The organism is Pseudomonas sp. GT1P32 (genome assembly GCF_054897805.1).
In genome coordinates this window covers 4,146,640-4,261,982 of sequence record NZ_CM142704.1, presented here as the reverse complement: position 1 = coordinate 4,261,982, position 115,343 = coordinate 4,146,640, and the positions used below count along the sequence as shown (strand labels likewise).

98 protein-coding genes, 1 tRNA gene and 2 pseudogenes (2 of these 101 only partly in view) are annotated in these 115,343 nt (G+C 60.2%); 63 read left to right on the top strand and 38 right to left on the bottom strand.

Annotated features, from left to right (window positions below; genetic code table 11):
- The 3 genes in view from ACYZUC_RS19460 to ACYZUC_RS19450 are tightly spaced (at most 26 nt apart) and all read left to right on the top strand, a layout consistent with a single transcriptional unit that may run on beyond the window.
- Positions 1-1,516, top strand: the 3' portion of a protein-coding gene (locus ACYZUC_RS19460; protein WP_461989745.1) for an MFS transporter. Its footprint begins 23 nt before the window's first position; 1,516 of the gene's 1,539 nt are visible here — the last part of the coding sequence; the start codon falls outside the window, past its left edge; it ends in the stop codon at positions 1,514-1,516.
- A 26-nt stretch (positions 1,517-1,542) separates the two neighbouring features.
- Positions 1,543-2,607, top strand: a complete 1,065-nt coding sequence (locus ACYZUC_RS19455; RefSeq protein WP_461989743.1) for an HlyD family secretion protein — start codon at positions 1,543-1,545, stop codon at positions 2,605-2,607.
- Positions 2,604-4,196 (top strand): efflux transporter outer membrane subunit, encoded by a 1,593-nt coding sequence (locus ACYZUC_RS19450; protein ID WP_461989741.1) that lies wholly within the window; start codon positions 2,604-2,606, stop codon positions 4,194-4,196. The genes ACYZUC_RS19455 and ACYZUC_RS19450 overlap by 4 nt, the downstream gene beginning before the upstream one ends.
- Here the strand turns inward: ACYZUC_RS19450 and ACYZUC_RS19445 are convergent.
- On the bottom strand, positions 4,177-4,866 hold the full coding sequence (locus ACYZUC_RS19445) for an NYN domain-containing protein (protein WP_461989739.1): 690 nt from the start codon (positions 4,864-4,866) through the stop codon (positions 4,177-4,179). The genes ACYZUC_RS19450 and ACYZUC_RS19445 overlap by 20 nt on opposite strands.
- Before the next feature lie 500 nt (positions 4,867-5,366).
- Here ACYZUC_RS19445 and ACYZUC_RS19440 point away from each other — a divergent pair, with 500 nt between their 5' ends.
- The 4 genes from ACYZUC_RS19440 to ACYZUC_RS19425 are packed head-to-tail and all read left to right on the top strand — an operon-like array spanning position 5,367 to position 10,074.
- A complete protein-coding gene (locus tag ACYZUC_RS19440) occupies positions 5,367-6,152 on the top strand; it encodes an efflux RND transporter periplasmic adaptor subunit (RefSeq protein ID WP_461989737.1) in 786 nt (261 codons plus the stop codon).
- Entirely contained in the window at positions 6,149-7,468 is a 1,320-nt protein-coding gene (locus tag ACYZUC_RS19435; protein ID WP_461989735.1) for an efflux RND transporter periplasmic adaptor subunit, read from the top strand. Before ACYZUC_RS19440 ends, ACYZUC_RS19435 begins: the two co-directional genes overlap by 4 nt.
- Positions 7,469-9,565 (top strand): efflux RND transporter periplasmic adaptor subunit, encoded by a 2,097-nt coding sequence (locus ACYZUC_RS19430; RefSeq protein WP_461989733.1) that lies wholly within the window; start codon positions 7,469-7,471, stop codon positions 9,563-9,565. It begins immediately after the preceding gene.
- Between the two features lie 11 nt (positions 9,566-9,576).
- Positions 9,577-10,074, top strand: coding sequence for a GNAT family N-acetyltransferase (locus ACYZUC_RS19425; protein ID WP_461989731.1), 498 nt, complete (start codon positions 9,577-9,579; stop codon positions 10,072-10,074).
- A 129-nt stretch (positions 10,075-10,203) separates the two neighbouring features.
- On the opposite strand, the gene ACYZUC_RS19420 is transcribed toward ACYZUC_RS19425, so the two are convergent.
- Together ACYZUC_RS19420 and ACYZUC_RS19415 are read right to left on the bottom strand one after the other, a co-directional pair.
- On the bottom strand, positions 10,204-10,515 hold the full coding sequence (locus tag ACYZUC_RS19420; RefSeq protein ID WP_461989730.1) for a DUF6916 family protein: 312 nt from the start codon (positions 10,513-10,515) through the stop codon (positions 10,204-10,206).
- Positions 10,516-10,570: 55 nt separating this feature from the next.
- Complete coding sequence (locus tag ACYZUC_RS19415) at positions 10,571-11,158, bottom strand: phage tail protein (protein ID WP_461989728.1); 588 nt, start codon at positions 11,156-11,158, stop codon at positions 10,571-10,573.
- A gap of 240 nt (positions 11,159-11,398) precedes the next feature.
- On the opposite strand from ACYZUC_RS19415, the gene ACYZUC_RS19410 reads away from it, so the two are divergent.
- The 5 genes from ACYZUC_RS19410 to cysC all read left to right on the top strand — a co-directional run bounded on the left by ACYZUC_RS19410 (position 11,399) and on the right by cysC (position 23,133).
- Complete coding sequence (locus tag ACYZUC_RS19410) at positions 11,399-12,970, top strand: glycosyltransferase family 39 protein (RefSeq protein ID WP_461989726.1); 1,572 nt, start codon at positions 11,399-11,401, stop codon at positions 12,968-12,970.
- Positions 12,971-13,122: 152 nt separating this feature from the next.
- Positions 13,123-13,968: a sulfotransferase family protein gene (locus ACYZUC_RS19405; protein WP_461989724.1), complete on the top strand. Its 846-nt coding sequence runs from the start codon at positions 13,123-13,125 to the stop codon at positions 13,966-13,968.
- A 51-nt stretch (positions 13,969-14,019) separates the two neighbouring features.
- Complete coding sequence (locus ACYZUC_RS19400) at positions 14,020-20,991, top strand: Ig-like domain-containing protein (protein ID WP_461989722.1); 6,972 nt, start codon at positions 14,020-14,022, stop codon at positions 20,989-20,991.
- Positions 20,992-21,029: 38 nt separating this feature from the next.
- Positions 21,030-22,544, top strand: a complete 1,515-nt coding sequence (locus tag ACYZUC_RS19395; RefSeq protein WP_461989720.1) for a TolC family protein — start codon at positions 21,030-21,032, stop codon at positions 22,542-22,544.
- The gene (cysC, locus tag ACYZUC_RS19390) at positions 22,528-23,133 is read left to right on the top strand and encodes an adenylyl-sulfate kinase (RefSeq protein ID WP_461989718.1); all 606 of its coding nucleotides are present in this window, start codon (positions 22,528-22,530) and stop codon (positions 23,131-23,133) included. The genes ACYZUC_RS19395 and cysC overlap by 17 nt, the downstream gene beginning before the upstream one ends.
- A gap of 4 nt (positions 23,134-23,137) precedes the next feature.
- Here the strand turns inward: cysC and ACYZUC_RS19385 are convergent, their stop codons facing one another.
- Together ACYZUC_RS19385 and ACYZUC_RS19380 are read right to left on the bottom strand one after the other, a co-directional pair.
- Complete coding sequence (locus ACYZUC_RS19385) at positions 23,138-23,896, bottom strand: slipin family protein (RefSeq protein ID WP_392893172.1); 759 nt, start codon at positions 23,894-23,896, stop codon at positions 23,138-23,140.
- 2 nt (positions 23,897-23,898) lie between these two features.
- On the bottom strand, positions 23,899-24,429 hold the full coding sequence (locus ACYZUC_RS19380; RefSeq protein ID WP_461989716.1) for an NfeD family protein: 531 nt from the start codon (positions 24,427-24,429) through the stop codon (positions 23,899-23,901).
- Between the two features lie 274 nt (positions 24,430-24,703).
- On the opposite strand from ACYZUC_RS19380, the gene ACYZUC_RS19375 reads away from it, so the two are divergent.
- The 9 genes from ACYZUC_RS19375 to ACYZUC_RS19335 all read left to right on the top strand — a co-directional run bounded on the left by ACYZUC_RS19375 (position 24,704) and on the right by ACYZUC_RS19335 (position 33,241).
- Complete coding sequence (locus ACYZUC_RS19375) at positions 24,704-25,165, top strand: aminoacyl-tRNA deacylase (protein ID WP_461989714.1); 462 nt, start codon at positions 24,704-24,706, stop codon at positions 25,163-25,165.
- Positions 25,166-25,304: 139 nt separating this feature from the next.
- Entirely contained in the window at positions 25,305-25,550 is a 246-nt protein-coding gene (locus tag ACYZUC_RS19370; RefSeq protein ID WP_008039667.1) for a DUF2789 domain-containing protein, read from the top strand.
- Positions 25,551-25,676: 126 nt separating this feature from the next.
- On the top strand, positions 25,677-26,105 hold the full coding sequence (locus ACYZUC_RS19365) for a MarR family winged helix-turn-helix transcriptional regulator (protein ID WP_461989712.1): 429 nt from the start codon (positions 25,677-25,679) through the stop codon (positions 26,103-26,105).
- Positions 26,102-28,174: an FUSC family protein gene (locus ACYZUC_RS19360; protein ID WP_461989710.1), complete on the top strand. Its 2,073-nt coding sequence runs from the start codon at positions 26,102-26,104 to the stop codon at positions 28,172-28,174. The genes ACYZUC_RS19365 and ACYZUC_RS19360 overlap by 4 nt, the downstream gene beginning before the upstream one ends.
- Positions 28,171-28,380, top strand: coding sequence for a DUF1656 domain-containing protein (locus tag ACYZUC_RS19355; protein WP_008034684.1), 210 nt, complete (start codon positions 28,171-28,173; stop codon positions 28,378-28,380). Before ACYZUC_RS19360 ends, ACYZUC_RS19355 begins: the two co-directional genes overlap by 4 nt.
- Positions 28,377-29,264, top strand: a complete 888-nt coding sequence (locus ACYZUC_RS19350) for an efflux RND transporter periplasmic adaptor subunit (RefSeq protein ID WP_461989708.1) — start codon at positions 28,377-28,379, stop codon at positions 29,262-29,264. Before ACYZUC_RS19355 ends, ACYZUC_RS19350 begins: the two co-directional genes overlap by 4 nt.
- Complete coding sequence (locus tag ACYZUC_RS19345; RefSeq protein ID WP_461989706.1) at positions 29,261-30,709, top strand: efflux transporter outer membrane subunit; 1,449 nt, start codon at positions 29,261-29,263, stop codon at positions 30,707-30,709. The genes ACYZUC_RS19350 and ACYZUC_RS19345 overlap by 4 nt, the downstream gene beginning before the upstream one ends.
- Positions 30,710-30,791: 82 nt before the next feature.
- Complete coding sequence (locus tag ACYZUC_RS19340; RefSeq protein WP_461989704.1) at positions 30,792-31,427, top strand: NADH:ubiquinone oxidoreductase subunit N; 636 nt, start codon at positions 30,792-30,794, stop codon at positions 31,425-31,427.
- A gap of 308 nt (positions 31,428-31,735) precedes the next feature.
- Entirely contained in the window at positions 31,736-33,241 is a 1,506-nt protein-coding gene (locus ACYZUC_RS19335; RefSeq protein WP_461989703.1) for a YdgA family protein, read from the top strand.
- 3 nt (positions 33,242-33,244) lie between these two features.
- Here ACYZUC_RS19335 and ACYZUC_RS19330 read toward each other — a convergent pair whose 3' ends face one another.
- Positions 33,245-34,771 carry an FAD-dependent oxidoreductase gene (locus tag ACYZUC_RS19330; protein WP_461989701.1) on the bottom strand — a complete coding sequence of 509 codons (1,527 nt, stop codon included), beginning with the start codon at positions 34,769-34,771 and terminating at the stop codon, positions 33,245-33,247.
- A 139-nt stretch (positions 34,772-34,910) separates the two neighbouring features.
- Here ACYZUC_RS19330 and ACYZUC_RS19325 point away from each other — a divergent pair, with 139 nt between their 5' ends.
- The 8 genes from ACYZUC_RS19325 to ACYZUC_RS19290 all read left to right on the top strand — a co-directional run bounded on the left by ACYZUC_RS19325 (position 34,911) and on the right by ACYZUC_RS19290 (position 40,288).
- A complete protein-coding gene (locus tag ACYZUC_RS19325; protein ID WP_461989700.1) occupies positions 34,911-35,471 on the top strand; it encodes a YbhB/YbcL family Raf kinase inhibitor-like protein in 561 nt (186 codons plus the stop codon).
- An 87-nt stretch (positions 35,472-35,558) separates the two neighbouring features.
- Positions 35,559-37,244, top strand: a complete 1,686-nt coding sequence (locus ACYZUC_RS19320; RefSeq protein ID WP_461989698.1) for a vWA domain-containing protein — start codon at positions 35,559-35,561, stop codon at positions 37,242-37,244.
- A gap of 1 nt (position 37,245) precedes the next feature.
- Positions 37,246-37,812 carry an RNA polymerase sigma factor gene (locus tag ACYZUC_RS19315; protein WP_207285562.1) on the top strand — a complete coding sequence of 189 codons (567 nt, stop codon included), beginning with the start codon at positions 37,246-37,248 and terminating at the stop codon, positions 37,810-37,812.
- Positions 37,809-38,405 carry a hypothetical protein gene (locus tag ACYZUC_RS19310; RefSeq protein ID WP_461989697.1) on the top strand — a complete coding sequence of 199 codons (597 nt, stop codon included), beginning with the start codon at positions 37,809-37,811 and terminating at the stop codon, positions 38,403-38,405. The genes ACYZUC_RS19315 and ACYZUC_RS19310 overlap by 4 nt, the downstream gene beginning before the upstream one ends.
- A gap of 20 nt (positions 38,406-38,425) precedes the next feature.
- Positions 38,426-38,692 carry a hypothetical protein gene (locus ACYZUC_RS19305; protein WP_008034655.1) on the top strand — a complete coding sequence of 89 codons (267 nt, stop codon included), beginning with the start codon at positions 38,426-38,428 and terminating at the stop codon, positions 38,690-38,692.
- 493 nt (positions 38,693-39,185) lie between these two features.
- Positions 39,186-39,497 (top strand): DUF6124 family protein, encoded by a 312-nt coding sequence (locus ACYZUC_RS19300; protein ID WP_461989696.1) that lies wholly within the window; start codon positions 39,186-39,188, stop codon positions 39,495-39,497.
- Positions 39,498-39,686: 189 nt separating this feature from the next.
- Positions 39,687-39,986, top strand: coding sequence for a type II toxin-antitoxin system Phd/YefM family antitoxin (locus ACYZUC_RS19295; protein ID WP_461989695.1), 300 nt, complete (start codon positions 39,687-39,689; stop codon positions 39,984-39,986).
- Complete coding sequence (locus tag ACYZUC_RS19290) at positions 39,983-40,288, top strand: type II toxin-antitoxin system RelE/ParE family toxin (protein WP_461989694.1); 306 nt, start codon at positions 39,983-39,985, stop codon at positions 40,286-40,288. The genes ACYZUC_RS19295 and ACYZUC_RS19290 overlap by 4 nt, the downstream gene beginning before the upstream one ends.
- Before the next feature lie 86 nt (positions 40,289-40,374).
- On the opposite strand, the gene ACYZUC_RS19285 is transcribed toward ACYZUC_RS19290, so the two are convergent.
- Positions 40,375-40,451 (bottom strand) — tRNA-Arg (locus ACYZUC_RS19285).
- Between the two features lie 348 nt (positions 40,452-40,799).
- On the opposite strand from ACYZUC_RS19285, the gene gabD reads away from it, so the two are divergent.
- The 3 genes from gabD to ACYZUC_RS19270 all read left to right on the top strand — a co-directional run bounded on the left by gabD (position 40,800) and on the right by ACYZUC_RS19270 (position 45,055).
- Complete coding sequence (gene gabD / locus ACYZUC_RS19280) at positions 40,800-42,242, top strand: NADP-dependent succinate-semialdehyde dehydrogenase (RefSeq protein ID WP_192417277.1); 1,443 nt, start codon at positions 40,800-40,802, stop codon at positions 42,240-42,242.
- Between the two features lie 182 nt (positions 42,243-42,424).
- On the top strand, positions 42,425-43,702 hold the full coding sequence (gene gabT, locus ACYZUC_RS19275; protein WP_008148205.1) for a 4-aminobutyrate--2-oxoglutarate transaminase: 1,278 nt from the start codon (positions 42,425-42,427) through the stop codon (positions 43,700-43,702).
- Positions 43,703-43,840: 138 nt separating this feature from the next.
- A complete protein-coding gene (locus ACYZUC_RS19270; RefSeq protein WP_461989693.1) occupies positions 43,841-45,055 on the top strand; it encodes an HDOD domain-containing protein in 1,215 nt (404 codons plus the stop codon).
- Positions 45,056-45,177: 122 nt separating this feature from the next.
- Here ACYZUC_RS19270 and ACYZUC_RS19265 read toward each other — a convergent pair whose 3' ends face one another.
- Both ACYZUC_RS19265 and desA read right to left on the bottom strand, forming a co-directional pair.
- A complete protein-coding gene (locus tag ACYZUC_RS19265; RefSeq protein WP_461989692.1) occupies positions 45,178-46,167 on the bottom strand; it encodes a GGDEF domain-containing protein in 990 nt (329 codons plus the stop codon).
- 143 nt (positions 46,168-46,310) lie between these two features.
- Positions 46,311-47,498, bottom strand: a complete 1,188-nt coding sequence (gene desA, locus ACYZUC_RS19260; RefSeq protein ID WP_008034081.1) for a delta-9 fatty acid desaturase DesA — start codon at positions 47,496-47,498, stop codon at positions 46,311-46,313.
- A 147-nt stretch (positions 47,499-47,645) separates the two neighbouring features.
- Between desA and dibA the strand changes: the two genes are divergently transcribed.
- The 6 genes from dibA to ACYZUC_RS19230 all read left to right on the top strand — a co-directional run bounded on the left by dibA (position 47,646) and on the right by ACYZUC_RS19230 (position 53,904).
- Positions 47,646-49,565: a phosphodiesterase DibA gene (dibA, locus tag ACYZUC_RS19255; protein WP_461989691.1), complete on the top strand. Its 1,920-nt coding sequence runs from the start codon at positions 47,646-47,648 to the stop codon at positions 49,563-49,565.
- Between the two features lie 309 nt (positions 49,566-49,874).
- Positions 49,875-50,057, top strand: a complete 183-nt coding sequence (gene oscA, locus ACYZUC_RS19250) for a sulfur starvation response protein OscA (protein WP_008034086.1) — start codon at positions 49,875-49,877, stop codon at positions 50,055-50,057.
- Positions 50,058-50,126: 69 nt separating this feature from the next.
- Positions 50,127-51,140: a sulfate ABC transporter substrate-binding protein gene (locus tag ACYZUC_RS19245; RefSeq protein ID WP_461989690.1), complete on the top strand. Its 1,014-nt coding sequence runs from the start codon at positions 50,127-50,129 to the stop codon at positions 51,138-51,140.
- A gap of 70 nt (positions 51,141-51,210) precedes the next feature.
- Positions 51,211-52,029 carry a sulfate ABC transporter permease subunit CysT gene (gene cysT / locus ACYZUC_RS19240; RefSeq protein WP_007899634.1) on the top strand — a complete coding sequence of 273 codons (819 nt, stop codon included), beginning with the start codon at positions 51,211-51,213 and terminating at the stop codon, positions 52,027-52,029.
- 12 nt (positions 52,030-52,041) lie between these two features.
- Positions 52,042-52,911: a sulfate ABC transporter permease subunit CysW gene (gene cysW, locus ACYZUC_RS19235; protein ID WP_461989689.1), complete on the top strand. Its 870-nt coding sequence runs from the start codon at positions 52,042-52,044 to the stop codon at positions 52,909-52,911.
- Positions 52,912-52,914: 3 nt separating this feature from the next.
- Complete coding sequence (locus ACYZUC_RS19230; RefSeq protein ID WP_461989688.1) at positions 52,915-53,904, top strand: sulfate/molybdate ABC transporter ATP-binding protein; 990 nt, start codon at positions 52,915-52,917, stop codon at positions 53,902-53,904.
- Between the two features lie 96 nt (positions 53,905-54,000).
- Here ACYZUC_RS19230 and ACYZUC_RS19225 read toward each other — a convergent pair whose 3' ends face one another.
- Positions 54,001-54,519: an Mpo1 family 2-hydroxy fatty acid dioxygenase gene (locus ACYZUC_RS19225; RefSeq protein WP_008039690.1), complete on the bottom strand. Its 519-nt coding sequence runs from the start codon at positions 54,517-54,519 to the stop codon at positions 54,001-54,003.
- A gap of 84 nt (positions 54,520-54,603) precedes the next feature.
- On the opposite strand from ACYZUC_RS19225, the gene ACYZUC_RS19220 reads away from it, so the two are divergent.
- Together ACYZUC_RS19220 and ACYZUC_RS19215 are read left to right on the top strand one after the other, a co-directional pair.
- Entirely contained in the window at positions 54,604-55,290 is a 687-nt protein-coding gene (locus ACYZUC_RS19220; RefSeq protein ID WP_461989687.1) for a Crp/Fnr family transcriptional regulator, read from the top strand.
- 1,011 nt (positions 55,291-56,301) lie between these two features.
- Positions 56,302-56,661, top strand: a complete 360-nt coding sequence (locus ACYZUC_RS19215) for a response regulator (RefSeq protein WP_461989686.1) — start codon at positions 56,302-56,304, stop codon at positions 56,659-56,661.
- A 147-nt stretch (positions 56,662-56,808) separates the two neighbouring features.
- On the opposite strand, the gene ACYZUC_RS19210 is transcribed toward ACYZUC_RS19215, so the two are convergent.
- On the bottom strand, positions 56,809-57,813 hold the full coding sequence (locus ACYZUC_RS19210; RefSeq protein WP_461989685.1) for an AraC family transcriptional regulator: 1,005 nt from the start codon (positions 57,811-57,813) through the stop codon (positions 56,809-56,811).
- A 100-nt stretch (positions 57,814-57,913) separates the two neighbouring features.
- Here ACYZUC_RS19210 and ACYZUC_RS19205 point away from each other — a divergent pair, with 100 nt between their 5' ends.
- Positions 57,914-58,987, top strand: coding sequence for a fatty acid desaturase (locus ACYZUC_RS19205; protein WP_461989684.1), 1,074 nt, complete (start codon positions 57,914-57,916; stop codon positions 58,985-58,987).
- Between the two features lie 66 nt (positions 58,988-59,053).
- Here ACYZUC_RS19205 and ACYZUC_RS19200 read toward each other — a convergent pair whose 3' ends face one another.
- On the bottom strand, positions 59,054-59,974 hold the full coding sequence (locus tag ACYZUC_RS19200; protein ID WP_461989683.1) for a LysR family transcriptional regulator: 921 nt from the start codon (positions 59,972-59,974) through the stop codon (positions 59,054-59,056).
- A 445-nt stretch (positions 59,975-60,419) separates the two neighbouring features.
- On the opposite strand from ACYZUC_RS19200, the gene ACYZUC_RS19195 reads away from it, so the two are divergent.
- The 10 genes from ACYZUC_RS19195 (at position 60,420) to ACYZUC_RS19150 (ending at position 69,186) form a co-directional block, all read left to right on the top strand.
- Positions 60,420-61,229 (top strand): energy transducer TonB, encoded by an 810-nt coding sequence (locus ACYZUC_RS19195; RefSeq protein ID WP_461989682.1) that lies wholly within the window; start codon positions 60,420-60,422, stop codon positions 61,227-61,229.
- Between the two features lie 44 nt (positions 61,230-61,273).
- A complete protein-coding gene (locus ACYZUC_RS19190; protein WP_008045247.1) occupies positions 61,274-61,999 on the top strand; it encodes a MotA/TolQ/ExbB proton channel family protein in 726 nt (241 codons plus the stop codon).
- A 1-nt stretch (position 62,000) separates the two neighbouring features.
- Complete coding sequence (locus tag ACYZUC_RS19185; RefSeq protein ID WP_461989681.1) at positions 62,001-62,402, top strand: ExbD/TolR family protein; 402 nt, start codon at positions 62,001-62,003, stop codon at positions 62,400-62,402.
- 285 nt (positions 62,403-62,687) lie between these two features.
- Positions 62,688-63,269 (top strand): alpha/beta hydrolase, encoded by a 582-nt coding sequence (locus tag ACYZUC_RS19180; protein WP_008045246.1) that lies wholly within the window; start codon positions 62,688-62,690, stop codon positions 63,267-63,269.
- 59 nt (positions 63,270-63,328) lie between these two features.
- Entirely contained in the window at positions 63,329-64,258 is a 930-nt protein-coding gene (locus ACYZUC_RS19175) for a sigma 54-interacting transcriptional regulator (protein WP_461989680.1), read from the top strand.
- Between the two features lie 376 nt (positions 64,259-64,634).
- Complete coding sequence (locus ACYZUC_RS19170; RefSeq protein WP_008032521.1) at positions 64,635-65,417, top strand: MetQ/NlpA family ABC transporter substrate-binding protein; 783 nt, start codon at positions 64,635-64,637, stop codon at positions 65,415-65,417.
- Positions 65,418-66,223: 806 nt separating this feature from the next.
- A complete protein-coding gene (locus tag ACYZUC_RS19165; protein WP_008032519.1) occupies positions 66,224-66,889 on the top strand; it encodes an amino acid ABC transporter permease in 666 nt (221 codons plus the stop codon).
- A complete protein-coding gene (locus ACYZUC_RS19160) occupies positions 66,870-67,529 on the top strand; it encodes an amino acid ABC transporter permease (RefSeq protein WP_461989679.1) in 660 nt (219 codons plus the stop codon). The genes ACYZUC_RS19165 and ACYZUC_RS19160 overlap by 20 nt, the downstream gene beginning before the upstream one ends.
- On the top strand, positions 67,526-68,308 hold the full coding sequence (locus ACYZUC_RS19155; RefSeq protein ID WP_008032517.1) for an amino acid ABC transporter ATP-binding protein: 783 nt from the start codon (positions 67,526-67,528) through the stop codon (positions 68,306-68,308). The genes ACYZUC_RS19160 and ACYZUC_RS19155 overlap by 4 nt, the downstream gene beginning before the upstream one ends.
- A complete protein-coding gene (locus tag ACYZUC_RS19150; RefSeq protein WP_461989678.1) occupies positions 68,305-69,186 on the top strand; it encodes a transporter substrate-binding domain-containing protein in 882 nt (293 codons plus the stop codon). Before ACYZUC_RS19155 ends, ACYZUC_RS19150 begins: the two co-directional genes overlap by 4 nt.
- Before the next feature lie 117 nt (positions 69,187-69,303).
- Here the strand turns inward: ACYZUC_RS19150 and ACYZUC_RS19145 are convergent, their stop codons facing one another.
- Complete coding sequence (locus tag ACYZUC_RS19145; protein WP_461989677.1) at positions 69,304-70,500, bottom strand: AAA family ATPase; 1,197 nt, start codon at positions 70,498-70,500, stop codon at positions 69,304-69,306.
- Positions 70,501-70,750: 250 nt separating this feature from the next.
- On the opposite strand from ACYZUC_RS19145, the gene ACYZUC_RS19140 reads away from it, so the two are divergent.
- Genes ACYZUC_RS19140 through ACYZUC_RS19130 form a run of 3 tightly spaced genes read left to right on the top strand, consistent with a single transcriptional unit; the run spans position 70,751 to position 75,968 of the window.
- Positions 70,751-71,854: an efflux RND transporter periplasmic adaptor subunit gene (locus tag ACYZUC_RS19140; RefSeq protein ID WP_461989676.1), complete on the top strand. Its 1,104-nt coding sequence runs from the start codon at positions 70,751-70,753 to the stop codon at positions 71,852-71,854.
- A complete protein-coding gene (locus ACYZUC_RS19135) occupies positions 71,851-72,918 on the top strand; it encodes an efflux RND transporter periplasmic adaptor subunit (protein ID WP_253401262.1) in 1,068 nt (355 codons plus the stop codon). The genes ACYZUC_RS19140 and ACYZUC_RS19135 overlap by 4 nt, the downstream gene beginning before the upstream one ends.
- Positions 72,915-75,968 carry an efflux RND transporter permease subunit gene (locus ACYZUC_RS19130; protein ID WP_461989675.1) on the top strand — a complete coding sequence of 1,018 codons (3,054 nt, stop codon included), beginning with the start codon at positions 72,915-72,917 and terminating at the stop codon, positions 75,966-75,968. The genes ACYZUC_RS19135 and ACYZUC_RS19130 overlap by 4 nt, the downstream gene beginning before the upstream one ends.
- A gap of 114 nt (positions 75,969-76,082) precedes the next feature.
- Here ACYZUC_RS19130 and ACYZUC_RS19125 read toward each other — a convergent pair whose 3' ends face one another.
- Together ACYZUC_RS19125 and ACYZUC_RS19120 are read right to left on the bottom strand one after the other, a co-directional pair.
- Positions 76,083-76,712, bottom strand: a complete 630-nt coding sequence (locus ACYZUC_RS19125; protein ID WP_461989674.1) for a class I SAM-dependent methyltransferase — start codon at positions 76,710-76,712, stop codon at positions 76,083-76,085.
- 188 nt (positions 76,713-76,900) lie between these two features.
- On the bottom strand, positions 76,901-77,266 hold the full coding sequence (locus tag ACYZUC_RS19120) for a DUF6124 family protein (RefSeq protein WP_008032502.1): 366 nt from the start codon (positions 77,264-77,266) through the stop codon (positions 76,901-76,903).
- 506 nt (positions 77,267-77,772) lie between these two features.
- Here ACYZUC_RS19120 and ACYZUC_RS19115 point away from each other — a divergent pair.
- Positions 77,773-80,508: an RHS repeat domain-containing protein gene (locus ACYZUC_RS19115; protein ID WP_461989673.1), complete on the top strand. Its 2,736-nt coding sequence runs from the start codon at positions 77,773-77,775 to the stop codon at positions 80,506-80,508.
- 137 nt (positions 80,509-80,645) lie between these two features.
- On the opposite strand, the pseudogene ACYZUC_RS19110 reads toward ACYZUC_RS19115, so the two are convergent.
- Positions 80,646-80,768, bottom strand: a pseudogene (locus ACYZUC_RS19110) (DUF6124 family protein); the annotation flags it as partial.
- Between the two features lie 80 nt (positions 80,769-80,848).
- Between ACYZUC_RS19110 and ACYZUC_RS19105 the strand changes: the two are divergent.
- Positions 80,849-83,635, top strand: coding sequence for an RHS repeat domain-containing protein (locus ACYZUC_RS19105; protein WP_461989672.1), 2,787 nt, complete (start codon positions 80,849-80,851; stop codon positions 83,633-83,635).
- Positions 83,636-83,717: 82 nt separating this feature from the next.
- On the opposite strand, the pseudogene ACYZUC_RS19100 reads toward ACYZUC_RS19105, so the two are convergent.
- The 11 genes and pseudogenes from ACYZUC_RS19100 to ACYZUC_RS19050 all read right to left on the bottom strand — a co-directional run bounded on the left by ACYZUC_RS19100 (position 83,718) and on the right by ACYZUC_RS19050 (position 95,368).
- A pseudogene (locus tag ACYZUC_RS19100) lies at positions 83,718-84,362 on the bottom strand (methionine ABC transporter permease).
- The gene (locus tag ACYZUC_RS19095) at positions 84,352-85,473 is read right to left on the bottom strand and encodes a methionine ABC transporter ATP-binding protein (protein WP_461989671.1); all 1,122 of its coding nucleotides are present in this window, start codon (positions 85,471-85,473) and stop codon (positions 84,352-84,354) included. Before ACYZUC_RS19095 ends, ACYZUC_RS19100 begins: the two are co-directional and overlap by 11 nt.
- A gap of 2 nt (positions 85,474-85,475) precedes the next feature.
- Complete coding sequence (locus ACYZUC_RS19090) at positions 85,476-86,285, bottom strand: MetQ/NlpA family ABC transporter substrate-binding protein (RefSeq protein ID WP_461989670.1); 810 nt, start codon at positions 86,283-86,285, stop codon at positions 85,476-85,478.
- A 120-nt stretch (positions 86,286-86,405) separates the two neighbouring features.
- Positions 86,406-87,764, bottom strand: a complete 1,359-nt coding sequence (locus tag ACYZUC_RS19085; RefSeq protein WP_461989669.1) for an LLM class flavin-dependent oxidoreductase — start codon at positions 87,762-87,764, stop codon at positions 86,406-86,408.
- Positions 87,764-88,957, bottom strand: a complete 1,194-nt coding sequence (locus tag ACYZUC_RS19080; RefSeq protein ID WP_461989668.1) for an SfnB family sulfur acquisition oxidoreductase — start codon at positions 88,955-88,957, stop codon at positions 87,764-87,766. The genes ACYZUC_RS19085 and ACYZUC_RS19080 overlap by 1 nt, the downstream gene beginning before the upstream one ends.
- A gap of 23 nt (positions 88,958-88,980) precedes the next feature.
- A complete protein-coding gene (locus tag ACYZUC_RS19075; RefSeq protein ID WP_461989667.1) occupies positions 88,981-90,222 on the bottom strand; it encodes an SfnB family sulfur acquisition oxidoreductase in 1,242 nt (413 codons plus the stop codon).
- Between the two features lie 371 nt (positions 90,223-90,593).
- Positions 90,594-91,358: a hypothetical protein gene (locus ACYZUC_RS19070; RefSeq protein WP_461989666.1), complete on the bottom strand. Its 765-nt coding sequence runs from the start codon at positions 91,356-91,358 to the stop codon at positions 90,594-90,596.
- 478 nt (positions 91,359-91,836) lie between these two features.
- Positions 91,837-92,592 carry an L-cystine ABC transporter ATP-binding protein TcyN gene (gene tcyN, locus ACYZUC_RS19065; RefSeq protein WP_461989665.1) on the bottom strand — a complete coding sequence of 252 codons (756 nt, stop codon included), beginning with the start codon at positions 92,590-92,592 and terminating at the stop codon, positions 91,837-91,839.
- Positions 92,593-92,596: 4 nt separating this feature from the next.
- Positions 92,597-93,262: a cystine ABC transporter permease gene (gene tcyL / locus ACYZUC_RS19060; protein WP_008040170.1), complete on the bottom strand. Its 666-nt coding sequence runs from the start codon at positions 93,260-93,262 to the stop codon at positions 92,597-92,599.
- Positions 93,262-94,062, bottom strand: coding sequence for a cystine ABC transporter substrate-binding protein (tcyJ, locus tag ACYZUC_RS19055; RefSeq protein ID WP_461989664.1), 801 nt, complete (start codon positions 94,060-94,062; stop codon positions 93,262-93,264). Before tcyJ ends, tcyL begins: the two co-directional genes overlap by 1 nt.
- 313 nt (positions 94,063-94,375) lie before the next feature.
- Positions 94,376-95,368 (bottom strand): D-cysteine desulfhydrase, encoded by a 993-nt coding sequence (locus tag ACYZUC_RS19050; RefSeq protein WP_461989663.1) that lies wholly within the window; start codon positions 95,366-95,368, stop codon positions 94,376-94,378.
- Positions 95,369-95,560: 192 nt separating this feature from the next.
- Here ACYZUC_RS19050 and epsC point away from each other — a divergent pair, with 192 nt between their 5' ends.
- Together epsC and betT are read left to right on the top strand one after the other, a co-directional pair.
- The gene (gene epsC / locus ACYZUC_RS19045) at positions 95,561-96,487 is read left to right on the top strand and encodes a serine O-acetyltransferase EpsC (protein WP_461989662.1); all 927 of its coding nucleotides are present in this window, start codon (positions 95,561-95,563) and stop codon (positions 96,485-96,487) included.
- 441 nt (positions 96,488-96,928) lie between these two features.
- Positions 96,929-98,884, top strand: a complete 1,956-nt coding sequence (betT, locus tag ACYZUC_RS19040; RefSeq protein WP_461996733.1) for a choline transporter BetT — start codon at positions 96,929-96,931, stop codon at positions 98,882-98,884.
- Between the two features lie 2 nt (positions 98,885-98,886).
- Here betT and ACYZUC_RS19035 read toward each other — a convergent pair whose 3' ends face one another.
- Together ACYZUC_RS19035 and ACYZUC_RS19030 are read right to left on the bottom strand one after the other, a co-directional pair.
- Positions 98,887-99,147, bottom strand: coding sequence for a hypothetical protein (locus tag ACYZUC_RS19035; protein WP_008032471.1), 261 nt, complete (start codon positions 99,145-99,147; stop codon positions 98,887-98,889).
- 149 nt (positions 99,148-99,296) lie between these two features.
- A complete protein-coding gene (locus ACYZUC_RS19030) occupies positions 99,297-100,037 on the bottom strand; it encodes an SDR family oxidoreductase (protein ID WP_461989661.1) in 741 nt (246 codons plus the stop codon).
- A 126-nt stretch (positions 100,038-100,163) separates the two neighbouring features.
- Here ACYZUC_RS19030 and ACYZUC_RS19025 point away from each other — a divergent pair, with 126 nt between their 5' ends.
- The 3 genes from ACYZUC_RS19025 to mgrA all read left to right on the top strand — a co-directional run bounded on the left by ACYZUC_RS19025 (position 100,164) and on the right by mgrA (position 102,818).
- Complete coding sequence (locus tag ACYZUC_RS19025; protein WP_461989660.1) at positions 100,164-101,054, top strand: LysR family transcriptional regulator; 891 nt, start codon at positions 100,164-100,166, stop codon at positions 101,052-101,054.
- A gap of 165 nt (positions 101,055-101,219) precedes the next feature.
- A complete protein-coding gene (locus tag ACYZUC_RS19020) occupies positions 101,220-101,621 on the top strand; it encodes a type II toxin-antitoxin system HicB family antitoxin (RefSeq protein ID WP_461989659.1) in 402 nt (133 codons plus the stop codon).
- A gap of 159 nt (positions 101,622-101,780) precedes the next feature.
- Entirely contained in the window at positions 101,781-102,818 is a 1,038-nt protein-coding gene (gene mgrA / locus ACYZUC_RS19015; RefSeq protein ID WP_461989658.1) for an L-glyceraldehyde 3-phosphate reductase, read from the top strand.
- A gap of 134 nt (positions 102,819-102,952) precedes the next feature.
- Here mgrA and tauD read toward each other — a convergent pair whose 3' ends face one another.
- The 7 genes from tauD to ACYZUC_RS18980 form a co-directional block, all read right to left on the bottom strand.
- A complete protein-coding gene (tauD, locus tag ACYZUC_RS19010; protein ID WP_461989657.1) occupies positions 102,953-103,795 on the bottom strand; it encodes a taurine dioxygenase in 843 nt (280 codons plus the stop codon).
- A gap of 55 nt (positions 103,796-103,850) precedes the next feature.
- Positions 103,851-104,684 carry a taurine ABC transporter permease TauC gene (gene tauC / locus ACYZUC_RS19005; protein WP_008032267.1) on the bottom strand — a complete coding sequence of 278 codons (834 nt, stop codon included), beginning with the start codon at positions 104,682-104,684 and terminating at the stop codon, positions 103,851-103,853.
- On the bottom strand, positions 104,681-105,475 hold the full coding sequence (gene tauB, locus ACYZUC_RS19000; RefSeq protein ID WP_008040159.1) for a taurine ABC transporter ATP-binding subunit: 795 nt from the start codon (positions 105,473-105,475) through the stop codon (positions 104,681-104,683). The genes tauC and tauB overlap by 4 nt, the downstream gene beginning before the upstream one ends.
- A 16-nt stretch (positions 105,476-105,491) precedes the next feature.
- Positions 105,492-106,469 (bottom strand): taurine ABC transporter substrate-binding protein, encoded by a 978-nt coding sequence (tauA, locus tag ACYZUC_RS18995; protein ID WP_008032265.1) that lies wholly within the window; start codon positions 106,467-106,469, stop codon positions 105,492-105,494.
- 675 nt (positions 106,470-107,144) lie between these two features.
- Positions 107,145-108,728, bottom strand: a complete 1,584-nt coding sequence (gene gshA, locus ACYZUC_RS18990; protein ID WP_461989656.1) for a glutamate--cysteine ligase — start codon at positions 108,726-108,728, stop codon at positions 107,145-107,147.
- A 264-nt stretch (positions 108,729-108,992) separates the two neighbouring features.
- The gene (locus tag ACYZUC_RS18985) at positions 108,993-109,376 is read right to left on the bottom strand and encodes a PaaI family thioesterase (protein ID WP_461989655.1); all 384 of its coding nucleotides are present in this window, start codon (positions 109,374-109,376) and stop codon (positions 108,993-108,995) included.
- Positions 109,376-111,700, bottom strand: a complete 2,325-nt coding sequence (locus ACYZUC_RS18980) for a Tex family protein (RefSeq protein WP_461989654.1) — start codon at positions 111,698-111,700, stop codon at positions 109,376-109,378. Before ACYZUC_RS18980 ends, ACYZUC_RS18985 begins: the two co-directional genes overlap by 1 nt.
- A 360-nt stretch (positions 111,701-112,060) precedes the next feature.
- Between ACYZUC_RS18980 and ompR the strand changes: the two genes are divergently transcribed.
- Positions 112,061-112,801: an osmolarity response regulator transcription factor OmpR gene (gene ompR, locus ACYZUC_RS18975; protein ID WP_008032260.1), complete on the top strand. Its 741-nt coding sequence runs from the start codon at positions 112,061-112,063 to the stop codon at positions 112,799-112,801.
- 103 nt (positions 112,802-112,904) lie between these two features.
- On the top strand, positions 112,905-114,218 hold the full coding sequence (locus ACYZUC_RS18970) for an ATP-binding protein (protein ID WP_008032259.1): 1,314 nt from the start codon (positions 112,905-112,907) through the stop codon (positions 114,216-114,218).
- Positions 114,219-114,372: 154 nt separating this feature from the next.
- Here the strand turns inward: ACYZUC_RS18970 and rimK are convergent, their stop codons facing one another.
- Both rimK and rimB read right to left on the bottom strand, forming a co-directional pair.
- Positions 114,373-115,278: a 30S ribosomal protein S6--L-glutamate ligase gene (gene rimK, locus ACYZUC_RS18965; protein WP_007949201.1), complete on the bottom strand. Its 906-nt coding sequence runs from the start codon at positions 115,276-115,278 to the stop codon at positions 114,373-114,375.
- Positions 115,275-115,343: the 3' portion of a retropepsin-like aspartic endopeptidase RimB gene (rimB, locus tag ACYZUC_RS18960; RefSeq protein WP_008040149.1), read on the bottom strand. The gene runs 411 nt beyond the window's last position; the window shows 69 of its 480 coding nt (coding positions 412-480); its start codon lies beyond the right edge, outside the window; it ends in the stop codon at positions 115,275-115,277. Before rimB ends, rimK begins: the two co-directional genes overlap by 4 nt.

Here is a 115,343-nt window from a genome sequence, read left to right as displayed (position 1 = left end):
ACCTCTCGCCGTGGCCAGTCCAACGGTCGCCGTGACGCCACCGGTCTTCGGCCCTCGAATCATCATCGGTCTGGTGGGTGTGTTGCTGGCGGTGCTGGTGTCAGGCCTCAATGAGATGGTGACCAAGGTCGCCCTCGCCGACATTCGCGGCGCATTGGCCATCGGCTATGACGAAGGTACCTGGCTGGTCGCCAGTTACACCGCGACCTCGGTGGCCGCGATGGCGTTCGCGCCGTGGTGCTCGGTGACGTTCTCGTTGCGGCGCTTCACCCTCTGCGCGATCAGCGTGTTCACGTTGTTGGGCGTGCTGTGTCCGTTCGCCCCGAACTATGAAAGCCTGCTGCTCATGCGCACCTTGCAAGGTCTGGCGGGCGGTGCCTTGCCGCCGATGTTGATGACCGTCGCCCTGCGTTTTTTACCGGCCAACGTGAAGCTCTACGGTCTGGCCGGGTATGCCCTCACGGCCACCTTCGGTCCGGGGCTCGGCACGCCGCTGGCCGGGTTGTGGACCGAGCATGTCGGCTGGCAGTGGACGTTCTGGCAAATCATCGCGCCATGCCTGCTCGCCATGGCGGCGGTGGCCTACGGCTTGCCCCAGGATCCGCTGCGCCTTGAGCGTTTCAAGCAGTTCAACTGGCGCGGATTGCTGCTGGGTTTTCCGGCGATCTGCATGCTGGTGATCGGCATCCTGCAGGGCAATCGGCTGGACTGGTTCGAATCGACCCTGATCTGCGGCTTGCTCAGCGGCGGGTTGGTGTTGCTGGTGCTGTTCCTGATCAACGAATGGTCGCAGCCGACGCCTTTTTTCAAGATGCAGATGCTCGGCATCCGCAACCTGTCGTTCGCCTTGCTGACCCTGGCGGGGGTGCTGGTGATTTTGCTGGCGGTGATCATCATTCCGTCCAGTTACCTCGCGCAGGTCCAGGGTTATCGCCCGGTGCAGACTGCACCGGTCATGTTGCTGGCGGCGCTGCCACAGTTGCTCGCGCTGCCGTTGGTGGCGGCGCTGTGCAACCTGCGCCGGGTGGATTGCCGCTGGGTTTTGGGGATCGGCCTGAGCATGCTGGCGCTGTCGTGCATCGGCGGCTCGCAACTGACGTCGGTGTGGATTCGCGACGATTTCTACGTGCTGCAACTGCTGCAAATCTTCGGTCAGCCGATGGCGGTGTTGCCGCTGTTGATGCTCTCGACCGGCAGCATCAGCCCGATGGAAGGGCCGTTCGCTTCCGCCTGGTTCAACACCGTCAAAGGCCTGTCGGCGGTGATCGCGACTGGCGTAATCGACGCGCTGACCACCTCGCGGCTGCATTTTCATTCGACCATGCTGGTGGACCGTCTCGGCAACTCGCCGTTGGCCGACAGCGGCAGCGCGGGCCTTGCCCACCGGCTGCATGAGCAAGCCGTGGTGCTGACCGCCTCGGACCTTTATCTGTGCATGAGCGGCGTCGCGTTGGCGCTGATCCTGTTGATTTTCTGGCTGCCGTCGCGGATCTATCCGCCGCGTGCGCCGACATGAATGCTTCATTGAAACAGAAGGTTTTTATGACGACTCAATCCAAGCAAAAAATCGCCGTCGCAATTGCCTCCGTGGTGGCGGTCGGCGTGCTGGTGTATCTGCTGGCGCCGGGATTTTTTGGCAAGCGTACGCAACAGAACACCAATGACGCCTTTGTCTCTGCCGACTTCACGTTGGTCGTGCCCCGCGTCGCCGGGTTCATCAAGGAAGTGCTGGTGGAAGACAATCAGCAGGTCAAGGCCGGGCAGTTGCTGGCGCTGATCGATGACCGCGACCTGCGGGCTGCCGCTCAAGCCGCCGACGCCGAAACGCTGGTGGCGCGGGCGCAACTGCAAAACGCCCGGGCGACCCTTGAGCGCCAGACATCAGTGATTGCGCAGGCGCAAGCCACGGTGGTATCGGCGAAGGCTGAAATGGCGTTCGCCGAGCATGAATTGAACCGCTACAACCACCTTGCCGGCGTTGGCGCGGGTACGGTTCAGAATGCTCAGCAAGCACGTACGCGCATTGATCAAGCCAGCGCCCGGTTAGCCAATGCCACAGCGGTGCTGTCGGCGGAGCGCAAGCAAGTGGAGATTCTCACCGCCCAGCGTGACGCCGCTGACGGTGGAATGAAACGGGCGCTAGCGACCCTGGAAATGGCCAGCTACGAGCTGTCCTATACGCGCATCGTCGCGCCGCAGGACGGCATGGTGGGTGAGCGTGCGGTGCGTGTCGGTGCGTATGTCACGCCGGGCAGCAAGCTACTGGCCGTGGTGCCGCTGGCGCAAGCGTATGTGGTGGCCAATTTCCAGGAAACCCAACTGACCGAGGTGCAGCCGGGGCAGGGTGTGCAGGTGCGCGTCGACAGCCTTGGCGGCGAAGCGTTGCGCGGTCGCGTCGAGAGCATTGCGCCGGCCACCGGGGTGACTTTCGCGTCGATCAAACCGGACAACGCGACGGGCAACTTCACCAAGGTTGTGCAGCGGATTCCGGTGAAAATCGTTCTCGATCCGGGACAGCCATTGGCTGAGCGGTTGCGGGTGGGGATGTCGGTGGAGGCGAGTATTGATACGGCTGAAACTGGTGAGCATGAGGTTGCGCAACGATGAAAATCTTCGTCGGCCGGGCTGGCCTTCATCGCCGGCAAGCCGGTCTCGCTCCCACAGTGGATCTGCGCAACGGCCACATTCTCAGCACAAAAGAAGACCCCTTGTGGGAGCGAGCCTGCTCGCGAAGAGGCCGTGTGCCTCAACTAACCTTTTGTGCCCTGTTGGTCATGAGCCTCACCGCCTGCACCATCGGCCCTGACTTCCAGAAGCCCCAAGCCCGGCAAGTTACCGAGTGGTCGCAACCGTCGAAAGCCGCCGCCAGTGAAGTGATAACCGCTGACATGGACGAACGCTGGTGGGAAGTTTTCCAGGACCCGAAACTCTCGGCCCTGACCCAACGCGCTCTGACCGACAACCTCGACCTGAAACTCGCCAGCAGCCGTTTGCAGCAAAGCCGTGCCGCGCGCCAGGTGATTACCGCCGATCGCTATCCCAACACCACCGCCACCGGCAGCTACGGGCGCAAACGCAACAGCGGTGAAGGCCTGAGCGATCCGTCGGGGCACCACGGTGACTCGGCGTTCAACCTGTGGGACGCAGGTTTCTCGGCCTCTTGGGAACTGGACTTTTGGGGGCGTGTGCGACGTGAAACCGAAGCGGCTGACGCCACCCTTGAAGTCGCGGAGAACGACCAGCGCGGTGTGCTGCTGTCGGTGCTCGCCGAAACTGCCCAGGACTACATTCAACTGCGCGGCGTGCAAAGCACACGAGCCGTCACCGAGCAGAACCTCGATGTCGCCCGCCACAGCCTGAAGCTGTCGCAACTGCGCTTGGCCGACGGTGTCGCCACCGACCTGGATGTCGCCGAAGCCGCCGCGCAAGTCGCGGCCATCGAATCGCGCTTGCCGGCACTGGAGCAACGCCGGTCGCAACTGATCAACGCGCTGAGCCTGTTGATGGGCGAGCCGCCGCAAGCGCTGCACGCCGAGTTATCCACAGACGTGCCGGTGCCACAAACCCCGCGTCAGGTCGCCATCGGCCTGCCGTCGCAACTGGCCGAGCGCCGCCCGGACATCCGCCAGGCTGAAGCCCGCTTGCATGCCGCCACCGCAAACATTGGCGTGGCCAAGGGCGATTTCTATCCGCGCATCACCCTGTCGGGCAACCTCGGTTCGCAGGCCATGCAGCTTAGCGACTTCGGCTCATGGGGCTCGCGTGCTTTCGGCATCGGTCCGCAATTCAGCTTGCCGCTGTTCGACGGCGGTCGCCTGCGCGGTGTGCTGAATTTGCGTGAAGCGCAACAACAGGAAGCCGCCATCGCCTACCAACAAACCGTGCTGCGCGCCTGGCACGAAATCGACGATCAACTGACCGCCTACAACGCCAGCCAACTGCGCCGCGACAGCCTCGCCGAAGCCGTACGCCAAAACCAGATCGCCCTGCGCACCGCGCAACAGCAGTACGTGGAAGGCGTGGTGGATTTCGTCAACGTACTCACTGTGCAAGGCGAACTGCTGGCGACTCAGCAGCAATGGGTCGAGAGTTCGACCGGGGTGTCGCTGGCGATGGTCGGGTTGTACAAGGCGTTGGGTGGGGGATGGGAGTCGGTGTATCCGGTGGTAGAGGGCGCTACCAGTAATCCGGTTTGATCGCGGGTGCTTTGTGGGTGGGGACTCGGGGCGGGAACTGGTGCGAGTGCAACTCTTCTGAGGAGACGACTCGACGCATCCAGTGGGAATGTTCTATCAGCGAGCCGGGTGGAGAGCGTTTGAATCCGGTCCGGCATGGAAGAACCACGCCCACGGTCACTTGCCGGAAGTCCTCTCGGATAGCGCGTAACGCGGGAGTCATGTCGGTATCTCCGGATACCAGAACGAATTGCTGTATGCGTTCAGTAATGTGAATGTTGGCCTGCCTGGCGGCCGTGCGGTACATGCTGATTGCGATATGGACGTCGGTTTCTTTCTCTTCGAGTTTCCATATCGCGACTTTATCCTGGCGTGAGGCAGCGATTCTTTTGTCGATAAAACGTGGCGCTGCGGCCCTCTCAAGTTGGTGACGGCCATAATGAACAGTCACATTGCTGGCTCTCAGGGCGCGAACGTAGGTGTCTTGAGCCTCTTTTGAAATCCTGCCACGAGTAGCCAGCTCAGGTTTGACGGAAGAGGTGAAGTAATCGATTGAGGCGAGGACGCTTTGAGGATTCTCGATATTGGCAATATGCGTCAGTAACCGCGGCAGGTTTAGCCATTTGTATGGCGTGCCGGCCAGCAATCCGTAGAACACGTTGTAGCCGTCAACAAAGAACGCAGTGCGCACAAATCCAATCCTCAGAAACGAAAAAACCGGCCGAAGCCGGTTTTTTCACCCCAACGGCCAGAGAACTGAATCTCTGCGTACGGGGTTGAGTAGTAGGTTGATCCTAAATGGGGTCCGCGATATGCGTCAACCATTGTCTGACCGAACTCTACTTCGCTGGATGTTTCTCCACCGCCGGCAACTCAGTTTTGTGTATTTGCCTGGCAAATGGTCAAGGTGCTTCGGGCTTCAACTATTAACAATTGTTGCGACTTTAAGGTTCCGGTGACAGCGAGTGTGTAGGGATGTGAATGTCTATGACTACTTTCAGTTTTGGCCGAGTGGAAGTTCCCCATTTCGTGTGGGATTTAATTCCATGTACTCATCGCGTGGGTGATCAGCCCACTCCACGGGAAATAGTTATCAATTTGAAACCAGACATTTCCTCCCAATAACCCCCACCCACTTGACGCTCACCCACGCTGTCATAGACTCCGCTCATCCGTCAGGGAGTTACGGTTATGCGACGAGTTCGTGTGTGGGTTATCGGATTGACCATTTTAACGTGTACTGCTCAGGCGCAAACGCCCGTGCCAGACGATCCGCTGCTGGACAGCAGCACCGTCGGCAACAGCGGTTCGGCAGCCAGCACTGAAGCCCGTGGCGTGTTGCGGGCCAGGGATCAGGCGATGCTTGCCAGTGAGTTGTCCGGGCGGATTGTCGAGTTGCCGTTCAGCGAGGGCGAGTCGTTCAAGAAGGGCGATACGCTGGCGCGTTTCGATTGTTCGGCCTATCAGGCGCAGCTCAATGCGGCGCAGGCTGCGAGCCGTGGGGCCGGTGAGGAGTTGGCTCACAACAAACAACTGGCGGCGTTGAATTCGGTCGGGCGCTTCGAAGTGGCGCGGGCCGAGGCCAGGCTCAGCGAGACGCAGGCGCAATCTCAGGTGTATCAGGTTCAGGTCAAACGCTGCAGCGTGGTTGCGCCGTTTGATGGTCAGGTGGTGGAGCGCAAGGTTCAGCGTTTTGAAAGCGTTGCCGCCGGCGCGCCGTTGCTCGATGTGGTCGACAACCGCACCCTGGAAATCCATTTGCTGGTGCCGTCGCGCTGGATGGGCAAACTCAAGCCCGGCCAGACGTTCAGTTTTGTCCCCGATGAAACCGGCCGGCCACTGGATGCCACGGTCAAACGATTGGGCGCGCGAATTGACGAGGGCAGTCAGACCTTGCTGTTGGTCGCGACGTTGCCCAACGCCTCTGGTTTGTTGGCCGGCATGAGCGGCACGGCGCGTTTCGCGGAGCTCAAGTGAACGCTCCGGTCAGCGGCGGCGCGGAACAGGTCTTCGCCCGCTTTCTCGATCTTGAACGCCAGACTCGCGCCGCACGCACTCCGTCGCAACTGGCCTACAGCCTGGTCAATGACGCTCAGGCGTTGTTCGGTTTTCGTCATGCCGCGTTGTTGATTGCCGGCAAGGTGCACGCGGTGACGGGCGTGAGTACCGTCGACCCTAACGCGCCGTTCGTGGCATTCGTCGAGCAGGCCGTGGCGCAGTTGTTCAAGCGTGATGTGCTGAAGCAGGCGCGGGTGATTGCACCCGATCTGCTCAGCGAATCGATTCAGGCGGACTGGCAAAGTCTGTCCGCCGCCCAGGTGTTCTGGCTGCCGCTGATCGATCACCAAAGCGAAGTGTTCGGCGGACTGTGGCTGGCCCGGGATTTGCCGTGGAACCCGGCCGAACAAGTGCTGCTGTCGCAACTCGGCGACACTTACAGCCACGCCTGGCTGGCGCTGCAACCACACAAGCCCTGGCGACTGCGCTGGACCCGAAAACGTCAGGTCGCGTTGATTGCGCTGCTGTTGCTCGGGATGTTGATCCCGGTGCGCCAATCGGTGCTGGCGCCGGCCGAAGTGGTGCCATTGGGCGGGCGCGTCGTGGCTGCGCCGCTGGACGGCGTGATCGCCGAATTCCTGGTCAAACCCAACCAGACCGTGAAAACCGGCGACCCGTTGCTGCGCTTCGAAGGCACCACCCTCAAGGCTCAGGCTGATGTGGCCGAGCGTGCGTTGGGAGTTGCCGAAGCTGAGTTGAAAGCGAATTCCCAGCGCTCGTTTGCCGATGCCGAGTCCAGTTCGAAGATTGATTTGCTGGCGGCGCGCGTCGAGCAAAAACGCGCCGAACGGGACTACGCCCGTGAACTGCTCAAGCGCAGCGAAGTGCGGGCCGAGCGCGACGGCATCGCGGTGTTCGCCGACGCCGAACGCTGGACTGGCAAACCGGTGCAGACCGGCGAACGGCTGATGGAAATCGCCGACCCGAACCAGGCCGAACTGCGTATCGAGTTGGCGGTGAGCGATGCGATTTCCCTGGAGCCGGGTGCGCAAGTCGCACTGTTCCTCGACAGTGATCCGTTGCAACGGCATTCGGCCCGGCTCGAGCGCGCCGCATACGAAGCACAACCCACCGCCGGCGGGCAGTTGGCCTATCGGCTCGATGCCGGTTTCGATCAGGCGCCGCCGCGCATCGGCTTGCGAGGGACGGCGAAAATCTTCGGCGATCGCGCGCCCCTGGCGCTGTACCTGTTACGTAAACCACTGGCCGGTTTGCGCCAGAGTGTGGGGCTGTAGATGAGCCTGCCGAGCCTGCGCGCCGATTTGCAACTGACGCCCGCTTCACCGGCGCTTGATGGCTCGCCGCGCTGGACGTTGGCCGACCCGGTGCGCGGTCGCTATTTCAAACTCGGGGTGGCGGCGATGCGCTTGCTGCGACATTGGTCCCTGGGTGATCCCGAAAAAATACTGCACGCCGCCAATCGCGAGCCGGGTTTGCCGTTGGCCGGCAGCGATCTGGAGCAACTGCTGAGCTTTCTGCGCAGCCACGATCTGATCAGCGCCCTCGATCCGCAGCAGCGTGAAAGTTACAGCTTGAAAGCCGCCGCCCAGCATCAGTCGTGGTGGCAGGTCTTGTTGCATCAGTACCTGTTTTTCCGGATTCCTCTTTGGCGGCCGGATGCTTTTCTCAATCGCGCCTGGCCCTGGCTGTCGCGATTCGGTCCGCAAACGCTGCGCTTCGGATTGCCGGCAACACTGATCCTGGGGATATTTCTGGTGTCCCGGGATTGGCAGCGATTCATCGCGACTTTCCCCCATTTGTTCAGCCTGGGTGGCGCGCTGGCCTTCGGCGTGGCGTTGTTCTTCGCCAAGCTGTGCCACGAATTCGGCCACGCGTTCATGGCCAAGCGCGCGGGTTGTCGAGTGCAAAGCATGGGTGTGGCGTTCATGGTGCTGCTGCCGATGTTCTACACCGACGTCAGCGATGCCTGGCGGGTCAATGATCGACGTGCCCGCTTGCTGATCGGGGCCGGTGGCGTGTTGGCCGAACTGCTGCTGGCGAGCATCGCGCTGCTCGCCTGGTCGCTGTTGCCCGACGGACCGGCGCGCACGGCGGCGTTCATGCTCGCCAGTGCCACCTGGATTACCACGCTGGTGATCAACCTCAACCCGTTCATGCGGTTCGACGGCTACTTTTTGCTCAGCGACTTCTGGGAAGTGGACAACCTGCAAGGGCGAGCCTTTGCCCTGTGCCGCTGGCATCTGCGCGAGACCTTGTTCGGCTACGGCGCACCGGCTCCGGAACCCTGGTCGCCGACGATGCGGCGGCGTTTGCTGGTCTGGGGGTATGGAACGTGGTTGTGGCGCGCGGTGCTGTTTTTCGGGATTGCGCTGGCGGTGTACCACTTGTTCTTCAAGCTCCTGGGGATTTTCCTGATGCTGGTGGAGCTGGTGTGGTTCATCTTTCTGCCCATCGTGCGCGAGTGGCGCGAGTGGTGGAGCCAACGTGAGCACGCCCATGTGTCGCGGGTGTTGTTGAGTGCGTTGGGGCTGGCCGCTTTTGTGCTGTTTCTGGCGTTGCCCTGGCGCAGTGCCGTGGAACTGCCGTCGATGCTTGAGGCAGGGCGCGTCAGTACCTTGCATGCGCCGGTGGCGGCGCGGGTCAAGCAGGTGAACGTCAGTGACGGTCAGGTGGTGGCTCAGGGCGATGTGCTGATCGAATTGGTGTCGCCGGACCTGGATTCGCGCCAGGCCATCGTCCGTCGCGAAATCCAGATCCAGCAATTGCAGATGCGCCGCCAGGCCGGTCGCAGCGAAACCGCCGCCGATGCAGGGATTGTCGAGCAGCGCCTGGCGGAGGCCGTGGCCGAGTACCGTGGGTTGGCTGCGCAACGGGAGCGGCTGCTGATTCGGGCGCCACAGGCGGGCAAGGTGCGTGATCTGTTGCCGCAGTTGTCCGCCGGCCGCTGGTTGTCGCCCAAAGATCCATTGGCGCGGGTGGTGGAAGACGGCGCACGGCTGCGTGGTTATCTGGCCGAAGCTGAGTTGTGGCGTGTTGAACCGGGCGCCAGTGGGCGGTTTATCGCCGATGATCCGATGCACCCGGCGATCGCCGTGCAATTGACCGAAATCGACACCAACGGTGCAACCTATGTCGATCAGGAGGCATTGACCTCCGATCACCACGGGCCGATTGCCGTGCGCCGGGATGCCTCGCAACGGGCCGAGCCGGTACAGGGACAATACGGCGCGCGGCTGAACACCCTCGAGGCCACGCCGACGCCGCTTCAACCTTTGCGTGGCGTGGTGGTGTTGCAGGGGCACGGCGAGTCATTGCTGGGCGTTGCCTGGCGGCGGATGGCCGCGTTGGGTGTCAGGGAAAGCGGTTTCTAGGGAGAGCAGCAATGGCGAGCACGGATTCTGTGGTGGCTGACGGTTTGGTGGTGCGTCCGTCGCGCGTTAACGATGGACCTTTTCTGCACAGCCTGTATCAATCGGCACGACCGGATCTGCAATGGATCGACGGCGAGCGAGAGGTGGTTGAGCAGGTCGTCGCCCAGCAATTCCAGGTACAGGAACAAGGGCTGGGAGAGCACTTCCCCAACGCGATGCACTACGTGATCGAAAAGCTCGACACGGCCATCGGCGCGTTGACCACTGATTTTGGTCCCAATGAAATCCGGGTGCTGTACCTGGCGTTCATTGCGCAGGCTCGTGGCCAGGGTTACGGTCGGGCGGTGCTGCAAGGGGTGCAGAAAGCTGCGCAGCAGATTCGCTGCCCGGTGGCCACGGTGGTCTGGGCCAACAATGCCCATGCGCGCCAGCATTACCTGGCGCTGGGGTTTCAGGTTGAAGAGCGTAATCCGGCGGCGGAGCGGTTGGTGTGGTATCCGAATGGTTGACTACACCACCAAATCCATGTGGGAGCGAGACCGGCTTGCCGGCGAAGGGGCCTTCATATTCAACATCATTGCTGAATGATCCACCGCCATCGCGAGCAGGCTCGCTCCCACATTTTGATCCCGGTGTGTTCAGTTGAATGCGATGTAGAAATATCCCACGCCCGAATCACGCCCCATGGCGGGCACCCGCGAGACAAAAATACCCTCCACGTGGCCAAGTTCCGGTAACTCCAGCGCACACAACCCATCTACGAACTCTGTGGATTGCAGGCTGTTGAACTCGACCCGGAACGGCATGCGTTCGCTTTTCGGCATGCGCGACCGGGGTGATTCTTCAAGGCTGTCGATATGGATCGGCAGCTCACTGCCATCCGGCAACCGCAGCGTCCCCGTCTTTCCCAGCAGTGCCTGAAAGTGTTGGTGTTGAACCTGTTGCAGCATGGCGTCACTCCCAAAAATGAAAGTGACCGGGGGCGTTGAATCCCCCGGCCGGATTTCAACCGCGCGAAGGGAACAGCCCTTCCAGAGCAATGCTGAAGTTCAGCACCAGGAACGGGTTCATTGTTTCCATGGGTAGGCCGTTGCCGGCGGACGAGATTTCCCCGGTGACCGTCGTGGCCACACCCTTGAGCGGCACGGCTGCCGCACCTTGCTGATCGGAGTAGATGCTCGCCGAGCCCGGTCCGCCGCCGGAAGCGCCGATGTACGAATTGGTCGCGGTGGGGGTGGTGACCGGGTTGCTGGCCGGGCTGGCCAGTTGCAGGGTGGTGGTGGCCGTCAGCCCGGACAGGGCGTGGGTGTGATTGGGCAGGTTGGTGATGGTCGCGGTGACGTTCTCGGTCCCGGAGAATTCGCCGATGACACGTGGGGTCAGGTTCAGCCCATTACCCATGCACACCGGCATTCGGCCTTGCAGGTTGGGCAGCATGAAGTTGGAGACGCCATTACCTCCGAAGTTGGTGTTCAGAAGTGCGAACAGTGCGTTGTATTGCTGGATTGCGAGCGTCTGGCCATTACACAAGGCCCAGCCGCTGGGCGCGTAGTTAAAGGCGAAAGGCTGGATAGTGCCGATGAATACTTCCATAGTTCCTCATCCCTCAGGTTAGTTGTCTGGCGCGCCACAAACGTGGTCCGGACGTCCGGGCCCATCGTTGCGATCAGCCGACTCCATTCATTTCCCTGGCTGAGTCACGCCAAACCAGAGCGTAGTTGATCCGCCTCACGGCCGAATGTCGCTGGTCGCAAAACCGGCATCGACGACGAACCTGCGCCGTCCTACAGTGATCAACAGGCAGGGTGGTCGAGGGCTGTTTCAGGGGGGGTAATGGAGGCGCGCAGAGAAACACCGTTTGGCGGCACCCACGAGCCGCACGCCGCACCCGGCATCTGGGCGATTGTTCAGCGCTGGTTGCGCTGGGCGCAGGAGCACTGGCTGTTGCCGATCCTGGCGTTGGCGGCGCTGGTGCGTTTCTACGACCTGACGGCGGCCGCCATTTGGGGCGATGAAGGGTCCAGCCTGCTGCTGAGTCAGTATTCAGTGGCCGACATCTGGGTCCATGCGGCCCATGACGTGCACCCTCCGCTGTATTTCCTGCTGCTGCATGGCTGGGTCGGGTTGTTCGGCGACGGCATTTTTTCGATCCGCTGCCTCAGCGCCTTGCCCGGCATCGTTACGGTGTGGCTCGGCGTCTGGCTGATGGACTTGCTCGCCACTCGCCGTGCAGCGTTGCTGGCCGGTTTCCTGCTGGCTCTGTTGCCTACGGCGGTGCGTTACAGCCAGGAAGTGCGCATGTATTCGCTGCTTGGGTTGTGGCTGATCGGCGCGACGATTGCCCTGGCCTACTGGATCAGGCGCCCGTATCGCAGGCGATATCTGGTGGCGTACGTGCTGTTGATGACAGCTGCGTTCTACACCCATTACTTCACGGCCCTGTGCGTGCTCTGCCACTGGCTGTATTTGGGGCTGATCCGCGTCCAGCCGGGGCATCGCTTGCGCCATGTTCAACGCCCCGACTGGTGGCTGGCGAATGTCGCGATCGTGTTGTTGTACCTGCCGTGGGCGCCGAGCCTGATCGATCTGCTCCAGCACCTGGATCAACTCAAGGCCAACGGCGACGTGGGCTGGGAAACGCCTGTCACGTTCGGCTCGTTGCCTTCGATGTTCTGGTCGTTCCTGATCCAGGACGATGGCGAGAACCTGCCGACGCTGATGTTCATCGCGATGCCGCTGGCGTTACTGGCCATTGTGGGGGTGGCGCTGGCGCGGGACCGCAGTGTCTTTCGTGGCAGCGTGCTGCTGGTGATCTACACGGCATTGCCGTTGCTGCTGGTGTTCGGAGTTTCGTTTATCACGCCGGTGTTCATAGAGCGTTACCTGACGGCGTATGCCCTGGGGCTGCCGATGATTGTCGCGCTGGCGGTTGATCGTCTGTATTCAGGCTTTCGGGTACTGGCCGTGACGGTGCTGGTGCTGTTTGTCGGTGTTGAACTGGTGGGTCTGAAAAACAACGCCACGGTGGACACCAATGATCAAATCAACGTCATGGTCGACTACGTGAACCAGCATTTCGTGACCGGTGACCGGATCGTCACCAGCGACATGCTCTGGTACCTCAGTTACGTCTATTACAACCGCACCGAGGCCAAGCCGCTGCTGTTCACTCCGCCGCTGGCCAATGGCGCTTCGAGCCGGCCGAACGCCTATGGCTTCGGCACATTGGTGACTCAGGACACGTACCTCGACAGTCTCGACCGCTTGCCCAAGGGCAGTGGCCGAGTCTGGCTGATTGGCACCGTCGATGTTCCGGACGAATTCGCGCCGTTGCCCTCAGGCTGGCAGCGCTCGAGCGAAACACAGGCGGGAGGCGCCACTGCGCGATTGTTCGTACTGCATTGAACCGGTGGAATGATTAAACGATTCACCTCACAAACAGTAATAAAAAACGCGTTTTAGCAGGCGTCGTAACTTCGATTTGATATCAAAACACCACTACTTGTAAGGCCATTCATGGTCTACGCTCCGTCATACATAAAGGACTTATGACTAGGGTGAAGGGATTGCACGCATTCCATTTTATTTCCGGCTTGCCGCGCTCGGGCTCGACCCTGCTTTCTGCCATTCTGTTGCAGAACCCGCGGTTCCATGCCGGCATGACCAGCCCCGTCGGCTCACTTTTCTCCGGTGTCCTCGAACAATGCAGCGCCGGCAGCGAGTTCGGCGCGGTGATCGATACCGACCTGCGCCGCCGTTTGCTTCGCGGCCTGTTTGACTCCTTCTACGCCGACAAGGCCGACAAACCGGTGGTGTTCGACACCAACCGCTTGTGGAGTTCGCGCCTGCCGGCCATCAGCGATCTGTTCCCGCAAGCCAAGGTCATTGCCTGTGTGCGCAACGTTGCCTGGGTCATGGACAGCATCGAGCGTCTTTATCGCGCCAACCCTTTTGAAAACACCAAGCTGTTTGGCGATGCGGTCGAACGCAACACGGTCTACAGCCGCTGCGAAACCCTCGCCCAACGCAATCGCCTGGTCGGTTTTGCCTGGGCGGCGCTCAAGGAAGCCTATTACGGTGAACACGCCGACTCGCTGCTGATCGTCGATTACGACCTGTTGACCCAAGCGCCTGAGCGGGTGATGCGGCTGGTCTACGACTTCATCGGCGAGCCCTGGTTCGAGCACGATTTCGACCACCTGGCCTACGACGCGCCGGAGTTCGATCAAGCCCTCGGCGTGTCCGGCCTGCACAAGGTCAAACCCAAAGTCGAGTTGCAATCGCGGCGCACGATTCTGCCGCCGGATTTGTTCAAGCAGTACGCAGAATTGTCCTTCTGGCTCGATGGCTCTGCCAGCGCCGCCAATGTCATTCGTATGAAAGCCGATGCTGCGATCAGTTGATCGCGGCGTTTTCGTTTACGCAGCAAGAACGTTCGAGTCCGGGTGAGTAACATGTGGTGGAGCAACGGCAAGTCACGGATTACTAAAGGCGCACGAGCGCTGGCCTCTCCAATGATCATGTCCCTGGAGCCGCGAATGCTGTTCGACGGCGCGGTCGCGGCCACGGTGGCCGATACCGCCCAGGCTGACAGCCACACCACGGCCGACGCGGCCAAGCCGCCCGTTGCGGAGAAACCTGTCGCCAGCCAGGACACCCACGGCCAGGCCGATGCAACGCCCGCCGTGGCGCCCGTTGCCGTGCCGGGACAGAGCGTGGTGTTCGTCGATTCCCGGGTCAAGGATGCCGACAGCCTGCTCAAAGGTGTGGCGCCCGGTACTCAGGTGGTTCAACTCGATGCCACCAAGGACGGCTTGCAGCAGATTGCCGATTACCTGGACACCCATCAGGGCATCAGCTCTGTGCAGATCATCGCTCATGGCAACGCGGGCGATCTGTGGCTGGGGAACAGTTACCTGTCAGCCGACAACGTCGCGGCCCGCAGTGCGGTGCTGGCGGAAATCGGCAAGGACATGAACGTCGGCGGCGACATCCTGATCTACGGCTGCTACACCGCCGAGGGTGAACGGGGTTTGAACTTCGTCGATTCCCTGGCGCAATTGACCGGCCGTGATGTAGCGGCGTCCAGCAACCGTACCGGCGTGGGTGGCGACTGGGATCTGGAGATCGCCACCGGCAATATCGAAAGCGCCAACGTGCTGTCGAAAATGGCCATGAGCGACTATCAGTGGGGCCTGGCGAGCTGGACGGCCACCAACAACGCCAACACCGGCGTCGGCTCGTTGCGTGCCGCCATCGCTTCGGCGCAGAACGGCGATACCGTCACTTTCAGCACCGGCATGACGGTGCAGTTGACCTCCGAACTGCTGATCAACAAGAACATCATCGTTGATGGCGACTTGAACAACGACGGTGTGGCGGATGTGACTCTCGACGGTCAGTACAGGACCCGGGTGATTGAAATTGCGGCGGGCAAAACCGTGACGCTCGATGGTCTGGTGATCACCCGTGGGCTGGTGTCGGGCACGGGCGGCAACGGTGGCTACGGCGCCACGGGCGCGATGGCCGGGGGGATTTTCAACGCTGGGGTCCTGACGCTGAACAACGTGTCCGTGACTTCAAACGCTGCCTCTGGCGGCGGTGGTGGCGGCGGAGTCACGGGGGCGTTTTACGGCGGTGGCGGTGGCGGTGGTGGCGGTCTGGGCGGCCAGAGTGGCGGGCACGGCGGTTCGGCCGGGCCGGGCACCGGCACGTTGGGCGGCCAGGCGGGCAGCGGTGGCGTTGGTGGTTACGGCGGCGGATACGACGCAACCCACATGGGCGGTCGCGGCGGCACCAGCACCGGCGGGGCTGGCGGCGTGGGCGTTTCCTACTACAGCAACGGCGGTAACGGTGCGACGGCCACCAATGGCACGATTTCCATTGGCGGCGGTGGCGGCGGCGCCGGTTGGGACAAGGTCGGTGGCGCCGGCGGCAATGCGGCGGGCGGGATCTACAACGCAAGCTCCGGCGTTATCACCATCATTGGCACGTCGAACATTACCAACAACATCGGCGCTGGTGGCGGCGGCGGCGGTGGCGGTGGCCAAGGCAGCAACGCCTCCAACGGCGGCATCGGCGGCCGGGGCGTCGGTGCGATCTGGAACAAGGGCACGTTGCTGATCACCGCCGCCAACTTCGCGGCCCTGGCCGGTAATGCCGCGGGCAGCGGTGCCGGTGGTACTGCGCAGGGCGGGGGGACAATCGGCACCTCGCCGACCGCCGTGGCGGCAATCTACAACGACGGCGGCATACTCAACACCGCCTATGCACCACCGCCGACCGCAACCATTGTGGTCACCGATACCACGTTGAGCATCGGCGAAACGAGCCTGGTGACCATCACCTTCTCCGAAGCGGTGACTGGTTTCACCAACGCAGACCTGACCATCGCCAACGGCACCTTGAGTGCGGTGAGCAGCAGCGACGGCGGTATCACCTGGACGGCAACGTTCACGCCAACCGCCAGTATTTCCGACACGACCAACGTCATCACCCTCGACAATACCGGGGTGATCAACGGCCTGGGCACTGCTGGCGTCGGTACCACCAATTCCAATAACTACGTCGTCGACACCGCTCGCCCGACTGCGGGCATCGTGTTTGCCGACACGGCGCTCAAAGCCGGCGAAACCTCGCTGGTGACCATCACCTTCAACGAGGCCGTAACCGGTTTAACCAACGCCGACCTGACGATTGCCAACGGCACCTTGACGGCGGTGAGCAGCAGCGATGGCGGCATCACCTGGACGGCCACGTTTACCCCGACGGCCAGCATTACTGACTCGACCAACCTGATCACCCTGGACAACACCGGTGTCAGCGACCTGGCGGGCAACGCCGGCAGCGGCACCACTGACTCGAACAACTACGCCATTGATACCGTGCGTCCGACCGCGACCATCGTCGTGGCCGACACAGCGCTGAGCATCGGCGAAACCTCGCTGGTGACGTTCACCTTCAGCGAAGCGGTCAGTGGTTTCACCAACGCCGACCTGACCATCGCTAACGGCACATTGACGGCGGTGAGCAGCAGCGATGGCGGCATCACCTGGACCGCGACCTTCACGCCGACCGCCAGCATCAATGACACGACCAACCTGATCGTCCTGAACAATACCGGGATCAGCGATCTGTCCGGGAACGCCGGCACGGGCACGACCAATTCGAACAACTACGCCATTGATACCGTGCGTCCGACCGCGACCATCGTGGTGGCCGACAATGCGCTGAAAATCGGCGAAACCTCGCTGGTGACCATCACGTTTGCCGAGGCGGTGAGTGGTTTCAGCAACGCGGACCTGACCATCGCCAACGGTACGCTGACGGCAGTGAACAGCAGCGACGGCGGCATCACCTGGACGGCGACCTTCACGCCAACCGCCAGCATCACGGACTCGACCAACCTGATCACCCTGGACAACACGGGTGTCAGCGACCTGTCGGGCAACGCTGGCAGCGGCACCACCGACTCCAACAACTACGCCATCGACACCGTGCGGCCAACGGCAACCATCGTCGTGGCGGACACTGCGTTGAAAATCGGTGAAACCTCGCTGGTGACCATCACCTTCAGTGAAGCGGTCACTGGTTTTACCAACGCGGATTTGACCATCCCCAATGGCACCTTGAGCGCGGTCAGCAGCAGCGATGGTGGCATCACCTGGACCGCGACCTACACGCCGAGCGCCAGCATCAACGACACGACCAACCTGATCACCCTGGACAACACGGGTGTCAGTGACCTGTCGGGCAATGCCGGCAGCGGCACCACCGATTCCAACAATTACGCCATCGACACCGTGCGTCCGACCGCCACGATTGTGCTGGCCGATACTTCACTGACCGCAGGCGAAACCTCGCTGGTGACCATCACCTTCAGCGAAGCGGTCAGCGGTTTCACCAACGCCGACCTGAGCATCGCCAACGGCACATTGAGCGCGGTGAGCAGCAGCGACGGCGGCATCACCTGGACCGCAACCTTCACGCCAACGGTGGGTGTGAACGATGCGAGCAACGTCATCACCCTGAACAATACCGGTGTGGCCGACCTCTCCGGCAACACAGGCAGCGGGACTACCAACTCCGGTAACTACACGATTGATACCGTGGCACCGACAGCCACCATTATCGTCGCCGACAGCGCGCTGAAAATCGGCGAAACCTCGCTGGTGACCATTACGTTCTCCGAGGCCGTGACCGGTTTCAGCAACGCCGACCTGACGATTGCCAACGGCACCTTGAGCGCAGTGAGCAGCAGCGACGGCGGCATCACCTGGACGGCGACGTTCACCCCGACCGGCGCCATCACCGACAGCACCAACCTGATCATCCTGGACAATAGCGGCGTGCAGGGGGTCAGCAGCGGCAACGCGGGCATCGGCACCAGCAATTCGAACAACTACGCCATCGACACCGTGCGTCCGACAGCAACCGTCGTTGTGGCAGACACTGTGCTGACAATCGGTGGCACCACACTGGTGACGATCACCTTCAGCGAGGCGGTCACTGGTTTCACCAACGCGGACCTGACGATTGCCAACGGCACCTTGAGCGCGGTCAGCAGCAGCGATGGCGGCATCACCTGGACTGCGACCTTCACGCCGAGCGCCAGCATCAACGACACGACCAACCTGATCACCCTGGACAACACCGGCATCAGCGACCTGTCGGGCAACGCCGGCAGTGGCACCACCGATTCCAACAATTACGCCATCGACACAGTCCGGCCTACCGCGACCATCGTCGTGGCCGACCCAACCCTGAGTGCTGGCGAAACCTCGCTGGTGACGATCACCTTCAGCGAAGCGGTCAGCGGTTTCACCAATGCGGACCTGATCATCGCCAACGGCACCTTGAGCGCGGTGAGCAGCAGCGACGGCGGCATCACCTGGACCGCGACCTTCACGCCAACAGTGGGTGTGAACGATACGACCAACGTCATCACCCTGAACAATGCCGGTGTGGCCGACCTCTCCGGTAACGCGGGCAGCGGCACCACCAACTCCGGTAACTACACGATCGATACCGTGATTCCGACGGCCACCATTATCATTGCCGACAACGCGCTGAAAATCGGCGAAACGTCGCTGGTGACCATCACGTTCTCCGAGGCCGTGACCGGTTTCAGCAACGCCGACCTGACCATCGCCAACGGCACATTGACGGCGGTGAGCAGCAGCGACGGCGGCATCACCTGGACGGCAACCTTCACCCCGACCAGCGCCATCACCGACAGCACCAACCTGATCACGCTGGACAACAGCGGTGTACAAAACGGCTCGGGCAACACCGGCATCGGCAGCACCGACTCCAACAACTACGCCATCGACACCGTGCGCCCGACGGCGACGATCATTGTGACGGACCCCACGCTGGCGGTGGGTCAAACCTCGCTGGTGACGATCACCTTCAGCGAGGCGGTCACTGGTTTCACCAACGCCGACCTGACGATTGCCAACGGCACCTTGAGCGCGGTCAGCAGCAGCGACGGCGGCATTACCTGGACGGCCACTTTCACGCCTAGCGCGAGCATCAACGATGCGACCAACCTGATCACGCTGAACAACACGGGGATCGCGGACCTGGCCGGCAACTCGGGCTCAGGCACCACCGATTCCAACAACTACACCATCGACACAGTCCGGCCCACCGCGACCATCGTGGTCGCCGACAGCACCCTCAGCGCGGGCGAAACCACGCTGGTGACTATCACGTTCAGCGAAGCCGTGAACGGTTTCGACAACAGTGACCTGAGCATCCCCAACGGTACGTTGAGCGCGGTGAGCAGCAGCGATGGCGGCATCACCTGGACCGCCACGTTCACACCGACGGTTGGCATCAAGGACACCAGCAACCTCATCACCCTGAACAACACCGGGGTGACCGACACTGCCGGTAACACGGGCAGCGGAACCACCAACTCGGCGAATTTCACGATCGACACTGTGCTGCCGACAGCCACTATTGTGGTCTCCGACACGGCGCTGAAGGCAGGTGAAACCGCTACGGTGACCATCACCTTCAGCGAAGCGGTGAGCGGTTTCTCCAACGCCGACCTGACGATTGCGAATGGCACGCTCAGCAACGTGTCTTCGGGCGATGGCGGCGTCACCTGGACGGCAACGTTCACCCCGACGTCGAGCATCACCGACACCAGCAACCTGATTACCCTCGACAACACCGGCGTGGCCAACGCCTCGGGCAACAGCGGCGTGGGCACCACCAACTCCAACAATTTCGCCATCGACACCGCGCTGCCGACCGCGACCATCGTGGTTGCCGACAATCGCCTGGGCATTGGCGAAACCACCACGGTGACCATCACCTTCAGTGAAGCGGTGAGTGGATTCGATCTATCGGACATCAGCGTGGCCAACGGTGTGCTGTCGAACCTGATCAGCAGCGACGGCGGCGTCACCTGGACCGCGACCCTGACGCCGACCTCCGGTATCAACGATGCGACCAACCTGATCGTGCTCGACACCAGCACCTTGCAGGACCTCGCGGGGAATGCCGGCGCGAGCATCGCTATTTCCAACAACTACGCCCTGGACGTGACACGGCCAACGGTGAGCATCGTGGTCGCCAACCCGAGCATGGCTGCCGGCCAGAGCACGGTGGTGACGTTTACCTTCAGCGAGGCCGTGAGTGATTTCGATCTGTCGGACCTGAGCGTGACCAACGGCGATTTGTCCAACCTGAGCAGCAGCGACGGCGGCAAGACCTGGACCGCGACCTTCACGCCGACTTCCAATGTCAGTGACCCAAGCAACTTCATTGCCCTCGACACGAGCAATGTCACTGACCTGGCGGGTAACGCGGGGGCCACCGTGTCGGTCTCCAACAATTACGCGATAGGCGTCGTGGCGCCGGCTACGGTGCTGGTGACCCCGGATCCGGAGTTCCTCAGCAGCGACCCGGTGACCGTGATCGATCTATCGAACGTGCCACTGCAACCCATCATCTTCGCCCCGCCTTCCGGTGATCTCGGCTCGCCGCTGACGTTTGCCCCGTTGTTCGAGGACCGGGTGATCGGCAATGGCATCCGGCCGTTGGGTGACATCTTTATGAACAACGGCGCGCTGGCGAAGAGTTTCATCGCGCAGGTGTTCAGCAGCAGCGACAGCGGCGGCGAAGGTGCAGGCCATGGTTTCCTTGGTTTCGGTGGTGGCGATGGCGGGGTGTTCAGCACCAGCACGCTGTCGACTCTGTTCAATCAGGACGTCGGCAACGAGCGGGGTTCGCTGAACTCATTCGGCAACCATTCGATCAAGGCCGGCGATGTTTCACAGGGGCTGCGCGGCGTGTTTGGCGCGCCGAGCCTCGTCCAGCAATTGCAACAGCTCAAAGACACCGAGCAACGGCAGGTCAACGACCTGGCCGCTGCTTTGAAACAGGCCGGCATCAGCGAAATGCAGGCCTGAAATACTTGAAATGGTGCGTCACCCAGGGGCAGTCAAGGATGAAGAGAAGTCAGCAGTTGTTTGTCGCCAGCCTGCTCGCGCTGGCGATCAGTGGATGTGCCGTCAAAAGTGAACCGATCGAACGCAGCGTCAGCGAACAGCGCGCCCGAAGCGATCTGCAAAGCATGTACAAGGGTCAGGAACCGCTCAGCGGTCCGCTGACCCTGCATCAGGCCATGGCCCGAGCGGTGAAGTACAACCTCGAAGGCCGGCTCAAGATCATGGAAGAGGCATTGGCCAAGCGCCAACTCGACCTCGCCAGTTTCGACATGCTGCCGCGCATGGCGCTGGACGCCGGTTATGTCGGCCGCAACAACGTCAGCGCCTCCAGCAGCCAGAGCGTGCGGACCGGCACCCAGTCGTTGGAGCCGTCGACTTCACAGGACCGCGATCGTGAAGTGGCAGACCTGACCATGGTCTGGAACGTGCTCGATTTCGGCGTCAGTTACATCAGCGCCAAGCAGCAGGGCGACCAGCGGCTCATCGTTCAGGAACGCCGGCGCAAAGTGATCAATACCATCGTTCAGGACGTGCGCTCGGCCTATTGGCGAGCCATGGCTGCCGAGCGCTTGCTCAAGCAGATCGACAGCCTCATGTCCCGGGTCGAGACCGCGCGCGGCAACAGCCAGAGCATGAGCCAGCAGCGCATCGGCGATCCGGTCCAGGCGTTGGGTTATCAACGCTCGCTGATCGAGGCCACGCGCCAACTGGAAGAACAGCGCCGCGCCCTGTCGCTGGCGAAAACCGAACTGGCGACCCTGATCAACCTGCCGCTGGGCACCGACCTGACCCTGGCGACCCAGGACGACTACGTCATCCCGGAACTCAAGGTCGACCTCGCTAGCCTGGAGCAGGAAGCCCTGACCAGCCGCCCGGAACTGCGTGAGCAGGATTACCAGAGCCGAATCAGCGCCGCCGAAACCCGCAAAGCCATGCTGCGTCTGCTGCCGGGGCTGGAGTTTTCCGCTGGCGGGCATTACGACAGCAACTCCTTCCTGGTGGAGCAGGGTTGGGCCGACTACGGCGTGAAGGTGACCTGGAATCTGTTCAACGTGATCTCGGCGCCGGCTGCGATCAACGTCGCCAAGGCCGGTGAAGAAGTGGCCACGGCGCGCCGTCAGGCCATGTCGATTGCAGTGCTGGCGCAGCTCTATGTGGCCAACGCCAACTACCGCGAGGCGCTGCGACAATTCAAGACCAATCAGCAACTGTCGGACATTGACGGGCAGATTGTCGGCCAACTGCGCAATCGCTATCAGGCGGCGGGGCTGGGCGAACTGGACCTGATTCAGGGCGAGTTGAATACCTTGCAGGCCGATCTGCGCCGCGATCTTTCGTACGCCGATCTGCGCAACGCGTACGGGCAGATTTTTGCCAGCGCGGGGCTCGATCCGCTGCCGGATCAGGTGCAGTCCACCGAAGTCCAGTCCATCGCCACCGCGTTGGCCAATCGCGAATCGGCGTGGGCGGCGGGCGACATCACGGTGCCGGTGACGCATGTCCAGACTCAATAACCTGCAGGCGCCGACGGCGAGCATCAGCCGGGCACAACGTGAAGCCCGCAACGGCCATCGCGGCACGGCGATTCTGTTGACGGGTTTGCCGGCAGCGGGCAAGTCGACCCTGGCCCAGGCGCTGCACGCCGAATTGTTCGAACGCGGCGTGCAGAGCGTCGTGCTCGACGGCGATGGGCTGCGGGTCGGGCTCAATCGTGATCTGGGTTTTGCTGACAGCGATCGCCAGGAAAATATTCGCCGTGCCAGCGAAGTGGCGGCGTTGCTGGTGGAGAACGGGCACATCGTGATTCTGGCGATGATCGCGCCGTTGCTGGAATTGCGTGAGTTGTTCGCCGCGCGTCTGGGCGAGGATTACCGCGAGGTCTGGTGCAGCGCATCACTGGCGGTGTGCGAGCGGCGTGACCCCAAAGGTCATTACGCCCGCGCACGTCGCGGTGATTTGGCCGGGTTTACCGGGGTTTCCGCGCCTTATGAACCGCCCCCGTCCGCTGCGCTGGTACTCGACACCGGGGCGCAGTCGGTCGAGGCCTGTCTCGACCGTTTACTGACCTGGCTCGGCGAGTGCGCAGTGTTGCCCAAACGCTGACTGTTCAAGGTTTCGCCGACAAATCGGCCATGCCCTTGAGCAGCTCGATGGGCAGTGGGAAAACGATGGTCGAACTCTTATCCCCGGCAATCGAACTCAGGGTCTGCATGTACCGCAATTGCATGGCGCCCGGCTGACGGCCGAGCATTTCGGCGGCCTGCATGAGTTTTTCCGAGGCTTGCAATTCACCTTCGGCGTGGATGACCTTGGCCCGGCGTTCCCGCTCGGCTTCCGCCTGCTTGGCGATGGCGCGGACCATCGATTCGTTGAGGTCTACGTGCTTGATTTCGACGTTGGCGACCTTGATGCCCCAGGCGTCGGTCTGCGCATCAAGCACTTGCTGGATGTCGATATTCAGCCGTTCGCGCTCGGCCAGCAGTTCATCGAGTTCGTGTTTACCGAGCACCGCGCGCAAAGTGGTCTGGGCCAGTTGACTGGTGGCCATCAGGAAATCTTCGACCTGGATGATCGCCTTCTGCGGGTCGAGCACGCGGAAGTACAGCACCGCATTGACCTTGACCGAAACGTTGTCGCGGGTGATCACGTCTTGAGGTGGCACGTCGAGCACCACAGTACGCAAGTCGACGCGGACCATTTGCTGGACCACCGGAATCAGCAGGATCAGGCCGGGGCCTTTGACTTGCCAGAAACGACCGAGCTGGAACACCACCCCGCGCTCGTATTCACGCAGGATGCGAAAAGTCGATCCCGCCAGTGCAATCACCAACAGCAGCAGCGCGGCAAAACCCAGTTGCAGACCCATGGTTATTCTCCATCCGGCGCCGCGTCAGTCGCGGCCACTTTCAGCACTAATCCCTTGCGTGCCACCACCCGGACCTGTTGCCCGGGTTGCAGTGGCGTGGCGCTGAGTACTTGCCACTTTTCGCCTTGCAGGTGCACCCAGCCGTTGCACGCATTGCCGGGCTGCAACGACATCACTGGAGCCACGCTGCCCACCAGTCCGGCATCACCACTGACGGTTTGGCGCGGTCGGGTCTTCAGGGCGTGGATCACCAGGAATATCAACAACAACGCGCTGATCAGCCCCAGGCCGATCATCAGCGGTACAGGCACTTCGGTGTTGCTCAGGATCACTGCGCCGATGACGAACATCACGATGCCGCCCAACCCGATCACGCCGTAATTGGGCAAGGCGGCTTCGGCGATCAGAAACGCGATGCCGAATGTGATCAGCCAGATTCCGATGGGGTTGGGAATCAGCACGATTGTGTCCGCCGCGAACGCCGACCCGCTCAGGGCCAACAGTAATGCGACTGCACAGCAACGAATGTTCACTTGACCCTCCTTGTAGGAGCGAGCCTGTTCCGGGCGGCGTTCCGACGATGAACCTGAGAGCGCCTCGCCCATCCGTTCAGTCCGCGTTCCCGCTGACGCCCATCGCTAAATACAGTCTAGTCGAGCTGTGGATTGTACGAATTTTGTACAGTTGTCGACGGTGTTCCGGTGGGCAGATTTCCCGCGCGAAGACGCCAGCAGGCCTAGACTTTTCAATGGTGAGAACAGGTTTATTCATTGTCCGTGAACATTGTTGCGGACACCGAGGTGCATCATGCGTATGGCAAGAACCGTGCAGAGCAGCCTGGAAAGGGCGCACTGCGAATTTGACATCGTTACCCACCCACACTCGGCCAGTAGCCTTGAAACGGCGCGGGTCGCGGGCATTCCTGCCGAACGGGTGGCCAAATCGGTGATCCTCGACGACCACCACGGTCATTTCCTGATGGCCGTGCTGCCGGCGAGTTGTCACCTGGACCTGAGCAAAGTGCGCAGCAGCGGCGAGTGGCAGATCACCCGGGAAAGCACCCTGGCGCATCTGTTCGATGACTGCGAACGCGGCGCGGTGCCGGCGTTGGGTGAGTCCTATGGCCTGGACATGGTCATCGACCCCTTGCTGACCCGGCAGAAAGACATCTACCTGGAGGCCGGCAACCACAACAACCTGCTGCACATGAGCGTGCCGGAGTTCCTGAAAATGGTGCCGCATGCCGAGGTGCGGGAGTTGAGTAGTTGAGTTTTGCGGCGTCAGTGACACCGCCTTCGCGGGCAAGCCTCGCTCCTACAATGGACTGCGATTCCCTGTAGGAGCGAGGCTTGCCCGCGATTGACTGCGCAGCAGTCACCCTTCATTTGCCATAAAAAAGGAGCTAGACATGGAATCCCCAACCCACAGCCTCCCCTCCCTGTTCAAACAGCTCGGCCTGCCGGATGACGCCGAAAGCATCGATAAATTCATCGCCACCCACTCACCGCTCAAACCGGAATTGCACCTGGCCGACGCCTTTTTTTGGAGCCCGAGCCAGGCGCAGTTTTTGCGCGACGACATTCTGGATGACGCGGATTGGGCGGAGGTGGTGGATCAACTGGATGTGCTGCTGAGGAAAGGACGAGGCGGTTAAAAACCGATCATCTTCCTAAAAATTGTTTCAAAACTTGACCAACTTTCCCATCAAATGACATATTGATAGTTAGCAAACTAACAGTGTGTCTTTCCGCTCGTGCCAAAAAAACTCGACGCTCTCCAGATGAACATCAGCAGCTCCATGGTGGTGGCCGCCCGGCATTGGCGGAAGATCTGCCAGACCACGCTGGTCAACTATGGAATCTCCGAAGCCTGCGCCGTTCCGTTGTTGATGATCGGGCGGTTGGGCGAGGGTGTGCGGCAGGTGACGGTGGCGCAAGCGGCCGGGATGGAGAGCCCTTCGCTGGTGCGGCTGCTCGATCAGTTGTGTCATGCCGGTTACGTTCGTCGCACCGAAGATGCCCATGACCGCCGCGCCAAATGCCTGAGCCTGACCGACACCGGCCGCGAGTTGGTGCAGGCCGTCGAAATCGAGTTGGTGCGCTTGCGTAATGAAGTGCTGCAAGGCATCGCCCCGAGTGATCTGGAGGCAGCGTTGCGGGTATTGAAAGCGTTTGAGGCGGCCAATGCTCCGTCGGTGGTGAACCCTTGAGCGGATTTTTTACCGGCGTTCCCCCGGCGCGGGACTGGTTCTACGGCGTGCGCACTTTCGCGGCGTCGATGATCGCGCTGTACATCGCCATGCTCATGCAGATGCCGCGTCCGTATTGGGCGATGGCCACGGTCTACATCGTTTCCAGTCCGTTTGTCGGCCCCACCAGCTCCAAGGCGTTGTACCGCGCGGTCGGTACGTTTCTTGGTGCGGCGGCGGCAGTTTTTTTCGTGCCGATGTTTGTTCAGAGCCCCTATGTGCTGGTGGTCGTTATCGCGCTGTGGACCGGGATTCTGCTGTTCCTGTCGCTGCACCTGCGTACCGCCAACAGCTACGCGTTGATGCTTGCCGGTTACACCTTGCCGCTGATCGCCTTGCCGGTGGTGGATAACCCGTTGGCGGTGTGGGATGTCGCTGAAGCGCGGACTGAAGAGATCTTTCTCGGCATCGCCGTCGCGGCGGTGGTCGGCGCGATGTTCTGGCCCCGGCGGCTGGCGCCGGTGTTCAACGATTCGGTGAACAAATGGTTTGCCGATGCCTCGACCTACAGCCTGCGATTCCTCAGCCGCAACGTGCAGCCGGACGAAGTCAGCGCGCTGCGCTCGTCGATGGTCGCGACCTTCAACACCCTGGAATTGATGATCGGCCAGTTACCGCACGAAGGCGCGCGCCCGCAAACCGTGCGCAATACCAAGGAACTGCGCGGCCGAATGATTCATCTGCTGCCGGTGATCGACGCGCTCGATGACGCGCTTTACGCCCTTGAGCGGCGCACGCCGGAGCTTGTGGATAAGTTCGCGCCGTTGCTGGCCGCCACCACCGAATGGCTCAACCACAAGGATGCCGACCTCGCTCGCTGGCAAGCGCTGAAAGATCAACTCGAAGCGCTGCAACCCAATGCCGAAGCGCTGGATGATCGCAAGCAATTGCTGTTCTCCAACGCGCTGTACCGTCTCGGCGAATGGATCGATTTGTGGCAGGACTGCCGCAGCCTGCAATACGCCATTCAGTGCGAAAGCCAGGACAGTTGGCGAGCGGTGTACCGGCATTGGCGCCTCGGTCGCCTGTCGCCGTTTCTCGACCGTGGGCTGATGTTTTATTCGGCGGCGTCCACGGTCACCGCGATCATTGTCGCCTCGGTGTTGTGGATTTTGCTCGGCTGGACCGACGGCGGCAGCGCGGTGATTCTGGCGGCGGTGGCGTGCAGCTTCTTCGCGTCGATGGACGACCCGGCGCCGCAGATTTACCGGTTCTTTTTCTGGACCGCGATGTCGGTGTTGTTCGCCAGTCTTTACCTGTTCCTGGTGCTGCCTAACCTGCATGATTTCCCGATGCTGGTGCTGGCGTTCGCCGTGCCGTTCATTTGCATCGGCACCCTCACGGTCAAGCCGCAGTTTTACCTGGGCATGCTGCTGACACTGGTCAACACCTCGTCTTTCATCAGTATTCAGGGCGCTTACGACGCGGATTTCCTCAGCTTCGCCAATTCCAACCTGGCCGGCCCGGTCGGTTTGCTGTTTGCGTTTGTCTGGACCCTGATCGCCCGGCCGTTCGGCGCAGAACTGGCGGCCAAGCGCCTGACCCGTTTCAGCTGGCACGACATCGTCAGCCTCACCGAGCCGGCCTCCCTGGCCGAGCATCGCCGCTTGGGTGTGCAGGTGCTCGACCGCTTGATGCAGCATTTGCCGCGTCTGGCCATGACCGGCCAGGACACCGGCATCGCGCTGCGCGAAGTGCGCGTGGCGCTGAACTTGCTCGACTTGCTGGCCTACACGCCGCGTGTGTTCGGCGTACCGCAGACATTGCTGCACCAAGTGGTGGCCGAGGTCGGCGAGTATTTCAAAGCCTGCCTCAAGGCTGGCGAACGTTTGCCGGCGCCCGGCGCGTTGTTGATGACCATGGACCGCGCACGCCGCGCCCTGAACCGCGAATGCGATGACGGCGCCCGCCTGCATCTGCTGCACGCCTTGAGCGGCTTGCGTCTGGCCTTGCTGCCCGGTGTGGAATTCCTCGGCACTGGTGACCTCGAAGAACCGCTTCCCCATGGCATCGATGGAGCGCCTTTATGATCGGTGATCTGGATATCAGCGGGGTGTTCCTGCCCACGCTGCTGGTGCTGATGGGCATTACCTATGTGATTTACCTGCTGGTGCACGGGTTGCTGACGCGCCTGCACTTTTACCGTCTGGTCTGGCACCGGGCATTGTTCAACGTGGCTCTCTACGCCTTGCTGCTCGGCGCCGTGGACTCACTCAGTCGATACCTGATGACATGAAAAAACCTTTTCTGACCCTCGGTCGCGTGGTTCTGACGCTGCTGATCGTGACCTTCGCCATTGTCGTGGTCTGGCGCATGGTGATGTACTACATGTTCGCGCCGTGGACCCGCGACGGGCACATTCGCGCCGACATCGTGCAGATCGCCCCGGATGTGTCCGGGCTGATTCAGCAAGTGGACGTGCGCGACAACCAGTTGGTGAAACGCGGCCAGGTGCTGTTCAGCATCGATCAGGACCGTTTCAAACTCGCCCTGCGCCAAGCCAAAGCAGCGGTCGCCGACCGTCAGGAAACCCTGGCGCAAGCGCAACGCGAAGCCAAGCGTAACCGTGGCCTCGGCAATCTGGTGCCGGGCGAACAACTGGAAGAGAGCCAATCACGAGTCGCCCGCGCCGAAGTGGCGCTGATGGAAGCGCAAGTGGCGGTGGACAGCGCCCAGCTCAACCTCGACCGCTCGACCATCCGCAGCCCGGTCGACGGCTACGTCAACGACCGTGCGCCGCGTGCGCAGGAATTCGTCACCGCCGGGCGTCCGGTGTTGTCGGTGGTGGACAGCAATTCCTTTCACATCGACGGCTATTTCGAAGAAACCAAACTGGACGGCATCCACGTTGGCCAGAGCGTCGACATTCGCGTGATCGGCGACCGCGCGCGCTTGCGCGGGCATGTGGAAAGCATCGTCGCCGGCATCGAAGACCGTGACCGCAGCAGCGGCAGCAACTTGCTGCCTAACGTCAACCCGGCGTTCAGCTGGGTGCGGCTGGCGCAGCGGATTCCGGTGCGGATCGCCTTCGATGACGTGCCGGCGGATTTCCGCATGATTGCCGGGCGCACCGCGACGGTGTCGATCATCGACGACCAGCAGCAGGAGCCGGCCAAATGAGCAGGGCCTCGGGTTTGGCGATTGCCGGATTGAGTTTGCTGCTGTCGGCGTGCCAGACGGTCGGGCCGGATTATCAACTGCCGGAAGAGGCGGCTGTTCACCGCGATGACTTTCAGGGCGAACTGGCCGTGGACGGCAAACCGGTGGTTTCGGCACCAGTGCCGGCCGATTGGTGGCGCCTGTATCAGGACCCTCGGCTTAATCAACTGGTCCAGCAAGCGTTGGCGTCCAACACCGATCTGCGTGTGGCGGCAGCCAGCCTGCTGCGGGCTCGCGCGCAGGTCGATGAAGCCGAGGCCGCCGGTGGCTGGAGCGGTGGCATAAAAATGGGCGCCGAGCGTTTGCAGGAGTCCGGCGAAGCGTTCCTGTTGCCTGAGAAAGTGCCGGTGGCCAACATCGGTGATATCGGCATCAGCGCTTCATACCAGTTCGATCTGTTCGGCACGCTCAAGCGCGGCATCGAAGCCGCCAAGGCCAATGCCGATGCGACCCAGGCCGCCGCCGATACCGCACGTATCACGTTGGTGGCCGATGTGGTGCGGGCCTACACCCAGGTGTGTGCGGCTAATGAAGAGCGGGAAATTGCCCAGCACTCCCTCGACCTGCAGTCGCAGAGCACCACACTGATCCAGCGCCTGCGCGACGCCGGTCGAGGTGATGAAACCCAGGTCACCCGTTCGCAAACCCAATTCAAGTCCCTGCGCGCCGAGATGCCGCGTTATGAGGCTGCGCGTCAGGCCGGGCTGTTCCGTCTGTCGATGCTGCTGGCCAAACCGGTCGATCAATTGCCGGCCGGCACCGCCAGTTGCGCGCAGCTGCCGAAAATCGCGCAATTGGTGCCGGTGGGCGATGGCGCCTCACTGCTCAAGCGTCGCCCCGATATCCGCCAGGCTGAACGTCGGCTGGCCGCTGCGACGGCCGGTATCGGCGTCGCCACCGGTGAGCTGTACCCGGACATCCGCATCGGCGCGACCATCGGCACCGTCGGCATTCTGGAAAACCTCGGCGAGCCTTCCACCAATCGTTGGGGCTTCGGCCCGTCGCTGAGCTGGAGCGTGCCGACCAACGGGGCCCGGGCGCGAATCCGCGAAGCTGAAGCCGTGACCCAGGCGACGCTGGCGCACTTTGATGGCGTGGTGCTCAACGCCATACGTGAAACCCAGACCAGCCTGGCGCAGTACTCGGCGTTGCTGCAGCGTCGAGAAGCCCTAGCGGACGCCGAACAATCGGCGAAGCTGGCCGCCGACCAGACGCACCGTTTCTTCCAGGCCGGCCGCGAGTCGTTCCTGGCCGACCTGCAAGCGACCCGCACCTACACCGACGTCACGGCACAACTGGCCGCCGCCAACACTCAGGTTGCGTTGAGCCAGATCGATCTGTTCCTGGCGCTGGGTGGCGGCTGGGAAAGCGGACGAACGCAAGGCTCGAATACCAGCAAACCCTGAGGCCGTTGCTATGCTTTGACTTGATGAGGTCGCGTGTCGAACTCATCAATCAAGGCTCGCGTTGGTCATGGGGATTCCAACAATGAAAAACCCTTATGCTCCCGGCTTCTGGTGCGCTATTGCGGCGTTAGTATTGCTGTCGGCCACCTATTTCTACGGCATCATGCTGGCCCACCAGATCGACAAGGCGCTGGTGTTCCTCGACAGTGCTTCGGCGCTGATCGCGGTGATGGCGATCGTGGTGGTGGCCTGGGCTTCGTTCCAGGGTCAGCGCATCAAAAAAAGACAACTCGAACAAGGCAAGACACTGGTGCTGATCTGGGACACCAAGGTCGCTTTGCGCCGGGTCGAAACGGTGTTCGATCGTTACTTCTGGGGCAGTTACTGGCAGCCGGGGCGCACGTTCCAGGAAGTCATGGGCGAACTCACCGGCACACCGCTGGAAAAAAGCCTCGAAACCTTGAAGAAGCAATGCCTGGCCCTCGACAAACAAGTGTCCGAGGACGACTGGCACTGGTTGAATAATGCCCGTGAACTCTCCGACGTTGCCGCTGCCATGGCACGCGAACGCTATCAGCTGGATTTCTGCGACCCGCGCGCGGACGTGACGGGCGGGGCGGTGATCAATCGGGATTTTGAAGTGCTGGTTTATACGTGGACGGCGCGGCTGAAAAGCTTTGATCATCAGCTGGATGAGATGGAAGTGCAGTATTCCTGAATCAGTTTTGTCAGTTCTGACGCCTTCGCGGGCAAGCCTCGCTCCTACAAGTTTTTCGTCGAGCACGATATGTGTGAACGACGCAAAACTTGTAGGAGCGAGGCTTGCCCGCGAAGGCGTTTTCATATCCGCCGAAACCCTCAAACCCTACGCACGGTCCATAGACACTCTTTAACCTTTAAACATTGGGCCGCCCGGTACGCCTGATGCTAATCTCCTTCGCACTTTTCGCGCAGTCGTGACCGCAACCCGAAATGGGTTCAGGGAAGACGACCACACTCAAGCAACGGACATTGAACGGGTCATTCATGAATAAATCAGCAGGCGTGCTTCTTGGAATCGTCGTGGCCATCGGTGCAGTCAGCGCCGGCGGTGCCTGGTTCACCGGCACCAAACTCGAAGGGGTGCTGAACACCTCGATCACCGACGCCAACAAAGAGCTGCAAGCCGCGCTGGTCGGCTCCAACGGCACCGCGTCGCTGGAACTGGTATCTCTTGAGCGTCACGTATTCAGCAGCACCGCGCACTACCGCCTCAAGGGCCAGGGCGAGATGTTCGGCGAGGCACCGGTCGAACTGCTTTTCACCGACCGCATCGAACACGGTCCGCTGCCGCTCTCGCGCCTGATGTCGCTGAAGTTGTTGCCGGTCATGGCCACCAGTCACTACGAACTGGAAAAGACCCCGGTCACCGAGAAGTGGTTCGCCGCTGCCAAGGACAAATCGCCGCTCACCGGCGTGGTCAACATCGGCTATGACAACGCCACCAACGGCACCCTCGAACTGCTGCCGCTGGATGTCGCGCTGGACGACAAGTCCCACCTGAAATTTTCCGGCCTGAACCTCGAGGTCGCCGCCAACGCCCAGGCGCAGAAAGTCAAAGCCAACGGCTACATGGACAACTTCACACTGACCACCGTGGCTGAAGACCAGACACCGGTGAAAGTCGAATTGAGCGGCCTGACCCTGGCCAGCAATCTCGTCAAAAGTACCTACGGCTTTTACACCGGCGAGAACACCGTCGAGCTCACCGACAGCAAAACCACCTTCGGCGCGCAACAGTCAGTGTTGGGCATCAAGAAATTTGAAATGAAGAACCAGACCGAAGAGTCGGGCACCAGCGCTTCCGGGCGTGCCGATTACAAGATCGGTGAAGTGTCCCTGAACGGCAATACGGTCGGCTCCGCACAGATGGCCATGAGCCTGAAGAACCTCGACATTCCATCCACGATGTCGTTGATGCAGATCTACCAGACCAAACTGCAACCGTACGAGAAGGCCGCCGCCGAAGCGGTTGCAGCTGGCGAACCTGCCCCCGAACTGGTCCTGACCCCGGAAGAAGAGGCTCAGGTGAAAACCGGTCTGGAGAAACTGCTGGCAGCCGGCCCGCAAGTGGCTCTGGAAAACCTGTCGTTCACCACCACCAACGGTGAAAGTCGCGCCAACCTGGTGCTCGACCTGACTAAGCCACAATCTTTGGACCTGACGCCGGATCAACTGATCAAACAGTTGATTGCCCTGCTGGACGTCAATATCCAGGTGTCCAAACCGATGCTGGTTGATTTGCTCAGCGTCCAGAGCCAGATCGACGGCCAGGCCGACGCCAAGGTCGTTGCCGATCAAGCCACGGCCACCGCCGACATGTTCGGCGCCATGGCGGTCGGTACGCAGTTCGCCACGCTGGACGGCACTAACATCGTCAGCAAACTGCACTACGCCAACAACCAGGTGGAGTTCAACGGCCAGAAAATGACCCTCGAAGAGTTTATCGGCTTTGTGATGAGCAAACTCGGTGGTGCGGGCGTTGTTCAGTAACGCCTAGACGTCCCGAATCAGCCGCCATGCCTCGTCAACCGGCAGCGGCTGCTTCATCTGCTCGGCCAGCATTGCCATCGCCCGCTCTTCATCGCAGGCGATGGCGGCAGTCACCACACCATTCTTGCCGAACAGGCCGATAAAGGGTGGATGGTACGGATCACCCTTGAACTCGACCTCGTCCCAGGCTTCGGCGTGACCGAGGTAGTCGTAGTTCTTGCCGAAGTGCCAGGTCCAGAAGTACGGCACATCCAGGTAATGCTCATCACCGCCCAGCATGTTCATCGCTGCGATCCGCGCCTGTTGTTGCGCCAGGCGCCAATGCTCGATTCGTTGCGGTTGGCCGTTGAGCGGGAAGGTCGCGATATCGCCAGCCGCCCAAAGCCCTTCGGTCACGCGCATCCCGCCGTCGACCTTCAGTGACTGATCCTTTTCCGTTGGCAAATCCTTGAACGGCCCGGTGGCCGGGCTGACGCCAATGCCAACCAACACCAGATCAGCCGGAAAGCGCTGACCGTTATCCAGGCGCACCGCTTCGACCTTGTTCGTGCCTTCGATCTGCGCGGCTTCGCCCTCCGTATGAAACACCACGCCGTGGGCCACATGGTGGGCAAGAATCGCCTTGCCGACTGTTTCGCCGAACTGTTTGGCGAAGGGCACCGGGTGGCGGGCCAGGACGGTGACGTCCAGGCCGTATTCGCGTAGCGCCGCAGCAGACTCCATCGCGATAAAACTGTCGCCGATGATCACTGCCCGCTGGCCGGGTTTGGCGGCGTTCAGAATCCTTTGGGCCTGGTCTTTCGAGCGCAGCAAGAACACCTGCGGCAGGTCGGCGCCGGGAATGCCGAGAGCGTTCGGTGTGCCGCCCGTGGCGATCAGCGCGGCGTCATAGGTCAATGTCTGGCCGTCCTTGAGCTGCACCGTCCGGTTTTGTGCATCCAGGCTCGCCACTTCACCGTTGATGCGATCGATGCGTTGCTCGCGATAGAAGTTTTCATCGCGCAGTGGCGGGACTTCTTCCGGCGGCATTTCCCCGGCGATCACGAATTTGCTCAACACCGTACGGTCGTAACCGGCGTCAGGCTCGCGGTCGATCAGCAGCACACGGCCGCCGAAACCCTTTTCGCGCAGCGCCGCCGCACCGGCCGTGCCTGCGGCGCCGGCCCCGATGATCACAAACGTACGTTCGTCATCGGCCGGCGGGGTGTGAGCATCGTCCAGCGGCTGATCGTCGACCCAGACTTCGTCGTCGCGCACCTCCAGGGGATAGCGCTTGAGGCTGTCCAGCGACGGCGGTTCACATAGCGCGCCGTCCTCGATCCGGTAAGCGGCCTTGTGCCACGGGCAAATCAGGCGCCCGTGACACAGCGCACCTTCGGCCAGAGGCGCCCCGGCGTGCGGGCATTCACCCTGATAGGCGCGCAATTGGGCGCCGACCCGCAGCAAGACGATCTTGGTGTCGCCAATCCGGACTTCCAGGCCTCGGTTCTCGGACACATCGGCAAAACGGGCGACGCGGTGCAGTGCCATGATCGTTCTCCAGGCAAGCGTTTCACTTAAGAGTTTGGCGCTTATCCTGAGGTTCAGCCAATTCCCACTGCCACCGCGCGAACGGTCCGGCTATAGTTTGCACGCCGACCACGGCCCCACCCGCACAAGGTGCTCCGGTATGACCCGATTGACCTCTCTGAACCCTTGGCTGGCGGCCGTTGCCGTCGCCCTTTGCGTGCAGTTTCCGGCTCAGGCCGCAGAACGCTTCACCGTCAGCATTCCCGGTGTCACCGACAACCGCCTGTTCACCTCGGCGGCGGCCAGCGATGCGGCCGGCTGCGGCGGCAAGAACCAGTCCCCGGCCCTGAGCTGGACCGCTGGCCCTGCGGGCACCCAAAGCTACGCCATCGTCATGCACGACCCGGACGGTCAGAAAGGCTTGGGTTCCGACCACTGGATTCACTACGGCATCAAACCCGCGACCCGCCAGATTCCGGCCGGTGTTGGCGCCAAGTCTGCGTTTGAAGGCGTGGGCGGCAGCAACAGCAAAGGTACCATCGGCTACATCGGTCCTTGCCCACCGGTCGGCGACAGCTCCCACCACTACATCATCCAGCTCTACGCCCTGGACCTCGCCCCGGACGCCTTACCGGCCGGCCTGACCCGCGCGCAACTGCTGGAAAAAATCAAAGGCCATGTGCTGAAAAACAGCAGTGTGGTGCGGCGTTATCACCGCTGAAGTTTTTTTCAGCGGGTTTAACCCGAACCGGCGGGGCTGCCCGTCTCAGAGGATGAATGGATCAATTTCCTCCTGAGGTCAGCCCCCATGTCCCTCCCTCTGCATTTCCTCCGCCCGGCCGCCCAGGGTTTCGCCGCCGGGTTGCTGCTGGCCGTTGCCGGTTGCGGTGTTTCGTCCAAGCCTGAATCCCCTTCAGTTGTGTCTCCTGCACAACCTGAGCTGGTGCGCAGTGAAGCGATCATGGCCGATGCGACCTTGGCCAAACGCAGCGTGAGTCCGGCACCGATGGCGAGTTTTGCGCCTGAATCTGCGCCGCCGGGTTATCAGGATGAGCAGCGCGAGCAGTATCAGGCGCTGGCGGATAACCCGATTCACAGCGTCGCCGAGGCGCCGGTCTCGACCTTCAGCGCCGACGTCGACACCGGCGCTTATGCCAATGTCCGCCGCCTGCTCAATCAAGGTCGCCTGCCACCCGAAGGTGCGGTGCGCCTGGAGGAGATGGTCAATTACTTCCCCTACGACTACGCGTTGCCCACCGATGGCTCGCCGTTTGGCGTGACCACTGAACTGGCGCCGTCGCCGTGGAACCCGCACACCCGCTTGCTGCGCATCGGCATCAAGGCATCGGACCGTGCGGTGGCTGAACTGGCCCCGGCGAACCTGGTGTTTCTGGTGGACGTGTCCGGCTCGATGGACCGTCGCGAGGGGCTGCCGCTGGTCAAAAGCACGCTGAAATTGCTGGTCGATCAATTGCGCGCGCAGGACCGGGTGTCGCTGGTGGTCTACGCCGGCGATTCGCGCGTGGTGCTGGAGCCAACTTCCGGACGGGAAAAAGCGAAAATTCGCACAGCCATCGATCAATTGACGGCGGGCGGCTCCACCGCCGGGGCGTCGGGCATCGAGCTGGCCTATCAAATGGCGCAGCAAGCGTTTATCCCCAAAGGCATCAACCGCATCCTGCTGGCCACCGACGGCGACTTCAACGTCGGCATCAGCGACTTCGACAGCCTCAAGCAAATGGCTGTGGATAAGCGCAAGACCGGCGTTTCCCTGACCACCCTGGGTTTTGGTGTGGATAACTACAATGAACACCTGATGGAACAACTGGCCGATGCCGGCGATGGCAACTATGCGTACATCGACAACCTGCGCGAGGCGCGCAAAGTGCTGGTGGATCAGCTCGGTTCGACCCTCGCGGTGGTGGCGAAGAACGTGAAACTGCAAGTGGAGTTCAACCCGGCGCAGGTCAGCGAGTATCGGTTGTTGGGCTATGAGAATCGCGCGTTGAAGCGTGAGGATTTCAGCAACGACAAGGTCGATGCCGGTGAAGTCGGTGCAGGGCATACGGTCACGGCGTTGTACGAAATTGTGCCGAAGGGTGAGAAAGGCTGGTTGGAGCCGTTGCGGTATGGCAATGCTGAGTCAGCCACCTCGGCAAAGTCTGGAGAATTGGCGATGCTGCGTGTGCGTTATCAGCTGCCGGAAGGTGGGAAAAGTCGCTTGATCGAACGGCCGATTGCCGATGGTTCGGAAGGCAAGGCCAGTGACGACCTTAGATTTGCGGCGGCCGTGGCGGCGTTTTCCCAACAGCTCAAGGATGGGCGTTATACGGGTGATTTCAGCCTGAAGGACACGCAGGCGTTGGCTCGCGGTGCGCGGGGTGATGATCCGTTCGGTCTGCGTTCTGAGTTCGTGCAATTGGTGGAGCTGGCGCAGAGCCTGCGAACCACCACCGCATCCAACAGCGAACCGGTTAAAGGAGGCTACAACTGACATGTCTGCTCTTGAACCGAGCGACGAATCACTGCTGGCCCGTTACCGAAAAGGCGACGGGCCGGCGTTCGAGATTCTATACGCCCGTCACCGGCAAGGTCTTTATCGGTTCCTGCTAGGCCTCAGCGGCAAATCCGAACTCGCCGAAGAGGTCTACCAGGAAACTTGGCTGAGCCTGATCCGCAGCACCAGTCAGCCACAAGGTCGGGCGAATTTTCGTACATGGCTTTACCAGATCGCCCGCAATCGCCTGATCGATCACTGGCGCAAACACGGAATCCACAACCCCTTGCACGACAGCTATGACGAACAAACCCACGCCCTGGTCGATGACGCCGCCGATCCCGAACAACTGCTGAGCCTGAGCCGAGATAACCAGCGCCTCGAATCCGCCCTGCAAACCTTGCCCACCGACCAGCGCGAAGTGTTCCTGCTGCGCGCCCACGGCGATCTCGACCTGCCGCAGATCGCCACCCTCACCGAAACACCGCTGGAAACCGTCAAGAGCCGCTTGCGCTATGCCCAGCAAAAACTGCGTCGGCTGCTGGCCGAGGAGGTACTGACATGACTGACGCCCGTAAAACATCAGACGATGAAATGCTTCAGCATTTCCGCGAGCATTCGACCAGCGAACCACCGAGCCATCTTGATGCCTTCATTCTGGCCGCCGCACACCGTGAAGCGCCTGCGCCGAAACCAAATCTGTGGCAGCGCTGGGTTCAGGCTTGCCAGAAGCCTCGTTGGCAGGTCGCATTTGCCAGCCTTGTCGGTGTCGCGCTGATGTTGGCGCTGGTGCAACGCACGCCGGAACAAGCGCCGAGTTACGATTTCGCCCCCAAAGCATCTGCCCCTGTTGCCAAAAAAGAGGCTGCGCAAGCCCCGTCGTCAGTTGCGCGCTCGCTGGCTGCCCCAGCCGCGCCGATGGCCGATTTTGCCGCCCCTGCGCAGAGCGAATCGATCAACGCTGAAATGGCCGATGAAGCGAAAGTCAGCAAACGCGTAGCTGCCAAGGTGAAAACCCTGGATGAGCAATTGCTTGAAGTGGTTCGCCTGCAGAACGCCGGTCAGGCACGCGAGGCGGATGACTTGATAGCGACATTGCACAAACGCTTTCCCAAGGAAAATCTCGCGGCCCGGCTTAAGGAATTGAAGAAAAACTGAGGACACAGGAGCTCTGCGATTTGGCATCAACCCCCGAAAGCGCGCACTATCGGCCTATAGCCGATGCGTTGGAGGATGCCGTGGCAAAAAAAATCGACCGCATCGCCCAAATGCTCAACTGCCCGGTCAAGGGCGAGGAACTGCGGCGAGCAGTGACCGAGAGTCGTAAGGAGTTTCTTCTGGCCAAGCAGGCAGAAGAGGCTCTGGAGGAGGACGTCCTTGATGAAGAAGAGTTTGAGGACGACGAAGACGATGATTACGACGAGTTTGACTGGACGACTGAGTGATTTTCTCTGGTGAAATGATCTCCCTGTAGGAGCGAGCCTGCTCGCGATGTTCTCCCAGACAACGCGGGCATTCAGACTGCTTGCGTCATCATTAACGCCCATCGCGAGCCGACTCGCTCCTACAGAAAAAGCCCCACAGCCCAGTGATTTTAGGCTTGTTTAAAAGGGCTTTGGTTTACTTCCTGCAAGCTACAAATTCTTGCGCCATTACCTACGGCTACGCCAGAATCCGCCGGCTTGTGCGCTTTGGGACCGGTCTGTAATTTGACTCGCGTCACTGGTTTTCAGTGATCGGGTTTAGCAGCCCGCCGTGGTTAGTGAAGTGCATAGCATCCTCTTCAGTCAGGTTATTAACCTGCACGTTATGGTGGCTGTGCGTGGGGCGCCCTCGGGCGCGCCGGTTTGCTAACTCCCCGGTCTGCTAACCCGCGCACAGCCGCCACCCATCGTTTAGCAGCGACGTGTGAACGGCTCCACTTCTGGAGTTAGTCAAATGTCCAAAATAGTCCCCGATCCACCAGCATCCAAACCAGAGCAACCTGAACGCAAAGGCTCGCTCTTCACCGTCAGCCCCAACATCAATACCGAAACCCTGCTCGCCAACGCCTCGGAAGACCTGCTGTCGATCAGCGCCATCGCCGCCGACCTCGCCGACGGTGTGGACGGTTCACGCCGCTCCAAAGCCCTGGCACTCAGCCGCATGGCCGATGGCGTGCATTTGTTGGTCGAACGAGCGCTGGATCACCTGGATGAGCCAGAGATGGCCGCGATTTTCGCCCGGCAGCAAAACCAAACCGACCTGTAGGAGCGAGCCTGCTCGCGATGGACGTTAACGATGACGCGGGCAGTCTGAATGCCTGCGTTGTCCAGTTGATTCGGCATTTCCTCTCAACTCGGCGTTTTCGCCCTAGCGGCTATTGGTCAGAACGCGTTGACCGTCGGCTATCAAATCGAGCACTATCAGGTACCTATTTAGGTACCTTGGAGCCTACTCGTGGAGCAACTACTCGCTAGCCGCTCAGTCAGCATCACAGAACTCAAGCGCAGTCCAAGCACTGTGATTGAGCAGGCGGGATCAGAGCCTGTGGCGGTGTTGAACCACAATCGCCCAGCCGCCTATCTTCTACCGCAAGTGGCTTATCAACGACTTCTTGATCGATTGCAGGCTGCAGAGATTCGTGAGGCAATCACTGCCAGTAGAAACGATCCGCGCCCGCACATTGACGCAGACACTGTTTTTGCAGAGCTAGACGCTATTATTGATAACGTCTCAGCCGAGCAACATCGTAGATGAGGCAACTCGAATTCGCCGCTATGGCGCGTGAGGATCTGCAGCAAATTGCCCGCTTTATCGCTAAGGACAGCCCAGTCAGGGCAAGGTCTTTTGTTGGTGAAATTCGAACCCTATGTGAGCGACTCGTTGATCAGCCAGAGATGGGCGTTTCTCAGGAGGAATACGCGAAGGGTTTGCGCAGAATTAGCCACGGTTTGTATCTGATATTTTATTCGCGGGCTCAAAACGTCATTCTGATCGAGCGGGTACTGCACAGTGCCAGGGACATAGGCCGCCAGTTCGATACATCTGCTCAGGATTAATGAGAGTGACCGTCGTGCCACGCGTCCCCATCACCCACAAAAAAGCCCCAGACCCTAAGGCCTGAGGCTTTTTCGTTTCTACTATATGGTGCACCAGGCGGGATTCGAACCCACGACCCCTGCCTTCGGAGGGCAGTACTCTATCCAGCTGAGCTACTGGTGCAAGCGGGCGCCATGATACTCATATGCACTGCGGGCGTCCATGCTGCTGAATCGACTGCGCTTTTTCAAAGCGTAACCTGCGTTTGCTACGTTGATCAGAAAAATTGAGCAAATGCGGCGTTTTCGTTCTTTTTTTCGAACAGCCTATTGTCCTTTACCCCCTTTGATCCTAGGATTCGTTTGAGATTTCAAACGCTCTTGTCTGGGTGCTGAACCGCACGAGTTCATTCCGTGCGCTATTTATGTGCTTCAGCCCGGTGAATGATTTCCCTGACGGCAGCCTTTGAGGCGCCTTTCTACAATCATAATTTGCTCCGCGCGTGCCGCGGTGCTGTTAAGGAAAGCCGACATGCAGCTTAAAGACACCCAGTTGTTCCGCCAGCAAGCCTTCATCGATGGCGCTTGGGTTGATGCGGACAATGGTCAGACGATCAAGGTCAACAACCCGGCAACGGGCGAAATTCTGGGCACCGTGCCGAAAATGGGCGCTGCCGAAACCCGCCGTGCGATCGAAGCTGCTGACAAAGCGCTGCCGGCCTGGCGTGCACTGACCGCCAAGGACCGCGCCAACAAGCTGCGTCGCTGGTTCGAGCTGATCATCGAGAACCAGGACGACCTGGCTCGTCTGATGACCCTGGAGCAGGGCAAGCCATTGGCCGAAGCCAAGGGCGAAATCGTTTACGCTGCTTCCTTTATCGAGTGGTTCGCCGAAGAAGCCAAGCGCGTCTACGGTGACGTGATTCCGGGCCACCAGCCAGACAAGCGCCTGATCGTGATCAAGCAGCCTATCGGCGTGACCGCTGCAATCACCCCGTGGAACTTCCCGGCCGCAATGATCACCCGTAAAGCCGGCCCGGCCCTGGCCGCCGGTTGCACCATGGTGCTCAAGCCTGCTTCGCAAACTCCGTTTTCCGCTTTCGCTCTGGCTGAACTGGCCCAGCGTGCCGGTATTCCTGCGGGCGTGTTCAGCGTTGTTTCCGGCAGCGCCGGCGACATCGGCAGCGAGCTGACCAGCAACCCGATCGTTCGCAAACTGTCCTTCACTGGCTCGACCGAAATCGGTCGCCAACTGATGGCCGAATGCGCCAAGGACATCAAGAAAGTGTCCCTGGAACTGGGCGGCAACGCGCCGTTCATCGTGTTCGACGACGCGGACCTGGATAAGGCCGTCGAAGGCGCGATCATCTCCAAATACCGCAACAACGGCCAGACCTGCGTCTGCGCCAACCGTCTGTACATTCAGGATTCGGTCTACGACGCGTTCGCCGAGAAGCTGAAAGTGGCTGTGGCCAAACTCAAGATCGGCAACGGTCTGGAAGTTGGCACCACCACTGGCCCGCTGATCGACGAAAAAGCCGTGGCCAAGGTTCAAGAGCACATTGCTGACGCGATCAGCAAAGGCGCAACCGTTCTGGCGGGTGGCAAGGTCATGGAAGGCAACTTCTTCGAGCCGACCATCCTGACCAACGTGCCAAACAACGCAGCCGTGGCCAAGGAAGAAACCTTCGGTCCATTGGCGCCGCTGTTCCGCTTCAAAGACGAAGCCGACGTGATCGCGATGTCCAACGACACCGAGTTCGGCCTGGCCTCGTACTTCTATGCTCGCGACCTGGGTCGTGTGTTCCGTGTGGCTGAAGCCCTGGAATACGGCATGGTCGGCGTCAACACCGGGTTGATCTCCAACGAAGTCGCGCCGTTCGGCGGCATCAAGGCGTCGGGCCTGGGCCGTGAAGGCTCCAAGTACGGCATCGAAGATTACCTGGAAATCAAATACCTCTGCCTGGGCATCTAAGTCCAGCTGGGCATTGCTTCAAACGCAAAGGGCACGAGAGCGCTGACCCTTTGCGTGCTTCAAACGGAATTTTCTCTGTGGCCGGGAACGCTGCGGCAGTCGATCATCGCATGCTGTCGCCGTTGCACCCCGCCGCATTTTCCTTGAACCACGCCGCCCGATGAGCGGTGAATGAGGACTTTATGAGCAAGACTAACGCTTCCCTGATGAAACGCCGCGAAGCCGCTGTACCACGCGGTGTTGGCCAGATTCACCCGATCTTCGCCGAGTCCGCGAAGAACGCCACCGTGACCGACGTTGAAGGTCGCGAGTTCATCGACTTCGCCGGCGGTATCGCTGTGCTGAACACCGGCCACGTGCACCCGAAAATCATCGCCGCCGTGACCGAGCAGCTGAACAAGCTGACCCACACCTGCTTCCAGGTTCTGGCCTACGAGCCGTACGTAGAAGTGTGCGAAAAAATCAACGCCAAGGTGCCAGGTGATTTCGACAAGAAAACCCTGCTGGTGACCACCGGTTCCGAAGCCGTTGAAAACTCCATCAAGATCGCCCGTGCCGCCACTGGCCGTGCCGGCGTGATCGCCTTCACCGGCGCTTACCACGGTCGCACCATGATGACCCTGGGCCTGACCGGTAAAGTCGTGCCTTACTCGGCCGGCATGGGCCTGATGCCAGGCGGTATTTTCCGCGCGCTGTACCCGAACGAACTGCACGGTGTGAGCATCGACGATTCGATCGCCAGCATCGAACGCATCTTCAAGAACGACGCCGAGCCGCGTGATATCGCTGCCATCATCATCGAGCCGGTTCAGGGCGAAGGCGGTTTCTACGTCGCGCCTAAAGAGTTCATGAAGCGTCTGCGCGCGCTGTGCGACCAGCACGGCATCCTGCTGATCGCTGACGAAGTGCAGACTGGCGCTGGCCGTACCGGCACCTTCTTCGCCATGGAACAGATGGGCGTTGCTGCCGACCTGACCACCTTCGCCAAATCCATCGCTGGCGGCTTCCCGCTGGCCGGTGTGTGCGGCAAGGCCGAATACATGGACGCCATCGCTCCAGGCGGCCTGGGCGGCACCTACGCCGGTAGCCCGATCGCTTGCGCCGCGGCCCTGGCCGTGATGGAAGTGTTCGAAGAAGAGCACCTGCTGGACCGCTGCAAGGCAGTCGGTGAGCGTCTGGTTACTGGCCTCAAGGCCATCCAGGCCAAATACCCGGTGATCGGCGAAGTCCGTGCCCTGGGCGCGATGATCGCGGTCGAGCTGTTCGTTGATGGCGACAGCCACAAGCCAAACGCTCCAGCGGTCGCTGCCGTTGTGGCCAAGGCTCGCGACAAAGGCCTGATCCTGCTGTCCTGCGGCACCTACGGCAACGTTCTGCGCGTCCTGGTACCGCTGACCTCGCCGGACGAGCAACTGGACAAAGGCCTGGCGATTATCGAAGAGTGCTTCTCGGAGCTGTAATCTCCAGCCTCTGATCGATCTGTGACCTGATCGACAAAAAACCCGCTTCGGCGGGTTTTTTTGTGTCCGCGGAACACATCCGCTTTTTCAAATGGCCCGCATTGACTAAGGTGCAAGCAGTGCAAATGGAGTATGCAGATGACCGCTGTAGTTTTGCCCGCTGTACCGCGTGTACTGATTGCTGAAGCTGACCCTTGGTCCCGCGACTTGCTCAAGCAGGTGCTGTTGAATGTGCGCTGTGACGCACGGCTGGATCTATGCGCCGACGGTCAGCAGGCGTTGGAGTTGCTGGCGGAAAATCCTTATGACCTGGTGATCGTCGACTGGGAATTGCCGGGCGTCGATGGTTTGAATGTCTTGCGCAATGTCCGCCAGCGCAAACGCAATCCGCCGTTGCCCTTTATTCTGATGAGCAGCCGCAACGACAGCGCCAGTGTGCGCGAAGCGTTGCCCCTGGCACCCACGGCGTACCTGACCAAACCCCTGAACATGGAAAGCCTGACCCACCGCCTGCAGGATCTGCTGCTGAATGCCGGTGAACAGGTGTCGTGTGAAGTGACGGCGTTGGCGCCGGGCATGAGCTTGTCGGCGTACCTGGAGTGTCGTCGTGAGTTTGCCGACGGTGCGCCGCTGATGACCGACGTGGAACTGGCGGTTAAACGCAGCCTTAATCCCAACGGCCTTGACCTGAAACTGCTGGAAGATGAAATCCGCATTGATCCACAGATCACTGCCGTCCTGATCGCCGCCGCCAACAGTGCGGCCCAGCATCACGGCGCTGGGGTACAAACCCTGTCCCAGGCGCTGCATCGGCTGGGCACCGGGCAGAGCATGAATTTGATTCTGGGGCTGGCGCTCAAGCGCAGTGCGCGGCTCAGCGATCCGGCGCTGGCCGATTACGCCGAGCGTTACTGGAACCTGTCGCTGCACACCGCTGAGTACGCCCGGACATTGGCGCGCTTGCTGGATCTGGACCAGGAACGCTGTTACTGCGCAGGCATGCTGCATCGCTTGGGTGACCTTGCGTTGCTGCGGTGTCTGCAGGAATGGAAGCAGTCCGGCGGAGAGCTGGATGAATGGGAGGAAGTCGGTGATGCACTGGCCGAGTTCGGTGCAGCCTATGGTTCGGCGCTGCGTACTCGCTGGCGCCTGCCCCTGGAGCTGCGAGAGCTGATTGCGGCGGTCTACCAGCTCGGTGGCGGGGTTTACTCCCGCGAAGCGCTGGTGATGAACATGGCGGCGCAGATGGCGCGATTGAATGAGCATGAAGGCATCGAGGAACTGGCCAAGAGCCGGACGGCGCGGTTGCTCAAGATTGGTTTGCCGGAATTGATACGTTTGCGCAAAAAATAATCCTGACCCCAAACCCTGTAGGAGCCGGCTTGCTGGCGATCGGGACAACGCGGTGTGGCTGATTAACCGCGGTGATGCCATCGCCAGCAAGCCGGCTCCTACAAGGATCTGTGTTGGGGTTGTCAGCCGGAGATGATTCGGTTCTTGCCCTGGCGCTTCGCTTCGTACATCGCCGCGTCCGCGCGGGCAAACAGGGTATCCAGGCTTTCATCTTCGGCCGTCAGGCTGGTCAATCCCTGGCTGACGGTGATGCCGAACGTCTGGTCGTCATGGCTGAAGCTCAGCCGCTGAATTTCCCGTTGCAGGCGCTCGGCCACTTGCATGGCCATGTCCGGCGCGCAACCGGGGAACACCGCCGCAAACTCCTCGCCACCAATGCGTCCGAACACATCACCGCGCCGTAAAGCCGCTTGCCCGCACTCGGCGATCCGTTGCAGCACGTTGTCGCCTTCCGGATGGCCGTAGGTGTCGTTGATCAATTTGAAATCATCGATGTCCAGCAACAGAAACGCCAGCGGTGTGCCTTTTTGTCGTGCCAGTTCGAATTCAAGGTGGGCGCAGTCGAAGAAGTGCCGGCGGTTGCTGCTCTGGGTCAGGACGTCGGTGGTGGCCAGGCGATGCAACTCGCTTTCCATCTGCTTCTTGTCGGTGATGTCTTCGGCAATGCCGACGATGATCACCGGTTGACCTGGTTCGGCTTGCCGGTTGATGAAGCACTTGTCGCTGAGCCAGCGCACCTGGCCGTCGGCGGTAATGATCCGGTACTCACGGTCTTCAACGGCGCCTTTGACCAGCACTTCGGCGAGGCTGCGCTCGGCATACTCCAGATCGTCGGGGTAGACGCTGTCGCGCCACTGGCTGGCGTCGGCCAGCAACAGGCCGGCGGACCGACCGAAAATCCGTTCGTAGGCGGGGCTCACGTAGAGCACCTGGCGGGTTTCCCAGTTGAACGCCCAAAGCACCGCGTTAACGCTCACCAGCAGCGAGCTGAACAGCTGTTCGCGTTCGCTCAGGCGCGCGACTTCGCCTTGGGCATGCATCAGCGCCATCAGGGTTTGCGCGGCTTCCGGCCACTGGGGTAGGGATGAGTCTTGCAGGTTCTTATTGACCATCGACACAAATCTCAAGGACGTGCCGCGTGTTCGACAGCGGCCACAACAAAGCCCGCCGTAGTGGCGAAGTGTCTTTGAGATAGGGGATTTGGAGCTAAGTTCCGAAGGGTGCGCCCGCAAACGGGGCGCACCGATCAACGGTGTCAGGCGGTAGCGGCAGGGCGCAGGGAGTAAGTCTTCAATTGGTCGGCGAAGTCGCGCAGGGATTGAATTCCGCTGGCCTCGGCTTCGTGTACCCAATCCTTGATGGCCGCCAGCATGTCGTGACCATTTGAGCTGGTCTTGACCCAGATCTGCTGCAAGGCCAGTCGTTTCTCGTAAATTACCTTCAGCGCCTGACTGTGCTCGAGCATGGTCTGGATGCGCAGGTGGTGTTTGTCATCGAGCAGGCTGGTTTCCCGCGAGAGCAGGCGTTTGGCCCTGTGAAATTGGTGACGGACCGAGTGATCGACCTTTTCCAGCTCTTGTTTGACCAGCGGCGCGATCACCAATTTGCGGTACTGGGCCATGATCTGGAAGCGGTTGTTGAGGATGGCCATGGCGGTGTCCATGTCCAGGTTGCCCTTGCCTTCGACCCGGTGGGCAATCGGCGCAACCCGTTGAACCTTGGCCAGGCGCAGGAAACTGAAGACCTGGATCCAGGCCCAGCCGAGGTCGAATTCCCACTTCTTCACCGACAGTTTTGCCGAATTAGGGTAGGTGTGATGGTTGTTATGCAGTTCTTCGCCGCCGATCAGGATGCCCCAGGGCACCAGGTTGGTCGCCGCATCGCGGCATTCGAAGTTGCGGTAGCCGACGGCATGGCCCAGGCCATTGACCACGCCGGCGGCCCAGACCGGGATCCACATCATCTGGATAGCCCAGATGGTGATGCCGATGGTGCCGAACAGCAGCAGGTCGATGACCGCCATGATCGCCACGCCCAACAGCGGGTAACGGCTGTAGAGGTTGCGTTCGATCCAGTCTTCGGGGCAATTCTTGCCGTAGATGCGCAGGGTCTCGGGGTTTTCCGCTTCGGCGCGGTACAGCTCGGCACCTTTGCGCAGAACGGTGGACAAGCCCTTGATGACCGGGCTGTGCGGGTCATCGACGGTTTCGCATTTGGCGTGATGCTTGCGGTGGATGGCGGTCCACTCGCGGGTGTTCTGCGCCGTGGTCAGCCACAGCCAGAAGCGGAAGAAATGTTTCAGGCCGGCATTGAGCTCAAGCGAGCGATGGGCTGAATAGCGATGCAGATAGACCGTCACACCGATAATCGTGACGTGGGTCATCAGCAGGGTGACTGCCACCAGTGACCAGGGCGACAAGCCGAGAAAACCTTCGTACCACATAGGCTATAGGGCCCTCGATAAAGAAAAAAACAGCCGTTGCATTATCACTAAGCCCACAGATAAAACCAGTCGCCCTTTCAGATAAGAGTGGCTTGATGTTTCTTTAACTTATAATTCCAACCCTTTTGTAGGGACATGGACGGCCGAATGTCTGCCACCTATCGCGATGCCATGCGTGCATCGCTGCTTTACCTGCTGCTTTCCGTCGTCTGGCTGGAGCTCAGTGGTTACTTATTGAACAGTTTCTTCGATAGCTCCGATGAGCTACTGCGATGGCAACTGATCAACGGTTACGTCTGGGTGGTGCTCAGCGCCGGGCTGATCTTCCTCGCCCGGGCGCGATTGTTCCGTTGCCTGGGGATCGGCGCCAAACTGCGTGAGCGCCATGAAGACCGGGAGCGTTTACGTCAGGCCGCTGCCGTGTTCGATTGCACCCGCGAAGGCGTGCTGGTCACCGACCGTAATGGGGTCATCGTCCATGTGAACCGCGCCTTCATGGAAATCACCGGTTATCAGTGCGAAGAAGTGTTGGGCCAGCAACCCAGCCTGTTCAAGTCCGGCCACCACCCGGCGAGTTTCTACCAGGCGATGTTCGCCACGCTCAACCGTTGCGGCGAGTGGAGCGGCGAGATCTGGAACCGTCGAAAAAACGGCGGGATCTACCCGCAATGGCAGACGATCCGCCTGATTCATGACGACCAGGGCCAGCTCAGCCACTACGTCGCGGTGTTTTCCGACATCAGCGCGATCAAGGATTCCGAGCACGAACTCAAGTACCTGGCGCATCACGATCCACTGACCGATCTGCCTAACCGTCTGCTGTTCACCGACCGTGCCGAGCAGGCATTGGCTTCGGCGCAGATCCAAAAGCGCGGCTGTGCGTTGCTGATGATCGATCTGGATCACTTCAAGATGATCAACGACAGCCTCGGGCACACAGTCGGTGACCAACTGCTCAAGGCCGTGGCCGAACGCTTGAAGGCCATGTTCGGACCGGGCATCACGCTGGCGCGGCTGGGTGGCGATGAGTTCGCCGTATTGGCTGAAAGTTGCCCGCAGCTGGTGCATGCCGCGGCACTGGCCCAGCGGATCGTCGACGGTCTCAAGGAGCCGTTCCACATTGACGGCCATCGGCTGTTTATCAACGCCAGCATCGGCATCAGCCTGTTCCCCAGCGATGCCTTGAGCGCTGAACAGCTGCTGCGTAACGCCGACTCGGCATTGTTCAAGGCCAAAAGCGCTGGTCGCGACGGTTACGCGCTCTACACCGAAGAATTGACTGCACATGCGCAACAGCGGGTCGAGACGGCATCCGAATTGCGCCGCGCGCTGGAGCAGCAGGAATTGCGGGTGTATTACCAGCCGGTTCACGACCTCAAGACCCGTCGCCTGGTCGGTGTCGAGGCGCTGGTGCGCTGGGAGCATCCGCAGCGGGGGTTGGTGTCGCCGGCGGAATTCATCCCCATCGCCGAGCGCACCGGATTGATCGCCGAGATCGATGCCTGGGTCATGCAGCAGGCTTGCCGGCAGATGTGCCACTGGCAGCAGGCCGGGGTGGCGTTGTCGTTTGTCGCGGTGAATGTTTCATCGCGCTTGTTCGCGCGCCGTGAGCTGTATCAGCAAGTGGCGCAGGTGCTGCGCGACACCGGGCTGGACCCCGCGTATCTGGAGCTGGAAGTCACCGAGAGTGCGGTGATGGACGACCCGGAAGTGGCTCTGGAGCAGATGCATCGTTTGCGCGAGCTCGGCGTACGGCTGGCCATTGATGATTTCGGCACCGGCTATTCGTCACTATTGCGACTCAAGCGTTTGCCGGTGCAGAAACTCAAGATCGATCAGGGCTTCGTCGCCGGATTGCCTTGGGATGACGACGACGCGGCCATCGTGCGCGTGATCATCGCTTTGGCGCAAAGCATGGGCATGCAGGTGCATGCCGAAGGGATCGAGCAGGTCGAGCAGGCGGGTTTCCTGCTGGAGCAAGGTTGCGATCTTGGCCAGGGCTACTGGTTCGGCCGACCGGTGCCGGCCGGGCAACTGGACTGGATGCACGCCCCCGAATCCTACTAACAACCCGATCCCCTGTAGGAGCCGGCTTGCTGGCGATGAGGCCCGTGAGATTTACGTAGAGCCCGAGGCCGCTATCGCCAGCAAGCCGGCTCCTACAAGGACCGTGTAGGGGCTGAAGTGGGGGCTGATTTTTGGATCCTCGATCCGTCGCGCAGACGTAAACCCTCGTCCCGGCAAATAATTTCTTTTGGTTATATAAACATTCTTAAATAGTCTTTTTAAGAATATCCGCACCTATCTACTATTGGCCTCACGCCGCAAGCAGTGCCGCCCACTGCCAGGCAACCTCTCAGTCGAAGGAGCAGCACCATGAGCGCATCCCTACGTAGCGTTGACGGTCAAGACGAAGCCACCATCTTGCGTGAGATCCAGAGCGCTCTGCGCGATCTGCGATTTGGCGCCGTGGAAATCACCGTACACAACGCTCAAGTGGTCCAGATCGAGCGTAAAGAGAAATTCCGTTTGCAGAACCCGAGCACTAAATCGAGCTAAGCAGCCGGCAACCGATTCCAGCACTTCATAAAAAAAGCCAACACACCAAGAATTCCAGGAGCTTTCACCATGTCGTCGATTCGTCATTTCGCTTTGGCCGCACTGGCCAGTGCCCTTTTTGCTGGTTCTGCGGTTGCCAAGGATTATGAGCTGCTCAACGTGTCGTACGACCCGACGCGTGAGCTGTATCAGGATTACAACGCTGAGTTCGTCAAGTTCTGGCAGAAAGACCATGCTGGCGACACCGTGAAAATCCAGCAGTCCCACGGTGGCTCGGGCAAGCAGGGCCGTGCGGTGATCGACGGTCTGCGTGCCGACGTAGTGACCCTGGCCCTGGCCGGTGACATCGATGAAATCGCCAAGCTCGGCAAGACCCTGCCGGCTGACTGGCAGACACGCCTGCCGGAAGCGAGCACGCCGTACACTTCGACCATCGTGTTCCTGGTGCGCAAGGGTAACCCTAAAGGCATCAAGGATTGGGGCGACCTGGTCAAGAACGACGTATCGGTCATTACGCCAAACCCGAAAACCTCCGGCGGCGCACGCTGGAACTTCCTCGCGGCCTGGGCCTATGGCCTGAAAGCCAACGGTGGCAATGAAGCCAAGGCCAAGGAATACGTACAAACGCTGTTCAAGCACGTACCTGTGCTGGACACCGGTGCTCGCGGTTCGACCATCACTTTCGTCAACAACGGTCAGGGCGACGTGTTGCTGGCCTGGGAAAACGAAGCCTTCCTGGCGCTGAAAGAAGACGGCGGCGCCGACAAGTTCGAGATCGTCGTGCCTTTGCTGTCGATCCTGGCCGAGCCTCCAGTGGCGGTCGTCGACAAAAACGCCGAGAAGAAAGGCAACGAGCAGATCGCCGAAGCGTACCTCAAGCACCTGTACAGCCCGGCCGGTCAGGAAATTGCCGCGAAAAACTTCTATCGTCCACGTGATAAGGAAGTCTCCGCCAAGTACGCCCAGCAGTTCCCGAAACTGGAGCTGGTAACCATCGACAAAGACTTCGGCGGCTGGAAAACCGCGCAACCGAAATTCTTTAATGACGGTGGCGTGTTCGACCAGATTTACTCGGCGCAGTAACCTGCAATAAGCCATAAACGAGCCCCGGATATACGTTCGGGGCTTTGTGCGTTCTCAACCAAGGACTTTTATGTCGCGTCGTATCTCCCCCGTCATACCCGGCTTCGGGCTGACGCTGGGCTACACCTTGGTGTACCTCAGCCTGATTGTGCTCATACCACTGGCGGCGATGTTCGTGCACGCCGCTCAACTCACCTGGGATCAGTTCTGGGCGATCATCTCGGCGCCCCGCGTGCTGGCAGCGTTGAAGCTGAGCTTCGGCACCGCGCTGTATGCCGCGATCATCAACGGCATCATCGGCACGCTGCTGGCCTGGGTGCTGGTGCGCTATACCTTCCCGGGTCGCAAGGTCATCGATGCGATGATCGACTTGCCCTTCGCATTGCCCACGGCCGTGGCCGGTATCGCGCTGACTGCGCTGTACGCGCCGAATGGTTGGGTGGGTCAGTTTGCTGCGGACCTGGGTTTCAAGATCGCGTATACCCCCCTCGGCATCACGCTGGCGCTGACTTTTGTAACGCTTCCATTCGTAGTACGTACGGTACAGCCAGTATTGGCCGATATCCCGCGTGAAGTGGAAGAAGCAGCGGCGTGCCTCGGTGCAAAACCCTTGCAGGTTTTCCGCCATATCCTGGTGCCCGCGCTGCTGCCTGCCTGGTTGACCGGTTTCGCGTTGGCCTTTGCCCGCGGGGTCGGCGAGTATGGTTCGGTGATTTTCATCGCCGGCAACATGCCGATGAAAACCGAGATTCTGCCGTTGCTGATCATGGTCAAACTCGACCAGTACGATTACACCGGCGCCACCTCCATTGGTGTACTGATGCTGGTGGTTTCCTTCGTCCTGTTGCTGCTGATCAACTTGCTGCAACGCCGTATTGAAACCCCATAAGGAGGCGCAGAAATGTCCCAATCATCTATTGCTGCTGCTTCCTCGAACGCTGCCCGCCGTGGCAGTGCCAATTCACGGCGAATCCTGATCGGCCTCGGCTGGCTGGTGTTTGCCCTTTTCCTGTTGCTGCCGCTAGTGATCGTGGTGTCCCAGGGTTTGAAGAATGGTCTGGGTTCGTTCTTCACCGCGATCCTTGAACCCGACGCGCTGTCGGCGCTGAAACTCACGGTCATCGCCGTGTTGATTTCGGTCCCGCTGAACCTCGTGTTCGGCGTCAGCGCCGCGTGGTGCGTGAGCAAATACTCGTTCCGCGGTAAAAGCATTCTGGTGACCCTGATCGACTTGCCGTTTTCGGTATCGCCGGTGATCGCCGGTCTGGTCTACGTGCTGATGTTTGGCGCGCAGGGCCTGTTCGGCCCGTGGTTGCAGGATCACGACATCCAGATCGTCTTCGCCTTGCCGGGCATCGTGCTGGCGACGATTTTCGTCACCGTGCCGTTCGTGGCGCGTGAACTGATCCCGCTGATGCAGGAACAAGGCACGCAGGAAGAAGAAGCCGCGCGCCTGTTGGGCGCCAATGGCTGGCAGATGTTCTGGCACGTCACCGTGCCCAATATCAAATGGGGCCTGATCTACGGCGTGGTGCTCTGTACCGCGCGGGCGATGGGTGAGTTCGGGGCGGTGTCGGTGGTTTCCGGGCACATTCGCGGGGTGACCAACACCTTGCCGCTGCACGTCGAGATCCTCTACAACGAATACAACCACGTGGCCGCGTTCGCTGTGGCGAGCCTGTTGCTGATCCTGGCGCTCTTCATCCTGCTGCTCAAGCAGTGGAGCGAAAACCGTATTAACCGCCTGCGCGCCAGCGCCGCGGAGGAATAATTCATGTCGATCGAAGTGCGTAACGTCAGCAAGAATTTCAACGCGTTCAAGGCCCTCAATGACATAAGCCTGGACATTCACAGCGGCGAACTCGTGGCGCTGCTCGGCCCGTCGGGTTGCGGCAAGACCACGCTGCTGCGGATCATCGCCGGTCTGGAAACCCCGGATCGGGGCAACATCGTGTTCCACGGTGAAGACGTTTCCGGCCACGACGTGCGTGATCGCAACGTCGGGTTCGTATTCCAGCACTACGCGTTGTTCCGCCACATGACGGTGTTCGACAACGTCGCGTTCGGCCTGCGCATGAAACCGAAAAACCAGCGCCCTAGCGAAAGCCAGATCGCGGTGAAGGTTCATGAACTGTTGAACATGGTGCAACTGGATTGGCTGTCGGATCGTTACCCGGAGCAGTTGTCCGGTGGGCAGCGCCAGCGGATCGCTTTGGCCCGTGCCTTGGCGGTCGAGCCGAAAGTGCTGCTACTCGACGAACCGTTCGGTGCACTCGACGCCAAGGTTCGTAAGGAACTGCGTCGCTGGCTGGCGCGGCTGCACGAAGACATCAACCTGACTTCCGTGTTCGTGACCCACGACCAGGAAGAGGCGATGGAAGTGGCCGACCGTATCGTGGTGATGAACAAAGGGGTGATCGAGCAGATCGGCTCACCGGGCGACGTCTACGAAAACCCGGCCAGCGATTTCGTTTATCACTTCCTCGGCGATTCTAACCGTCTGCATCTGGGCGAAGACAAGCACGTGCTGTTCCGTCCGCATGAAGTGTCGCTGTCGCGGCATGAGCTGGAGGATCACCACGCGGCCGAAGTGCGCGATATCCGTCCGCTGGGCGCGACGACCCGGGTGACGTTGAAGGTCGAAGGCCAGAGTGATTTGATCGAAGCGGAAGTGGTGAAGGATCACGACAGCCTGATCGGGTTGGCGAAGGGTGAAACCTTGTTCTTCAAGCCGAAGGTCTGGCAGAAAGTCGCCAACATCTAAAGCAAAAACTTCGCGGGCAAGTCGGATCGCCGCACCGCTCGCTCCTACAGGTAAACGCAATATCCTGTAGGAGCGAGGCTTGCCCGCGAAGGCGTCTTACGCAGCAGCGCGCTTCGGATTGACCCGAACACCCCCAACCCGCGCCTCGATCTGCTCTTTCAAATCCCGTCGCATCCCCAGCAAAAACGCCAGTTCAACCACCACAAACAACGGCCCGACAATCAACCCCGTCACATCATCGACAAACGCCGGTTTGCGTCCTTCGTAATGATGCCCGACAAACTGAATTGCCCAGCCGATCACAAACATCCCGACGCCGCTCGCCAGCCACACCAGCGTGCTTTGCTGTGCCAGCACATGACCTGCCCAAACGCACAGACCGAGCAGCACCGTCATCAGCACGCCTAAACGCAGTTCCAGGCGCAGGTAGAACCACGCCGATGCCAGCGAAACCAGCACCGCCGGCGAAAGCCAGCCTGCGGCCCATTGCGGCCGTGACAGCAACACCGCGACAGCGACCACAATCAACGGAATACCGATAAAGTGGCTGGCAATATTGCGCGGATCACGGTGGTAGGCGGCGTATTGACTGAGATGGTCAACGAGGCTTTTCATTGTTATTCCTCCTGTAGGGTGATTGATCATGCCCCGGGTTCACCGCTCGCTCTGTCAGCCAGACGACAATCTCCAGGAGTTTTCATGGACATGCAGGTTTGGCGTTCGCGCCTGGAAACGGGGCAGTGGTTCAGTCATCTACCGGTTCCTTTACAGAATAGTCTGTTGGCCAGCGCCAAGGTGCGGCGCCTGGCGTCGGGGCAGCGGCTGTTCAAGCGCGGCGATCCGCCGTGCGGCTTGTACGCGGTGCTTGAAGGTTCCGTTCGAATCGGCGCTGTCAGCGAACAGGGCAAGGAAGCGTTGTTGAGCCTCGTGGAGTCACCGCACTGGTTTGGCGAAATCTGTCTGTTCGACGGCCAGCCGCGCACCCACGATGCGTTCGGCGTCGGCCAGTGCATCCTGCTGCACATCCCGCAAACCGCGTTGCTGGCCTTGCTGGATGAGCAACCGGTGTACTGGCGGCAACTGGCGTTGCTGATGAGCCAGAAACTGCGCCTGACCTTCATCAACCTCGAACAGTTGAGCCTGATGCCGGCGCCTGCACGGTTGGCGCATCGCTTGCTGATGATCGCCGACGGTTACGGCGAAATCGCTCCGCCGCGGCGTGTGCTGCAACTGCCGCAGGAACAGCTGGCTTCAATGCTGTCGCTGTCACGCCAGACCACCAATCAGCTGCTCAAGGAATTGCAGGGGCAGGGGATTTTGAATTTGAAGTACGGTGAGATTGAGATTCTGGATGCCGAGCGGTTGCGGGCGTTGGCGGTTTTTTAAAGCTGCCTGGTGATTGGGGGTATATCCGTTGGTTTTGTTATGGCTGCAGGCGGTTTCGCCCCTACGGCGAGTCACTTGGAAGAGCCCCAAGTAACCAAGGGCTTTTGCCCCTTTCGTTCGGTGCCTCGCCCAGGCTCGGCATACCCTCGCTCCGGTCCTGCTCCGTGGGCCCGCCGCGATCGGCCATCCCTGGCCGTGCGCGGCTAACCCGGCATCCATGCCGGGTTGCCCACTGCGCAGAACCTGCGCTCAGCCTCTCGAGGGGGCGACTACCGCCACAGCCGCCGAGGCGGCCTGAAAGCCGACCTGGCTCATTTTGCGTACGCGTTGTCCTTCTCTGCTGCGCTCACTCATTCCGGACATGAACACCGATCCCCTGTAGGAGCCGGCTTGCTGGCGATGGCGTCCGTCCAATCAATAAACAGGTGACTGACCCACCGCTATCGCCAGCAAGCCGGCTCCTACAGGGGATCGTGTACATTCCGAACACATACGCATTACCCCGTAGGAGCCAGCTTGCTGGCGATGGCATCCGTCCAATCAACAAATATATAGGATGACCCACCGCTATCGCCGGCAAGCCGGCTCCTACAGGAAATCCGCGTACGCTTTTGATTTTCACCACTCATCAGGCCGAGCGTTAGCTCGCCTTCAGCTTTTGATCTGAGCGCCCCCTCGAGAGGCCGAGCGCTGGTTCTGCGCAGTGGGCAACCCGGCATGGATGCCGGGTTAGCCGCCCCCGGCCATGGATGGCCGATGGCGGCGGGCCCACGGAGCAGGACCGGAGCGAGGGCATGCCGAGCCACAGCGAGGCACCGAACGAAAGGGGCAAGAGCGCTTGGTTACTTGGGGCTTTTCCAAGTGACTCGCCGTAAGGGCGAAACCAATAGCCGCCATAACCGCAGAAACGGATATGTACCCCAAACCACAAACCCAACCCGCCGGTCACAGTAAAGGTGGGCTTTGTCCGCGAAGGCGCCTAGCCTGTGACGACGACAATCGAGGTGTGCCATGCGTGTGCTGTTAGTGGAAGACGAACCGGAGACCGCCAAACTCCTGGCCAGCGGCCTGAGCGAAGCGAGTTACTCGGTAGATGTGGCGCTCAACGGCATGGACGGCCGCCGCTTCATCGAGTCCGGCGAATACGAGCTGATCATTCTTGACGTCATGCTACCGGGGCTGAACGGCTGGCAGTTGCAGCAACAGATCCGCAAACTCGGCGAGACGCCGGTGCTGTTTCTCACCACCAAGGATGGCATTGAAGATCGTCTGCGCGGGTTGGAGCTGCATGAGGACGATTATCTGCTCAAGCCGTTTGCCGTGAGCGAACTGGTGACGCGGGTGCGCAAGTTGTTGCGGCGTAATCGTTGATGGGGATGTGGTGAATTGACGGACGCCTTCGCGGGCAAGCCTCGCTCCTACAGGTAACGGGGCGATCAAAAATGCCCGGCCAAACCCCTAACCTGTAGGAGCGAGGCTTGCCCGCGAAGAGGCCGAAACAGGCTGCACAAATTCACATCACCGCAACCCATCCCGAAACTGCCCCGGCGTCATCCCCGTCCAGCGCTTGAATGCGCGGCTGAAACTGCTCGTATCCGCAAACCCCAACAGATAACTGATCTCGCTCAACGAACATTGCGGGTCGCGCAGGTGCAGCAGCGCAAGGTTTTCACGGCTTTCATTGAGCAGCGTATCGAACCGGCAACCCTCATCTGCCAAATGCCGTTGCAGGCTGCGCAAGCTCAGGTGCAAGGCCTTGGCGATATGTTCGGCGCTGGGTTCGCCCTCGGGCAGCTGTTCTTCAATGGCGTCGCGGACCTTGCGCTCCCAGGTCAGGGGTTTGAGCTGCGCCAGCGTGCGTTTGAGCACGGTTTCGTTGTGTTCGGCCAGTTCCGGGTTGGCGTCGTCCAGGTGACTGTCGAAGTCCACCAGCGCAAACTCCAGCCGGTCTTCGTCGGCCGAAAAGTACACCGGTGAGCGGAAGACTTTGTGCCATTGATGCGCGTCGACCGGTTCCGGGCGACGCAGGTACACCGCGAGCGGCGCGTAGTCGCGGCCCAGTCGGTTGCGGCAGGTGCGCACGTAAATCGCGGTGAAAGCGTCTATGGCTTCGAACGCTGGCGCCGGGTTGCCTGGCGGGATTTTCAGGCGGAATCGATAGCGATCCTCGGTGCGGCTCAATTCAAGCTCCAGGGCATCGCTGACCACCTGGTGATAACGCACGATGCGCTCGAACACTTCGCGCAAACTGCCGCTGGCGACCAGCGCATAGCCGAGTGCGTGAAAGGTGGTCGGGCTGACGAATCGCGACACCCGCAAGCCGATCGCCGGATCGCCGCTGACCTGCACCGCGATTTCCCACAGCCGCGTAGTGCCCGACAACGGGTAACGGGCGTTCGGGTCGTCCATCAATTGCGGGTCGAGCCCCGCCTGGTGGCACAGCGCGGTGCTGTCGAGGCCCAGCGCATCGAGTTGCTTGCGCAGGGCGCGGGTCCAGCTGGCGAGGGAGGTCGGTTCAGTCATGCTGATTGGCGCTTCCGGTCAACAGGTTGGCGTCCACGGCTACCACCTTGTGAAGGTTCACACGGCAGGATGCGAACATCAATAACCAGAGGATGGAAGCATGGACGGTACTTCTGCAAGTCCCCAGCGACTGAATGCAGCTCAGCGATCTGCGCATATTCGCGAAGTGGTGTTGGCCAAAGGGGTCGAACTGCGTAAACGCTACCCGATTCTCAACCATCAGGACGCCTTGGGCGCGGGCATTCTGGCCTTTGCTTTGGCGGGAATGATCGGTTCGGCAGCGCTGTACATCAGCGGATGCATGGCCTGGTGGGCATGCCTGCTGCTCAACGCGTTCTTTGCGTCGCTGACCCACGAGCTGGAACACGACCTGATTCATAGCATGTACTTCCGTAAACAACGCGTGCCGCACAACCTGATGATGGGCCTGGTGTGGCTGGCGCGGCCGAGCACGATCAACCCGTGGATTCGCCGGCATCTGCACCTCAATCACCACAAGGTTTCCGGCACTGAAGCCGACATGGAAGAGCGCGCGATCACCAACGGCGAACCCTGGGGTTTTGCGCGGCTATTGATGGTTGGCGACAACGTAATGTCGGCGTTCATCCGCATGCTGCGGGCCCCGACCTGGGCCCACAAGTTCAGCATCATCAAGCGTGCGCTGAAGGTCTATGCGCCCCTCGCGCTGGTGCATTGGGGCGCGTGGTACGTGTTTCTCGGCTTCCACGCCGCTAACGGCGTCGCCCATCTGCTGGGAGCACCGATTGAATGGTCGGCGACCACGCTCTCGGTGATGCAGGTGATCGATATCGCGGCAGTGGTGATCATCGGCCCGAACGTGCTGCGCACTTTTTGCCTGCACTTTGTCAGCTCGAACATGCATTACTACGGCGATGTGGAGCAAGGCAACGTGATGCAACAGTGTCAGGTGTTGAACCCATGGTGGTTGTGGCCGTTGCAGGCGTTCTGCTTCAACTTCGGCAGCAGCCACGGGATCCATCACTTCGTGGTGAAGGAACCGTTTTACATCCGCCAGTTGACCGTGCCGGTGGCGCATAAGGTGATGCGTGAGATGGGGGTGCGGTTTAACGATTTCGGGACGTTCGGGCGGGCGAACCGGTTTGTGCGCAAGGAAGAAGTGCAGGGGCAAACGGTGGAGGGTGTGCGCGTCTGAGGGCCTCTTCGCTGGCAAGCCAGCTCCTACAGGGGGCTTGCTTGCCGGCGAAAGCGGTCGTTCTGCTCAAACCGCAACGCTGACATCCTGTTTATCCAACGCCACCAACGTCTCGATCATCGCCCGCGCAGCCGGTGACAAGCGGAACCCCGTGCGGCTGACAATCCCGCACCGCACGCTCATGCTCTCGATGTGCGGCGGCAGGTTTCGCCAGTGCAGCAGCACCAGCGAACCGTCGGCGATGTCCTCGACAAACGCTTCCTCCGTGCCTACTCCGATGGCGTTCGATTGCAGCACGATCCTGGCCAGCGCCGGAAAATGCTCGGTCTCGATGGTCGGTGAAAAATCGATCCGGCCGCTGAGGTTCGCCAGCAGTTTGCGAATACCCGGCGGGATCTGCGTGGTCGCCAGCGGGTAATCGAACATGTCGTTGGTCGACAGGCTTTCCTTGGCCAGCAGCGGATGCCCCGGACGGCAGAAAAACACACCGCGTTTGGGCGTCAGCGCTCGGGTCTGAAAGTTCGGATCTGCTTCGAAATGGCGAATGTCGGCGATGAAAAATTCGATCTCTTCACGACTCAGGGCGCGGCTGAGTTTTTCCCAGTTATCCACCTGAAAACAGGTGCGTATTTTCGGGTGGGCGCTGATGAATTGCGCCACCGCATCCGGCACCAGTTTTACCGCCGGTGCCGGGCCGCAGCCGAACCGCAGTTCACCGGCGTCGAGCTTGGTCATTTGCGTGACTTCGGCGTTTAGCAGTGCGGCGCCCTGTACCAGCGTCAGCGCATGTTGCAGCACCACCTGACCTTCCGGCGTGGGGCGCAAGTCCTTGTTGCCACGGTCCACCAGTGCACAGCCGAATTCCTGCTCAAGCCCTTGAATGCTGCGACTGAATGCCGGCTGAGTGATGCCCATGGCGTCGGCTGCCCGTACGAAACTTCGGTGTTCGGTGAGGGCAATGAAGTAACGCAGCTGACGAAGATCCATAGGTTTTTCCCGGCATCCTGAAACGACCTCGATGGCATGTGCGACGAGCGTGGTTGAGGTTTTTTAAAGGTAATCGCTTATTCCGTCAACGAAGCAATCAAATAACTATTAGATGATAAAAGAATATCAATAGAGCGTTGCCCCTGCCGCCCGATTGCCGGCGCTGCGGCCTCCTGGCCGTGAAAATGGCTCTTAAATCATGCCTTTGGTGAATATTTTCGATGCCTTAAAGGCATGTGATTTCCGCCTGTTGTCCGCAGCCCTTGCCGGGCAAGGCTTGTAGCAGATGACCGGTCTTTGATATTCGTTTTCGGTCTATACATAACTTTAAAGATTACTTTCTGAGATAAGCGTCTGCCTCAATGATTCACCCATCGATACGTCGTCGGGGGATGTCTGGCACGACGTTTCGGTTATCCGCAAAGAGACCGCAGGGAGTTAAGCAATGGGCAATGTCCAGACCGCCGCCAGCGCACACGAGGTGCTGTGGCGCCAGGCGCCAGGTGGCGAGTTGGTCGACCTCGGCCGGGTGCACCGAGTGCCCTTGGGGCAGCTGCGTTTGCAGCGTGCGCCCAAGGGCATTCTGAGTCGCCGGGAAACGATTCTGCTTGGTGTGCTGGCGCTGCTGGTGCATGGCGCAGTCATCTATTGGGTCAATCAGCAGCCGACCAAGGCATTGCCGATCGTGCCGCCGGAAATTCCGCCGATGACGATTGAGTTCTCGCGTCCGGCGCCGCCCGTGGTCGAGCCGCCGCCACCGCAGCCGGTGCAACCCGTGGTCGAGCCACCGCCGCCGGTGGAAGACGAACTGGCCGTGAAGCCGCCGCTACCGAAACCGATTCCCAAGCCAAAGCCGGTCGCCAAACCTGTGCCGAAACCGGTGCAAAAAGTCGCCCCGCAACCGCCTGCGCCGCCACAACCGGCAGCCCCTGTCGCGGCCCCGGCGCCACCTGCACCACCGGCGCCCGCGCCGGTGACGCCTGCCTCGGCCAATGCCGCGTACCTGAAAAACCCGGCGCCGGAATACCCGTCGCAAGCCGTGCGTCGCGGTTGGGAAGGCACGGTGTTATTGCGGGTACATGTGCTGGCCAGTGGTAAGCCTGGCGAGATCCAGATCCAGAAAGGCAGTGGTCGCGATTCCCTCGATGAGGCGGCGATCAATGCCGTGAAACGTTGGAGTTTCGTGCCGGCCAAGCAGGGTGACGTCGCCCAGGACGGCTGGGTCAGCGTGCCCATCGATTTCAAGCTTCATTAAACCGAAACCAAATTCGCGCGAAACGTTTACACGAGGAACTCATCATGACGTTATTGGCATCTCCACTTGAATCCATCGAAAGCGCGGTGATCTGGCTGCTGGTGGTTTTTTCCGTTGCCACTTGGGGCCTGGCGCTGCTCAAAGGCGTGCAGTTCGGCCGTCTCAAGGTGCAGGACCGAAAGTTTCATAAGCAGTTCTGGGCTGCGTCGAGCCTTGATTCGGCGGCGGAGCTGGCCGAGACCCAGCCCGGCGCGGCGGCTCGTGTGGCCCAGGCCGGCTACGCGGCAATACAGGTAGGGGAGGCGCCACAAGCGGCGGATTTGAGCCAGGCGATCAACCATCAGGATCGTCTTGAGCGCGCCTTGCGTCAGCAGATCGTGCGTGAGCGCCGCTCGCTGGAAACAGGTTTGGCGGTGGTCGCAAGTATTGGCAGTACATCGCCGTTCATTGGTTTGTTCGGCACTGTGTGGGGAATCATGGAGGCGTTGAAAGGAATCAGCGCAGCAGGTTCAGCCAGCCTGGAAACCGTGGCCGGGCCGATTGGCGCGGCGCTGGTGGCGACCGGTGTGGGGATCGCCGTCGCGGTACCGGCGGTGCTGGTTTACAACTACTTTTTGCGTCGTCTGAAACTGACGGCGGCGGACCTGGATGACTTCGCCCATGACTTCTACAGCTTGGCGCAAAAGAGTTCGTTCCGCGTGCTGATTCATCCGACGGCGCATAAAACCGCCGCATCGGGCAGCGCGCAGAAAGTGAAGGAGGCGTCCTGAGATGGCTTTCTCCACGCAAGACAGCGATGAGGTGCTGAGCGAGATCAACGTGACACCGCTGGTGGATGTGATGCTGGTGCTGCTGGTGGTGTTTATCGTCACCGCGCCGCTGCTGACCAACGCGATCCCGATCAACCTGCCCAAGACCGAGGCCGTGGCGCCGGTGGAGCAGAAGGACCCGCTGGTCGTGAGCATCGACGGTGCCGGGAAACTGTTTATCAACAAGTACGAGATTCAGCCGGACTTGCTGGAGTTCAACCTCAAGTCGGCGAAGGCCAAGGATCCCGAAGTGCGCGTGCAATTGCAGGCGGACGACGGGGTGAATTACGGCGAAGTGGCGCGAGCCATGGCGTCGATTGAACGGGCAGGGATTACCAAGTTGTCGGTGATTACCGCACGCTGACCGATTTTCGATTTTCCGGGGCCGTCTCCTTGGCAGGGTGCGGCCCCTTTTTTATGCCTCGAGAAAACACACGGTCCTGTAGGAGCCGGCTTGCTGGCGATCGCGTCCGTCCAGCCAATGAAAATGTTGTCTGACACACCGCTATCGCCAGCAAGCCGGCTCCTACAGGTCGTGTGCCTTTAATATTCTTTATGGGTCTTAATAAATAGCTTCTTATTCCTTAACGAATATAACTCTCCTCCCTATACTCGATCAGGAACAGACACGCAGCAGGAGAGTTCCCCCATGCGCAACGAATCAATTCGCTATCTGATTGTGCCGGGCTGGCAAGGATCGCCAGAAGATCATTGGCAAAGCCACTGGCAGAACAGCTTGCCGAACAGCGCGCGGGTGGAGCAGGCCGATTGGCTGACTCCCCGTCGTGAAGACTGGGTGGCGGCATTGGCCGAGGCGATTGCCGCTGACAGCACGCCGGTGATTTTGATTGCTCATAGCCTGGGTTGCATCACGGTCGCGCATTGGGCGGCCACTGCACCGCTGAATTTTTTGCGCCAGGTGCGCGGTGCCTTGCTGGTTGCACCGGCAGACGTCGAGCGCCCGGCCTGCGCGCCAGCCTTGCGCAACTTCGCGCCGATTCCGACGAACCTTTTGCCGTTCCCGAGCCAGGTGGTCAGCTCCGACAACGACGCCGCTGTCAGCGCGCCGCGTGCGTTGGAACTGGCACGTAACTGGGGCGCCGAGGCAGGAATACTGTCGGGTGCAGGGCACATCAACGTGAAGTCCGGTCATCAGCGCTGGGAGCAGGGTTTTGCTTATCTTTATCGCCTGCAAAACCGCATGGAACATCACGCCCTGCGCCGCGCTTGAACCTTTTCTTTTTTTAACATCGCCCCCCGTCTCCCGGCGGTTTTGGGCGGGAGTCTGCCATGAGTTTTGAAGCCTTCGGTCAGCCGCTGCTGACCTTTCCCGACGCAGAAAAAAGTCCGCTGAGCATCCGCGCCAAGGCGCTGGTGTTCGTCGATCCGCGCTCGCGTCAGTTGCGCGCCGAGCTGGAGCAACTGGCCCCGCGTTCGATCTCCGTGTTGATCCGTGGCGAAACCGGCAGTGGTAAAGAACTGCTTGCGCGGCACATCCACCGCGCCAGTGATCGCGGTGGGTTGTTTGTGTCGGTCAATTGCGGTGCGATCAGCCCGACCTACGCCGACGCCGAATTGTTCGGTTATGCCGCTGGCAGTTACACCGGTTCGGCGAGCAGTCGTGCTGGCTGGTTCGGTTCGGCCAATGGCGGCACGCTGTACCTGGACGAGATCGGCGACTTGCCGTTGCCGATCCAGATCAAGTTGCTCGCCGCGCTGGAAAACCACGAAGTCACCCGCGTCGGCGCGCATCAACCGAGCCCGGTGGACGTGCGTCTCGTGGCCGCGACCAGCATTGATCTGGCGCAAGCCGTGGCTGCCGGGAAATTCCATGAGCGGCTTTATCACTACCTCAGCGAAGGTCAGTTGGAACTGCCGGCGTTGCGTGAGCGGGTGGGCGATATCCTGTCGTTGTCCGAGTACTTCCTGGGCATCTACAGCCAGCGCCTGGACCTGCCGGTGCCGCTGATCAGCGAAGCCGCGCAGCATGTACTGGAGCGGCACAGCTGGCCGGGCAATACCCGGGAGCTGGAAAACGTCATTCACTTTGCGTTGCTGGTCAGCACTGGCGACGAGATCCTGCCCGAACATTTAAACCTGCCCGAAGCACCCGCGCCGTTGACGCAGATCGAGCAGCAGCTCCAGCACATCCTCACCAAAGGCACGGCTGATGAACAAGCCGCCCTGAAAAACCTCCTCAAAAACACCGCACTCTTGTAGGAGCCGGCTTGCTGGCGATCCAGACAACGCGGTGTATCAGGCCGGACGCCTTCGCGGGCAAGCCTCGCTCCTACAGATCACGAACACACCGCGCTCTTGTAGGAGCGAAGCTTGCTCGCGAACCAGACGACACGGATTTTCTGGAAGGACGCCTTCGCGGGCAAGCCTCGCTCCTACAGGTGAGTACGGCAAAATGAAGCCAACGCTTGTACTAGAGCTGTATGAACAAAATGGAATATGAAAGTGAATAAAAGATATTGTTCGGGAATAAAAAATCCCGGTATTGTCCGCTTCACGCCAGCGATAGCACTTCACTGGCACTCGTACTAAACAAGCCGTCGTCGATGACGACCGTGATTTTCGATAAGGACACTGCATGAAAAAGGTTCTGTTGTTCACCGCATTGGCGGCTGCCCTGACCGCGGGCCTGGCCCAGGCTGGCGAGAAACTGGTAGTTGCGGCGACCCCGGTCCCACACGCCGAGATTCTGGAGCTGATCAAGCCAACCCTCGCTAAAGAAGGCGTGGACCTGGAAATCAAAGTGTTCACCGACTACGTTCAGCCAAACGTACAAGTTGACCAGAAGCGTCTGGACGCCAACTACTTCCAGACCCTGCCGTACCTGAAAAACTTCAACGAAGGCAAAGGCACCAACCTGGTGACCGTGATCGGCGTTCACGTTGAACCGTTCGGTGGCTACTCGAAGAAGTACAAAAAACTGGCTGACCTGCCAAACGGCGCGACCATCGCTCTGCCGAACGAAGGCAGCAACAGCGGTCGTGCTCTGCTGCTGTTGCAGAAGGCTGGCCTGATCGAGTTGAAAGACCCGAAAAACGCTTTGGCTACTCCGAAAGACATCGCCAAGAACCCGCACAACTTCAAGTTCAAGGAACTGGAATCGGCCATGTTGCCGCGCGTTCTGGACCAGGTTGACCTGGACCTGATCAACACCAACTACGCGTTGGAAGCAGGTCTGAACCCGGCTAAAGATGCGCTGGTGATCGAAGGTGCTGATTCGCCTTACGTGAACTTCCTGGTGGCTCGTCCAGACAACAAGGACAGCGTAGCCATCCAGAAACTGGCCAAGGCGTTGACCAGTCCAGAAGTGAAAGCCTTCATCGCCAAGAAATACAGCGGCGCAGTACTGCCGGCGTTCTGATTGGACGCAGCATCAAACCCCTTCAAGGTTTCGAACGCCGACGGCTAGCAATAGCGTCGGCGTTTTTTATTGCGCGTGCACATTCCAAATGTAGGAGCGAGCCTACTCACAAAGGCGGCACCCTTGTAGGAGCCGGCTTGCTGGCGATTCAGACAACTCGGTGTATCAGGCCGGACGCCTTCGCGGGCAAGCCTCGCTCCTACAGATCACGGACACACCGCACTCTTGTAGGAGCCAGCTTGCTGGCGATTCAGACAACGCGATGTATCAGGCCGGACGCCTTCGCGGGCAAGCCTCGCTCCTACAGATCACGAACACACCGCACTCTTGTAGGAGCCTGCGTGCTGGCGATTCAGACAACGCGGTGTATCAGGCCGGACGCCTTCGCGGGCAAGCCTCGCTCCTGCAGGGGATAGGCGTGCTCCGGAGGCTTAGGCCGCCCTGGCCTTCAGCGCCCTGCGCAACGCCACCAGCAGCTTCACGATGTCTTGCGGATCAAGCCGTTGCGGTACTTTTACGTCAGCCATGTTCTCTTCCTTGTGATGGTTCGGCCGGGAGTCTGGCCAAAAGCTGTGCGTCCTTGGAGGGCTATTCCGAAAAAAAGATCCTTCCTACAGCGAAAAGGAAAATAGTCGTCTTCCCCCTTCTCGGCAAATTCACCGGATAGTTTTTTGCGTGATATCAATATGCTTTAACGGTATTTAAATTCCAGTTCTTATACCTTTAAAGTCGGTACCTGCCGGGAGGTTATCCACCGCCCATGGACTGCGCCACCGTCGCTTACCGAGCGACGTCCAGGATGTTCAATGAACTTCGATTACGCTTTTATCCTCAGCACCCTGCCGGCGTTTCTCAAGGCCGTGGGCGTGACGCTGCAGGTCGGCTTCATCGCCATCGGCACCTCGTTGCTGGTGGCCTTGATCAACGCGACGATCCTGGTGTTCCGCACGCCTTACCTGCAACGCCTGGTCGGGTTGTACGTAGAACTGGCGCGCAACACGCCTCTGCTCATTCAACTGTTCTTCGTGTATTTCGCCTTGCCGGCGCTGGGCATCAAGGTGTCAGGCTTCACGGCGGCGATTATCACCATGACGTTCCTGGGCGGCGCTTACCTCACGGAAGTGCTGCGCGCCGGGGTGGATGCGGTGCCCCAGGCGCAGCTCGAATCCGGTCGCTCCATCGGCTTGTCCCACGGGCAATTGCTGCGCTACGTGATCCTGCCGCAGGCCGGCATCCTCAGCCTGCCGTCGCTGTTCGCCAATTTCATTTTCCTGCTGAAAGAGACCACCGTGGTCTCGGCCGTAGCGGTTCCGGAAATTCTCTACACCACCAAAAGCTACATCGCGCTCTACTACAAAACCTACGAAATGCTTGCCGTGCTGACGCTGATTTGCGTGCTGCTGTTTTTGCCGCTGTCGCTGCTGCTCAGCCGTCTGGAAAGGAGGCTCCAGCATGGCCAGTTCGGGTCTTGAGTTGCTGTGGGTGTCGTTGCCGCAATTGGGCAAGGGCGCTACGCAAACCCTGTCGATCTCTTTCCTGAGCATCGCCATCAGCACCGTCGGCGGTGTGCTTTACGGCGTTTTGCGTACGCTGAATTCGAAATGGCTGAACGCGATTTTGCGCGTGTATCTGGAGCTGTTCCGGGCGATCCCGGTGCTGGTCTGGTTGTATCTGCTGTTTTTCGGTCTGCCGATTTTCTTCGGCCTGAGCATTCCAAGCTTCTGGTGCGCGGTGCTGGTGCTGTCGCTGTGGGGTGCCAGCGAAGTCGGTGAAGTGGTGCGCGGTGCCTTGCATTCATTGCCACGCGGTCAGCGTGAAGCAGGCCTGTCGATCGGCTTGAACGGCCCGCAACTCTACGGCTACGTGCTGCTGCCCCAGGCGCTGAAACGCATGACCCCGCCAACCATCAACGTCTACACGCGGATCATCAAGACCAGCTCCCTGGCGGTGCTGATCGGCGTGGTGGACGTGATCAAGGTTGGCCAGCAGATCATCGAACGCACCTACGAATCCGTGCTGATCTACGGCGCGCTGTTCCTGTTTTTCTTTTTCATCTGCTACCCGCTCTCGGCCGCCTCGCGCGTGCTGGAGCGGCGCTGGACGCAAGCATGAGCGCATTGATCGAATTCAAGGGTTTCAACAAGTTTTTCGGCGAGCAGCAGGTGCTCGACGGTATCGACCTGAAGGTGAAATCAGGCGAAGTGATCGTCATCCTCGGCCCCAGCGGCTGCGGTAAAAGCACCCTGTTGCGTTGCCTCAACGGGCTGGAAGTCGCGCACAGCGGCAGCCTGACATTTGCCGGTCGAGAGTTGCTGGATAAAGGCACCGACTGGCGGGAAGTGCGGCAGCAGATCGGCATGGTGTTCCAGAGCTATCACCTGTTCCCGCACATGAGCGTGCTCGACAACCTGCTGCTCGGCCCGGTCAAGGTGCAAAAACGCGAGCGTCGCGAAGCCCGGGATCAGGCCGAAACCTTGCTGGCGCGCGTGGGCCTCTCGGACAAGCGCGACGCCTTTCCTCGCCAGCTCTCCGGCGGCCAGCAGCAACGCATCGCCATCGTCCGTTCGTTGTGCATGAACCCCAAAGTCATGTTGTTCGATGAAGTCACCGCCGCCCTCGACCCGGAAATGGTCAAGGAAGTGCTGGAAGTGATTCAGGGATTGGCCCGCGAGGGCATGACCCTACTGATCGTCACCCACGAAATGGCGTTTGCCCGCGCCGTGGCTGACCGCATCGTGTTCATGGATGCCGGGCGAATCCTTGAACAAAACCCTCCCGAGATTTTCTTTACGAACCCGCAAACCGCACGAGCGCAGCAGTTCCTGGAGAAGTTCTCCTACGTCGCCGCACTACCCAAAACGACTCAAACAAAGGAACTGGAACTGCCATGAAAACTGCCAAGTCTTCTCTACTGCTATTCCCACTGCTCGGCCTCGCGTTGCTGGCCGGCTGCAACAAAACCGAAGAACCCGCGAAGCCGAAAGTCGCCAGCGAAAGCACCGCGCCGGCCAGCTACCTGGACAAAATCAAGGCGCGGGACAAGTTGATCGTCGGCGTTTTCACTGACAAACCGCCGTTTGGTTTCGTCAATGAAGCCGGGCGTTACGTTGGTTTCGATACTGACATCGGCCGTCAATTTGCCAAGGATCTGCTTGGCGATGAGAACAAAGTTGAGTTCGTGGCGGTGGAACCGGCGAGCCGGATTCCATTCCTGCAAAGTGACAAGGTCGACCTGATCCTGGCCAACATGACCGTGACCCCGGAGCGCAAGGAAGCGGTGGAATTCACCAATCCAAACCTGAAAGTTGCAGTACAGGCATTGGTGCCACAGGCCAGCGAAGTGAAAAACCTCGATGACCTGGCGACCCGCACCACCATCGTCACCACCGGCACTACGGCGGATATCTGGCTGACCAAGAATCACCCGGACTGGAAACTGCTGAAGTTCGAGAAAAACTCCGAGTCCCTGCAAGCCCTGGCCAACGGTCGTGGCGATGCCTATGCGCAGGACAATCTGGTGCTGTTCAGCTGGGCCAAGCAGAACCCTGGCTACCGCGTACTGAGCCAGACCCTGGGCGCCGAAGCGCCGATTGCACCGGCGGTGAAGAAGGGCAACATCGAGCTGCGTGACTGGGTGAATGCCGAGTTGGCGAAGCTGGGTGAAGAGAAGTATCTGCTCAAGCTGTACGACCAGTATGTGCGCAAGGAATTGAGCGATGACACCAAGCCTGAGAGCGTGATTGTCGAGGGTGGGAAGTGGCAGGGGTGATTCTGTAGGTTTTGCAGCGGTCTTTCGACCGCTATCGCCGGCAAGCCGGCTCCTACACGTGGATCACCGCGGTCCTGTAGGAGCCGGCTTGCTGGCGATTGGTTTCAGCGGCACCGCTCAATCCGGCCAATACCACGCCGGTTCATCCAGCATCCGCTGCCCGACAATCCCGGTCTGGCCCAGATTTTTCTCCAGCACGATGCAATTGCACTCGGGACTCTCCTGTAGCGCCGAAATCAACCGCCGGGCATGGGACACCACCCACACCTGACACTGCTCCGACGCGCGGATAATCAAGCGCGCCAACGCCGGCAACAGGTCCGGGTGCAGGCTGGTTTCCGGTTCGTTCAGCACCATCAGCGTCGGTGGGCGCGGTGTCAGCAGCGCCGCCACCAACAGCAAGTAACGCAACGTCCCATCGGACAACTCCGCCGCCGACAACGGGCGCAACAACCCTTCCTGATAAAACTCGATGGCGAACCGGCCGCCCGCCAGCGGCTCGATATGCAGCCGTGCACCGGGAAACGCATCGCTGATGGCGTTGCGCAAAGCTTCGGGGTCGCCAATCTCGATAATGGTCTGCAACGCCGCCGCCAGGTCTCTGCCGTCGTGGTGCAGCACCGGGGTGCGGGTTCCCAGTTGTGGCTGACGCACCGGCGCGTCGGCGTCGCTGCGAAAGTGATCGTAGAAGCGCCAGCGGCGGATGAACTCACGCATCTCCAGCACCTCCGGCGAGGTACGCAAGCTGCCTACCTGATCGAACAGGCTGTCGAAAGTCGGCGTGTGTTGAGCCAGAACATCCCAGCTGCGGTTGGCTCGGGTGCGGATCATCGGGCCGTCGCGATCCACCAGCAGGCTCGCCGGACGATAATGCGCCCCGGCCCACAGGCATTCACGCTTGATTTGCGGATCGAGGCTGAACCGTGACGCAATGGGTGTGCTGCACCCGGGCAACATGAAATGACCGTTGGAATCGGGCAGCCCCAGGCTGATCGAGTAACCGAAGTCGTCCCCGGCAAACCCCAGGCGCAAGCGTTTGACGCCGTGGCGAACGGTCGCCTCGATCGGCGCTTCGCCGTTGCGCATGCGCCGGGTGATGGTTTCCGGCCCGGCCCAGAAGGTCGAATCCAGGCCGCCTTCGCGGGCCAACGCATTGACCACGCCGCCCTGAGCGGTTTCCGCCAGCAGACGCAACGCCCGGTAAAGGTTGGATTTGCCACTGCCGTTCGGCCCGGTGATCAGGTTCAGACGACCCAGCGGAATCACCAGTTTATTGATCGAGCGGTAATTGGCCACCGCGAGGGTTTTGAGCATGGGAAGCTTCCTGCTATGTGATCGCCCAGTTTGCCTTATTGCCGGGAACAGGGAGTTCCCCTTGTGGGAGCGAGCCTGCTCGCGAAGGCGGTGTGTCAGCCGAAGGAGATGTCGACTGACAGACCGCCTTCGCCGGCAAGCCGGTCTCGCTCCTACAGAGAGTGCAGCAAACCTGTGCACCTGTTGAACCCTGTTCTAAGCTCACAGTCGTAACGCCATTGGCACGTTCGTACGACGCAAAGGAGTCTGCATGGCTGGTCCCGGATTGAAAAGAGTGGTTGGCCTGAGTCTTCTTGTCCTGCTGGGGGCCTGCGGGGAAAAACCCCAGGTCGAAAAGGATCGTCCGCGGGTGTTCGTGCAAGTCGTCAACGCCGCGAATTACGCCGCGTCCGTCACCCTCACCGGTGATGTTCAGGCGCGCGTCCAGACAGAGCTGTCGTTCCGTGTCGGCGGCAAGATCATCCAGCGCTCGGTCGATGTCGGTGACCGGGTGTCGGCCAAGCAAGTGCTCGCCAGACTCGACCCGAAAGACCTGCAAACCAATGTCGACTCGGCCCAGGCGCAGGTCGTCGCCGAGCAGGCGCGGGTCACACAGAGCGCCGCCGCCTTTGTCCGCCAGCAAAAACTCCTGCCCAAGGGCTACACCAGTCAAAGCGAATTCGACTCTGCCCAGGCCGCATTGCGCAGCAGCCAGAGCGCGCTGACGGCTGCTCAGGCGCAACTGGCCAACGCCCGCGAGCAACTGAGTTACACCGCGCTGATCGCCGACGCGCCGGGAGTGATCACTGCCCGGCAGGCCGAAGTCGGTCAGGTGGTGCAGGCCACGATGCCGATTTTCAGCCTGGCGCGCGACGGTGAGCGCGACGCGGTGTTCAACGTCTACGAGTCGCTGCTGACAGAGGATCCTGAGGGCAAAACGATTGTGGTGAGCTTGCTCGATAACCCGGCCATCAAGACCACGGGCACGGTTCGGGAAGTCACCCCGGCCGTTTCCGCGCAGACCGGTACGGTGCAGGTCAAGGTCACCCTTAACGGTCTGCCGGAAGGCATGCAGCTTGGCTCGGTGATCAGCGGCACGGCAAAGACACCGAGCAAATCCGCAATCGAACTGCCATGGTCGGCGCTGACCAAAAACCTCAGCGAACCGGCCGTGTGGCTGGTGGATGACGAGGGCAAGGCGCAGTTGCATACGGTGACGGTAGGTCGTTACCTGACCGGCAAAGTCATCATCAGCGATGGCCTGAAGGGCGGCGAAAAAGTCGTCATTGCCGGCGGTCAGTTGCTGCACCCCGGCGTCAAAGTGGAAATCGCCGAAAACACCTACAAGGATTTAGCTGCGGGAGCCCAGCCATGAAGCGCGTGTTGCTGGTGTTCGCCGGAATGCTGCTGGTGGCCTGCTCGAAAGAAGAACCGCCGCCAGAGCCGGTGCGTCCGGTGCTGTCGATCAAGGTCCAGGCGCTGGGCGAGGAGAGTCTCGGCCGCTTCGCCGGCAGCATCCAGGCCCGATACGAAACCAATGTCGGCTTCCGTGTACCGGGGCGCATTGCCAGCCGTAACGTCGATGTCGGCGCCGAGGTCGAGAAGGGCGCCTTGCTCGCGACCCTCGATCCCACCGATCAGCAAAACCAGCTGCGCTCGGCTCAGGGCGATCTGGCGAAGGTTCAGGCACAACTGATCAACGCCCAGGCCAACGCCCGACGTCAGCAGGAGCTGTTCGATCGCGGGGTCGGTGCGCAGGCGCAACTGGACATCGCCCAGACCGATCTGAAAACCACTCAGGCTTCCCTCGATCAAGCGAAGGCGGCGGTCGATCAGGCCAAGGACCAACTCGATTATGTCGAGTTGCGCACCGACCACAAAGCCATCGTCACCGCGTGGAACGCCGAAGCCGGGCAAGTGGTGACCGCCGGCCAGCAAGTGGTGACCCTGGCGCAGCCGGACATCAAGGAAGCGGTGATCGACCTGCCCGACACGCTGGTCGATCAGTTGCCCGCGGACGTGGTGTTTCAGGTCGCCGTGCAACTGGAACCGAGCATCACCACCACCGCCATCGTCCGCGAAATCGAACCCCAGGCGCAGAGCGCCACCCGCACCCGGCGCGCCCGCCTGACCCTGACCGACACGCCACCGGGGTTTCGCCTGGGCACGGCAATCAGCGTCACCCTCAGCTCCGCGATCAAACCGCGTATCGAACTGCCTCTGACCGCGCTGCAAGAAGTCGATGGTAAGTCGCGGATCTGGGTCATCGACCCTCAGACCCAAACCGTTTCCCCACGTGACATCAGCCTGATCAGCCGCACCGATTCCACCATGGTCCTGGCCAGCGGCGTGAAGTCCGGCGAGCGTGTCGTGAGTGCCGGTGTGAACAGCCTGAAGCCTGGGCAGAAAGTGAAAATCGATGAGGACAGCCCACAATGAAAGGGAGTTTCAACTTATCCGAATGGGCCCTCAAGCATCAGTCCTTTGTCTGGTATTTGATGTTCATCGCGCTGCTGATGGGCGTGTTCTCGTACATGAACCTTGGCCGCGAGGAAGACCCCTCGTTCACCATCAAGACCATGGTCATCCAGTCCAGCTGGCCGGGTGCGACCCAGGAAGAAACCCTCAAGCAGGTCACCGACCGCATCGAGAAAAAGCTCGAAGAACTCGACTCCCTCGACTATGTGAAAAGCTACACCCGGCCCGGTGAGTCCACGGTCTTCGTGAACCTGCGCGACACCACCAGCGCCAAGGACATCCCGGAAATCTGGTACCAGGTGCGCAAGAAGATCAACGACATTCGCGGCCAGTTCCCCAAGGGCCTGCAAGGGCCTGGGTTCAACGACGAATTCGGTGATGTGTTCGGTTCGGTGTACGCCTTTACCGCTGACGGCTTGTCGATGCGCCAGTTGCGCGATTACGTCGAGCAGGTCCGCGCCGAGATTCGTGAGGTGCCGGGGCTGGGCAAGGTCGAGATGGTCGGCGAGCAGGACGAGGTGCTCTACCTGAACTTCTCCACTCGCAAACTGGCGGCGCTGGGCATTGATCAGCGTCAGGTCGTGGATAGCCTGCAATCGCAAAACGCGGTGACGCCGGCCGGGGTCATTGAAGCCGGTCCCGAGCGGATTTCCATCCGCACCACGGGGCAGTTCGCTTCCGAGAAAGACCTGGAAAACGTCAACCTGCGGCTCAACGATCGTTTCTATCGCCTGGCCGACATTGCCGACATCAGTCGGGGTTATGTCGACCCGGCGACCCCGGAGTTTCGCTACAACGGCCATCCGGCCATCGGCCTGGCCATTGCCATGAAGAAGGGCGGCAACATTCAGGATTTCGGCAAGGCGCTGCACCAGCGCATGATCGACCTGACCGCCGATTTGCCGGTGGGCGTCGGTGTGTACAACGTTTCCGACCAGGCCGCTGTGGTGGAAAAGGCCGTCGGCGGCTTCACCAGCGCGCTGTTCGAAGCGGTGGTGATCGTGCTGGTGGTCAGCTTCGTCAGCCTCGGCGTGCGCGCCGGGTTAGTGGTGGCGTGCTCGATTCCGCTGGTACTGGCGATGGTCTTCGTCTTCATGGAGTACAGCGGCATCACCATGCAGCGGATTTCCCTCGGCGCGTTGATCATCGCCCTCGGCCTGCTGGTGGACGACGCGATGATCACGGTCGAGATGATGGTCACCCGGCTGGAGATGGGTGAAACCAAGGAGCAAGCGGCCACGTTCGCCTACACCTCGACTGCGTTCCCGATGCTCACCGGTACGCTGGTGACGGTGGCCGGTTTTGTACCGATCGGCCTGAACGCCAGTTCGGCGGGCGAGTACACCTTCACGCTGTTCGCGGTGATTGCCGTAGCGATGCTGGTGTCGTGGATTGTCGCGGTGTTGTTCGCGCCGGTGATCGGCGTGCACATCCTCAGCGCCAATGTGAAACCTCACGACGCAGAGCCCGGTCGCATCGGTCGCGCTTTCAATTACGGCATGCTCTGGTCCATGCGCAATCGCTGGTGGGCCATCGGCATCACCATTGCCTTGTTCGTGGCGTCGGTGTTTTCCATGCAGTTCGTGCAGAACCAGTTCTTCCCGTCCTCCGACCGCCCGGAAATCCTCGTCGACCTGAACCTGCCGCAAAACGCTTCGATTGCCGAAACCCGCAAAGCCGTGGACAAGCTTGAAGCTACGCTCAAGGACGACCCGGACATCGTGCGCTGGAGCACCTACATCGGCGAAGGCGCGATCCGTTTCTACCTGCCGCTCGACCAGCAATTGCAAAACCCGTACTACGCGCAATTGGTCATCGTCAGCAAGGGCCTGGAATCGCGAGAAGCCCTGAGTCAGCGTTTGCGCGAGCGCTTGCGCAAGGATTTCGTCGGCATCGGCAGTTACGTCCAGGCGCTGGAAATGGGCCCGCCTGTCGGGCGGCCGATCCAGTACCGGGTCAGCGGCAAGGACATCGACCAGGTGCGCAAACACGCCATCGCCCTGGCCACCGAGCTGGACAAGAACTCGCACATCGGGGAAATCATTTACGACTGGAACGAGCCGGGCAAAGTCCTGCGTATCGACATCGCCCAGGACAAGGTGCGGCAACTGGGATTGTCGTCGGAAGACGTGGCCAACCTGATGAACAGCATCGTCGTCGGTGCGCCGGTGACGCAGGTCGATGACGATATCTATCTGATCAACGTCGTAGGCCGCGCGGTGGATGCGGAGCGCGGAACGCCGGAAACGTTGCAAAACCTGCAGATCGTCACGCCCAGCGGCACCTCGATCCCGCTGCTGGCTTTCGCCACCGTACGTTATGAACTTGAGCAGCCGTTGGTGTGGCGTCGCGACCGCAAGCCGACCATCACCATCAAGGCTGCAGTGCGCGACGAGATTCAGCCGACCGATCTGGTCAAGCAACTGAAGCCGGAGATCGACAAATTCGCCGCCGCTTTGCCGGTGGGCTACAAGGTCGCCACGGGCGGTACGGTTGAGGAAAGCGGCAAGGCCCAAGGGCCGATTGCCAAGGTGGTGCCGTTGATGCTGTTCCTGATGGCAACGTTCCTGATGATTCAATTGCACAGCGTGCAGAAGCTGTTCCTGGTGGCGAGCGTCGCGCCGCTTGGCCTGATCGGCGTGGTGTTGGCGCTGATTCCCACCGGCACGCCGATGGGCTTTGTGGCGATCCTGGGGATTCTGGCGCTGATCGGCATCATCATCCGCAACTCGGTGATTCTGGTGACGCAGATCGATGCCTTGGAGAAAGAGGGGCTGTCACCGTGGGATGCGGTGGCCCAAGCCACGGAACACCGTCGCCGGCCGATTCTGCTGACGGCTGCGGCGGCGAGCCTGGGGATGATCCCTATTGCCCGCGAAGTGTTCTGGGGGCCGATGGCCTACGCGATGATCGGCGGCATCATCATCGCGACGTTGCTGACGCTGCTGTTTTTGCCGGCGCTGTATGTGGCCTGGTACAAGATTCGCGAGCCGAAAAAAGAGGCGCATTAAGATCGAGCGCTGCGCGCTCATCGCTGGCAAGCCAGCTCCTACAGGGGATCGCGTCCATCTGGACAACTCGGTCTACTGTGGGAGCTGGCTTGCCAGCGATGGCGTCCTAACGGCCTACACCGGCTTACGCCAGACACTCGCTAACCAAGGCTGCTGCTCCCGCGGCAACCCCGCCGGCCGGTAGTAATGCTCCAACTCCACAAACCCCGCCGCGTTCAGCAAATCCTGCCACGCCTGAAGATCGTGATAAGCCCCATACCGCGGCCCATTCCACCCCTCCTGATTCTCACCACGCGGATTGGAACTGAACAACACCCCACCCGGCCTCAACGCCCCGCGCAATTCCTTCAACACCCGTGGCAATTCCTGACGCGGAATGTGAAACAGCACCGCGTTGGCAAAAATTCCGTCAAAGCGTTCAGCCGGCAAATCAAGCTTCAGAAAATCCTGCTGCCACACCTCGCAACCACTGTCCTCGCGCGCCATTTGCGCAAACTTCTCCGAACCGTCGAGGCCGACCGCGATGTGGCCCATGCGCGTGAACGTCTGCAAATCCCGACCCGGCCCGCAGCCAAAGTCGAGGATGTCAAAGGGCGCCTCACCCTGAATATGCCGCAGCAGTGCATCGATGTTCTGGCTGACATCGTGATCGCGCGTCCCTTCGCGAAAACCTTCGGCCACTGAGTTGTAGTGGCCCAAGGTGGTGGCGGTGATCTGCTGGAGGTCGTCGGGAGTCTGTTTCATGGGTCGGCTGCGCAGGCAATTGGGATTTGCCGAATATACGCCATCAGGTCTGGGGCTGCTTCGCAGCCATTCGCGGGCAAGTCGGATCGCCGCACCGCTCGCTCCTACAGGGTTCGCGTGATCTTCTGGGCGGTGTGAAACCTGTAGGAGCGAGGCTTGCCCGCGAAGGCGATTTAACTGCCGGCCGATTATTCAGGCCGATTTCCGGTGTGCTTCATCCCCAAACATTCAATGGACCGGTCAACCATCGCCTTGGCAATTTCCAGCAAATGCCAAATAGAGAACACCATGGCCCTGTCGGCACCTTTCAGTTGATCGCCACACCGATAGGCGGTGACCGAAGCGCAGCGCAAAAGGTCGGCGACATAGAGTTGCGTGTCCTCGAAGTTCACGTCCTGGCTGACGTTGTAGAAGCGCAGTTCGTCCGGTGCGCCGGTATGTTCGCGGGTGAGGTAAAAATCGATTGCGTGGTAAAGCGCTGAACGACCTTTAAGCGGATCGTCGTTGTCTTTGCTTGAGGTTTCGGGAGGTGGATCGGGGACTGGTTTTTTCATTGGTAAAACTCCTGGTATTAATTGGAGCCAACCGATATCGCGACTAAACGAACAGGGGTGGCGGCTGCACGCAGGTTAGTCGACCGGATACCAGGAACTCCGGCGCACCCGAGGGTGCCCTGCGCACAGCCACCATAACGTTCAGGCATTAACAAACACCCGACACGAGGTAGCGCTGTGCGCCTGGTATATCCGAGCGACTAAACCCGATCACTGATTTGCAGTGACGGACGGAGACTAGCCAGCGGATTTGCCAGGCGCAAGCGTGCGGAATCATCTAGGAAATGTCCTGCAAATGAAAGGGATTGGCCTTGTAGGAGTGCTGATTTCTCTGTGGGAAAACTTCCCGATTTGTAGTGAATTTCCTACCGCTAACCTTGATTCAGCGCTTGTTCAACCTCCGCCCCCCAACACTCTCGGTGCGGCTACCTGTTACTTCTTACAGTATCGGCCCGGCCCAAAAAGGCTCAGTCTTCCCTCGACCCGAGCGAAGGACCGTCGATACCGTGAATGCTCACCCACACACACCGACCCTGTCGGTCATAGACCCGCGAGCCTTGGCAATTCGCAGCGTGGGCTATTGCCGGCACCCGGACGAGAGCGTCATTGAGTCACGCATCACCCGGCAAGTATTCAATCCTTCGGAGCGGTTGATTGAATCGTGGGACCCACGATTGTGGGGAACGGCACCGAAGCCGAATCTGACCACGGTCTACGGTTTGAGCGGTCAGTCGTTGCTGGCGGACAGCGCTGATGCCGGTTGGCAACTGAGCCTGTTCAATCACGCCGGTTCGTTGGATTCATTCTGGGATGGCCGAGGTAGTCAGCGTCATTGCAGATACGACGATCAGCAACGTGCCATTGCCGTATCGGAACAGGCTGCCGACGAGTTGCCCCATGTGGTTGATCGATTGGACTACGGTGGAGTGGGCGATCTGGATGCCCGGCACAACCAGTGCGGCCGGTTGATCCGCCATGACGACCCGGCCGGTTCCCAAACCATCAACGAGTACGGTCTCGCTGGTTCTATGCTGGTTGAAAGCAGGCGGTTCCTCACTGAGCTGGAGCCCCCCGACTGGCCTGACGATCCCGATGACCGTGACGAACTGCTGGAGGCACAGGTATTCGTGACGCGGCATACCTTCGCGGCCTCTGGCGAAATTCATCGTCAAACCGATGCCATGGGCAACGTCCGGACCTTAGCTCACGACGTCGCTGGCAAACTCAAGGAAACCTGGCTGCAACTGGCTGGAGAGGGCAGACAACCACAACAGCTGGTCAGCGACATCCGCTACAACGCCCACGACCAGATCGAAAGCGAAATCGCTGGCAACGGTGTGAAAACGCAAGCCGAGTACGGCGCCGATGACGGTCGATTGATTCGGTTGGTGGCCGCAGTCGGAAGTCAGAAGCTGTTGCAGGATTTGCATTATGTCTACGATGCGGTGGGCAATATCACCGCGCTGGAGGACAAGGCCCAATCCGTTACCTGGTTCAACAACCAGCGTATCGAACCAAGCAATCGTTACCGCTACAACAGCCTGTCTGAACTGGTCGAAGCGAAGGGCTGGGAAGTCGCCAACCCAAGCCACGGACCCGCATTGCCGGATTTGCTGCCCACACCGCTGGACCCCAATCAGCGGCGCAATTACACCCAGCGCTTCGAGTACGACGCGGCGGGCAATCTGATCACCCGCCAGCACAGTGGCGCGCCGGGTTTCTCGATGTTCACCTCCACCCGCAGTAACCGAAGCCTGGCGCAGCGGGACGATGGTTCATTGCCCGGTGAGCCGGAAATCGAGTCAGGCTTCGATGCCTGCGGCAATCAGCTGGAGTTGCAGCGCGGCCAAACCATGACGTGGGACATTCGCAACCAGTTAAGCCGGGTGACCTTGGTCAAGCGCGGCGATGAACCCGACGATTACGAAGGCTACGTCTACGACCGCCCCGGCCATCGGCTGCGCAAAGTGCATTTCAACCAGACCAGTGGCCGCACAGGGCGTACTGAAGTCCGTTATCTGCCCGGCCTGGAACTTCACTGCCAGGCCGATGGCGAAGAGCGCCATGTCATCAGCATTGAAGCAGGACGTTGCAGTGTTCGCGCCTTGCACTGGCCCGAAGGCGCGCATGCCGATCAATTGCGTTACAGCCTCTGCGACCACCTCGGTTCCAGCGCGATGGAACTGGATCACGAAGCAGGCGTGCTGGCCCAGGAGCACTATTACCCCTTCGGCGGCACCGCATGCTGGGCAGGTAAAAGTGCCTTGGTAGTGAAGTACAAAACGATTCGCTATTCCGGCAAAGAGCGGGATGCGACAGGGCTCTATTACTACGGATTCCGGTATTACGCGCCGTGGTTGCAACGATGGGTGAGTGCAGATCCGGCGGGTCGGGTTAATGGTTTAAATATTTTTATCTTCGTATCGAATCATCCAATAAATCTAAAGGATGTAGACGGTCGAATTTATGAAGGTAAAGATGATGAGTGGGAGAAAGATGTTTTGTTGCAAGCTGCCATTCTTGCGCGAGGATTAGAAGAGTTTTCAGTGAGTTCTGCAGAAATTATTAGGGAAGGTTTAAACGAAATAGAGCGCGTTTATACTAGCGGGATAACTGCTGTAGAGTCGGCCTCTATAGAGTATGCAGAAATCTTGAAAGACTTTTTTGGAACTGAGTACGAAAATATAGGTGCAGACGTTAAGGTGTACGATGCATTTTCGCGAGCTAGGGAACTGACAAAGGAACTAATGAAATTTGAAAGTAGTGCTAAATTTGTAGCTGTTGACCATCCCGATAAAAATAAGGTTGCGTGGGTGTATCCAGACGACCCTCATAACAGAATATTCCTAAATATTAGTGCTGTTAATGCGGAGACTGTAGTTCCGCATCTGGGTCATGAACTTACACATTTTGCCACTATAGGTGTCGGCACTGAGGATTATTTCTATTTGTGCGATCAACAAGCACAACTTAGTTCGCAGCCTTTGATACAGGGAAAGTTGACGGCGAAACAGATGTTTGCTGGGGTGCCAGAGGCCTTTAGTAAAGCCTTTTTTATTGATGGGGTGGCTAAATATGCAAAGGTTTCAGCTTCAGGGCTGGATGTTGATAAAGCGGTTGCATTGTTTAATAGCCGTCCAGATGTGCGGACTATGATGGCGTCTGAAAATGCCGATAGTATTATATATGCTGCTATCGGTATCCATACTCGACAGTCAATGGGTGGAATGAAGAATACCTAATTTTTATGCTGCGATTTGTGTTCAGAAAATCCTGGGAGGGTCGCGGCAGATAGCTTCATTGCCCCAACTATTGCGGGGCTCCTCGCAAGCTTTCGCGGGCAAGTCTGGTTGCCACCCGCGAAGGCGATTTCACTGACTCAACCCTTTTTGATCCCCAGCCACTCTATGGAGTGATCCACCATCGCCTTGACGATCTCCAGCAAATGCCAGATGGAAAACACTATCGCCCTGTCGGCGTCTTTCAGGTGATCGCCACACTCGACCTGTTACTTCTTACAGTATCGGGCCGGCCAAAAAAGGCTCAGTCTTACCTCGAACCGAGCGAAGGACCGTCGATACTGTGAACGCCCACTCACACACGCCGACCCTGTCGGTCATAGACCCGCGAGCCTTGGCAGTTCGCAGCGTGGGCTATTGTCGGCACCCGGACGAGAGCGTCATTACTTCGCGCATCACCCGGCAAGGCTTCGATGCTGCGGGGCGTTTGGTCGAGTCGTCGGATCCCCGTTTATGGGCCTCTGCGCAGAAGCCGAATCTGGTGACGATCCATGGGTTGAGTGGCCAGACGTTGCTGACGGACAGCGTCGATGCCGGTTGGCAACTGAGCCTGTTGAATCAGGCCGGTTCGCTGTGTTCGTTCCGGGACGCCAGAGGCAGTCAGCGTCACATCGCCTATGACGATCAGCAACGTCCGATAGCCGTTACGGAACAGGCCGCCGAAGCACTACCGCGTGTAGTCGAGCGATTGACCTACGGCGGCTTTGCCCCGGCATTTGCTGTGCATAACCAATGCGCAAAGCTGATCCGTCATGACAATCCAGCCGGTACCCGCTTCGTCACCGACTACGGTTTGGCCGGTTCGGAATTGAGTGAAAACCAATGCTTCCTGATCGACCTTGAACCACCCGACTGGCCCAGCGAGTTCGAGGCTCGGGACGCGTTGCTGGAAGATCAGTCGTTCGTCACGCGGCACGTCTTCTTTCCCACGGGCGAGATTCAGCGCCAGACCGATGCCATGGGCAATCACCGTACCTTTGCCTATGACGTGGCAGGCAGGCTGAGTGAAACCTGGCTGCTGATGGCTGGAGAGGGCAGACAACCGCAATGCTTGGTCAGCGACATCCGCTACAACGCCCACGACCAGATCGAAAGCGAAATCGCTGGCAACGGTGTGAAAACGCAAGCCGAGTACGGTGCCGATGACAGTCGGTTGATTCGGTTGGTGGCCGCAGTCGGAAGTCAGAAGACGTTGCAGGATCTGAATTACACCTACGATGCGGCGGGCAACATCATCAAGCTGGAAGACAAGGCCCAAGCCGTTACCTGGTTCAACAACCAGCGCATCGAGCCAAGCAATCGTTACCGCTACGACAGCCTGTCTCAACTGGTCGAAGCGAAGGGCTGGGAAGTCGCCAACCCAAGCCACGGACCGGCTCTGCCGGACTTGCTGCCCACACCACTGGACCCCAATCAGCGGCGCAACTACACCCAGCGTTTCGAGTACGACGCGGCGGGCAATCTGATTACTCGCCAGCACAGCGGTGCGCCGGGTTTCTCGATGTTCACCTCCACTCGCAGCAACCGCAGCCTGGCGCAGCGGGACGATGGTTCATTGCCCGGTGAGCCGGAAATCGAGTCAGGCTTCGATGCCTGCGGCAATCAGCTGGAGTTGCAGCGCGGCCAAACGATGACGTGGGACATCCGCAACCAGTTGAGCCGGGTGACGTTGGTCAAACGTGATGATGAACCCGACGATTACGAAGGCTACGCCTACGACCGCCCCGGCCATCGGCTGCGCAAAGTGCATGTGAGCCAGGCCAGTGGCCGGACTGGGCGTACTGAAGTCCGTTACCTGCCCGGCCTGGAACTCCACCGCCAGGCCGATGGCGAGGAGCGCCATGTCATCAGCATTGAAGCAGGGCGTTGCAGTGTTCGGGCCTTGCACTGGCCCAGCGGTGTCCATGCCGATCAACTTCGCTACAGCCTCCGCGATCACCTCGGTTCCAGCACGTTGGAGTTGGATCACGAAGCAGGCGTGCTGACCCAGGAACACTATTACGCTTTTGGCGGCACCGCATGCTGGGCGGGAAAAAGTGCGTTGGTGGCGAAGTACAAAACGATTTGCTATTCCGGCAAAGAGCGCGATGCAACAGGGCTTTATTATTACGGGTATCGGTATTACGCGCCGTGGTTGCAGCGTTGGATGTGCCCAGACCCGGCAGGAGACAAGGATGGGCTGAATCGCTATGCGATGGTGAGGAACAACCCGATTAATTTCTACGACTGGCAAGGCACGGTATCGATTCCAGTCGATGTTTTTATCGACGATATCGTCAACCCAATGAGTAAAACCATTGGCACGGGATGGTTCGAGGAGCTGATTTGGAATGATGAGAAAAACACGCTCATGAGTACCGGCCCGGTTTATGGTCGAGGTATGAAGGTGTTCGAGGGTGAAAATTCCGAGTGGTACCCATCATCTTTCGGACATGCCATTGCTGCATTTCGTGATCAGAGCGGCAAGCTGCGTCTGTTTGCCAATATGTATTTTCAGCACATGGGCATCCAGCCTGGCATGGGCCTTCCAGAGTTTGCGGGGCTGTTGAAAATTGATGAACAGGCCCCTTCAAAGTTCGTCATCAACAATCATTCCGGCCACTACAAACCCGAATCCTCAATTGACGTTGAGGCGATGATTCGCGAGATTGCTCCGCAGCAACAGTCGGTGAGCTATGCCCCGATTCCCGAGAGCCCGTCGTTTGATTCAACACTTCGAATCAATTCTATTGACTCGCCCGAAACGTATGCGCGCCTGGTGAACACGTACAAGCGAGATTTCAATGGCTTGATCACGTACCTGAAAGAACAAGGTGTCTGGGAAGCCGCCAAAGCGAAATTTGGAAAAAGTGATGACCGGAGCATCATTTTCAAGATGGAGGCTAAAGGGATGACTGCCCAGCAGATCTACAATGAAGAATCTATGTTGATACTTGCCAAACCATTGCCTGAGCCCGTGCAACCGTCCATTGGCACCAGCCGAGTCACACCTCCACTCGCTCTGGAGAAAACCAGAAAAACTTCATTTTTCCGATCCCTTGTTCACCGTTTTGGTCGGCTATTTGCGTAGTGACCTCGAGTCCTTGATTGCTTGAATGTGAGGGGGCAGGTGTTTGCGAGTTGCTCCCCCTCTTTGAAGGTCATCATTTCCTCTAGCGCTTGTTCAACCCCCGAGCCAACCGATCCCCACCCAACTGAATCACCGCCACCAACACCACCAGCAACACAATCACCGTCAACATGATCTGGCTATCAAACCGCTGATACCCGTACCGATACGCGATGTCCCCCAACCCCCCGGCACCAATCGCTCCGGCCATGGCCGACGAGTTGATCATCGTCACCAAGGTGATCGTGAAACCACCGACAATCCCCGGCAACGCCTCAGGCAACAACACATGCCAAACGATGTGCCAACGCCGGCATCCCATCGCCTGCGCCGCCTCGATCAAGCCGTAATCCACTTCCCGCAAACTGACTTCGGCGATGCGCGCAAAGAACGGCGTGGCCGCAATCGTCAGCGGCACTACAGCGGCCTAGACACCGTAAGTGGTGCCGACGATCAACCGCGTGAACGGAATCAACGCCACCATCAAAATCAAAAACGGAATCGAGCGAAACAGGTTCACGAACCCACCCAAGGCGCGGTTCAGTGCCGGTGCTTCGTAGATCCCGCCCTTGGAGCTGGTGACCAGGATCACCGCCAGCGGAATCCCCGCCAGCAGCGCAATCAATGACGACACGCCGACCATCAAAAACGTGTCGATGAAACCCTGCAGCAAGCGATCAAACCACATAACCCAGCACCTCCACCTGTTGTGCCCAGTTGCCGGCGCGCTGGCGCAGTTCTTCGGCGCCCAGCGGCGAGCCGGTCACCGCCAGCAGCAATTGCCCCAGCGCATGGCCCTGAATCCGTTCCACGCCACCTTGCAGCAAACGCACGCGACCGCCGAGGGCTGCAAACAACGCGGCCAGATCCGGTTCGTCGGTGGCGCTGCCGGTGAATTGCAAACGCAGGACCACGGCGGCATCGGACGACTGTGGTTGCGCCTGGAGACGACTTTGCAGTTCCTGCGGCAACGCGTGTTGCAACGGCGCCAGCAAGGTCTTGCTGACCTCATGCTGCGGGTTGCCGAAGACTTCCCACACCGGGCCTTGCTCGACGATGCGGCCATGCTCCAACACCACGACGCGGTCGCAGATGTCGCGGATCACCGCCATCTCGTGAGTGATCAGCACGATGGTCAGGCCCAGGCGCTCATTGATCTCGCGCAGCAGGCCGAGGATCGATTGCGTGGTCTCCGGGTCCAGCGCCGAAGTGGCTTCGTCGCACAACAGAATCTCCGGGTCGTGCACCAGCGCACGGGCGATGCCGACACGCTGTTTCTGCCCGCCGGAAAGCTGCGCCGGGTAGGCCTTGTGCTTCTCTTGCAGGCCGACCAGTTCCAACAGCTCACGAACTTTCTGCTCGCGTTTCTCCTTGGGCACGCCGGCGACTTTCAGCGGCAACTCGACGTTCTGCCAAACGGTTTTGGCCGACATCAGGTTGAAGTGCTGGAAGATCATGCCGATGCGCCGACGCAGCGCCACCAGGCGGTCTTCATCGAACTCGCCGATGTCCACCTGATCGATCAGCACGCGCCCGGTGCTCGGTTGTTCGAGGCGGTTGATGGTGCGGATCAGCGACGACTTGCCGGCGCCGCTGCGGCCGATGATGCCGAACACTTCACCGCGCTGGATGGCCAGGTCGATGCCGTGCAGCGCCGCCACCGGACCTTGTTGGCCGTTGTAGGTTTTGCCCAGACCGATGAAGCGCACGTGAGCACGGTTCAGGTCGGGGTGCAGTTCGGTCTGTTTGGCTTTTTGAGGCTCTGGAATATCCAGTCGCCGTTGGATCGCGGCCGTCATTCTCAGCTTTCCCAACCGGCTTGATAGAGTTTGCCGTGGGCCTTATCCAGCGCTGCGCGAACGGCTGGCGAATGCTGGTAGATGTCGACGAATTTGATCAGGCGCGGGTCGGCTTTGCTTTTTGGCTGGATCACGAACTGGATCACGTATTCCTTGTGATCGAGGCCATCGAACAGCAGCGCGGAACCTGCATCGAAGGTCTTCGCCAGGCGGATGTAGGCCGGGTAGCCCTGAACCAGGTCGGCGTCGTCATAGGCGCGCACCAGTTGCACCGCTTCGACTTGCAGGATTTTGATTTTCTTCGGGTTGGCGATGATGTCTTCTTCGGTGGCCTTGTAGCCGACACCCGGCTTGAGCGTGATCAGGCCAGCCTTGGCCAGCAGTTGCAGGCCGCGACCGCTGTTGATCGGGTCGTTGGCGATGGCGACGCTGGCGCCTTCCGGCAGTTCGTCGAAGCTTTTGTATTTCTTCGAGTAGAGGCCGACGTTGTTGATGATGCCCGGTGCGAACGGCACCAGGTCAAAACCGGCGGCGGCCTTGGCGTTTTCCAGGAACGGCACGTGCTGGAAGTAGTTCACGTCGATGTCGCCAGCGGCGAGGCTGACGTTGGGCGCGATCCAGTCGGTGAACTCGACGAGTTCGACTTTCAGGCCTTGTTTGTTGGCTTCTGCGACGGCGGCTTCCAGCGGGATGGCGAAGGCGGCGGTGGTGCCGACTTTCAGCGGCGCGTCGGCGGCGAAGGTGATGGAGCTGAAGAGGCCGAGGGCCAGGGCCAGTGCTTTGACTGGGTGAGAGAAGTAGTTCTTAGTCATGATGTTTTTTCCAGTCAGTGCATAAATATGGGGTGTTTGGGCGGGCCTCTTCGCGGGCAAGCCTCGCTCCTACAGGGGATTGCAGTGCCCCTGTAGGAGCGAAGCTTGCTCGCGAAGCTTTTAGCGGCGAAACGCGGAGCCGGTGTGTTGCTCAGGCAAATACGCCTCTGCGTGAAACAGCTTCTCCCGCAGGCTGCCGTTGTCATAAGCGGTCTTGTACGACCCCCGCCGCTGCAATTCCGGAATCACCAGTTCGATGAAATCCACATAGCTTTCCGGCGTGACAATTCGCGTCAGGTTGAAGCCATCCAGTCCGGTCTCGGCGATCCACGATTCCAGCTCATCGGCCACTTGTTCCGGCGAGCCAACGACCGTGATGTAGCGACCTCCGAGCGCGTGTTGTTCAAGCAATTTGCGCCGGGTCCAGTCGTTGTTTTGCAGGTTTTTGGTGGCCGACTGGATCGCGTTGCTCTTCACGTACTGGATCGGTTCGTCGATGGCGTACTCGGAAAAATCGATGCCGGTCGATGCCGAGAAATGCGCCACGCCGGCCTCGGCGCTGGCGTAGCTCAGGTATTCGGCGTGCTTGGCCCAGGCCAGCTCTTCGGTGGCGCCGACGATCACGTTCAGCCCCATGAACACCTTGATGTCCTCAGGATTACGCCCGGCTTCAACGGCGCTGGCGCGCACTTTGTCCACCTGAACCTTGGTCGACGGTTTGTTCTGGCCGCTGATGAACACACACTCGGCATGGCGCCCGGCGAACAGTAAACCGCGATCCGAACTGCCAGCCTGGAACAGCACCGGCGTGCGTTGCGGCGAAGGTTCGCAGAGGTGATAACCCTCGACCTGATAGAACTCGCCCTTGTGTTCGACCTTGTGCACTTTGTCGGGCTGCGCGTAGATCCGTTGCTGCGGATCGTTGAGCACCGCACCGTTTTCCCAACTGCCTTCCCAGAGTTTGTAGAGCACTTCGAGGTATTCGTCGGCCTGGTCGTAACGACGGTCGTGCTCGACTTGTTCGCTCAGGCCCATGGCTTTGGCGGCGCTGTCGAGGTAACCGGTGACGATGTTCCAGCCGACCCGGCCGCGGCTCAGGTGATCGAGAGTCGACATGCGTCGGGCGAACAGATACGGCGGTTCGTACGTCAGGTTGGCGGTCAGGCCGAAACCAAGATTCCTGGTCACCGCCGCCATCGCCGAAACCAGCAGCAGCGGGTCGTTGACCGGCAGCTGGATCGATTCTTTCAGCGGCACGTCCACCGAATTCTGGTAGACGTCATACACGCCGACGATATCGGCGATGAACAAGCCATCGAACAAACCGCGCTCCAGCAACTGCGCCAGTTCGGTCCAATACTCGATGGTTTTGTATTGAGTCGAGGTGTCCCGTGGGTGCGTCCACAACCCATGGTTGATGTGCCCGATGCAGTTCATGTTGAACGCGTTGAGCAGGATCTTCTTTTTCTCACCGGCCATCAGATGGTCCCTCGCAACGGAGGGTTTTCATCGTTGAGGTAGTAGTTGCCCACGGCGTGATACTTCCAGCGTACCGGGTCGTGCAACGTGTGCACCCGAGCGTTGCGCCAGTGGCGATCCAGTCCGTGTTCGATCAGGGTCGCCTGGCTGCCGGCCAGTTCAAACAGCGTGCTGCCGGCGGCAAGGGAGATTTCGGTGCTGATGGCGCGGGCTTCGGCGACGGCAATCGACGCGGCGGCAACGGTCTGTGCGTTGGTGTCGGCTTGAGCCTTGTCGAGGAATTCGCCGGAGCGTTCCAGCAGGGCTTCGGCGGCGTGCAGACGAATGCTCAGGTGGCCGAAGCTCTTGATGGTCAGCGGGTCGTCGATGGCTTTTTCGTGTGTGGCGTCGATCCATGGACGGGTTTTGGTCCGCACAAAATGCAGCGCGTCTTCATAGGCGGCGCGGGCGATGCCGGTGTCGATGGCGGCGTGAAGAATCTGTGCCAACGGGCCGACCGGGGTCGGGCGTTCGAACGCGCTTTGAAACGGGATCACGTCTTCGGCGGCCACAAAGACGTCTTCGAACACCACCGAACCGCTGCCGGTGGTGCGCTGGCCGAAGCCGCTCCAGTCGTCGATGACCGTCAGGCCCTTGCTATCGCGCGGGACGAACGCCAGTTGCTGCACGCCGTTTTCATCCACCACCGAAGTCGGGATGCGTTGCGCGTAGATTGCGCCCGTTGCGTAAAACTTGCGGCCGTTTATACGATAGCCGTCCCCGTCGCGGGTCAGACTGGTGACGCGGTCGTGGGCGGTTTTGGTGCCGAGTTCGGCGAGTGCATTGCCGAAACGCTGGCCGGCCAGCACTTCGGCATAGAGACGTTTCTTCTGCTCGGCGCTGCCGTTCACGCGCAACACTTCGAGGGCGTAAAAATGGTTCTGCGGAATTTGCCCGAGGGAGCCGTCAGCCTGGGCGATCAAGGCGATCACCTTGGCCAGCGTGACGTTGGAAACCCCGGCGCCGCCGTACTCTTTTGGCACGCTGATGCCCCATAGACCCGAGCGGGAAAACACTTCCAGTTCCGGGTGCGGCAAACGGCGTTCGCGGTCGCGCAGGGCGCTGTCGCGTTTGAAGTCTTCGGCCAGGTCACTGGCGACGATCAGGGCTTGCTCATCGCTGGTTATGACCGCGACGTGGTGAGAAGTTGTCATGTGTTTCTCCAGGTGTCTGGTCGTTAAATCCAGGAGTGGCGAGCGGGGAGCGTGCCGTTCAGGTGATAGGCGCCGACGGCGTGATACTTCCAGCGCACCGGATCGTGCAGCGTGTGCACGCGGGCGTTGCGCCAGTGGCGGTCGAGGTTGAATTCGGCGAGGGTGGCGCGGCTACCGGCCAGTTCGAAGAGCTTTTCGCTGGCCTGCAGCGAGATCTCGGTGGTCAGCACCTTGGCTTCGGCCACGGCAATCGAGGCTCGGGCGGCGGATTCGGCGGTGAGCGGCGCGGCGTTGACCTGATCGAGTACTTGCCCGGCTTTGCGCAGCAGCGCTTCAGCGGCGTGCAGTTCAATTTTCAGTTTGCCGATGTCGGCGATCACATAAAGATCATCGCTGGCGCGTTCGACCTTGGCGTCGATCCAAGGGCGGGCGCGGGTTTTCACGAAGTCGATGGCGTCGTCGATGGCGCCGCGAGCGATGCCGGCGTCGATGGCCGCTTGAATCAGCTGCGAGACGGCGCCCTGGATGTTCGGCTTGTCGTTGATCTTCCAGTTGTCCACCACCAGCTCGGCGTCGACCCGCACGTTGTTGAGCAAAATGGTGCCGCTGGCGGTAGTGCGTTGGCCGAAACCGGACCAGTCATCAACGATCCGCAAGCCCGGTGTGCCGCGACGGACGAAGGCCAGCACTTGCTTGCCGTCGTCATTCAGCGCCTTGACCGCTACCCAGTGGGCGAACAGGGCGCCGGTGGAGTAGAACTTCTGCCCGCTGATGACAAATCCGTCGCCGTCGGCGGTGATCCGTGCCTTGAGTTCCAGGGTGTTCTTGGTGCCGCGTTCCGGCCCGGCATTGCCGATGCGCCAACCTTCGAGCACGCTTTTGAACAGCTGTTTTTTCTGCGCTTCGGTAGCGCTGCCGAGCACCAGGTTGAGAATGCCGAACTGATTCTGCGGGATCTGTCCCAATGCCGGGTCGGCTGCGGAAATGATCGCAAAAACATCGGCCAGGGTGACGAACGAAACCTGCGGGCCGCCGTATTCGCGCGGGATGGCAATGCTGCCCAGGCCGCTGCGGGTGAACTGTTCGATTTCCGACCACGGCAGCTTGCGCTGACGGTCGCGTTTAGCCGCTTGTTGGCGGGCGACCTGCGCCAGCTCATGGGCGGCCTTGATTGCTTGTGCGTCGTTGCGCAAAACCTGCGCGGGCAACAACAACGGGGCGATGTCCAGATCACTCTGGACGATTGCATCTGCCAGACTGGACATCAGTGCCGCTCCTTGGCTGCTGCACGCAATGCCCTGGCGATCTGCACTGGGGTGATTGTGTTCCGGACCATACCTACCTCACATCTCATGGAACGCCGCGATGGATGCGGCGAAGTAAAAACAAGAATGTCCGGTGGTCCGGTTTATATACCCTAAGCGTGTATAAAAATTAAATAAACTAACTTTTAGGAATATAGATAGAAGTGTGTCGTGAGCAACTGTACGCAGGGCAACACTTTGTTCTTGTAGCAACAGAAACACCCTGCGTACTTACCGTAGGAGCGAAGCTTGCTCGCGAAGAACGATGACTCGGTGTGTCAGAACTGACGCCTTCGCGAGCAAGCTTCGCTCCTACAGTGGACGCAAAAGGTTCAGTGTTTTCGCGCTTCTGCTGCCATGAGCAGTTCTTTTTGCGGGACCTTCGAATAAGGATTGGCACACCCAATCTTCAACGTGCGTGCTGGCGCCCAGCGAGAGTTGTTTCCCACCCGGTCGAGGATGCAGTAGGTCACTTCCAGCCGCAGGTCTTCGCCGGCTTCAAGAATGATCGCCGGCGGCACCCAGACCTGAATCGGCTGGCCCACATCGCCGGCCTTGAGCCGTGGCAGGTCCATGCGCACATCGCCCCAGCGCAGGGTGATTTCATCGTCGATGGCCATGTTCAGGTACGGCTCGATGGTCAAGGGAACGCCGCGCTTGATCTGGTTCGGGTTGACGCCCTGACGGCGGATGGTTTCGGGAATGCTCACCGGCGCCAGGCTTTGGTTTTCGTCGCCGTACAGGGCAGAGGGCTGGCCTCCCGGGCAGTCGAGCTTGACCTGTATACGGGTTGTCGGTGACAGCGCTGGCCCATGGCCGACCTGCATCAGCCGGTAGTGAATGCGTGAGGAACCGTTGGCGATGAAGCTTTGCGGCACGCGCAGGCTGACGGATTTGCCGACGTCCAGGGTGTTCAGCACCCTGGAGGCCACGTAGCAGTTGTCCCAGAACAATTCGATCAAGTCGCCTTCGTCCATGCCGGGATAAGGCGCGACGGCGATCAGCAGGTGAGCGGCCGAGGTGATGTTGATGCCGCTCCGGTGGGATTGCTCCACGGTCGGTGCCGCAAGTTCGGTTTTTTTCGAAGTATGTTTCATGGGTTTCTCCTTGAAGTCTTGCAGCGAAGTCCGTTTCTGAAAGAACTGATTGGCCGAGCCACAAACGGCTCATTACTTGCGTATGAACAATGATTGAACGTGATGAGTTCGTTTGTCGGAGACTAGATAAGAGTGCGCTGGAATAAGTGTCAATAGAGTTGCTTAGTTAAGTAACGAATCTTTCGTTATTCAGAAAGCTCCTACGCTTTCAGGTCCAGAAGCCCCATCGGTCTGTCGAACAAACCCACGGAATCAGCGGTTTTTTGAGGTGAGAGGCGGCGGTTGTTCGTGCGGTAACGCTGAGGTGTTTTGTGGATTTTAGGCGAGGATAATCTGTCGCAGGACATATATATGTACCGCACGCGATTATTGAAAGAGGGATAAATTGTAAGAGTGGTTTGAGTGACGGTTGAAAGGGGGGGTATGAAGTTTAGATGTAACTTCCATCCGTGGAAGTTTATGTCGTTGTCATGGCTGCTCAGTGTTGAGCGTTGTTCAGGAACTTGCTGAGAAACTGTTTTGTCCGTTCTTCTTTCGGATGGGCAAACAATTCTTTGGCTTCGCCTTGCTCGACGATCACACCCTTGTCGAAAAACACCACGCGGTTGGCCACGTCGCGGGCAAAGCCCATTTCGTGGGTCACGATGACCATGGTGCGCTTCTCCTCGGCGAGGCTGCGGATGGTCGCCAGCACTTCCCCCACCAGCTCCGGATCGAGTGCCGAGGTGGGTTCGTCGAACAGAATCACTTCCGGTTCCATCGCCAGCGCACGGGCAATCGCCACACGCTGTTGCTGGCCACCGGAGAGGCGTCGCGGGTACGCGTCTTCCTTGCCTGCCAGGCCAACCCTGGCCAGCAGCTTTTTACCCAGGGCAACGGCTTCGGCGTGCGGGATCTTCTTGACGATGATCGGGCCTTCGATGACGTTTTCCAGGGCGGTGCGATGCGGGAACAGGTTGAAGTTCTGGAACACGAAGCCGACGTGCTGACGCAAGCGCCGCACCAGGCTCTGCTGCTGGTTCAACGGGCGGCTGCCATCGATCTCGATGTCACCGACCTTGATCCGGCCGCTGGAGGGTTCTTCGAGAAAATTCAGGCAACGCAGGAACGTGGTTTTCCCCGAGCCGCTCGGCCCGATGATTGCCACTACCTCGCCTTCCTTCACTTCCAGATCAATGCCGTTAAGCACTACTTGACCCTTGAACTGCTTTGTCAGTTTTTCCACGACAATCATGGGGTCAGGACTCCTGGTCGTGCCGATTGACCCGCTCTTCCAACTTGTTCTGCAGGTGCGAGAGCACCGTGGCCAGAATCCAGTAGATCAGTGCGGCGGCAAGATACATGGTGAAAATTTCGAAGGTCCGGGCGGTAATCAACTGCGCCTGACGGAACAGTTCCGGCACCTGAATGGTGGCGGCCAGCGCCGTGTCCTTGACCAGCGAGATGAAGCTGTTGCCCAGCGGCGGCAATGCCGTACGCATCGCTTGCGGCAGGATGGCCCGGCGCAATGTCTGCGCGCGGGTCATGCCGATACTCGCGGCAGCTTCCCACTGGCCACGCTCGATGGAGCTGATCGCGGCACGCAGGATTTCGCAGGCGTAGGCGGCCATGTTCAGCGAGAAGCCGATCAGGGCCGCCGGCAGCGGATCAAGTTCGATGCCCAATTGCGGCAAGCCGTAATAGATCACGAACAGTTGCACCAGCAACGGCGTGCCGCGAAAGAACGACACGTAGATGCGGGCCAGCCAGCTCACCAGTTTGAAGCGCGACAGGCGCATCAACGCCAGGCCGAACCCCATCACCAGGCCGAAGAACATCCCGCCCAGGCTGAGGATTACCGTGTAGTACGCGCCCTTCAGCAGGAAGGGCGCGGAGTCCAGCGCAAGTTGGAAAGCTTCTCCCATTATTTGGTGACGTCAGCGCTGAAGTATTTTTCCGAAAGCTTTTTCAGCGTACCGTCGGCACGCAGCTTGTCGATGGCCTTGTTCACCGCTGCCAGCAACTCAGGCTCGCCTTTGCGCAGGGCAATGCCGGCTTCCTGACGGGAGAACGCTTCGCCGGCGGCGGAAGTGTCCTTGGCCTTCTTGGCGTATTCCAGCGCGGCGAGACGGTCGATCAGGATGGCGTCGGTGCGGCCGTTACGCAGGTCTGCGAACTTGCTCGGATCATCTTCGTAGGTGCGCACGTCAGCGGTCGGCACGTTGGCTTTAACCCACTGTTCGTAGTTGGTGCCCAGGCCTACGCCGACTTTCTTGCCACCCAGGTCGGCGGCAGTCTTGATGTTCAGCTCGGCAGCTTTTTTGGTCAGCACCAGCGCCTGAATCCCGGAAATGGTGTACGGCTCGGAGAAGTCATACTTCTTCTTGCGCTCTTCAGAGATGGTCACCTGGTTGACCACTGCGTCCAGACGCTTGGATTCCAGCGCCGCGAGGATGCCGTCCCATTTGGTCGGTTGCAGTTTGACCTTCACGCCCAGCTCTTTGGCCAGGGCTTCGGAGAACTCGACTTCGAAGCCGGTCAGTTTGCCGTCGGCGTCAACGAAGCTGAACGGTGGGTAAGTGCCTTCCAGGCCGACGTTGATCACGCCAGCGTCCTTGATTTTTTGCAGCTGCTCACCGGCAACTGCCTGCCCCAGCAGACCGGCGCTCAGCGCCAGGCCCAGCGAACCCACCAGCAGATTTCGACGTAGTGCGGAAAAATTCATGACAAGCCCCTGTGTTTTCTTATGAAGACGCTTTTAGGAATGTTGGCAAAATCGGGATTTGGACGACTGCAATATCCTGCCCTAAAGCAGCGTATGCGTCTCGCTGCAAATTCGCCTGCGGCGTGACTATATGATGGTGCTTATAGATAGGAAAATAATAAATATTGCGTTTGTTATTCTTTAAAGGAATATGTATCGGTTAGACCGCTATCGCCGGCAAGCCGGCTCCTACAGGGTTTGTGTCGTGCACGAATTATCATTCGACGCGAACCCTGTAGGAGCCAGCTTGCTGGCGAAAGAGCGCAAAGCGCTCTCAAAAAGCCGAGTTGTAGGCAAACAACGCCGGCGCCCCACCGGTGTGCAGGAAAATGATCGGCCCCTCATCAAAACGCTGACGCCCAATCCCGTCCAACAACCCCGCCATCGCCTTGCCGGTATACACCGGGTCCAGCAACAAGCCTTCCTGGCTCGCGACCAGTTTTACCGCCGACAACGTCCCGGCATTCGGCTCGCCATAGCGCGGGCCGAAATATTCGTCCCACAACTCGACTTTGAAGCTCGCTGGCAGGCTGACGCCCAACAGCGCTGCGGTGCGCTCGGCGAGGCCTTGAACCTTCGGCCGCTGATCTTCTTCGCTGCGCGAAACCGTCACGCCAATCACTGGCAAATCCGGCAGTGCTTCGCTCAACGCGAGCGCCAGGCCGCTGTGGGTCCCGGCGCTGCCCGAGGCCAGTACCACGGCGGCGAAGGTCAGGCCGGTGTCCTTGATCTGTTCGGCCAGTTCCAGCCCGGCGCGCACATAACCCAGAGCGCCCAACGCATTGGAGCCACCAATCGGCACCAGATACGGCTTTTTGCCGTTGCTGCGCAGGCGTGCGGCCAATGCTTCCAGTTGCTCGTCAGCGTTGTCGAGGTTGTCCACCAACTCGACCTTGGCATCGAACAGGTCAAGCAGCAGCCGATTGCCGTTGCCGACATAGTTGGCGTCTTCGGTGCCCAAAGGATTTTCCAGCAACGCTACGCATCCCAGGCCCAGTTTGGCGGCGAGGGCGGCGGTCTGGCGTACGTGGTTGGATTGCAGCGCGCCGGCGGTGATCAGTGTGTCCGCGCCTTGGGCCAGCGCATCGGCCCCCAGGTATTCGAGTTTGCGCAGCTTGTTGCCGCCCATCGCCAGCGGCGTCAGGTCATCGCGTTTGACGTACACGTCGCGGCCCAGCCAGGCTGACAGGCGTTCGAGTTTTTCCAGAGGGGTCGGGTGGCCGAGCAGATCGAGGCGGTCAAAACGGGCGAGCTGTTGTTTGATCATGGGTCCGTACTGGCGGTGGGAGATGTCAGGACTATAGGCACGCCTATATGCATGGGCAACCGGCAAGATTACTTATAGCCAAAAGTGCTGAGCACAGCACAATCGGTTCTTAATTCGGTTTCCAGACCTTGCCGTAAAGTAATCGCCGTCAGTGCGGCCAGACAGTCCGGCCGCCCGTGTGGAGTTTTTACCGTGAGCGAGCGTTCCAGCCATTGGCAATTGCAGACCATCGTCAGCCAACTGCGCACGGCGCGCGACGAGTGGCGTGCACAAAACGGCCGCGCCAGCGGCGAGCAGGGTGGCCGCGAGTTGCCTTCCCGAGCGGCCATGGCGGAGATTCTTGAAGCGTTGTGCGGGGCGTTGTTTCCGATGCGACTGGGGCCGGTGGACCTGCGCGAAGAGAGTGAAGATTTCTACGTCGGTCACACGCTGGACGTTGCGTTGAATGCGTTGCTGGGGCAGGCACGGCTCGAACTGCGTTACGCCGCCCGCCACAGTGCCTCGGCCGACACTGAAGTCGAAGCCAAAACGATCCAGATCATCCAGGACTTCGCACTCGCCCTGCCGGGCCTGCGCAGCCTGTTGGACACCGATGTGCTGGCGGCTTATCACGGTGACCCGGCGGCCCGCAGCGTCGATGAAGTGCTGCTGTGCTATCCGGGGATTCTGGCGGTGATTCACCATCGCCTCGCCCACCATTTGTACCGTGCCGGGCTGCCGCTGCTGGCACGGATCAGTGCAGAAATCGCGCACTCGGCGACCGGTATCGACATTCACCCGGGCGCGCAGATCGGCCGCAGCTTCTTCATCGATCACGGGACGGGCGTGGTGATCGGCGAGACCGCGATCATCGGCGAGCGTGTGCGGATTTATCAGGCCGTGACACTGGGCGCCAAACGCTTCCCGTCGGATGAGGATGGTCAGCTGCAGAAGGGCCATCCGCGGCATCCGATTGTTGAAGACGATGTGGTGATTTATGCCGGCGCGACCATTCTGGGGCGGATCACCATCGGCAAGGGCTCGACCATTGGCGGCAACGTCTGGCTGACCCGCAGCGTGCCGGCAGGGGCCAACCTGACGCAGGCGAATTTGCAGCATGATGATGGGACGCAGAAGTAACCCCCGAAAGCTTTAGCGGCCTTTCTGACGCCTTCGCGGGCAAGTCGAATCGTCGCACCGCTCGCTCCTACAGGTTTTGTGTCGAACAATAGATCTATGAACGACACAAAACCTGTAGGAGCGAGGCTTGCCCGCGAATGGTTTCAAGACAAACCAAGACAATGGCATCCACCCAATTCCCCACTGAACAAATCCCCCAAACCCCGCGTCATACCCATCCTTGAGCTAGCGTACGAACAGTACCGCCGAGCCCTGCGATTAGTCCTTAGCCCCCTATCCATGTTTAACTTGAACGCTCATTCAAGTTAAACCGTCGGTTTGCTGCCCGCTCACAACAGGAGGCTTGCCCTTGCCGAGTCCGTTATTGATTGCCCGGTTTCACCCCCTCGAGGTGCACCTTTCATGAGTGCATCGTCCACCCCCGCCAGCGGCCAGATCCGCATGAATCCGCCGGTGTTTTACTTCGCGGCGACGTTTATTTTTCTGTTCGGCATCGTCGTTATCGCCATGCCTGAACAAGCCGGCGCCTGGCTGTTGCAAGCGCAAAACTGGGCGGCCAATACGGTCGGCTGGTATTACATGCTCGCGATGACGCTGTATCTGGTCTTCGTGGTGGTCACCGCCTTGTCCGGCTACGGCAAGATCAAGCTCGGTGCCGACCACGACGAGCCCGAATTCAGCTACCTGTCCTGGGCCGGCATGCTGTTCGCCGCCGGGATCAGCATCACGCTGTTCTTCTTTTGCGTGTCCGAACCACTGACCCACCTGTTGCAACCGCCGCAAGGCGAGGCCGGCACAGCGGACGCGGCGCGCCAGGCGATGCAGATTCTGTTTCTGCACTGGGGCCTGCACGGCTGGGGCGTGTTTGCCTTCGTCGGCATGGCGCTGGCCTACTTCGCGTACCGCCATAACCTGCCGCTGGCCTTGCGTTCGGCGCTGTACCCGCTGATCGGCAAACGCATCAACGGCCCGATCGGTTATGCGGTGGATGGCTTCGGCATCATCGCCACGGTGTTCGGCCTCGGTGCCGACATGGGCTTCGGCGTGTTGCACCTCAACTCGGGTCTGGATTACCTGTTCGGCATCGCTCACACCCAGTGGATTCAGGTCGGCCTGATCACGCTGATGATGGGCGCGGCGATCATCGTCGCGGTGGCCGGCGTCGATAAAGGCGTGCGGGTAATGTCCGACATCAACATGCTGCTGGCCTGTGCGCTGCTGCTGTTCGTGTTGTTCGCCGGCCCTACGCAGCACCTGCTCAATACCCTGATCCAGAACCTCGGCGACTACCTCGGCGCCTTGCCGATGAAAAGTTTCGACCTCTACGCCTACGACAAACCCAGCGACTGGCTGGGCGGCTGGACGGTGTTTTATTGGGCGTGGTGGATCGCGTGGTCGCCGTTCGTGGGCCTGTTCATCGCGCGGATTTCCCGTGGCCGCACCATCCGCGAATTCGTCTTCGGCGTGCTGTTGATCCCGCTCGGTTTCACCCTGGCGTGGATGTCGATTTTCGGCAACAGCGCCATCGACCAGGTGCTTAACCACGGCATGAGCGTGCTCGGCATGTCGGCCATCGACAACCCATCGATGACCCTCTACTTGCTGCTGGAAACCTACCCGTGGAGCAAAACCGTCATCGCGGTCACGGTGTTCATCAGCTTCGTGTTCTTCGTCACCTCGGCCGACTCCGGCACCGTGGTGCTGTCGACACTCTCGGCCAAGGGCGGCAACCCGGATGAAGACGGGCCGAAATGGCTGCGGGTGTTCTGGGGCGCGATGACCGCGCTGGTCACCAGTGCGCTGCTGTTTTCGGGCAGCATCGATGCGCTGAAGTCAGCGGTGGTGCTGACTTCGTTGCCGTTCTCGATGATCTTGCTGCTGATGATGTGGGGCCTGCACAAGGCGTTCTATCTGGAGTCGCAGAAGCAGATTGCGCAGCTACATTCCCTGGCGCCGGTGTCCGGATCGCGGCGCGGCGGTTGGCGTCAGCGTCTGAGCCAGGCGGTGCATTTCCCGTCGCGGGATGAGGTCTATCGCTTCCTCGACACGACAGTGCGCCCGGCGATTGAAGAAGTGACGGCGGTGTTCGTCGAGAAGGGCTTGAACGTGGTCACTCAACCCGATCCGGCAAACGACAGCGTCAGCCTGGAAATCGGCCACGGTGAGGAGCATCCGTTCATCTATCAGGTGCAGATGCGTGGCTACTTCACGCCGTCATTCGCCCGTGGCGGCATGGGTTCCAAGGAGCTTAACAATCGTCGTTATTATCGGGCCGAAGTGCACCTGAGCGAGGGCAGCCAGGACTACGATCTGGTGGGTTACACCAAGGACCAGGTCATCAACGACATCCTCGATCAGTACGAGCGGCACCTGCAGTTTTTGCATCTGGTGCGTTGAGCTCAGGCCTCGCTGCTCATCACCATGAACAACACCAGCGCCGCCACCGGGATGCTGAACACGATGCTGCCGACCACCAGCTCCGTGGTCACGGACTGGCCGGCGGTGACCACGCCGATGGCGCCGTTGATCATCGTCAGGGCCAGCCACAGCACGATGAAGCTGTAGGTCAGCGTCTGGCGGCTGAAGCCGATGTTCTCGCCGATGAACAGCATCAGCGCCAGGAGGACCAGGCCGAAGGTGATGATGATCGTGGTGTGCATGATGCGTTCCTCCCTTCAGAAGTGTGTTGCGGTTGAGGCCGCCTTCGCGGGCAAGTCGAATCGTCGCACCGCTCGCTCCTACAGGAGCCACACAAATCTGTAGGAGCGAGGCTTGCCCGCGAAGGCGTCAATCCTGCCTACATAGCAGCTTAAACCAACCCGCCATTCGCCCGCAGAATCTGTCCATTGACCCACGCCGAATCAGGGCCGACGAGAAAGGACACAACGCGCGAGATGTCTTCCGGTTGCCCCAGGCGTTCCAGCGGCGCCATCTTCGCGAAGTTCTGGATCTGCTCCTCGCTCTTGCCGTGAAGGAACAAATCGGTCGCCACCGGGCCAGGCGCAACGGCGTTGACGGTGATGTTGCGACCGCGCATTTCCTTGGCGAACACCTGAGTCAGGGACTCAACCGCGGCTTTGCTGGCGATGTACACGGCGTAACCCGGAAGGTTCATGCCGACGGTGCTGCTGGAGAAGTTGATGATCCGGCCGCCACTGTTCAAACGGGTCGCCGCTTCACGCAACGTATTGAAAGTGCCGCGAGCGTGAATGTTGAAGTTCTGATCGAACAGTTCGTCCGTGTGCTGCGCCAGCGGCATCACTTTGAGGATGCCGGCGTTGTTGATCAGCACATCGACTTTGCCCAGTTGCGTTTCGGTTTCGTCGAACATCCGGCGTACGTCTTCGGCATTGGCCACGTCAGCCTTGATCGCTATGGCTTGATGGCCGGCCTGACGCAGTTCAACGACCAACTTTGAGGCTTCGGTGGCGCTGCTGGCGTAGTTGATGGCGACGGCGAAACCTTCGCTGGCCAGTTGTTTGGCGATCACGGCACCGATGCCGCGGGAGGCGCCGGTCACGATGGCAACTTTCGAAGTTTGAGTAGTCATGGCGGTGAATCCTTTGAAGGTGTCTGTTGGGGTGAAGCCAGACTCACATGTTTACTCAGGCTGATAAATGCACGAGAGTTGCCTTGACTGTTCAATAATCGCCAACAATCGAAGGTCGGGAACGCCATGGATCAAGTCAAAGCGATGAAGGTGTTCGTGAGGATCTACGAGCGCAGCAGCTTCACCCTGGCCGCCGAAGACCTGAACCTGCCACGGGCAACCCTGACCCACACGCTGAACCAGTTCGAAGCCTGGCTCGGTACGCGTTTACTGGAGCGCAGTACGCGTAAGGTGCGTCCTACGCTGGATGGCGAGGCGTACTACTTGCGTTGTGTGCAATTGCTGGCGGAACTGGAAGAAGCTGAACTGGCTTTTCGCAGCGTCGCGCCGAAGGGGCGATTGCGGGTGGATTTGCACGGCACGCTGGCCAAGAGTTTTGTCATCCCCGCCTTGCCGCAATTCATGGAGCGCTATCCGGACATCGAACTGTCCATCAGCGAGGCCGACCGCTTTGTCGACCTGATCGCCGAAGGCGTCGACTGTGTGCTGCGTGCCGGCACGCTGGGTGATTCGGCATTGATCGGCAAACGCGTTGCCAACCTGCGCCAGATCACCTGCGCCAGCCCGGCTTACCTGCGCAAATACGGCGAGCCGAAAACCCTCGAGGACCTCAAACATCACCGCGCTGTGAACTACGTCTCGCGCACCACGGCGAAGTTGTTCCCGTTCGAATTCATGGTCGAAGGCGAGCTGAAGGAAGTGTCCATCGATGGCGCGATCTCGGTGTTCGGCGCGGAAATCTATGCGGCGTCGGCCATCGCCGGACTGGGCTTGATCCAGTGCCCGCATTACCGAATGGAAACGCAGATCGCCCAAGGTTTGGTGCAGGAAGTCCTGCTCGACACACCGCCGCCACCGATGCCGGTTTCAGTGTTGTATCCGCACAACCGACACATGTCGCCACGGGTTCGGGTGTTTGTGGATTGGTTAGGGGAGGTGTTTGCGGGGGCCATTTGAAGTAATCAAAGATCAAAAAATCGCAGCCTTCGGCCGCTCCTGCATAGGAATGCGATCACTGTAGGAGCGACTGAAGGCCGCGATCTTTGCAGGATGTGTACGGTGTGAATATGTGTCGGTTTTCTGCTTTACAGTTCAGGTCCTTTCCACAGAGGACTCACCGAAATGAAATTCCCGGTCGTTCTGCACAAGGGTGCCGACTCAGAATACGGAGTGATAATCCCGGACGTGCCGGGTTGTTTCTCTGCGGGCGCTACAGTGGCGCAGGCATTCGAAAACGTGAAGGAGGCGTTGCCCTTGCACTATGAGGGGTTGGTCGCCGATGGTGATCCACTGCCGCAAGTGCACGAGATAGACGCTCATATTGATAACCCTGATTACGCCGGCGGTGTGTGGGGTGTGGTTGACTTCGATGTCACGCCTTACTTTGGCAAGTCAGTACGCTTCAACGCCACTCTGCCTGAGCAGTTGCTTGAGCGTATCGATCAAACGGTCAGGCGAGATCAGCGATACAGCTCAAGATCCGGCTTTTTGGCGGCGGCCGCACTGCGTGAGCTATCGGCATAAACGCCGAGCGATTTTGCTCGTCCGGCAGGTTGAATCGAAAATATGTGAAACGTTTCAGCATTTCCTCAAGTCCGAGGTTTATCGACGTTTGTCTGGGCGTATGCTGGGCAACTTGCGAAGCAGTCGATACCAACTTCAAGACAGACAAGAGAGGATTCGATGACCTACACCGCTGCCGAAAACCGCTACGACTCCATCCCTTACCGCCGCGTCGGTCGCAGCGGTCTGGTGTTGCCGGCGTTGTCCCTGGGCCTGTGGCACAACTTCGGTGACAGCACGCCAATCGACACCCAGCGCTCGTTGCTGCGCACGGCGTTCGATCTGGGGATCAACCACTTCGACCTCGCCAATAACTATGGCCCGCCGTACGGCAGCGCCGAGACCAACTTCGGTCGTTTGCTGCGTGAAGACTTCAAGCAGTATCGCGATGAGCTGATCATCTCGAGCAAGGCGGGTTGGGACATGTGGCCCGGTCCTTACGGGCAGGGCGGTGGTTCGCGCAAATACGTGCTGGCCAGCCTTGATCAGAGCCTGCAGCGTCTGGGCCTGGATTACGTGGATATTTTCTACTCCCACCGTTTCGACCCGGACACGCCGCTGGAAGAAACCGCCAGCGCGCTGGCCACGGCGGTGCAGCAGGGCAAGGCGCTGTACATCGGCATCTCGTCGTATTCCGGGGTGAAAACCCGTGAGATGGCGGCGCTGTTGCAAGAGTGGAAAGTGCCGTTGCTGATTCACCAGCCGGCGTACAACCTGCTCAATCGCTGGGTGGAAAAGGATCTGCTGGATGTCACCGACGAACTCGGCACCGGCGTGATTGCGTTCACGCCGTTGGCGCAGGGCCTGTTGACCGACAAATACCTCAACGGCATTCCGAAGGATGCGCGGGTCAATCGTCCGGGCGGTGGTTCGTTGCAGTCCTCGCACTTGTCTGAGGCCAACATCGCCCATGTGCGTGGGCTCAATGAGATTGCCAAGCGTCGCGGCCAGAGCCTGGCGCAACTGGCGTTGGCCTGGGCGCTGCGCGACCCTCGGGTGACGTCGGCGCTGATCGGCGCGAGCCGGCCGGAGCAGATTATCGAGAACGTCGGGGCGTTGAAGAATCTGAGCTTCAGCGCGGAAGAGTTGGCGGAGATTGACCGGTTTGCCCAAGAGGGCGGGATCAATCTTTGGGAGAAGCCTTCGACGGCGGAGTAAGCGTTCGCGCCGGTTTATCTGGCGCCTGCTATATCGCCTTCGCGAGCAAGCCCGCTCCCACATTGAGCGCGGTCTAATGTGGGAGCGGGCTTGCTCGCGAAGAGGTCGTCAATGTCAATAAAGAACTCCGGGGCTCACCGGAAAAACGGCACATCCCCCAACACCGTCGCCCGCTGCATCACCCGCCGTGCCGGCCGGTAATCATCCACCGCGTAATGCTGCGTCACGCGGTTGTCCCAGAACGCGATGTCGTCCTGCTGCCAGCGCCAGCGAATGGTGAATTCCGGTCGCGTGGAATGGGCGAACAGAAACTTCAGAATCACCTCGCTCTCGGTTTCCGACAGCTCATTGATCTTCGACGTAAACCCTTCATTGACGAACAACGAACGGCGCCCGCTCACCGGATGCGTGCGAATGACCGGGTGCGACAGCGGTGGATTCTTGCGGCGAGCCTCTTCCCACTGAGCCAATGCGTCAGGCGTGTTGCCATAGCGCTCCAGCGGAAACGAACGGGTGAAATCGTGCGTCGCCGTCAGCCCTTCCAGCAGACTTTTCATCGGCGCGGACAGCGCCTCATAGGCTGCAATGCCGCTGGCCCACAACGTGTCGCCGCCAAACTCCGGCAACAGTTTTGCGCTGAGCACCGCGCCCATCGCCGGGGTCGGCAGGAAGGTCACGTCGGTGTGCCAGATCGCGTTGTCGCGCACGTCGGTGACGGCGGTGTCGAGGATCAGCACTTCCGGTTGTTCCGGCACATTCGGGTAGATCGGGTGAATGTGCAGGTCGCCGAAGTTGGCGGCGAAACGCGCCTGTTGCTGCGGCGTGATCGGCTGGTCGCGGAAGAACAAAACCTGATGCTTGAGCAGTGCCTGTTCGATGGCATCGCGCTGTTCCAGGTTCAGTGGCTGACTGATGTCGATGCCGCTGATTTGCGCGCCGAGCGCGGAGCTGAGGGGGACGATTGTCAGGTTGCTCATGGTGGTTCTCTTCAATCCGGGGTGCCGATCTGTCGGCATGGTCAATGACAAGTCTTTAGTGAGCCTGGCCGTGCCACGGCACCAGTTTGCGTTGCAGCGCACGCAAGCCCATCTCCATGGCGAAGGCGATCAGCGCAATCACCAGAATCCCCAGCACCACCACATCGGTGACCAGGAACTGTGCGGCCGACTGCACCATGAAGCCCAGGCCGCTGGTGGCGGCGATCAGTTCGGCGGCGACCAGCGTTGACCAGCCCACGCCCAGACCGATGCGCACGCCCGTCAAAATGTCCGGCAAGGCACTCGGCAAAATCACATGGCGAATCAACTGCGCCCGGGTCGCGCCCAAAGACTGTGCTGCACGCAATTTGGCCGGGTCGACGGTGCGCACGCCAGTCGCGGTGGCGATGGCGATCGGGGCGAAAATCGCCAGGTAGATCAGCAGCACTTTCGACAACTCGCCAATGCCACACCAGATGACAATCAGCGGCAGATAGGCCAGCGGTGGAATTGGGCGGTAGAACTCGATCAGCGGATCGAGAATGCCGCGCGCAATACGGTTGTGACCGATGGCGATGCCGACCGGCACGGCGGTCAGCACGGCAAAACCAAGGCCCAGACCGATGCGGCTGAGGCTCGCGCCCAAGTGCTGCCACAACGTCGAATCCATGTAGCCGGTGGTCACCAGCAACCAGCCTTTTTGCAGCACGGCGGACGGTGGCGGCAGGAACAGTGGCTCGATCATTCCTGTGGCGGTAACGGCCCACCACAGGGCAACCAGCGCGACCAGGGTCAGCACGCTGATCCAGCGAGTACTGAGGCTGCGCCGAACAGGAATCACCGTCGAACCCGGTTTCACCGTCACGGCCGGAATTTCATAGCTGCTCATGCGCGCTCCTGCCGCGTGGCGGCGCTGCGTTGGGAGAACACTTTGGCGAGTACGTGCTCGCGGGTTTCGATAAAACGCGGGTCGGATTTGATCGCCCGTGCGGACTCGCCGGCGGCGTAACGCTGACCGAAATCCAGGCTCAGACGCTCGACGATTTGCCCGGGGTTTGGCGCCAGCAGAATCAGGTCTGTGGCGAGAAATACCGCTTCTTCAATATCGTGGGTAATCAGGAATACGGGTTTGGCGGTGCGCTGCCAGACTTGCAACAGCAGCTCCTGCATCTGTTCGCGGGTGAAGGCGTCGAGGGCGCCGAAAGGTTCGTCCATCAGCAAGACGCGAGGGTCGGCGGCGAGTGCACGGGCCAGGCCGACACGCTGCTTCTGGCCACCGGAAAGCTGCCAGATACGCCGATTCTCGAAACCGGACAGATCGACCAGTGCGAGCATTTCCCGAGCGCGGATTTCACGCTTGTCCCGGGAAACACCGGCCAGTTCCAGACCGAAACCGACGTTGGCCAGCACATCCTGCCAAGGCAGTAAGGCGTCGTCCTGGAACACCACGCCGCGCTCGGCGCTCGGGCCTTTGACCGGTACGCCATCGAGGGTGATGCGCCCGGCGCTGGGCTCGACGAAACCGGCAATCAGGTTCAACAGCGAAGTCTTGCCACTGCCGGACGGGCCGAGGGCGACCAGCAACTGCTGGGGCCCAAGGCTCAAGGAAATATCCGCCAATACCGGTTCCGGGCTACCGGGGTACTGTGCGCTGATGCGCTCCAGCTGTAGCAAGGCCATCGCAATTAACTCCCGATCAGTTGGTGATGAACTTGGCGCTGACGTACGGCGCGTAGTCCGGCAGCACGGCTTCGACCTTGCCTTGTTCTTTCAGGAACACGGCGGTGTCGGTGATGGCTTTGGTGGTCGGCGCGCCGAGGGTGATCACCTGATCAGCCGCCAGCGGGTAGACGTTGCCTTGCAGCAGCAGCGGAATGTCGCTGGCCTTGGCACCGGACAGCTTCACCAGCTTGTCGACGTTGGATTGATTGGCGAGCCAGGCTTTAGGGTCTTTGCGGTAATCGGCGTAGGCGTCGAGGGTGACTTTGGCGAACGCGGTGACGATTTCCGGGTGCTTCTCGGCGAAGTCTTTACGCACGATCCAGGCATCGAACGTTGGTGCGCCGAACTTGGCCAGTTCACCAGAGGTGATCAGCACTTTGCCGTTTTCCTTGGCCACACCGAGCGCTGGGTCCCAGACGTAGGTGGCGTCGATGTCACCGCGTTTCCATGCGGCGATGATTGCTGGCGGGGCGAGGTTGAGCACGGTGACTTTCGAAGGGTCGATGTTCCAGTGTTTCAACGCGGCGAGCAGGCTGTAGTGGCCGGTCGAAACGAACGGCACGGCGATTTTCTTGCCGATCAGGTCCTGAGGAGTCTTGATCCCGGAGCCGTCGCGGGCAACCAGGGCTTCAGCGGCACCGATCTGGGTGGCGATGAGGAAGGTTTCAACCGGGACTTTGCGGGTGATTGCAGCCGTCAGAGGGCTGGAACCGAGGTAGCCGATCTGCACGTCGCCGGAAGCGATGGCAGCGATGATGTCGGCACCGTTGTCGAATTTGCGCCAGTCGATCTTGGCGTTGGTGGCTTTCTCGTACGCGCCGTCGGCCTGGGCGACTTTCGCCGGGTCCACGGTGGTCTGGTAGGCGACAGTCACGTCAGCCGCCTGGGCAAAGAAACTCGCCGCAGCCAAAGACGCGGCCGCCAGGAGGCGAAGAGGGAAATGCAGTTTCATTGGGAAGCTCCTTGTCAGGCGACCGAGAGTCGGCGTGAAAAGGAGACTAAATGATATAAGAATCCGAAAATAAATAACTTTTTCGAATGAGCTTATGAGCGGAATATTCTAAGTGCCATTGTCGCGCAGCTTCATTGTAGGAGCCGGCTTGCTGGCGATGAGGCCCTTAGCCTTGCGGTGAATTTCAGGCCGCCATCGCCAGCAAGCCGGCTCCTACAGGGTTTTGCGTTGGGCGCGCGATTTTTTGGCGATCCCAGATCTCTGTAGGAGCCAGCTTGCTGGCGATGAGGCCCTTAAGGCTTGCGGTGAATTTCAGGCCGCCATCGCCGGCAAGCCGGCTCCTACAGGGTTTTGCGTTGGGCGCGCGATTTTTTGGCGATCCCGCATCTGTGTAGGAGCCAGCTTGCTGGCGATGAGGCCCTTGAGCCTTGCGGTGAATTTCAGGCCGCTATCGCCAGCAAGCCGGCTCCTACAGGGTTTTGCGTTGGGCGCGCGATTTTTGGCGATCCCGAATCTGTGTAGGAGCCAGCTTGCTGGCGATGAGGCCCTTCAGCCTTGCGGTGAATTCTAGGCCGCCATCGCTGGCAAGCCAGCTCCTACAGGGTTATGTGTGAGGCACATGATTTTTGTAGGAGCCGGCTTGCTGGCGATCAAGGTCCGCAGGACCGCCAACGATCAGTTACTGATCGCCAGAATGCTCGCCTGATATGAGCCGACAAACACATCGAAATCGCCGACTTCGTTCTGCTCCAGCTCCACTTGCTCCGCCAGCGAGGAGCGCGCGCGCTCTTCAAACGTTGCCTGATCTTCGCTGCTCAACGGCTCGCTGCGGAAATATTCCGCATGGGCCTGGCTCTGACGCAGGGAGAACTGGCTGAAGCTTTCCTTGTGCTCGGCCATCGCTGCCAGCACCTGGGCCGATGGCGTCAGGGACGAATCCTTGACCTTGGCCAGTTGCGCGTCCAATGCCTTGCTGTGCGCATCGCCGCCATGGCTCTGATCCAGCAACGCCGCCAGTGGCGCAATCTTCTCCAGCAACTCGCCGGCCCATTCTTTCAGGTCAACCGGTTGACCGTCGCGTTGCAGTTGCAGGCCCGGACGGCGACCTTCCTTGACCACGCTGAGGAAGTTCGAAGTCGCGTTGCCGCACGAATTACTGGTCAACAGCGGGCTGTCGTTCAGCGCGCAGTACAGCAGGAACGCATCGAGGAACCGCGACTCGGTCAGGTCGATCCCCATCGGCAGGAACGGGTTGATGTCCAGGCAACGCACTTCGACGTACTGAATGCCACGGGCCACCAGCGCCTGGATCGGCCGCTCGCCGGTGTAGGTCACGCGTTTCGGGCGGATGTTGGAGTAGTACTCGTTTTCGATCTGCAGGATGTTGGTGTTGAGCTGAACCCACTCACCGTCCTGATGCGTGCCGATTTCGACATACGGCGCATAAGGTGTGGCCACCGCCTTGCGCAGGCTGTCGGTGTAGCTCGCCAAGTCGTTGTAGCACGGTGTCAGGCCGGCCTGGGCGTTGCTCTGGTAACCCAGATCGCTCATGCGCAGGCTGGTGGCGTAGGGCAGGTACAAGGTGTCCGGGTCCAGCTGTTCCAACTGATGCGAGCGACCGCGCAGGAAGCCGGCGTCCAGCGCTGGCGAAGCACCGAACAGGTACATCAGCAGCCAGCTGTAGCGGCGGAAATTACGGATCAGCGCGATGTAGGCCGACGACTGATAGTCGCGGTCAGTACCGACAAAGCCTTCCGCCTGCTTGAGCAGCGGCCAGAGCTTCTCCGGCAGGGAGAAGTTGTAGTGAATCCCGGCGATGCACTGCATGGTCTTGCCGTAGCGCAGGGCCAGGCCCTTGCGGTAGACATACTTGAGCTTGCCGATGTTGGAGGTGCCGTAATAGGCAATCGGAATATCTTCCTCGGCCGGCAACGGGCACGGCATCGATGGACTCCACAGGTACTCGTTGCCGAGCTTGCTGTAGGCAAAACGGTGAATCCTGTCCAGGCTCGCCAGGGTGTCGGCCGGGTCGGGCAGGGCGGGCGTGATGAACTCCAGCAGCGACTCGGAATAGTCGGTGGTGATTTGTTCGTTGGTCAGCGCGGAACCCAATTCTTCCGGGTGCGGCGTTTGCGCCAGGCGACCTTCGCCGGTCACGCGCAGGCATTCACGTTCGATGCCGTGAAGGCACTGTTCGAGCAGAGAGAGGTTAGCGCGCTCGCCGAGCAGAGCCAGGCGGCGGTTGAGAAGTTCGCTCAAGTTGGATTCCTTCACGCGTCAGTCGCCCCAATATGGGGGTGGGCAGGACGGTCTACAAGGGTGAAGTTGAAACTGGCGTTTTCGCCTGGTTTTTGAGCCGCGTACGGCTGCTAGCTGATCGCCGTAATCCCCTGTGGGAGCGAGCCTGCTCGCGATGAGGGTGTGTCAGTCAACATATCAGTTGTCTGACACACCCTCATCGCGAGCAGGCTCGCTCCCACAGGTTTCGTATTGCCGAAATTACCTCAAATCGATGACGGCTAGCTACAGGACAGCGAACGTGCCTTGTGCTTTTGCGACGAGTTTGTCGCCCTGCATCACGTCGGCTTCGACCACCAACGTGCGGCGGCCCGGGTGAATGACCCGCGCCGTGCACATCACCTCACCGTCGGAAACGGCGCGGATGTAGTTGATCTTGCACTCGATGGTCGCGCTCTGCTGGTCAAAGCCGTGGGTGCTGGAACAGGCCAGCCCCATGGCAATGTCCACCAGGCTGAACAAGGCCCCGCCGTGCAGCTTGCCGCCGCGATTGCGCAGTTTGGGTTCAAGCGCCAGGGCGACTTGCGCCACCCCGGTTTCCAGGCTGTGCAAGCGACAGCCCAGCAGCTTGAAAAACGCGCTTTCGGTCAGCCCGGCCGGGATTTCCATCAGCGTTTCTTCAACTGTTTGGCGTTGGCGAACAGCGAAGCCATGGCGTTGTTGGACGGGGCCGCCGCCGTGGTTTCCTTGCGCGGTGCAGAGTTCTGGGACTGGCGCGGTGCCGACCCCGGACGCGCACCACGGGCACCGTCGATTTTCTCGCCCGGTGTGTCGCTCATGCGCATCGACAGACCTACGCGTTTGCGCGGGATATCGACTTCCATGACCTTCACTTTCACCACGTCACCGGCCTTCACCGCTTCGCGTGGATCTTTGATGAACTTCTCCGAAAGCGCAGAGATGTGCACCAAACCGTCCTGATGCACGCCGATATCGACGAACGCACCGAAGTTGGTCACGTTGGTCACGACGCCTTCGAGGATCATGCCCAATTCCAGGTCCTTGAGGTCTTCGACGCCTTCCTGGAACTCGGCGGTCTTGAACTCCGGACGCGGGTCGCGGCCAGGTTTTTCCAGCTCTTGCAGGATGTCGGTGACCGTTGGCAGACCGAAGGTTTCGTCGGTGTACTTCTTCGGATCAAGACGTTTGAGGAAGCTCGCGTCGCCGATCAGCGAGCGAATGTCGCGGTCGGTTTCAGCGGCGATGCGCTGCACCAGCGGATAGGCTTCCGGGTGAACCGCGGACGAATCCAGCGGGTTGTCGCCGTTCATCACGCGTAGGAAGCCGGCGGCCTGTTCGAAGGTTTTTTCGCCCAGACGCGCCACTTTCTTCAACGCTGCTCGGGTTTTGAACGCGCCGTGCTCGTCACGGTGGCTGACGATGTTCTGCGCCAGGGTCGCGTTGAGGCCAGAGATACGGGCCAGCAGCGCCACGGAAGCGGTGTTCACGTCCACGCCGACGGCGTTCACGCAGTCCTCGACCACCGCGTCCAGGCCGCGCGCCAGTTTCAGCTGCGACACATCGTGCTGGTACTGGCCGACACCGATGGATTTCGGATCGATTTTAACCAGCTCGGCCAGCGGATCCTGCAAACGACGGGCAATCGACACCGCGCCACGGATCGACACGTCGAGGTCCGGGAATTCCTTCGAAGCCAGTTCCGACGCCGAGTAAACCGATGCGCCCGCCTCGGAGACCATGACTTTGGTCATCTTCATGGCTGGGTATTTTTTGATCAGCTCAGCAGCCAGCTTGTCGGTTTCGCGGCTGGCGGTGCCGTTGCCGATGGCGATCAGGTCCACCGAGTGCTTGGCGCACAGGGCCGCGAGAATCGCCAGGGTCTGATCCCACTTGTTGTGCGGCACGTGCGGGTAAACCGTGGCGTGATCCAGCAGCTTGCCGGTGGCATCGACCACGGCGACCTTGCAACCGGTGCGCAGGCCCGGGTCGAGGCCCAGGGTGGCACGCGGGCCGGCCGGAGCCGACAGCAGCAGGTCGTGCAGGTTGTGTGCGAATACGTTGATCGCTTCGGTTTCCGCGCCATCGCGCAGCTCGCCCAGCAAGTCGGTTTCGAGGTGGGTGTAGAGCTTGACCTTCCAGGTCCAGCGCACTACTTCGCCCAGCCATTTGTCGGCGGCGCGGTTCTGATTCTGGATGCCGAACTGCTGACCGATCATGCCTTCGCACGGGTGCATGGTGCCCGGCAGTTCGTCGCCGACTTTCAGCGCGGAGCTGAGAATGCCTTCGTTGCGGCCACGGAAAATCGCCAGCGCGCGGTGCGACGGCATGCTTTTCAGCGGTTCGTCGTGTTCGAAATAGTCGCGGAACTTGGCGCCTTCCTCTTCCTTGCCGGCGATCACGCGGGCACTGAGGGTGGCTTCTTGCTTCAAGTAGTTGCGCAGCTTGTCCAGCAGGCCGGCGTCTTCGGCGAAGCGCTCCATGAGGATGTACTTGGCGCCTTCGAGGGCCGCCTTCACATCGGCCACGCCTTTTTCGGCGTTGATGAAGCGTGCGGCTTCGGTGTCCGGGGTCAGGCTTGGGTCGTTGAACAGACCGTCGGCCAGCTCGCCGAGGCCGGCTTCCAGGGCGATTTGGCCCTTGGTGCGGCGCTTCTGCTTGTACGGCAGGTACAAGTCTTCGAGGCGGGTCTTGGTGTCGGCGAGCTTGATGTCGCGTTCGAGTTGCGGGGTCAGCTTGCCTTGCTCCTGGATGCTGGCGAGGATGCTGATGCGCCGTTCGTCGAGTTCTCGCAGGTAGCGCAGACGCTCTTCCAGATGACGCAACTGGATGTCATCGAGGCTGCCGGTCACTTCTTTCCGGTAACGGGCGATGAAGGGAACGGTAGAGCCTTCATCGAGTAGCGCGACGGCCGCTTCGACCTGTTGTGGGCGTACGCCGAGTTCCTCGGCGATGCGGCTGTTGATGCTGTCCATAAAACCACCTGACAAATTGTGAAAGCAGGCTCGCGGGCGCGGGGATAAAGGCTCGGCGAGTCTGGTTGAGCGGCCTGGCCTGCGCCGCTACCTGGATCAACAGGCATCCCGTTGACCCGTGAAATCGAACAATTACTGCCGTGGCGATGAAAATAAAAAGCCGCCATTACGGTAACGATCAGACGTTGCCTGACACAAAAGGCCGCGCATTATAACCAGCGTTCTGTCATTCGGGGGCATCACAGGCTGTAGGCACAATGCCCGGATTTCTGGCGGTGAAGGAAAAATCTGCTAACAATGCACACGGTGCGTATAACGGCAGCTACGCCATAATGCGCGCCGAGATCAAAGGAGCATCCAATGAGCAGCACTGCAAACATTGCTGAAGGCGAAAAAATTCTTATCGTTGACGACGATCCGGGGCTCAGCAGCCTGCTGGAACGCTTTTTCGTCAGCAAGGGCTACCGCGCCCGCGCCGTACCGAACACCGAACAAATGGACCGCCTGCTGGCGCGTGAAGTGTTCAACCTGGTCGTCCTCGACCTGATGCTGCCCGGCGAAGACGGTCTGACCGCTTGCCGCCGTCTGCGCGGCGCTAACAATCAGATTCCGATCATCATGCTCACCGCCAAGGGCGACGAGCTGAGCCGCATCAAGGGCCTGGAACTGGGCGCCGACGATTACCTGGCCAAACCGTTCAACCCGGATGAGCTGATGGCGCGTGTCAAAGCGGTCCTGCGTCGTCAATCGGCGCCGGTGCCGGGTGCGCCGGGCAGCGAAGACGAAAGCGTGACCTTCGGTGACTACGAACTGTCGCTGGCGACTCGCGAACTGAAACGCGGTGACGAAGTGCACATGCTCACCACCGGTGAGTTTGCGGTGCTCAAGGCCTTGGTCATGAACGCACGTCAGCCACTGACTCGCGACAAACTGATGAACCTGGCCCGTGGCCGCGAGTGGGATGCCCTGGAGCGTTCCATCGACGTGCAGATCTCCCGTCTGCGCCGGATGATCGAGCCTGATCCGTCCAAGCCGCGTTACATCCAGACTGTCTGGGGCGTGGGCTACGTGTTCGTTCCGGATGGCGCCGCCACCAAGTGATCGGCGATTTGTAGGAGCGGGTCGTGCGGATGATGTTGTCCGCAGACTCGCGATCCGCAATATGCGAGCATCGCTCGCTCCTGCAAGTGTGTAGCGGTTATTCATGAAAACCCCGGTTTGGTTCCCCCAGAGTTTCTTCTCCCGCACCCTGTGGCTGGTGCTGATTGTCGTCCTGTTTTCCAAGGCGCTGACCCTGGTTTATCTGTTGATGAACGAAGACGTGCTGGTGGATCGTCAATACAGCCACGGCGTCGCCCTGACGCTACGCGCCTATTGGGCGGCCGATGAAAACAACCGCGACAAGATTGCCGAAGCCGCGACCCTGATCCGGGTGGTGGGCACTGGCGTGCCGGAAGGCGAGCAACACTGGCCTTACAGCGAGATCTATCAACGGCAGATGCAGGCCGAACTCGGCGCCGACACCGAGGTGCGATTGCGCATGCACTCACCGCCGGCGCTGTGGGTCCGGGCGCCGAGCCTGGGCGATGGCTGGCTGAAAGTGCCGCTGTATCCGCATCCTTTGCGTGGCCAGAAAATCTGGAACGTGCTCGGCTGGTTCCTTGCCATCGGCCTGCTGTCCACCGCCTCGGCGTGGATCTTCGTCAGTCAGCTCAATCAACCGTTGAAGCGTCTGGTCTATGCCGCCAGGCAACTCGGCCAGGGCCGCAGCGTTCGTTTGCCGATCAGCGACACACCGAGCGAGATGACCGAGGTGTACCGCGCTTTCAACCAGATGGCCGAAGACGTCGAACAGGCTGGCCGCGAGCGCGAGCTGATGCTGGCCGGGGTGTCCCATGACCTGCGTACGCCGTTGACCCGGTTGCGACTGTCACTGGAGTTGATGGGCGACCACAGCGACCTGACGGACGACATGGTCCGCGACATCGAGGACATGGACGCGATTCTCGACCAGTTCCTCGCGTTCATCCGCGATGGCCGTGATGAATCGGTGGAAGAGGTGGACTTGAGCGATCTGGTTCGCGAGGTCGCCGCGCCGTTTAACCAGAATGAAGAGAAAGTACGCTTGCGTCTGGAGCCGATTCAGCCGTTTCCGCTGCGTCGCGTGTCCATGAAGCGGCTGCTGAACAACCTGATCGGCAATGCGCTGCATCACGCTGGCAGCGGTGTTGAGGTGGCGGCTTATGTGTCCGGGGATGTCAGCGCTCCGTATGTGGTGCTGAGCGTCATGGACCGTGGGGCGGGGATTGATCCGTCGGAGCTGGAGGCGATCTTCAACCCGTTTACCCGTGGGGATCGTGCTCGCGGTGGTAAAGGGACCGGGTTGGGGTTGGCCATCGTGAAGCGGATTGCTTCGATGCATGGCGGGAATGTTGAGCTGCGTAATCGTTCCGGTGGTGGGCTGGAAGCGCGGGTGCGGTTGCCGCTGGGGTTGATGTTGCCTCGGGATGCGGTTTAAGGCCGATTCTGTCGCTGGGACTTAAGGCCTCTTCGCGAGCAGGCTCGCTCCCACATTTGATTAGCTGTGTACACAAAATCTGTGTTCGACGCGATCCCCTGTGGGAGCGAGCCTGCTCGCGAAGGCGGCTTCCCTGCCACCGCAAAGCTTAAGATCAGCCCTTGCCTTTGGTCCGAGTCATATTCGGCCCACCATTCTTCTCAAGATGCTCAATGATGATCCCAGCCACATTCTTCCCTGTGGTGGTTTCAATCCCTTCCAGTCCCGGCGACGAATTCACTTCCATCACCAACGGTCCGTGATTCGAACGCAGAATATCCACACCCGCCACCGCGAGTCCCATCACCTTCGCAGCGCGTAATGCAGTCATGCGTTCTTCCGGCGTGATCTTGATCAGGCTGGCGCTGCCACCGCGATGCAGGTTGGAGCGAAACTCACCAGGCTTGGCCTGACGCTTCATCGCTGCAATCACCTTGTCGCCGACCACGAAGCAGCGAATGTCCGCACCGCCGGCTTCCTTGATGTATTCCTGAACCATGATGTTCTGCTTGAGGCCCATGAACGCCTCGATCACCGATTCAGCCGCCGTCGCGGTTTCGCACAGCACCACGCCGATGCCCTGGGTGCCTTCCAGCACCTTGATCACCAGCGGCGCGCCGTTGACCATGTCGATCAGGTCGGGAATGTCATCCGGAGAGTGGGCAAACCCGGTGACCGGCAAACCGATCCCGCGGCGCGAGAGCAATTGCAGCGAACGCAGTTTGTCTCGCGAGCGGGCAATGGCCACCGATTCGTTAAGCGGGAACACCCCCATCATTTCAAACTGACGCAGTACCGCGCAGCCATAAAACGTTACCGACGCACCGATCCGGGGGATCACCGCGTCGAAACCTTCCAGCGGCTTGCCGCGGTAGTGGATCTGCGGCTTGTGGCTGGCAATGTTCATATAGGCGCGCAGGGTGTCGATCACCACCATTTCATGGCCACGCTCGGTACCGGCTTCGACCAGACGACGAGTGGAATACAGACGCGGGTTCCGCGACAGCACAGCGATCTTCATGCAACACCTGTGGAGGAGGTAGATACCGGGAACACCGGCTTGTCTTGTACATACTTAATGCCCGG

Excerpts from the sequence above, each read along its gene's own strand:
- ACYZUC_RS19455 (WP_461989743.1), top strand. The coding sequence starts at position 1,543 with ATGACGACTCAATCCAAGCAAAAAATCGCCGTCGCAATTGCCTCCGTG.
- ACYZUC_RS19450 (WP_461989741.1), top strand. The coding sequence starts at position 2,604 with ATGAAAATCTTCGTCGGCCGGGCTGGCCTTCATCGCCGGCAAGCCGGT.
- ACYZUC_RS19440 (WP_461989737.1), top strand. The coding sequence starts at position 5,367 with ATGCGACGAGTTCGTGTGTGGGTTATCGGATTGACCATTTTAACGTGT.
- ACYZUC_RS19430 (WP_461989733.1), top strand. The coding sequence starts at position 7,469 with ATGAGCCTGCCGAGCCTGCGCGCCGATTTGCAACTGACGCCCGCTTCA.
- ACYZUC_RS19425 (WP_461989731.1), top strand. The coding sequence starts at position 9,577 with ATGGCGAGCACGGATTCTGTGGTGGCTGACGGTTTGGTGGTGCGTCCG.
- ACYZUC_RS19420 (WP_461989730.1), bottom strand. The coding sequence starts at position 10,515 with ATGCTGCAACAGGTTCAACACCAACACTTTCAGGCACTGCTGGGAAAG.
- ACYZUC_RS19415 (WP_461989728.1), bottom strand. The coding sequence starts at position 11,158 with ATGGAAGTATTCATCGGCACTATCCAGCCTTTCGCCTTTAACTACGCG.
- ACYZUC_RS19410 (WP_461989726.1), top strand. The coding sequence starts at position 11,399 with ATGGAGGCGCGCAGAGAAACACCGTTTGGCGGCACCCACGAGCCGCAC.
- ACYZUC_RS19400 (WP_461989722.1), top strand. The coding sequence starts at position 14,020 with ATGTGGTGGAGCAACGGCAAGTCACGGATTACTAAAGGCGCACGAGCG.
- ACYZUC_RS19395 (WP_461989720.1), top strand. The coding sequence starts at position 21,030 with ATGAAGAGAAGTCAGCAGTTGTTTGTCGCCAGCCTGCTCGCGCTGGCG.
- cysC (WP_461989718.1), top strand. The coding sequence starts at position 22,528 with ATGTCCAGACTCAATAACCTGCAGGCGCCGACGGCGAGCATCAGCCGG.
- ACYZUC_RS19385 (WP_392893172.1), bottom strand. The coding sequence starts at position 23,896 with ATGGGTCTGCAACTGGGTTTTGCCGCGCTGCTGCTGTTGGTGATTGCA.
- ACYZUC_RS19375 (WP_461989714.1), top strand. The coding sequence starts at position 24,704 with ATGCGTATGGCAAGAACCGTGCAGAGCAGCCTGGAAAGGGCGCACTGC.
- ACYZUC_RS19370 (WP_008039667.1), top strand. The coding sequence starts at position 25,305 with ATGGAATCCCCAACCCACAGCCTCCCCTCCCTGTTCAAACAGCTCGGC.
- ACYZUC_RS19365 (WP_461989712.1), top strand. The coding sequence starts at position 25,677 with ATGAACATCAGCAGCTCCATGGTGGTGGCCGCCCGGCATTGGCGGAAG.
- ACYZUC_RS19355 (WP_008034684.1), top strand. The coding sequence starts at position 28,171 with ATGATCGGTGATCTGGATATCAGCGGGGTGTTCCTGCCCACGCTGCTG.
- ACYZUC_RS19350 (WP_461989708.1), top strand. The coding sequence starts at position 28,377 with ATGAAAAAACCTTTTCTGACCCTCGGTCGCGTGGTTCTGACGCTGCTG.
- ACYZUC_RS19345 (WP_461989706.1), top strand. The coding sequence starts at position 29,261 with ATGAGCAGGGCCTCGGGTTTGGCGATTGCCGGATTGAGTTTGCTGCTG.
- ACYZUC_RS19340 (WP_461989704.1), top strand. The coding sequence starts at position 30,792 with ATGAAAAACCCTTATGCTCCCGGCTTCTGGTGCGCTATTGCGGCGTTA.
- ACYZUC_RS19335 (WP_461989703.1), top strand. The coding sequence starts at position 31,736 with ATGAATAAATCAGCAGGCGTGCTTCTTGGAATCGTCGTGGCCATCGGT.
- ACYZUC_RS19330 (WP_461989701.1), bottom strand. The coding sequence starts at position 34,771 with ATGGCACTGCACCGCGTCGCCCGTTTTGCCGATGTGTCCGAGAACCGA.
- ACYZUC_RS19325 (WP_461989700.1), top strand. The coding sequence starts at position 34,911 with ATGACCCGATTGACCTCTCTGAACCCTTGGCTGGCGGCCGTTGCCGTC.
- ACYZUC_RS19320 (WP_461989698.1), top strand. The coding sequence starts at position 35,559 with ATGTCCCTCCCTCTGCATTTCCTCCGCCCGGCCGCCCAGGGTTTCGCC.
- ACYZUC_RS19315 (WP_207285562.1), top strand. The coding sequence starts at position 37,246 with ATGTCTGCTCTTGAACCGAGCGACGAATCACTGCTGGCCCGTTACCGA.
- ACYZUC_RS19310 (WP_461989697.1), top strand. The coding sequence starts at position 37,809 with ATGACTGACGCCCGTAAAACATCAGACGATGAAATGCTTCAGCATTTC.
- ACYZUC_RS19300 (WP_461989696.1), top strand. The coding sequence starts at position 39,186 with ATGTCCAAAATAGTCCCCGATCCACCAGCATCCAAACCAGAGCAACCT.
- ACYZUC_RS19290 (WP_461989694.1), top strand. The coding sequence starts at position 39,983 with ATGAGGCAACTCGAATTCGCCGCTATGGCGCGTGAGGATCTGCAGCAA.
- gabD (WP_192417277.1), top strand. The coding sequence starts at position 40,800 with ATGCAGCTTAAAGACACCCAGTTGTTCCGCCAGCAAGCCTTCATCGAT.
- gabT (WP_008148205.1), top strand. The coding sequence starts at position 42,425 with ATGAGCAAGACTAACGCTTCCCTGATGAAACGCCGCGAAGCCGCTGTA.
- ACYZUC_RS19270 (WP_461989693.1), top strand. The coding sequence starts at position 43,841 with ATGACCGCTGTAGTTTTGCCCGCTGTACCGCGTGTACTGATTGCTGAA.
- ACYZUC_RS19265 (WP_461989692.1), bottom strand. The coding sequence starts at position 46,167 with ATGGTCAATAAGAACCTGCAAGACTCATCCCTACCCCAGTGGCCGGAA.
- desA (WP_008034081.1), bottom strand. The coding sequence starts at position 47,498 with ATGTGGTACGAAGGTTTTCTCGGCTTGTCGCCCTGGTCACTGGTGGCA.
- dibA (WP_461989691.1), top strand. The coding sequence starts at position 47,646 with ATGTCTGCCACCTATCGCGATGCCATGCGTGCATCGCTGCTTTACCTG.
- oscA (WP_008034086.1), top strand. The coding sequence starts at position 49,875 with ATGAGCGCATCCCTACGTAGCGTTGACGGTCAAGACGAAGCCACCATC.
- ACYZUC_RS19245 (WP_461989690.1), top strand. The coding sequence starts at position 50,127 with ATGTCGTCGATTCGTCATTTCGCTTTGGCCGCACTGGCCAGTGCCCTT.
- cysT (WP_007899634.1), top strand. The coding sequence starts at position 51,211 with ATGTCGCGTCGTATCTCCCCCGTCATACCCGGCTTCGGGCTGACGCTG.
- cysW (WP_461989689.1), top strand. The coding sequence starts at position 52,042 with ATGTCCCAATCATCTATTGCTGCTGCTTCCTCGAACGCTGCCCGCCGT.
- ACYZUC_RS19230 (WP_461989688.1), top strand. The coding sequence starts at position 52,915 with ATGTCGATCGAAGTGCGTAACGTCAGCAAGAATTTCAACGCGTTCAAG.
- ACYZUC_RS19225 (WP_008039690.1), bottom strand. The coding sequence starts at position 54,519 with ATGAAAAGCCTCGTTGACCATCTCAGTCAATACGCCGCCTACCACCGT.
- ACYZUC_RS19220 (WP_461989687.1), top strand. The coding sequence starts at position 54,604 with ATGGACATGCAGGTTTGGCGTTCGCGCCTGGAAACGGGGCAGTGGTTC.
- ACYZUC_RS19215 (WP_461989686.1), top strand. The coding sequence starts at position 56,302 with ATGCGTGTGCTGTTAGTGGAAGACGAACCGGAGACCGCCAAACTCCTG.
- ACYZUC_RS19210 (WP_461989685.1), bottom strand. The coding sequence starts at position 57,813 with ATGACTGAACCGACCTCCCTCGCCAGCTGGACCCGCGCCCTGCGCAAG.
- ACYZUC_RS19205 (WP_461989684.1), top strand. The coding sequence starts at position 57,914 with ATGGACGGTACTTCTGCAAGTCCCCAGCGACTGAATGCAGCTCAGCGA.
- ACYZUC_RS19200 (WP_461989683.1), bottom strand. The coding sequence starts at position 59,974 with ATGGATCTTCGTCAGCTGCGTTACTTCATTGCCCTCACCGAACACCGA.
- ACYZUC_RS19195 (WP_461989682.1), top strand. The coding sequence starts at position 60,420 with ATGGGCAATGTCCAGACCGCCGCCAGCGCACACGAGGTGCTGTGGCGC.
- ACYZUC_RS19190 (WP_008045247.1), top strand. The coding sequence starts at position 61,274 with ATGACGTTATTGGCATCTCCACTTGAATCCATCGAAAGCGCGGTGATC.
- ACYZUC_RS19185 (WP_461989681.1), top strand. The coding sequence starts at position 62,001 with ATGGCTTTCTCCACGCAAGACAGCGATGAGGTGCTGAGCGAGATCAAC.
- ACYZUC_RS19180 (WP_008045246.1), top strand. The coding sequence starts at position 62,688 with ATGCGCAACGAATCAATTCGCTATCTGATTGTGCCGGGCTGGCAAGGA.
- ACYZUC_RS19175 (WP_461989680.1), top strand. The coding sequence starts at position 63,329 with ATGAGTTTTGAAGCCTTCGGTCAGCCGCTGCTGACCTTTCCCGACGCA.
- ACYZUC_RS19170 (WP_008032521.1), top strand. The coding sequence starts at position 64,635 with ATGAAAAAGGTTCTGTTGTTCACCGCATTGGCGGCTGCCCTGACCGCG.
- ACYZUC_RS19165 (WP_008032519.1), top strand. The coding sequence starts at position 66,224 with ATGAACTTCGATTACGCTTTTATCCTCAGCACCCTGCCGGCGTTTCTC.
- ACYZUC_RS19160 (WP_461989679.1), top strand. The coding sequence starts at position 66,870 with ATGGCCAGTTCGGGTCTTGAGTTGCTGTGGGTGTCGTTGCCGCAATTG.
- ACYZUC_RS19155 (WP_008032517.1), top strand. The coding sequence starts at position 67,526 with ATGAGCGCATTGATCGAATTCAAGGGTTTCAACAAGTTTTTCGGCGAG.
- ACYZUC_RS19150 (WP_461989678.1), top strand. The coding sequence starts at position 68,305 with ATGAAAACTGCCAAGTCTTCTCTACTGCTATTCCCACTGCTCGGCCTC.
- ACYZUC_RS19145 (WP_461989677.1), bottom strand. The coding sequence starts at position 70,500 with ATGCTCAAAACCCTCGCGGTGGCCAATTACCGCTCGATCAATAAACTG.
- ACYZUC_RS19140 (WP_461989676.1), top strand. The coding sequence starts at position 70,751 with ATGGCTGGTCCCGGATTGAAAAGAGTGGTTGGCCTGAGTCTTCTTGTC.
- ACYZUC_RS19135 (WP_253401262.1), top strand. The coding sequence starts at position 71,851 with ATGAAGCGCGTGTTGCTGGTGTTCGCCGGAATGCTGCTGGTGGCCTGC.
- ACYZUC_RS19130 (WP_461989675.1), top strand. The coding sequence starts at position 72,915 with ATGAAAGGGAGTTTCAACTTATCCGAATGGGCCCTCAAGCATCAGTCC.
- ACYZUC_RS19125 (WP_461989674.1), bottom strand. The coding sequence starts at position 76,712 with ATGAAACAGACTCCCGACGACCTCCAGCAGATCACCGCCACCACCTTG.
- ACYZUC_RS19120 (WP_008032502.1), bottom strand. The coding sequence starts at position 77,266 with ATGAAAAAACCAGTCCCCGATCCACCTCCCGAAACCTCAAGCAAAGAC.
- ACYZUC_RS19095 (WP_461989671.1), bottom strand. The coding sequence starts at position 85,473 with ATGACGGCCGCGATCCAACGGCGACTGGATATTCCAGAGCCTCAAAAA.
- ACYZUC_RS19090 (WP_461989670.1), bottom strand. The coding sequence starts at position 86,285 with ATGACTAAGAACTACTTCTCTCACCCAGTCAAAGCACTGGCCCTGGCC.
- ACYZUC_RS19085 (WP_461989669.1), bottom strand. The coding sequence starts at position 87,764 with ATGGCCGGTGAGAAAAAGAAGATCCTGCTCAACGCGTTCAACATGAAC.
- ACYZUC_RS19080 (WP_461989668.1), bottom strand. The coding sequence starts at position 88,957 with ATGACAACTTCTCACCACGTCGCGGTCATAACCAGCGATGAGCAAGCC.
- ACYZUC_RS19075 (WP_461989667.1), bottom strand. The coding sequence starts at position 90,222 with ATGTCCAGTCTGGCAGATGCAATCGTCCAGAGTGATCTGGACATCGCC.
- ACYZUC_RS19070 (WP_461989666.1), bottom strand. The coding sequence starts at position 91,358 with ATGAAACATACTTCGAAAAAAACCGAACTTGCGGCACCGACCGTGGAG.
- tcyN (WP_461989665.1), bottom strand. The coding sequence starts at position 92,592 with ATGATTGTCGTGGAAAAACTGACAAAGCAGTTCAAGGGTCAAGTAGTG.
- tcyL (WP_008040170.1), bottom strand. The coding sequence starts at position 93,262 with ATGGGAGAAGCTTTCCAACTTGCGCTGGACTCCGCGCCCTTCCTGCTG.
- tcyJ (WP_461989664.1), bottom strand. The coding sequence starts at position 94,062 with ATGAATTTTTCCGCACTACGTCGAAATCTGCTGGTGGGTTCGCTGGGC.
- ACYZUC_RS19050 (WP_461989663.1), bottom strand. The coding sequence starts at position 95,368 with ATGATCAAACAACAGCTCGCCCGTTTTGACCGCCTCGATCTGCTCGGC.
- betT (WP_461996733.1), top strand. The coding sequence starts at position 96,929 with ATGAATCCGCCGGTGTTTTACTTCGCGGCGACGTTTATTTTTCTGTTC.
- ACYZUC_RS19035 (WP_008032471.1), bottom strand. The coding sequence starts at position 99,147 with ATGCACACCACGATCATCATCACCTTCGGCCTGGTCCTCCTGGCGCTG.
- ACYZUC_RS19030 (WP_461989661.1), bottom strand. The coding sequence starts at position 100,037 with ATGACTACTCAAACTTCGAAAGTTGCCATCGTGACCGGCGCCTCCCGC.
- ACYZUC_RS19025 (WP_461989660.1), top strand. The coding sequence starts at position 100,164 with ATGGATCAAGTCAAAGCGATGAAGGTGTTCGTGAGGATCTACGAGCGC.
- ACYZUC_RS19020 (WP_461989659.1), top strand. The coding sequence starts at position 101,220 with ATGAAATTCCCGGTCGTTCTGCACAAGGGTGCCGACTCAGAATACGGA.
- mgrA (WP_461989658.1), top strand. The coding sequence starts at position 101,781 with ATGACCTACACCGCTGCCGAAAACCGCTACGACTCCATCCCTTACCGC.
- tauD (WP_461989657.1), bottom strand. The coding sequence starts at position 103,795 with ATGAGCAACCTGACAATCGTCCCCCTCAGCTCCGCGCTCGGCGCGCAA.
- tauC (WP_008032267.1), bottom strand. The coding sequence starts at position 104,684 with ATGAGCAGCTATGAAATTCCGGCCGTGACGGTGAAACCGGGTTCGACG.
- tauB (WP_008040159.1), bottom strand. The coding sequence starts at position 105,475 with ATGGCCTTGCTACAGCTGGAGCGCATCAGCGCACAGTACCCCGGTAGC.
- tauA (WP_008032265.1), bottom strand. The coding sequence starts at position 106,469 with ATGAAACTGCATTTCCCTCTTCGCCTCCTGGCGGCCGCGTCTTTGGCT.
- ACYZUC_RS18985 (WP_461989655.1), bottom strand. The coding sequence starts at position 109,376 with ATGGAAATCCCGGCCGGGCTGACCGAAAGCGCGTTTTTCAAGCTGCTG.
- ACYZUC_RS18980 (WP_461989654.1), bottom strand. The coding sequence starts at position 111,700 with ATGGACAGCATCAACAGCCGCATCGCCGAGGAACTCGGCGTACGCCCA.
- ompR (WP_008032260.1), top strand. The coding sequence starts at position 112,061 with ATGAGCAGCACTGCAAACATTGCTGAAGGCGAAAAAATTCTTATCGTT.
- ACYZUC_RS18970 (WP_008032259.1), top strand. The coding sequence starts at position 112,905 with ATGAAAACCCCGGTTTGGTTCCCCCAGAGTTTCTTCTCCCGCACCCTG.
- rimK (WP_007949201.1), bottom strand. The coding sequence starts at position 115,278 with ATGAAGATCGCTGTGCTGTCGCGGAACCCGCGTCTGTATTCCACTCGT.